This window comes from Shewanella nanhaiensis (genome assembly GCF_019457885.1).
Classification (GTDB): domain Bacteria; phylum Pseudomonadota; class Gammaproteobacteria; order Enterobacterales; family Shewanellaceae; genus Shewanella; species Shewanella nanhaiensis.
On sequence record NZ_JAHZST010000007.1, the window covers coordinates 115,343 to 230,685 of the forward strand.

Consider the following 115,343-nt stretch of genomic DNA (forward strand, 5'->3'; position numbering starts at 1 on the left):
CTTGGTTATAACTCACTAGCTCTAATTGCATCCCCCAAGGAGATAGAAAATAGATCCACTGCAACCCTGAAGTAGGACCTTCTTCAACAATTTTTACTTCGCCTAAAACTTTGACTTGGTGAGACTTCAAATAATTAGTTGCGCTATCTATATCTGTCACATATAGAGCTAAGTGATGCCCTGAATAATCACTATTTTTTACTTGTGATTTATTCTGATCAGGAGATTCATATTAAAAAATCTCAAAGGATGGTCCATTTTGGCATTTCAGCATACGATATTTTCGAATTACGGATCTTGGGTGAACATTTAAATTTTTATTCATCCAATCATCATCAGAAATAAAAGGTCCTGCATCATAAAGAACACTACAACCGATCACATCGACAAAGAATGTAGTTGCCTCCTCTATATCTGGGACAGTAAAACCAATATGATCACCACCTTTTAATCCTGGGATACCTTTACTCATACTCTCTCCAATAAAGTGAATGTCACATTGTAAAAAAATAAATAATGACATCACTATAACAAACTCTAAATGTAGAAAAACCACCGCTCAAGACAAGATATACACCTGCAAAACTATTGATTGACAAAGCATTACACCAGAGACAATACACTCTAGCAAAACAAAATAAAACAATGTAATGTGAATAGATAATATTCAATTTTGGAATGATATGGATAAACTAAGCGCAATGCGCTCATTTGAAGCAGTTGCACGAACTAGCAGTTTCACAGAAGCGGCAAATCAACTAAATACAAGCCAAGCAACTGTAAGTAAAAAGGTTTTACTATTAGAAAAAGAACTAGACTGTCAGTTAATAAACAGAAGTAGCCGTAAGTTATCTCTAACTGATGATGGAAAAACGTACTACGAACAATGCAAAAAATCTCTTTCAGATATAGATAACATTGAAAACCAATTGAGAAACAGTAAAAACTCAGAAAAAGGAACAGTGAAGATAACAGCACCAATTCCTTTTGCATCTAGAGTTCTCGTCCCTTTATTTCCAGATTTTTATAAAAAACACCCAGATATAAAAATTGAAATGATCTTAAGTGATACCCAAGAAGATATTATTTCAAAATCATTTGATATTGCTATAAGGGCAAATCGTCACTTTGATGATTCATCTCTGATAGCACTAAGTCTTTGCAAAAACCCTCTATGGCTTATAGCTTCACCTGAGTATATAAAGCACCATGGAAAACCAATAAAGCCTAAAGATTTAAAACAACACAATTTCATAAATTACACACTTTTTAAATCATATAGAAACTTAACGCTGACAAAAGATAATAAAAGCGAAAATGTTAACGTCAATGGTAACCTAGCAAGTAATAATGGTGATGCAATACTAGCTAGTGTTATAAATGGTATTGGAATTGGAGAGTTACCAATCTGGATGATTGAAGAACATATAAAAAATGGCTCCTTAATTAGAGTTCTTCCTGAGTATATAGCTTCTGAAGTTCCATTTAAAATTCTTTACCCAGTTAGAGATAGAATTCCTCTGAGAGTTAAGCTTCTAATTGACTATTTAAGGGTTAATCTGAAAAACAGATAACAGAGCCAAATATAATAGAGCAGAGTAAAAATCACCTAACAAAATCATCAAGGATCTTCTGTAGCTCGCCACTTCGTCTCATGGCGTAGATAACGGTATCAAACTGTAAGATAAAATCGTCCATATGAGGAAACTTATCGGCGCCAGTAGCTGTAAAGGCGAGAAAACCTTGCTCGATACTGATGGTTGCACCTTCCATTAATCTGGCATGCTTTCCGCCTTCATCATACATCCCATTGGCTTTAAGTTGTTTCAGCTCCCACAGAATTGAGATCCTATCATTCATATAGCAATCGGTTCTGCCTAAGCCCAACATCATGATATTTTTCTCATTGCCATTGGCTTCATTGACTGTGATCTTGCCATCTTTCACCGCTTCCCAGAATCTATCCCCCCCAGATGAGAAGCCGGCATTATTACCAATCACTAAACCAAAGTAATCATCGGGCCAGATAGGCCTGATAGAGCGGGTTAATACTTCAGCACGGCAAACAACAATCACCCTCTCGTCCAAAATGGGAATTGAGTAGGGCCACATATAGGGCCTCTCTTTGGTTCTATGGTAGGGAGGGTAGATAGCGAACCCTTTACCATTCTCGATATATGATAAGCCCCGCTTCCAAGGTACAGGCTTAATCTTAACCTTATACCCCTCCATCCTTGAGAATGCCTTTTGAAGGATCTCGGTATAGATCCCCTTAAGCTCACCATTTTCAACATATGAATAGGGAGGATAGGAGTCATCAGCATAGACCTCCACTTGCGTATCCGCAGCGAGGGCCAGATATGACACGAAAGAACACATTAAAGTAGCAAGAAACAGCGATACAGTTTTCATATCATCCCCTGAACTAAACACCGTCATCGGTAACAATTAGTTTAGTTCAGGATTTAAATTATGAGTGTTAAGCAAACCGATTTTAGGTGTTTGGGATAATGAAATAAAAGGCTTATGGAATAAAGAGCACTTCCTCATCAAGCAGATCGAAAATCACCTCGATGGCAATCTCTCTATCTACACTACTTTGAGCCAGCACATTCACCAAATCTGCACCACTAAAACAGGTCGTCTGCTCCGCAAGTAACAAGACTAACTGAGCAAGGATAGGGTCGGTCACATTTTGGCTCTCTCGATGCCTTACCTTGTAGCTGACACTTTCAATCCTTTGAGACTGATTTTGATTGCGCTTTTCGATAGAAAAAGAGGTTTCTGGATTCACCGCAAAGATACTGGAATCTACCTCGGCTTCTGTTAGCTTAGGCTTGGCAAAATTATCAGCACCGCAGATAACAAAATCCAGTTTAGGCACCTCAAACAGACGCTCAATTATCTGATACTGCTCAACATCACTCAAGCCTTGTAGTCTTTCCAGTAGCTCTGGATCATCAAAGCGCTTCTCTACCGACCAGACATCAGGCTCGACCCAACGCACAAACTTCATATTAGCTTGTTCAATGAGTTGCCATAATGAGGTGATGTCATAACTGACTTCATTAACATTCAAGCAGGTATCGACAAATTCAACATCGGGGTTTCGATAGGTATTTTTCCAATAGTTATCTTTAAAAACCGTCTCTTCTGCCGCCTTAGCAAGCAACCTTCCCATGGGGATTCGACTCTCAATCGGATCATCTTTAGGGCTGAGAATATCTATCCCTTCGATTAGTCGATACAGGGCTTGTCGCCCAAAGCTGCCATAAAGCATCAATGATATAACACCATGGGGAGCAAGAATTTTCGTGAGATTATTTAAACCTACCTGTGGATCTGCCAAGTGATGCAACACCCCTGAGGAGTAGATCACATCAAATCCCCCCTCTGGCACCTCCAGCCCCTCTAATGTCATCAAATCTGCTTGCACGAAGTTGATGTTAGTCAGCCCCCGCGCTTTTGCATTAGCACTGGCCTCTGCAAGGCCAACCGAGTTGATATCAATAGCGGTAAACATCACATCTGGTTGAAGTGAAGCAGCGCCTAAAACGCCTGGGCCACGACCGCAACCTGCATCCAATACCTGTAGAGGCTTATCAGAGGTTCGCTGGTTTGCAACATAACTAAGTAGCAGTCTGATATCAAACCCAGGTCTAATTGTCGGGTCCCCTGACGGATAAGGGTACTGCTCATACATGCTCTTCACTTTGCTGGTCGTCTGATCCACTGTCCATCTCCAGTTATAATCAATTAAAATTGAATGTTACTCGCTATTTTTACCATAACATTATGAACTAGAAAATAGATATTAGCCCCATAACTTACTGTCAAAACTAATATTTTAGACTGAAATAGGGATAGCTTAAATGAACAAAATAAAAAACCACTGAGATTACTCAGTGGTTTTATTTCTTTAACTTAGCTAGGTATTGAGAAGTTTGCTCTAGAAAGTAAAGTTAACCTTGGCCGTGTAAGTGATCCCGTCGAAGCCATATGGCAGCGCCCTTACAGGGTATTGAAATGCCTGATTAGTAATAAAATCGAGTGGCTCATCGGCGCCAAGCTCATCGGGGGTCACATCGAAGATATTATTCACCCCCGCGGAGACACTTAAAGAATCTGTAAAGTGATACTCTAAGTTAATATCTACTAATACTGCGGCTTCTACAGTACTCGTCGGTTTAAATGAACCTGTGGGAGAAAGAAAACCAGGTAAGCCAATATGCTCATTACCAAAGTAGGTCACGTCGGTTTCGCCAAAGTAATTAGCCCTAACCATGGCTTGCCAGTCATTTTTACTGTAATCAAACGTTAAAGTCACACGCTCTTTCGGCTGACCATCGGTTAAGAAGCTACGCTGAAGCTTATCCAGTGCAACGTCCTCAGGGATCCCCTCAGGTGCATTCACACTGTCTATTTTGGTCTCATTAAGGTTCCCCGCAAAGGTAGTATTTAAATCGCCGCCAAATAGCTCAGCCTGATGGGTCACAATCAGATCTACCCCTTGAGTAGTTGAGTTAACCGAATTAGAGAAGTAGTTAGCTTGTTGAGCCCCTGTCGCAGCCAAGGCTGCAACCGCTTCAGAACTGAAAGCCACATCTTCAGCTTTCAAAAGGCTACCTAAGGTAATTCTATCTTCAATCTCAATTCGATAAGCATCTAAGGTGACAGAAAGATCATCGGTAGGGTTAAGCACAAAACCTAAACTTAGGTTTTTTGAGGTTTCAAGTTTTAGACTATCCACTCCGAGAGCCGAGGGGAAGTCTGTTCCCACTGTAGCAGTAAATGAGTTAATTAGTTCGCCGTTATCACCAAGATTGGTAGTATAAGCGGTATAAGCACTTTGCTGCAGTGATGGCGCCCTAAAGCCTGTAGAGACTGCGCCGCGTATGGCAAATGCATCACTAACATCAAAACGTGATGACAGCTTACCCACGAGATCACTGCCTGAATCTGAGAAGTCTTCGAAACGAAGCGCAGCGCCTAGCATCCAGTCATCAAAAAAATTAGTTTCAAGGTCTAGGTAGAAGGCATAACTGCTTCTGTCAGCTTCACCCGCCGCATTAGGCCTTAAACCAGGGTAAGCCTGAAAACCACAACCAGCAGAGACTGCTGAATCCATCACTGAAGGGAAGGGGTCACTTGCATTTGAGCTACCGCAGGAGTAGGAGGCCAGTTCACCGGCCACAATCTCATAGTTTTCACTGCGGTATTCACTACCAAACGCCACATATATCGGCGAGTCCCAACCTGTATCCACAACACCACTAATATCAGCATTTAAGGTGGTTTGGTCGAAGCGGAAACCACCCGAATAGCCAGAAGTTGGTCCTGAGTTAGCGGCTATCTCTGCATCGGTTGCACCTGGATTGTTATAAAGATACTCGGCAGCATAGGAAGCATTAATGGTGTTTCTCGAATCAAAGTCATAACGGTTTTGTCCATAAACAGCTGAGAGGTCAAACTGCCAATCATCATTAATATCCCCTCTTAAACCAGCGGCAATTGAGGTATCCTGCGCCTCGTTAAAAATACGCGGCAGAAAACCATCGGGATAGACTTGAGGAACAACTTTTTCGGCCTCATCAAAATTACGCCAAAAACCATTGCCTAACGCGGTACGATTTGAATAGCCACCGAAAGAGTAAAGCTCAAACTCCCCCACCGGCATCATGGCATTGTAAAACATCGATTTAAATTCTGAATCAGCATTACCTTGACTCCAACGTACCTCATCGGAGAGTGCACTCCCGTTGGGCACAGTTGAAGAACCTCCCATGTCCCTTTGAGCGCGGTTAGTGCCATCGGCATCGCGGTACTCAAAGGAGAGATTAATAAAGCCGCCATCATCACCAAGATCAAAGCCTGTGTTTAAGCCAAGGGAGTAGTTATCGCCATCTCCCTCACCCGTACTCCCGCCCTGTATATAACCAGAGGTAACGTCTGTGCTGTCTCTAAGAGATAAATTAATCACACCAGCGATGGCATCCGATCCATATTGCGCCGCAGCACCATCACGCAACACCTGTACATCTTTAAGTGCAATCAACGGAATGGCATTCATGTCCGTTCCCGCCGCGCCAGCACCAACAGTGCCATTAAGGCCAAATATCGCTTGATTATGGCGACGCTTGCCATTTATTAATACCAAGGTCTGATCCGGTTGTAGCCCACGCAGTGTAGCGGGACGAAATAGATCTGATCCATCAGAGACTTGAGTTCGACTGAAATTAAACGAAGGAACACTGGCCTGTAGACTCTGTCCTAGCTCAGTAAAACCGCCACGGGTTAAGCTCTCTGCACTGATAATATCAACGGGAACCGCAGACTCTGTTGCAGTTCGATTCGAAACCCTAGTACCCAAAATCGAAATGGTCTCCACCTCTTGCTCGGCTGATGCCTCATCGGCGGCCTGAACAGCCACACTGGTGCTCCCAAGAGCGATACCTATCGCAAGCGTTAATGAATTAGCGCGGAATATTCTCATTATAATAACTCCCTATCACTTTACCTGAGCAATAACTTGCCAAAGCCTATTCTTTTAGGTTTAAGGCTTAATACTGACAAGTCTGAGGTAAAACAGTTATGATTTTAAATTCCATTCTCAGTATTAAATAGCGCTAGAGTTTAATAGCGCAGCTATTTAATGCTGATACAACAATGAGCCCATTTAAACAATATAAAAACATACAGATTAAAAAGATAAAACTAATTAAACACTGAGTGGTAAAACATCACCAAAATAATCACAGGACAAACAAAGCGAACATAACTTGGCCATATTTTCCAAAACAGTGAATGCTCAATATCAGGACAACCCAACTTCAACTCATTTAATATCGAGTCTCGTCGCCACACCCACCCAGCAAATAGAGATAAAACTAACCCAAGTAGAGGTTGGCTATATTGAGTGGTAAATGAAATCACCGCCCCAAATAGCAATTCAAAATTAAATACAATACTGGTACTTATCAGCATGATGATGCCACCAATTAACCAAGTGGCACGACTTCTGGGTTGTGAGCTGTTCTCAACCGTATAAGCAACTGGCACTTCAAGCATAGAGATAGATGAGGTGACGGCTGCAATCGCCATCAGGGAGAAAAAGACAAAAGAGATAACATTGCCAAGATCCCCCATCGCTGTAAATAACTCAGGGATCACTGTAAATATCAATCTATCACCATTAATTAATTCTCCAGCCTCGGTGAAAATAGTCACGCCATTATGTTGTGCCACATACATGGCAGGAATAATTAACATGCCCGCTAATATTGCAATACCAATATCCACTAAGGTGACTTGAGCTCCTAAGGTCACGATATTCTCTTTTTTACTGATGTATGATCCGTAAATAAGCATGGTTCCAACACCCAAAGAGAGTGAGAAGAAGGCCTGACCTAAAGCACTAATTAAGAGATCTGAATGTAATATTTTAGCAAAGTCAGGGATCACATAAACTTCCCAACCTAAAGCAGCACCATCGAGGGTCGCCACGAAAATAATCAATGAGATAAGTAAAATTAATAGCAGAGGCATCAATCTGGCCGACCACTTCTCTATTCCATTACTCACCCCCTTATGAACAATCCCTATGGTTAATAAAGAGAAGATAAAACAAAATATTAAGTTTCGTGGTGTTGAAAACGCCGTTAACCAAAGCGATATTTGTTCTAAGCCTAATAGGTCAGTGATAGACGCTAGTGCATAAGCCAACATCCAACCCGCAACGATGGAGTAAAAACTTAAAATTAAACAAACAACCGTAAGTGCCCAGTAACCAGATAGCTTTCCACTTAATTTACTAACAGGCCCTTGGGATATTCCCTGAAGCGCATTAACCATATTCGACTGTGAATAACGTCCTATCACTAACTCAGCCATTAAAATGGGATAGGCTAATAAAAACGTTAATATCAAATAGACTAAAACAAAAGCGGCACCACCATTACTAGCAACCTGAGTAGGGAAACCCCAAATGTTCCCCAGTCCCACAGCAGACCCTGCCGCCGCGAGTACAAAACCAAGCTTAGATGAAAACTGTCCACGTACACTCATACTTAACAACCTTATTCTAAAGCCATGTAAAATAAAGGCTTATTATTGTTTTGTTATTATTTGTATATCTCCATCATACGGACAAAAATCACACTGCCCAGCTTTTTATCTTCAGCAAAACAACAAATGCGTAACAAAGGTAGTAATCATTATCACACTCAAAAACACTCAAACACTGCCCCCATCAAGCCTGTAAACCTATGGCCTAATAACAAAGCATTCATTTTTTGTATCTAAATAGAAGATTTATAAAATTATGGTTATTTTTTAAAAGCAGATAACCTTAAAAATATATTCAAATCCATATCGACTGCGAATTAAGGGCGAGACAGATGTCTGAGTTACCTATATTAACCAGCTACATTGATGGTCATTTCATTAATAGCGACACTCATTTCGACAATATTAACCCTGTAAATGGTCAAACAGTTGCCCGTATCAGTGAAGCAACACCAAAGATGATTGAAGATGCGGTAATAAGCGCACGAGCCGCTCAAGACTCAACTTGGGGCAAGATGACAGTCAATGAGCGCTGCGCTCTGCTACACAAGGTGGCCGATAGAATGGCTGAACGTGAAGAAGAGTTTATTACAGCTGAAATTACCGACACAGGCAAATCCCTTTTCCAAGTCAAAACCATAGATATTCCCCGTGGCACAGCTAACTTCCGGTTTTTTGCCGATCTGGCGAAGTTTAATTCGGGAGAAACCTTTATCACTGACACCCCAACGGGTGATAAAGCACTCAACTACAGTGTCAATAAACCTCTAGGCGTGGTTGGGGTTATCTCCCCTTGGAACCTACCTCTACTATTGGCTACCTGGAAAATTGCCCCTGCCATGGCGTGCGGTAATAGCGTGATATTAAAGCCCTCAGAGGAGACCTCATCCACCGCTTTTCTTCTTGCAAAGGTGATGGATGAAGTGGGTATCCCCAAAGGCGCATTTAACCTGATTTTAGGGCGAGGTAGTGCCGTTGGCGATGCACTGACCAGCCACCACGGAATCGATGCCATCACTTTCACAGGCGCATCCTCCACAGGAAAACAGATAATGCGATCGGTTGCTGAGCGAGTAAAACCTATCTCATTTGAACTTGGCGGTAAAAACTCAGCCATCGTTTTTGCCGATGCAGATCTTAATAAAGCGATAAAGGGCGTAACTCGCTCTAGCTTTACCAACTGCGGACAGGTTTGCCTCTGCACTGAGAAAGTCTATGTTCACCGCTCTCTTTTCGACGCTTTTATCCAAGGTCTTAAGCGTGAAGCGGAGCAGATAAAGATAGGCTACCCAAAAGATAAAGATGTATTTATCGGCCCACTGGTCTCTAAAGTCCACCAGCAAAAGGTCCTCTCCTACTATCAACTCGCCAAAAATGAAGGTGCGACCTTTGTCACTGGTGGCGGTGTCCCTAAGTTTAATGACGAGCGTGATATGGGCTGCTTTATCGAGCCAACTATCATCACCGGACTCAGTGATGATGCGCGAGTGAATCAGGAGGAGATCTTCGGTCCCATCTGCCATGTATCCCCCTTTGATGATGAAGATGAGGTGATAGAGAGAGTCAATAACACTGACTATGGCCTCGCCGCTTCGGTATGGACAGAGAACATCTCCCGCGCCCATCGTGTCTCCCCCCAGTTAGATGTCGGACTTGTGTGGGTGAATACTTGGTTCCTGCGGGATCTTCGTGCTCCTTTCGGCGGCGTAAAACTATCCGGAATTGGTCGTGAAGGAGGAAAACACTCCCTCGCCTTCTATAGCGAGCCAGTCAATATCTGCGTCCATATCGATAGTTGACTAACGTTTAAGTAACACAAGCGCGGCAGCAGCAAGTAGATGGTTAAAACCAGATGACTAAGACATGACGAAAGCTAAGTAAATAGTACCAGCAAGCAGCGAATATGAGAGCAGAGCAATGAAAGATAACAAAACAGAAGCAACACTCGTCGCGGGAAAAGCTAAACCAAGAGGTAGCTTCCCCCACCTTAAACGTGCTGGCGATTTTATCTATGTTTCTGGCACAAGCTCAAGATTGCCAGATAACAGCTTTGCTGGTGTTGAGGTCGATGAGATGGGTGCAACCAATCTAGATATTGAAGTTCAAACTCGTGCAGTGATTGACAATATTCGAGACCTATTGCGATCCGTCGATGCCGATTTAACTGATCTAGTCGAGATCAGCACCTTCCTCGTCAACATGAATGACTTTGCCGGCTACAACCGTGTCTATTCAGAATACTTTGACTACGACGGTCCTACTCGCACCACAGTTGCGGTACATCAACTGCCGCACCCACACCTCTTGATTGAGTGTAAAGCCGTGGCCTACAAGCCGCTTTAGGTTTTAGGTTTTAGGTCCTAATATCGAGTTGCGAGTTGCGAGTTGCGAGTTGCGAGTTGCGAGTTGCGAGTTGCGACAAGAATAATAAATTTTAATAGAAGGTAAACAGATGAGTAAATTAGCCGCGTTTAACTTTCAGCAGTGGATAGATGAGCATCAGCACCTACTCAAGCCACCAGTGGGTAACGTACAGATCTGGGAAAATACCGACATGATGGTCACTGTGGTCGGTGGTCCAAATCAGCGTACCGATTTTCATGACGATCCTGTCGAGGAATTCTTCTATCAGCTCAAAGGCGACATGGTGCTTAAGATCATCGAAGAGGGCAAGTGCCGCGATCTGTTTATCCGTGAAGGTGATATCTTTTTCCTCCCTCCCCATGTTCGCCACTCCCCCCAGCGCCCTATGCCAGGCAGCATAGGTTTAGTGATAGAGCCTAAACGCCCAGAGGGCGCCAAAGATGCTTTCGAGTGGTACTGCTTTAAATGTGATGGCTTAGTTCACAGAGTTGAGGTGTTACTTAAATCGATTGTTCGAGATCTCCCCCCCATCTATCAAGCTTTCTACCAAGATGAGCTAGCCCGAACCTGCCCCCATTGCGGCGAACTGCACCCAGGAAAAGAGCCCCCACAAGGCTGGGTGACCCTACTAGAAAATAAAGAGCAGGATAAGTCATGAAGGTTACCGATATTCACTCACACTTTATTCCACGTGAGTGGGAAAACTTGCAGAAAAAGTTTGGCGGCAATAACTGGCCCTGGATGGCCCATAAAACCGCTGCCAACGATAACCTTAATCGTCAGACAAGCAGCGCCATGTTAATGCGAGGCAGCCAAGAGTTCAGGCCTGTTTACTCCGCCTGTTGGGATCCACAAATTCGTCTAGATGAGATGGACCGTGACGGGGTCGATAAACAGATCATCTCTGCCACCCCAATTCTCTTTGCCTATGATCGCCCTGTAGCCCAGGCCAGTTATTGTGCCCAGCTCTTTAACGATGCCGCCCTTGATATCTGCGCTAAGAACAACAAACGTCTGTTCGCCCTCGCTCAAGTTCCCCTACAAGATATCGACGCCTCCTGTATTGAGGTAAGCCGCGCTAAAGCCTGCGGCCATGTAGGCGTGCAGATAGGTAACCATGTTGGCGAGAAAAACATGGACGATAAAGGGATACTCACCTTCCTGCAACACTGCGCAGATGAAGATATTCCAGTATTTGTCCACCCCTGGGACATGATGGCTGCTGATCGCACCAAAGATTACATGATGGGTTGGACCGTAGGCATGCCGGCAGAAACCCAGCTCTCTATCGTGTCGATGATATTAGGTGGCGGCTTCGATCATATCAGTGAAAAACTCAAAATCTGTTTCGCCCATGGTGGCGGCTCTTTTGCCTTTCTGCTTGGCCGACTCGAGAACGCTTGGCTGCATAAGGATATTGCACGGGGCCACTCCCAGCATCCGCCCAGCCACTATCTCAATCGCTTCTACCTCGACACTGCCGTGTTTGATCACGATGCCTTGGCACTGCTGGTGAAGAAGATGGGCCCAGATAGGCTGATGTTTGGCACCGATTATCCTTTTCCCCTAGGAGAGCAGCAGATGGGGCAATTAATCAAAAGTGCTAACGAACTAGATCAACAAACCAAGCAGAAGCTGTTATCTGATAACGCCGAACAGTTTTTTACCCTTTAGCCGCCGAAAACTAGCGGTTAAAAATCAGCAAAATAACAAGAGATAAACCCTATGCTTATAGATTTAGCCAAAAAACTTGACCAGGCAGCGGCAGATGCGACTAGCATAGCCCAGCTCTCTTCAACCACTCAGTTATCCCTTGATGATGCCTATAAAGTACAGAAGATCAGTATCGAACAAAGGCTAAATCGAGGCGAGAAGTTGGTCGGTTACAAGATGGGATTTACCAGCAAAGCCAAGATGATTCAGATGGGCGTCGACGATCTAATTTGGGGACGACTCACCGACGCCATGATGATCCAAGATGGCGGCAGCATAGACTTAAGCAAATATGTTCACCCCAGAGCCGAGCCTGAGATCGCGTTTCGCCTAAAAAAACCACTTTCAGGCATAGTGACCAAAGAGGAGGCATATGACGCTATCGACGCGGTTGCAGGGGCAATTGAGGTTATCGATTCCCGCTATCAAAACTTTAAATTCTCCTTAAGTGATGTCATAGCCGATAACTGCTCGAGCACAGGCTTTGTCGTCGGACCTTGGCACAGCCCTGACACCAATATTGACGGTCTGTCTATGATACTCAAAGTCAATGATGCTGAGGTCGAGCGCGGCAGTAGCAAAGATATTTTAGACCATCCGCTTAACTCGCTTATCGAAGCCGCTCGCTGTGTCGCCCAATATGGCGAATCGCTACAAGCGGGGCAGATAATCTTAGCTGGGGCGGCAACCGCTGCCGTTGCCTTAAAGCCAGGACAAACCATCTCCACTGAGATAGAGGGCCTATCGCCCTGTCAGTTCAGTACTTGTAACAACACAAGCAACAACAGCAGCAGCCAAGCTAGCAAATAAGGGATCACCATGACATTTGAAAACACACTCGCATTTGCTCAGCAGCAAGACAGGAATGATCCACTAGCGCACTATAGCGATCAATTTCATCATCCTGTTATTGATGGCAAAGAGGTGCTTTATTTCACAGGTAACTCATTAGGATTACAGCCTAAAACAGCCAAAGAGCATATCAATCAAGAGTTAGAAGATTGGGCTAAGTGGGGCGTTGAGGGACACTTTCACGCTGTCAATCCTTGGGTCAGTTACCATGAAATCTTAACCCCAGCCTCGGCAGAGCTAGTCGGTGCCAACGAGTCGGAAGTGGTTTGCATGAACTCACTGACAACTAACCTGCATCTACTGTTTGTCTCTTTTTATAAGCCAACAGCCAAACGCTTTAAGATAATCAGTGAAGCCAAGATGTTCCCATCAGACCGCTACCTGCTGGAAACTCAAGTGCGTCACCATGGACTCGACCCTGATGATGCCATTGTTGAGATCTCCCCACGAGAGGGTGAATACCTGATCCGTGAAGAGGACATCATCACCGCAGTCAATGACAATGCCGATGAGTTGGCACTGCTGTTTTTCGGTGGCGTTAACTACTTCACCGGTCAACTTTTTGATATGCAACGACTCACTAAAGCTGCCCATGATGTCGGCGCATTAGCGGGCTTCGATCTGGCCCACGCAGTGGGTAACGTCCCGATGCATCTTCACGACTGGGATGTGGATTTTGCCGCTTGGTGTACCTATAAATACCTCAACTCAAGTGCAGGTAACGTGGGCGGCATATTTGTCAACGACCGCCACGGCAACAACACTGAAATCAACCGTTTCGGTGGCTGGTGGGGACACAATAAAGAGCGACGTTTCTTGATGGAAAATAGCTTTGAGCCAATGACAGGCGCAGAGGGCTGGCAGATAAGTAACGCTCCGGTGATGGGCATGGCGATACTGAAATCCTCACTGGATATCTTCCACGAGGCGGGGATTGAAAACCTCAGAGCCAAAAGCCTTAAGCTGACCGCTTACCTTGAGTTTGTCTTCAACGATATCGTTAATCAGTTTACCGATATTAAGCTTGAAATCATCACTCCAACCGACCCTGCTCAACGTGGCTGTCAGCTCTCAATCAAGCTAGTGGGCACCAATAAAGAGTTCTTTGAGGCACTTACCAAAGCTGGAGTCATTGCCGACTTTCGTGAGCCAGATGTGATCAGACTGGCACCAACGCCACTTTATAACAGCTTCGAAGATGTCTATCTGTTAGGGCAAACCTTAAAAGTCTTAGCGCAAAACTGGAGGCAACATGGATAAGCAGGTAAAAAATATCACAGTTGCCGGGGCGGGGCCTGTAGGCGCTCTACTCTCGGTCATGTTAGCCAAACAGGGGTACAAGGTCGATCTATTTGAGTCCAGAGTCGATTCACGTAAAGCCAGTATCTATCAAGGTAAGTCGATTAACTTAGCCCTTTCCGATCGCGGCTGGCTAGCACTGCAAGCGGTGGGACTCGACGATAAGATTCGCGAGCACGCCATCCCCATGTATTGCCGTGTGATGCACGACCTAGCCGGTAACCTGACCAAGCAGCCCTACGGCAAGGAGGGTCAAGCTATTTGGTCAGTCTCTCGCGCAGGGATCAATGAACAGCTTATCTCTCTGGCCGAAGAGGAGCCATTAATTGATGTCCACTTTGAGCATCATCTGACTCAGCTCGATTTCGATACCCTAAACAGTGAGTTCTCCACCAAAGAGGGAGAGAGTAAGCAACATCAAAGCGATCTACTTTTTGGCGCCGACGGAGCTTTCTCTAAGGTCAGGCGCTTAGCCCAAGAGCTACCGAGACAGAGGATAAGTTACAGCCTTGAATATATGCCACAGAGCTATATTGAGCTGACCATAGCCCCTAACCAAGATGGCAGCCATAAACTGGAAAAGAACGCCCTTCATATCTGGCCAAGAAAAGCCTTTATGCTTATTGCACTGCCTAACGCTGATGGCTCTTTCACCTGCACCCTATTTTTAAATCATGAGGGGGAGCTCTCTTTTCAATCTCTAGATAGCAAGGAGAAAGTCACTCAATTTTTTGAAGATAACTTTGCCGATGCCCTGCCCCTTCTAGACAATCCAGTCGATGAGTTTATGCAGAAATCAGCCTCTCCTCTATGCCTAGTTCATATCTACCCTTGGGTGGTCAATAACAAGGTGGGGCTTATCGGTGATGCAGCCCATGCCATGGTGCCATTTTATGGACAGGGGATGAACTGCGGCTTTGAGGATTGCCGTATTCTTAATGAATTGATTCAAAGCCACGATCACAATTGGGAACAGATCTTAGCCGCCTATCAGGCGGAGAGAAAACCCAATGGCGATGCCATTATCGAGCTGGCAAAACGAAACTTTGTTGAAATGAGTGATTTATCAGGCGATAGTAACTTCCTGTTGCGCAAGAAGATTGAAAGTGAATTCAATAGAATGTACCCACAGCTTTGGGTTCCTCTCTATTCGATGGTCACCTTCTCTCCGCATCAATCTTACTCATCTGCGCTGACCACAGGTGACATACAAAACGAGATCATGGACGAAATCATGCAACTGGATAATATTCATCAAGAGTGGCAATCCCCCCATGTTTACCAACTGCTGCATAAACTTGTATTAGAGAAACTGGAGAGATAATCATGGTATGCCCACATAATAATCCTAAACAAGGCAATACCCGAGAGATGGAAGACTCCATCCATACCGACTTTAACAACGATATGTCCTACGGTGATTATCTCTGTCTTGAGCAGATTTTATCTGCCCAGCATCCACAATCAGAGGTTCACGATGAGATGCTGTTTATCATCATTCATCAAACCAGTGAGTTGTGGTTAAAACTGGCAGGCAACGAGCTAGACACCATGATCCACAATGTTCAACAGGGTGATTTTAGTCACGCCTTTAAGGTGATCTCACGAGTCAAACAGATCTTAAACCAGCTGACTCAATCCTGGAACATACTGTCGACCTTAACCCCTGTTGACTACCTAAAATTTAGGGACGCACTGGGCCGCTCCTCCGGCTTTCAATCCTACGGTTATCGTAAGATTGAGTTCCTACTTGGCAATAAAAATGCCGATCTTATCCAAGTTCATGAGAGTAATGCGCAGGTACACAGCGAACTGCAGGGGATCCTCGAACGTCCTAGCCTCTATGATGAGGTCATTCGCGTGTTACATAAACAGGGGCTAGCTATCGATGACAGCGCACTCAATCGTGATTTTACTCAGCCTTATCAAGCCAATGAATCGGTACTTAATGCTTGGCTCAGCGTCTATCGTAATGCCGATGAACATTTTGAGCTTTATGAGCTAGCAGAGAAGTTAATTGATATCGAGGACGCCTTTCAACAGTGGCGCTTTAAACATATGTATGCCGTACAACGCATCATAGGTAATAAAATGGGAACTGGTGGTTCATCGGGTGTGAGCTTCCTTAAAAAGGCCTTGGATATCAGCTTTTTCCCTGAACTGTTCGAGCTAAGGACACACCTGTAAATGTCAGCTTCAGATAAGGATAGGCTTGAGAAAGCCCATCTCGAAAAAGAGGTTCTTGAAAAAGCTTCTTTTGATAAAGGCTCTCTTGAAATAGAGTACTCGCCCAGCAGCTGTGTCGATGACATCATGATCTATATTCAGCAGTATATAGATCAAAGCCAAACTGTTATCGAGCAAGCAGTTAGCGAAAACTCTGTCTTAAGAGATCTTAAATACGCTGACAGCGGTAACACAGGTAAGGATGAAGTACTCGATCTGTTTCTTCCGACTCATCAAAGTGCAAAAGGCAAAAAACTGCATGTCTACATTCATGGCGGCTACTGGCAGGAGCTCACCAAGGAGGAGTCTGCATTCGCCGCTCGCACCTTTCAGCAAGTGGGCCACTACTTCGCCGTTATCAACTACAGCTTGGCACCTAAGGCGAGTTTAACCGAAATCGTAGAGCAGAACCGCCGCGCCCTTGCGTGGCTCGTATCTCATGCCGATGAACTCGGTTTCGATGCCGATGAGGTATACCTATCAGGCAGCTCAGCTGGCGCTCATCTGTGTTTGATGATGCTACAAACCGATTGGCAAGGCTATTTGGCAAATAACTATCTAAGTAATAATGGCTTAGCTAATAGCCCTGTTACATTTGCTCCTAAAAAGCCCTTTATCAAGGGTGTATGCGCCGTCAGCGGGATCTATGATATTGCCCCTCTGCTGCACACAACTATTAATAATCCACTGCAGCTAACTGAGCAGGAGGTCGAAGCCAACAGTCCTTTTCGCCATGCCACTCAGCATCACTGCCCAGTGATTATCGCCTTTGGTGATAATGAAACCAGTGAGTTTAAGCGCCAAAGTTTGGCCATGAAAGCTCAACTGGAGGAGCAAGGGTTTGATATTACCTTTAGCGAAATTGCAGGTCGAAACCATTTTGACGTAATTTTGGATTTGGGTGTAGAAGGAACTTGGTTATTTGAGGAAGTGCTAAAACAGATGTGTTAGAGATCTTCTCACCATGGCGCTCATGGAAAAGAGCGGGCTCTGCCCTGCTAGGGCGGCACTGCGTGCCTACGAGTACGCTCGCAAGCTCACTGCTAGAACGCTTCGCTGCGATAAATGTTTAGCCCATGACTATTATCCTCTCCGTGGCCCTCTGTTTTCTATGCTGTAGATAGCCTTGGTTTATCGTTAAGGAGAGACACTCTCACCACAGAGCGCTTCGCTTCCACGGAGTACACAGAGAAGAGCTGGAGGCTTTCAAAACCTTTCAAGCAGTTGCTTCTCTCTGTGTCCTCTGTGGTGGATAGCTTTAATCTTGTATTAAAGTAAAAAGCCATCAATAGATATTGATGGCTTTTCTATCTCTAACTCTATCTCTAACATCGGCTAAGTTAACGCTTTTCTATGCGCTGTTCAGGCTCTTTCAGGTCATCGAGAATATCGCTGTATAACTCTGGATACTTGTCTTGCATATAGGCATCGAGTGTTAACCTTTGCTCAACTAAGCTTTGCTCTTGTTGCCAACGCTCCCACACTTGAGAGTCACTGCTAACCAGATATTCTATCAGGGCTTTAGGTTGCACAATATCGACTCTCTGCTCTTCCATCATCAATTTTTGTGCAGTAAAAAGTTCCTGATCATATTGCATCGCTAAGTGCTGAAATAGATGTTCCTCATAATAGTGAGACACCATCTGTGCGTACTCATGAAGTATGGTTTCGCTATAGTCGTCGACGATCACCACGGCCATCTTATTGGCTTTACAATCACCTGGTGTGTGGACATTGGTTTCACCTAATTTCAGACCGGTATCGACACCGTCATAAAAAGCGTATGACACCACCTTATATTGACGGCATTGCCTTAAACTACCGAAAGAAAATATTGTTCCCGAAGGGGCTGGAGCAACATCGAGCCATCCGCGGCCATGATCAGAGCTAGTCCATGAGATTGGTGGCTGATCTCTTTTCGAGCAGATAGAGTTCATCGAACTCAAATTACCTAACTTCTTATAGCAGACTCGAACAAACTCAAATGCCGCTGGGTTTGTGTAAGTCACCTCAACATCAATAGATGCCTCAAATTTAGATGCCCCCGGTGCAACATCTACCACAGAGATACTGCTTACCAACACATCTGTCTCAGGCTCTGAGGAGGTCGATTGCTTATAGGTACCTATCTTGCGCCATTTGGCATCTTTCCATTTTCCCCGCCAGTTTCTCTTCTTACAGTAGCACCACACCTTAAACTTATATTCAGTGCCAGAGCTCAATCCCGTCGCGTGATAGCTGTTGGAAGCCTCATAATATGGACCTACACCACAAACATTAACCGTCGGCGTCTTTCGATAACACACTTTATAGTTACTGCCTACGTGATCATAATCACCACTGGGTACGGTCCAAGTTATCGATATTGAGCTATCGTCACTGGCCGTTGCCCATACAGAGCCAATACCGCCCGCTGCATTGGCTCCGCCACAAAAAAATAACAGTAATATCGACGAGACGATTGCAGCCCCCCTTAATTCAACCCATCTTCCTATAAAAATACTGAGTCTTGATACCACAGCCCCTTGCCAACTGTTACGAGTGAACATATCCCTCATGCTATTACTCCTTGCTTATTTAAGTGAAGCTTCAAGGTATATCCATAATGGATAAAGCATGAAGCACTTCTAAGGGAGAAACTGGGGGAGCTGGGTAAAAACAGGGAGAAATTGTCAAATAGGCCAAGTTACCTTTGTTAACAATAGGTAAGTTTAATCTTGTTTTCACCTTCCTCCTAGGTAGAATGAATCCATCGTGGTGATGACTTTTAAAAAAAACAATCCCACTTATATTTCAACCGATTTTCAAATCGGTATATTAATAATAAACACACAAGTATATTGCTAATAGCACTTGTTATTAGGGCTATTTATGAGCCCTAGAAATGTAAAAAGGATATTACATGAACAAGCTTTGGAAACACTCTTTAATCTGCGCATCTCTGGCTTTCGCGCTCACAGCCTGTGGCGGAGGAGGCGGTTCAAGCACTCCTGAAGATAAAGTAGAAACACCACCACCACCACCACCACCACCACCTGAAACAGTGGGAATGTCGGGCAAGGTGATAGATGGCTATGTCTCTGGCGCGACGGTCTGGTTGGATATTAATGGTAATGGCACTTTTGATGTCGATAGTGAGCCTTCTACCCTATCGGGTGCTACAGGCAACTATGCATTTGAGTTCACTCAAGAGCAAGCCGACTGCGTACCTTATGCCACCTTGTATGTCGATGTGCCTGTTGGGGCTATTGATGAAGACTTAGGTGAGGTAACCGAAGCCTATCAGATGTCAATACCGCCCTCTATCACGCCATTGACCGATGATGATATTAAAAATATCTCCCCTTTGACCACTGTGCTCTGGGAGCAGTTAGCTGAAAAGTTAAAAGGAACTGACACCCCCAATTTAAGCTGTGATAACTTAAAGCAAGATACTCAACTGCGAGCAGAGCTTGTGCAGGAACTCAGTGAGGTGATGAACAATCTTGTTTATCACTACAACCTCTCTGAAGCGCAAATTTATGCTGACTTTATCGCAGATGCGGACAGTGAAGCCTATGATATTGCTCAGGCCATTGTCACAGGGCTTAAAGCCTCCTACGCCCATAAAGTCAACTTAGAGGCTGAGTTTCCTGGTACTCATGAGATCCGCGTGGTTATCTATCAAGATAGCGATAAAGATAACGATTTTGGCTTCGACCAAGCTTGGTACCGTTCAACATATATCTCTACTGCAACAGGTTACGATTTGGAAGAGGTGAAGCTCACAGCAGATCTCTCGGATGTTGATATTGTACTTACCGACTTAGCCCGTATTAATGCCCCTTGGGGTGACCAAACATTAGCAGGCCAGTTCAGCACGCGTGAAGATGCCTACTATAATACCGATGGAACCTACCGCTGCTCTTCATTTGAAAAGGTTAGCTTTAAACAAGAGGGTATCACCTTTGAACTTAGCAACACATCATCAAGTGAAGACAACTCTGATACCATCGATGGCTGTGTACATAGTGCTAGTACGCCATATTCACGTAATCACTTTATCTCTTTTGTAGAAGAGGGGAAACACTATTTTGCCAGTTTTTTCTTCAGAGAAGCACAGGCTGAATTTAACTCCCTCCCAGACTGGGTGGACTTCAAAGATAAGGCTGAACAGTTAAACGCTGCCGAGCTTATCGGTCATCTTTCCCTATTGCCAAGAGGTTGGAATGATGAGGTATTAGTCGATACCGAGCTATGGCGTAAACGCATGTGGTTCGACAATATTCAGGTCGACAAAGACAGTCATGACAACTGGACAAGAGCAACCCTGCAAGAGGATAACACTAGAGTTTATGAATGCAGTACAGATGGTATTAACTGGAAGGCTTGCCCTTCTTAGGCGCTACTCTAACTAAGTTTAGCCCTATTTAGTTTAGTGCTTTCTAACTTAACTTTGTCTAGCTAGGCTTTCTAGCTAAAAAGGGGCGATTCATATCGCTCCTTTTTTATAATTATTTCAAGGCGGTACTGTGCAAGTTTATCTATTTGATTGGGGTGATACGATTAGTAAGGATGTAATTCCAGCACAAAAAGCGGGATTAAATGCGATCTGGTTTAACCCAAATAGATTAAAAAATGAGAAAAGGTTAAAACAGATCCACGCTCTCAAAGAGCTAACGAAATATGAGATGGTTTAACCATTCAATGTCTGGATTACTGGTTTTGTCTGTGGTACCGGTTATCAACGATAATAATCAATCAACTCACTCAACTCTCAAAATTAGCCAAATAATAAAGATAGGGATATAGATGGATACTTATATTGTCTTACTTAGGGGAGTGAATGTTGGTGGAAAAAACTTGCTCCCAATGAAGGAGCTTAAGGCTCTTTTGGAGAATAATAGCTTTAGCCTCTCAAACTGAACGCTTTGAACTGCTCGGTAAAACCTTCTATTTACATGCCCCTGATGGTATTGGCCGCTCTAAACTGGTTGCCAATATTGAGTCTTGCTTAGGCGTTGCTGCAACAGGGCGAAACCTAAATACGATTAACAAACTGAACGAAATGATGGACAAATAGTAAGCCTGATTGAAAATATGATGGCGTTAATATTAGCGCCATTAATGTTCATATGGTCGCTCTTCCATTATCGTAAAACCTTCTCAGCAAAGACTGAAGAGATATAAAAAAGGGCTCTAAGAGCCCTTTTATCAAATAGTAACTGGTTTATCCCATCGAGTTACTAGTTACACCTGGTCACTGCAATCGCTTTTTCATGAGCGTTATCGTCGGCATAAACATCAGCCTGATTGACAATCCCTTCACCAGCACTACAGCCAGTCACTTCTGCTTGGAAGGTAAAGTGAGCAGAACCGCCCTGTACAGAGCTCACTGCCAGATCGGCTCCTGGCGCTATACCTGAACCATCACCTGAGAAGTAATAAGATGAACCTGTACTGCCATCTTCATTCTCTGCTCCCACAGAAGCATAAGAAAGATCTCCTAACCCACCATAGGTAAACCAGATCCCTCCTGCACTGCCATTTAACACCCATACCTGGAATGTGTACTGCTCAGCGTTACTGCTTCCATAGAGAGGAAGACTGTTCCACTCATAGACAGTGAACTGGTTTGGACCTGCATTGAGGACACCAACATACATGTTACCGCCATCATTCATATTCAAGTCAGACCAGAAAGGGGCCAACAAGTTATTAGGCGGTGTAGCATTAGGTAGCTTATTAATTGATGCAGAGACAGCATTACCGCTCGCCGATCCCACCTCTAATGTTCCGTTCACCGACATGGTCATCTGGGTGTACATCTGGCCATTATATTGGAACGCTGGCACATTAAAGCTAAAGGCACCATCATCACAATCTGATGGACAGCCTAATGGAGAAATACCTAGATTGGCCAAAGGAAACAATCCAAAAGGTGATGCCGAAGGCGTCACAGCTATAGAGCCAATATCAAGAGTACCCGTCCAACTGGCACTGTTACCGTTTAAGCTAAAGGGCGAGATACTGGTACCGTCAACAATTGTCGCAGTTTCAGAACCCGCTATTGCAGTGACTCCAGCTGGTAGCGAATCGCTTAAGTCAATATTACCACCTAATTGACCATTGGTGATGTTAATACCATAGGTCAAAGTGTCACCGTTACTGGCATCAGCTTTATCCACGGTTTTAGTAAAGACTGCTGCATCTGTACTCGTAACTGCATTGATAGCAATCGGCATATGCATATCTGGACCATCGCCTCGACGAGCAATATCTACCTGACCAAAATCCCAGCCACTGGCCAAACTACTATCGACACTGACGGTAAAGCTACCCGTTTTTCCACCCTTAATCTTCAATCTAGAGGGTGACACTGAGTAACTCGCGTCTCCTCCACTGGTACTCAAATCAACATGGACCGTATGTTTCGCTGTATTTGTGAAGGTACGAGTCCACTCACAGCTACCCACACATTTACCATCTTGCATACTTGCAATGTTTAATGTCTTAGGATCTCCGCCGGTTTCAGGGTTCGCATTCCAGAAATTAAGCGGCGTTTCATCTAATACCAGATCAACTTCTATTGCGCGAGCAAGGTCAATACGACCCGCTCCCATATCAAAAGGATCTGCAGGTGTTACACCATCCTCTTTCAGAACACTGCTATTAACACTTGTCATCATCATGGCAGATCTAACTGCATAGGGTGACCATGCAGGCTGCGCTGCAGAGACAATGGCACCGGCGCCTGCGTTATGCGGGCTAGACATAGAGGTTCCACTTAAGAATCCATACACATCTGGTTGCGATAGATCTGAGGTACTTAATGCCGCCAGAATATCCACTCCAGGGGCTGTAAGATCAGGCTTGATAATATCCAGCGCGGTATTAGGTCCACGTGAACTAAAGCCTGCCATGACATCACCTAAACTGTCATCTAGTACCACCTCATAACCAGAGATGGAGGCAACGGTATTGGTGTTTGATGCTAACCAAGCTTTAAGCGTGTCAGCAGCGGTTACACCTAGATGCAGTGCTGGTAAATAGTGTGCATCACCTGAAACACTCTCTCCATTCGATGCTAGATTTGCTAACACAAATCCACCTGCGCCACCTGCTAACACATTTTGACCTTTAGCCGTACGAGCAATAGCGCCTCGATCACACACCACTATCTCGCCATTGAAGTGCCCTGCAGGGAAAGGATCAAGACATTGAGCTGGATTACTATCATTTTGACTGCCATTGGCTGTCGGATGATCGCCGGCATAGACAATCGATGCAGGTCCATAGCCCGATGTAAAACCAACGCTAGAGATATCAGCGAGTGGCCCCTGATCACTGTCCATATCGAGCAGTGTATTCACTAAGCTTCGATTATGAGTACTCGCACCTGTGGTTGATACCCAAGGTGATTGATGACCTAAAGTCGATGCTCCTGGACCACTGTTACCCGCAGAAGCTGCTACATAGATACCCGCAGCTGTAGCATTCAAAAAGCCTATCTCAACCGCATCGGTATAGGGGCTGCTTCCACCAGAAATAGAGTAGTTCAATGCATGTATACCATCGGGAAGATTAGCCGCATCAACCACAACTTGGTTAATTGCTGCCAAGAGTGCAGAGCCGGGGCAGCCTGCAGTACATACATCATAAGCGATGATATTGGCATGGGGAGCGACACCAGATACATTACGTGTTAACGATGTTGTGGGCGCCTCAACAGAAGCAATGGGGTTAACATTACCCGCAACTGTACTGGCAGTGTGAGAGCCATGTCCGTCGCTATCTTCAGGCACTGGGTAATGACTATCTAAGGGGACAAATGACCAAGCACCAATCAGTTTATCATTACAAAAACTAGCATCTTGGGTATCACAATAACTTCCAGGCAGGTAGTTACCAGAGCCCAGTGGGTTAGTATGGTTGTAACCATCACCGCCAACATCCGCAAATGAAGCGTTACCATGGTTGATCCCGGTATCTAACACTGCCACGACTATCCCTTCACCTTGAGAGTGAGGAACATTATTAGGCGTGCCGCCCCAGATAGAGTCAGCGTTAATCCATTTAGGCCCTGAATCTGTATCTGGGGTTTCGATATGCTCTAGATAAACGCGTTTAACCTCAGGGTTAGACTCCAGCGCTTTAGCTTCTGCTGCAGACATCTCAAGAGCAACACCGTTGAACACATACTGATAGTCAAACTTAACCTTACTTTGCGCACCTAAATCAGCGACAAATTTCTGCTGATTCTTTTTAAGGTATTTATGGTAAGCCTTACTCTCTTTGCTCTTAGTATTAAGCTTATTTGCACCGGTCATTTTATTACTGGTTGCTTTATAGCCTTTAATACCACCGTTATAGGTCGCTAAAGGGGGAGCGGTAAATTCGACAATATAAACACTATTGCCTGCAGTACTTGTTTTATTTAACTTTCCCTTACTCGCTAAACTGCTTTTGAGTACAGGTTGATGTTGCGCGTCCACGCTAAGTTCTGCAGCATGCACAGAGCCCATCGCCATTGTCACTGATATACAGAGTAATTTCATACGTAGGTGGGACATAGTAAGATTTCCTTTCCTGTATTTAATGCCTTCTCACAGAGGAGAAGAGCTGTATTTATTGTTATAAATATTTTTATTAGCTTTAACTACTCTCCGACCCTGGAGATAAAGTGAACAACCTGTATAAACTATGAGTAACAATTATGCAACAGCGACTAAAATCTAAACAAAGTAGCTTTGTAAACCAGCTAATCCAACTTTTCTCAAAATTAAGAATCTATTAACAAAGAAAAAGCTTAACCAGCTGTAAAATAAGTTTTTATTTTAATCGGTATAAGGGGTGACATAAGAAGAAATGAATAACTACTTACCTTTTAAGGTTAATTAACTTTCATTAGCATACTGCTTTAAAATAGTGGTTAGCACCTTAGCAGGTTTAGCTATTTTCCCCTGTTTGAGGTACACAAGGTGCCAGTATATTTTTAATCCCAGCTCCCCTAACGGCACCGTTCTAATCATGCCATTTTCTAAATAGGGGCTGACCAGATGTTTCGACATAATAGTCACACCAAGATTAACCTTGGTAAGCTCTAGAATGGCTTCATTAAACCCTACTTGCAGCACCTTTCTTGGCAGAACATTTTCCGGCTGGAAGAAGAGTTCATACTCCCTATCTTTCTCTGGAATCGTCGAGTTAGTGATATAGGTTTCATCAATGAAGTCCTCTGCAACTAGATGATTTCGTTCAGCCTTCTTATGATCTTTAGAGAGACAAGCCATCAGCTCATCTTGCAGCAGAAAACTGGACTCGTAGAGGTTCTCATCCAGTGAGAGTTTCTGCTGAGAGCTTGAGATCATAGCGATATCCACATCCCCATTAAACAGCGCATTCAATGGACGTTTCGCAGAAGCAGCGGTGATCTCCAACTCAATATTAGGCAGCTCCTTAGCGAAGTAACTGGTGACAGCAGGTAACCACTTAAATGAAGCATAATGGGGCAAGCCTATCCTCAAAACTTGCTCGACACCATCAGATAATCGCGCGATGTCATATTCTGCTCGTCCCAGCTCCTCCAAGATTTTCTTAGCCGAATGCAGCAGACGCTTTCCTGCATTGGAGATAATAAGCTTACGCCCTCTGCGAACAAACAAGCTGGTATTAAGGCGACGTTCGGCTTCACGAATCCGGTTAGTGAGTGCCGGCTGGGTGATAAACAGAGACTCAGCGGCCTCCTTAACCGTCTCAGACTTAGCGATAGTGCATATCATCTTCAGGTGATTGATATTAAGTTGGGTTTTAGTGATATCCATTATGTTCTCGCCGTCTACCTATCAAAACTAAATCAGTAAAACTTAAGCAAACTCATTCAAAAAATGAATTATTTTAAGAATATTATTCAATTATTGTTATAGAACATAATCAAGTAGAGTGGCTTTATCAAGGTTAACTTTATTAGCTTAACCTGTAGGCAATCATCTCTCCTTTTCTCACAAAGAGCTAAGATGATACTAATACTGAGTGGATAAAAAATGCCTCCATTGAAGGAAAATAGGATGAAGCCAGCAGAAAGAGAACAGCTAGGATTGGAGTTATACCGGGCATTACGTGATCAAAAAATGTTACCACCACTGACCGAACGTGAGCCACAACTGACCTTAGATGATGCTTATCAGATCTCACAATGTTTTTTACAGCATAGGCTCAATGATGGCGAACGCGTTATCGGCAAAAAAATAGGACTCACCAGTAAAGTGGTTCAAGAGATGCTAGGGGTACATCAACCCGATTTTGGCTTTCTCACCGATGCCATGATGTTTGAGTCAGGCTGTGAGCTCCCTTTTAGTTCACCACTCATTCAAGCGAAATCAGAAGGTGAGATCGCCTTTATCTTAAAAGCCGATCTTAAGGGGCCAAATGTGACGCCACAGGATGTCATCGATGCCACCGAAAGTGTCGCAGCCTGTTTTGAGATTGTCGATTCTCGAGTCAAAGATTGGAAAATTAAGATAGAAGACACAGTTGCTGATAACGCCTCTTGCGGCATCTTTGTCATGGGGGCAGAGCGTGTATCACCTCAGGATGTGGATTTTGAAAACTGCCAAATGGTGATAAAAAACCGAGGAGAGGTGGTCGCCACAGGACAAGGCTCTGCAGCACTAGGCTCGCCATTAAATTGTGTTGCCTGGCTCGCCAACACATTGGGCGATTATGACATAAGCCTCAATGCTGGCGACATTATCTTATCAGGCTCACTTGCAGCCATGATCCCCTGCCAAGAAGATGATGATATGAGCGTTGAAATTGAGGGCATAGGCACCGCCAGTTATCGCTTTATATCAGCCTAAACAAGACAAACCACTTTGTACCCACAAGATGAGAAACCATAAAATGGTGAATAAAAAAATCAATATCGCCCTGATTGGCTCAGGTAATATCGGCACAGATCTGATGATAAAAGCCCTTAGAAGCGGTACGCTAAATCCGGTCTGGATGGTGGGAATAGATGAAAACTCTGACGGTCTAAAACGCGCAAAGGCGCTCGGGTTAAAAACCACCCACTTAGGCATAGATGAGCTACTAGAGCATATTGAAACCGATAATATCCAGATAGCCTTTGATGCCACCTCAGCTTATGTCCATCAAGAGAATAACCGCAAACTGCAAAGCAAAGGCGTGAAGGTTATCGATCTGACCCCTGCCGCTATTGGTCCCTACTGTATTCCGCCAGTTAACCTTGAGAGTTTACTTTCACAAACCGAGAGCCAAGCTCAAATAAATGATGGCTCAACAACGAGTAACTTAAATATGGTGACCTGTGGTGGTCAGGCGACCATCCCAATTATTGCTGCCATCAGTCGTGTTCAGAGCGTGGACTACGGTGAAATCGTCGCCACTATCGCCTCAAAATCAGCAGGCCCTGGCACACGTAAAAATATTGATGAGTTTACCCGAACGACTGCAGATGCCATCGAGCAGATAGGCGGTGCTCGCCAAGGTAAGGCCATTATCGTCATGAACCCCGCTGAGCCACCACTAATGATGCGCGACACAGTTCACTGCTTGACTCTAGATGAACCAGATATTGAGGCGATCACAGCATCAGTACTCTCTATGATTGAACAGGTTCAAGAATATGTTCCAGGTTATCGACTAAAAAATGGTCCTGTATTTGATGGTAAACGAGTATCGGTATTTCTTGAGGTCGCAGGCCTCGGTGACTACTTGCCAGAATACGCAGGGAATCTGGATATTATGACCTCAGCAGCGCTCTGCACAGGTGAGATGTTAGCCCGTAATCTAAGCTCAAACATGAGCGTCAAAGATAGTCATCACTAAACAGATATCGAAAAGGATCAAACATGAATATCAGTAATAAAAAAATCATCCTTCACGATATGTGTTTACGGGACGGTATGCATGCAAAGCGTCATCAGATAAGTTTGACTGAGATGACTCAACTGGCCACCGCCCTTGACGATGCAGGAGTGCCGCTCATCGAGGTCACCCACGGTGATGGTCTCGGCGGTAACTCAGTGAATTATGGGTTTGCCGCCCACAGCGATGAAGAGTATCTCTCCACCGTTATTCCTTTAATGAAGCAGGCTAAGGTATCAGCCCTGCTGCTACCAGGTATTGGCACAGTCGATCACCTTCGAATGGCTCACGAATTAGGCGTCAGCACGATTCGGGTCGCCGCCCAATGCACAGAAGCGGATGTGACAGAGCAGCATATCTCACTGTCACGTGAACTGGGTTTAGACACGGTCGGATTTTTGATGATGGCCCATATGCTTGAGCCAAAAGCCCTGTTAGAGCAAGCCAAACTGATGGAGAGTTACGGTGCAAACTGTATCTACTGCACAGATTCCGCTGGCTATATGCTGCAAGATGATGTGTTTGAGCGTATCAGTGTCTTGCGTGATGGCCTAAAGCCTGACACTCAAATTGGCTTTCACGGTCACCATAACTTAGCACTGGGCGTAGCTAACTCACTCACTGCTGTCGAAGCAGGTGCTGAGCGTATCGATGGTTCCGCCGCAGGACTCGGTGCAGGCGCAGGCAACACGCCTCTTGAGGTATTTAACGCTGTCGCGACTCGTATGGGCGCTAGCACCAATGTCGATCTGTTTAAGTTAATGGCGGCTGCAGAGGAGATAGTGGTCCCCATGATGGATCAAGCGATTCGGGTCGACCGTGATTCCCTAGTACTCGGTTATGCGGGAGTTTACTCCTCCTTTTTGCTGCACGCTAAAAGAGCTGCAAAAAAATATGGTGTTCCCAGTGAAGCTATTTTACTAAAACTGGGCCAGATGAAGACCGTTGGTGGTCAGGAAGATATGATTGAAGATGTGGCCATTAACCTAGCAAAGAGTCGTTAACCACTCATAGAGTGTAAAAGAGCCAAGGGGGTTGACCACTTGGCTCCTTTTTAACTCACAATTGATATTAAATATCTTCAGGCGTCTCAAACAGCTGAGGCTGTTTTTTCTGCTTTTCATCCATCTCAACCGCAAAGCGTCTGAGATAGAAACTTGCCAGTGCTAACATCACACCAGTTACAGCAGCAATTAAGGCTAATGAGCCAAACCAGAACAGAGCCACCACGCCTACCATATGACGGTCAACCTCACTGGCATCTTTCTTACCATAGGCATACATGGCTAAACGGTAGACTTGGTTTTGATTAATCAGGTGACTTATCTGCGTATTTAGCAAACGTTGCTCGTTACGTAGCTCGAAGATCTGTTCATCGTATTTAAATACACGTTGAGAGATATCCTCAAGCTCAATACGCTTACCCTCTTCATAAAGCGCAACTTCACCTTTCGCAGCCTCAGTCATGCTAAAGAAGTTATCTTTTTCATTTTTAGCACGGTTAATGATGGCATTTCTAACCCGAGAGTTTTTAGCGTAACGATCGCCTATCTCTTTCTTTTTCGCATCAATACGTTCATTAACATCATTGACTCTGCGCTGATATTTACTGTTCACGAACTCTATCTGTTGCCTAAGTTGGTTCTCCATCAGAGACTGCTTCTCAAGTGCGTTGCCACCTAAATAACCGGTTGTGATCGTGCCGAGTTGACGCTCCTTCTCACTGATAAGGGCGCGATACTTCTTCTCAACAGCCGCTTCGGTAAAGAAGTTAGAATCGTCCATTTCAGACTTCATCTCAGCCTTCAATGCATTTAACTCTGCTAATAAACGACTGCGCTCATCCTTACTGCCAGTCACATTACCGACAATCGTTGCGGTAAACCTATCTTCTATGACACCTTTCTCTTTAGTCCAGTCTCGATAGTAACCATCACGTATCGCCATCAAGCGATCTATCTCTTGTCTAAGCCCAGCTTCAAAGCCGTGATCGATTGAAGCTAACTGCTTATTTTTAGCCAACTCAACTTGTGAAAGATTTTCTGAAAGCTGTGTATCGAGAAGTTCTGTTTGCGCAGCTAACTCAGCATTCAACTCCTCCTCAGTAAACTTCTGCACATGATCTCTGCGCTTTTCAATCAGTTCAATTTGCGTATCGACATTCACTATCTCATTCTTTCTATTGTCGATGGCTCGACTGAGATTTGAGAAGTTGCGCTCAAAACCATTCAACATGGTTTCAAAAGTGATTAAACTCAGGAAAAACACAAAGAAGAGAAAAATAGAGCGCCAAAGCACACTTTTCACATTCATAAAGGTAAAAACAAGGGGGATTTTACATAGCTCAACCACAGCAACCAGCAGGAAAGGTAACCCTGCAACTACGATGGATGAGGTACTATCAATCAGATCTGTATTTTCAAAGTTAGAGATAGATTTAAAAGCTGAGACAGCCATTAAAATTGAGATAGTAAAGCCTATTAATACTGCGATAACTTCCACAGTCCAAGCTAAACGAATTAAAAAGCGGGAGTAAAAATGCACATTTTCTCTGTCGTAATACATTATATAACCATTTTAATTTATTGTTATTTTCACATTCTGCCGTTCACAGATGCGGACTGCTTGCATGATAAATAGTTTGGCCATTGATACCTTATGGTAAAAACCTGCCCACTATCACTTCGGAAAAATAGCGACTAACTCATCTCACTTTGCGAGCCTCGCAGCCGAACAAACACACAAGATAATTTATTAATACGAGCCAAAATCAACATAACAGCTAAAAAGTACCACCTCCGACACCCATAAAGTTAGAATATAAAACCACAAAAACAGTAAAAACCAGTCAAATCAACCAGACGAAAAATATTTTAACATAATTGCAAAAAAAATGAACAGGTGAAGTGGAAGCAGAAAAAGCACTAAAGAGGAGGAGGGGAAGAGAGAAAACGAGTAGTACTAAATACCAATCAGTATGAATAGAGATAAAATAAAGGGCCCACTATGGACCCTAAAAGTGTTGCGCTTTTAGCGCATTAAGCAAAGAAATAAGCTAATCCCTGCAAACAAGCTAAGGAGAAGATACCGGCAAGCACATCATCTATCATGATCCCAACCCCGCCTTTCACCTTAGCGTCTAACCAACGGATCGGCCATGGCTTAATAATGTCAAAAAAGCGAAACAGGGCAAAGCCGATAGCCAACCAAAGCCAACCAGCAGGAGCTGCGATCATAGTGATCAACAAACCAGCCACCTCATCCCATACGATGGCGCCGTGATCGTGCACCCCCATATCTTTAGCGGCTTTATCACAGATATAAAAACCTGCAATCACACTTAGCAGAGTTAAGCCTAAGTACCACTGAATACTTAATGGAGCCATTAATAGATACAGAGGAATAGCCGCCAAGGTACCAAAAGTGCCAGGAGCTTTTGCCATCATGCCAGAGCCAAAGCCTAAGGCTAAAAAATGGATAGGATTAGTCAGGGATAAGCGACTAAGGGCTTCATCTTTAGAAAGAAAGTTCATCAGGAAAAATGTTCAAATCCAATATTAATAGGAGTGTAAGCCTGACCATCACGAAGTAGTTTCAACTTATCACCTGTGCTTATCTGGCCTATTTGAGCAAATGAAACGCCGGTATTTGCTAGGGCAATTTCAAGTGCCCCTTTTTGTGCTTCCGGGACACTAAAGAGCAGCTCATAATCTTCCCCGCCCGTTAATGCATAGCTCAATGCTTCCTCCTCTGTTACAGAGTTTTTAAGAGAAGCAGACAGTGGCAAGAGATCCACATCAATAGTGGCCCCGATACCAGACTGTTTTAACAGGTGCTGAATATCGCTCAGTAACCCGTCGGAAAGATCGATAGCGCTTGAAGCCAGCGTACGAAGGGCTTGGCCAGCAAGTACTCGTGGAGTTGGATAATAGTGACGATTAATTAAAAAATCTGCATCTTCAGGACTCGAGGTCCTGTTACCACGAATAAGATCTAGCCCTAAAGCCGAATCCCCTAACGTGCCAGTGACATAGATCCAATCACCAATTCTGGCGCCACTTCGTGTTAAACCTGTGCCCGCTTGTACCTGCCCGTTAACCGTAATAGTGATAGAGCGTGGCCCACGAGTCGTGTCACCACCAACAAGGGCAATATTGTAATACTCAGCAGCTTCAAATAGACCAGCACTGTAACTGGTTAACCACTGCTCATCCACTTCAGGCAATGTCAGCGCTAACGTCATCCAAGCAGGCTCCGCCCCCATAGAGGCAAGATCTGAGAGATTAACCGCCAGTGATTTATAACCTAAGGCTTTTGGAGGAATATCGGGATAGAAGTGAACATTCTCAACTAAAGTGTCACAGGATATTGCGATGGATTTATTGACTGCGGGTGTCACTAAAGCACAGTCGTCGCCAATACCTAGCTCAACATCACGACGTGACAGAGCTTGCTTGGCAAAAAAGTGTTCGATTAATTGAAATTCTTTCACAGGAATAAGCTCTCGTTAGCTGGATAATAAAGCTAAAATAAGACCAAGTATAGATGAAATTTGCTGCTACCTGAGTACTGAAATAGAGGAAGAAAGACAAAAAAAACGGCATCCAAAGATGCCGCCTGTTGTATTACTTACGACCTACAATCTTGTCGAGAATACCATTTACGAACTTATGGCCATCTTCGGCACCGAACGCTTTCGCTAGTTCGATAGCCTCATTAATTGCCACCTTATAAGGTACATCCTTACGGAATGTAAGCTCATAAGTTGCCAGTCTTAACACAGCTTTCTCTATAGGAGAGACCTCATCATAAGGACGCTCGATATGAGGTGTGATCAACTCGTCTATTTGAGCCTGTTTTGTCGCTGTTCCCGATAATAGCTCACGGAAGTAAGTTACATCGATACCATCAATCTTCTGCTCAGTCAGAAACTCATGCTCAACATCAGCAATGTTATTTCCACTTAACTGCCAAGAGTAAATGGCTTGAACGGCTAAACGGCGGGCCTTGCGGCGCTCAGAAGGCTTCATCTCTATTCCTAATCTTGCAACTGCTGTTCTAGTTCTTGCAGCACGTTGACCATTTCAAGCAGACCAAGTGCAGCTTCACCGCCCTTGTTACCCGCTTTAGTACCTGAGCGTTCAATCGCTTGCTCTATGGTATCGGTGGTCAAAACGCCAAATGAAACAGGAAGATCAAACTCAAGAGCAACCTGAGCTAGACCTTTGTTACATTCACCTGCAACAAAATCAAAGTGTGGCGTACCGCCACGGATAACTGCACCTAGTGCAATTATGCCATCAAATTTACCGCTAGCAGCAACACGACGTGCAGCCAAGGGTAACTCTACCGCTCCAGGAACACGTATTACTGTGATGTTCTCATCAGCAACCTGACCAAAGCGTTTCAGTGTATCGACCGCACCTTCAAGTAAACTTTCAACAACAAAGCTGTTAAAACGTGATACTACGATAGCAACCTTTGCATTTTTCGACTCGATATTACCTTGAACTACGTTCATTTATCTTACCTAAATTAGCTAATTTTACCGGCACGGGCACGGAAGAGGCAGTATGATAGCACAGCCTGCCGCTGGTTCCCCATGCAATTATTTATAAATTTATATAATTCTATTCAGAAATGTACTCTGTCACTTCTAAACCGAAACCTGAAAGTGAGTGGTAGCGCTTCGGTGAGCTCAACAGACGCATCTTAGTCACGCCCACACTCGCTAGAATTTGAGAACCCACGCCCACTTGGCTAGAGGTTCCTTTCCACTTAGCCGCTGCAACCGCTTGACCTTTATCTTCAAGTTCAAAGGCTTTCACTTTGGCTAGAATATCACTGCTATGCTCTTGGTGACCAAGAAGTACTAGCACACCACCTTCATCAGCAATACGTTTCATCGCCTTCTCAAGTGGCCAGCTGCGCTCTTGATCACGCTCAGAGTGAAGTAGATCATTAAAGGTGTTTTGCAGATGTACTCGAACTAAGCCATCCTCTTTCACTGCGCCTTTAATCAATACATAGTGAAGTTGGTTATCGATTGTGTCTCTGAAAGTCAACATATCGAACTCACCAAAACGGGTTGGCAACTTACATTGAGCTTCACGAACCACATTGGTCTCTTTGGTATTACGATACTCAATAAGGTCTGCAATCGTGCCCATCTTAAGACCATGCTCTTTAGCGAAGATCTCCAGATCTGGACGACGAGCCATAGTGCCATCATCATTTAGGATCTCAACGATAACCGACGAGGCTTCAAAACCAGCAAGACGGGCTAAATCACAACCCGCTTCAGTGTGACCTGCGCGGATAAGTACCCCGCCCTCTTTCGCCATTAACGGAAAGATGTGACCTGGCTGGACGATATCACTTGGCTTGGCATCTTTACCTACTGCAGCAAGTACTGTCACAGCGCGATCTTGCGCCGAAATACCAGTGGTTACCCCCTCTGCGGCTTCAATAGAAACCGTGAAATTGGTAGAGAACTGCGCATTATTGTCACTCACCATCAAGGGCAGGTTTAACTGCTGACAGCGCGCCTGAGTTAAGGTCTGACAGATTAAACCACGACCAAACTTGGCCATAAAGTTAATCGCTTCAGCGGTAACCATATCTGCCGCCATGATCAGATCGCCTTCATTCTCTCTATCTTCATCGTCCATCAAGATAACCATTTTACCGAGGCGAATATCTTCGATGATCTCTTCTATACTGTGTAACGACATTGTAAGGCCTTAATGTTTAATTCTAATGTAATTTTACTAAAGTAAATCGGTATTTTGCTAAGCTAAACTTACCGCCATCTTCTAGCGTAAAAAACCTGAACGAGCGAGCAGATCCATGGTCACATTCGACTCAGGTGTTTGCGCTTTATCGCCGGCATAACTCATTAAACGCTCCAGATGACGGGCAATAAGATCAACCTCAAGGTTCACCGTATCACCGGCCTTCATATCCACTAAGGTAGTTTCACCAGCAGTATGAGGCACTATGGTCAATCTAAAGCGATTATCTTGTACTTCATTGACGGTCAAACTGACCCCATCGATAGTAATAGAGCCTTTATGGGCGATATACCTAGCTAACTCGACTGGCGCGGTTAACCAGAACTCAATCGCTTTACCGCGAAGCTGTCTGTCATCCACCGATGCGATACCATCGACATGACCGCTGACCATATGCCCACCAAGACGAGTCGTTGGCGTTACCGCTTTCTCAAGGTTAACCTTTCGTCCAACTTGATAGTGAGCAAAACCAGTTAAACTTACCGTTTCAGCTGAGATGTCGGCCACATAGCCATCACTCATGCACTCAACAACGGTCAGACATACGCCATTAGTGGCAATACTGTCACCAAGACGAACATCGCCTAAGTCTAACTTTCCACTGGCTACGGTAAGGCGAATATCATCACCACGACGTTCAATTTTGCGCAGCGTACCTACTGATTCAATGATCCCGGTAAACATGAATTATGACCTTATATCTAATGTTAAGCGGGTATCAGCCCCGACTTTACGTTCATCGACAAGCTTGATAGCTGGTATCTGTGACATAGCAGTATACTCAGGAAGTGTGATTAAGTTACGTCCACTTGAGCCTAATATTTTCAGCGCCTGATAAAGTACTAACTCATCACCATGGCCTTGAGCGATAACACTCCCAGCCAAGGTTGCCCCCGCTTCAATAAGCACAGAGTTACACTGCTTTCCTAAATATTTAAACAGCTCATTGAGATCCACACGCCCAGACTCATCGCAGTTCAGCTTTAACTGCTTAACATGTGACGGCCAGCTTTGCTGCTCTATAGCTGGGTAATCATCACAAGAGACCAGAAGAATTGGCGACTCAATCGCAAATAGGGCTAAATCTGATGTTACCCGAGCACGGCTATCCAATACGACTCGAAGCGGTTGATGTAGATCGCTTTCGCTGTGTTTATCGGCTAATGAGCCCAACTCGCTATGGCGAACATTGAGTGATGGATTATCGGCCAAGATGGTCTCAACACCTGTCACCAAGGCGCAGTGACGGGCACGAAGTCTTTGTACATCACGGCGAGCCTCTGGACCTGTGATCCATTTTGAAGCGCCATTGGCTAATGCCGTTTTGCCATCTAAGCTCGAAGCCAGTTTAACCGTTACCCAAGGTAGACCTGCCTCCATACGCTTCATAAAGCCGGGATTGATCTTATAGGCTTCATCTTGAAGTAAACCAACATCAACTTGAATACCTGCGTCCCTGAGCATGGCAATGCCACGTCCACAAACCTGAGGATTTGGATCTTCAACCGCAACAACAACGCGAGCAAGCTGATTTTTAATAAGAGCTTCAGCGCAGGGGGGGGTACGACCATAATGGCTGCATGGCTCAAGGGTAACATAGGCTGTTCCGCCTTTAGCCCCGAGATTGAGATCACTATTTGCCATTGCCAGAGCATGCACTTCAGCATGGGGGCCACCCGCTTTGATATGGAAACCTTCGCCGAGGATCTGTCCATCTTTGGTGACGACACAACCCACACACGGATTTGGCCGAGTGGTATACAAACCTTGGCGCGCCAGTTTGATGGCGTGGCCCATCATCTCAATATCTTCTACAGACCAGTTCATGGAGTACCCTTCAATTTAGCCTGCTATTTCTGTAGTTTAGCGATCGCATCGCCAAACTCTGAAACATCTTCAAAAGCACGGTAGACTGAGGCAAAACGGATATAGGCAACCTTATCGAGATTCACCAACTGATCCATCATCAAGTTACCTATCATCTCAGACTTGATCTCTCGCTCTCCGGTTCCACGCAGCGTTGACTTAATTTTTGTCAAAGCTTGTTCGATTTGATCCATAGAAACCGGACGCTTCTCGACAGCCCTAAGCATGCCGCCACGTAACTTCTCTTCATCGAAAGGCTGACGACTACCATCTTGTTTTACCACCCGAGGCATTACGAGTTCAGCGCCTTCAAAGGTAGTAAATCTTTCATGACACTCAGCACACTCACGACGACGTCTGACTTGATGGCCATCGGCCACCAAACGGGAATCGATCACCTTAGTATCAGTTGCGCTGCAAAATGGACAATGCATTGAGCCTCCAGCGGAAAAATAGAATAAAAAAGGATGATTTAGAGTTACAACTCTAAATCAGAGTTTGCATTTACTCAATCACAATCCTCAGATACAAAAATGGCCGCTATAAAGCGGCCACCGAAGTTTACCTGATTTAACCCTTAAGGTTAACCGTAAACAGGGAACTTAGCGCACAATTCAAGAACCTGGTTCTTAACACGCTCAATTGTTCCTTCGTTAGTAATGTCATCTAGCACATCACACATCCAGTTGGTCAGTTCAACCGCTTGCGCTTCTTTAAAGCCACGGCGAGTGATTGCTGGAGAACCGATACGTAGACCTGAGGTCACAAATGGAGAGCGTGGATCATTTGGTACTGAGTTTTTGTTAACAGTAATGTTAGCAAGACCTAGCGCTGCATCGGCATCTTTACCTGTGATATCTTTACTGATTAAATCAAGCAGGAACAGATGGTTATCTGTACCGCCGGACACAACATCATAGCCACGTTCGATAAAGGTTTTAGCCATCGCCTGTGCATTAACAACAACCTGCTCTTGGTAAGCGGTGAACTCAGGCTCTAATGCCTCTTTAAATGCAACCGCTTTAGCAGCGATAACATGCATTAAAGGACCACCTTGACCACCTGGGAAAACAGCAGAGTTCAGCTTCTTGTAGATAGCTTCATCATCAATCGCAGAAAGAATTAGACCACCACGAGGGCCCGCAAGCGTCTTATGCGTTGTGGTTGTCACAACATGAGCATGTGGAAGCGGATTTGGATAGATACCCGCAGCAATAAGACCCGCTACGTGAGCCATATCAACAAACAGGTAAGCACCTACTTTGTCTGCGATCTCACGGAACTTGCCCCAATCAATGATACCTGAGTAAGCACTGAAACCTGCGATAATCATCTTTGGCTTATGCTCAACAGCAAGACGCTCAACTTCAGCGTAATCGATCTTACCTGTTGTTTCGTCAATACCATATTGAACAGAGTTATAAAGCTTACCAGAGAAGCTAACGTGTGAGCCGTGAGTCAAGTGACCACCATGAGCTAGGCTCATGCCTAGTACTGTGTCACCGCCTTCAAGCAGCGCCATAAATACAGCTGCGTTTGCTTGTGAACCAGAGTGTGGTTGAACGTTAGCATAGGTCGCACCAAACAGCTCTTTAGCACGAGAAATTGCTAACTCTTCAGCAATATCAACATGCTCACAACCGCCGTAGTAACGCTTACCAGGGTAACCTTCAGCGTACTTGTTAGTCAGCTGAGAACCTTGAGCTTCCAGAACACGTGGACTGGTGTAATTTTCTGAAGCGATAAGTTCGATGTGCTCTTCTTGACGACGAGTCTCATCTTGAATCGCTTGAAACAGTTGTGGATCAAAGTCCGCGATATTCATATCTTTTTTCAGCATTGCTTACTCCAGCTGTAAATACTTATAGTAGGGTTGCGCGGTATTCTACAGCGCATTTGATCACAATCACAGTATTTGAAAGATGAAATTAGCTACAGTTAATGATGAACATGACTCACATGGTCATCAAATCCAGACTGTCGCTGATATTTAAAGCTGTTTTATCTAGAAAAATCCCTTAAGCCGTTAGTTTGATAGCGATTATAGAAAACACTTTTCTCAGTAACATCACTCCCCCTCTCATGGTAAATAGCGAGACCTCTCACTTCCTATCAAATATCTAAAAGAACTCTGTTTAGCTTCCCCATTTAATCAAGTAGAATCATGCCATTGTTTTGTCATAGAAGATGAAAATCATGGCTCAGTTTGTATACAGCATGCTTAGAGTGGGTAAGATAGTCCCGCCTAAAAAGCAGATCCTTAAAGATATCTCATTAAGCTTTTTCCCAGGCGCAAAAATTGGTGTTTTGGGTCTGAACGGCTCAGGTAAGTCCACCCTACTTCGCATCATGGCCGGTATCGATACCGAAATTGAGGGTGAAGCGCGTCCAATGCAGGATCTTAAGATAGGTTACCTGCCTCAAGAGCCTAAGCTTGATGAGAACCAAACCGTTCGTGAAGCGATTGAAGAAGCGGTATCGGTAGCTAAAAATGCCCTAACTCGTCTCGATGAAGTTTATGCACTTTACGCAGAACCTGACGCTGACTTCGATGCCCTTGCCAAGGAGCAGGGACAACTTGAAGCGATCATTCAGTCACAAGATGCCCATAACCTAGACAACATATTAGAGCGCGCCGCTAACGCCCTGCGACTACCTGATTGGGATGAGAAAATAGCCGTATTATCTGGTGGTGAACGCCGCCGTGTGGCTATCTGCCGTCTGCTACTCGAAAAGCCTGACATGCTGCTTCTCGATGAGCCAACCAACCACTTGGACGCAGAGTCTGTTGCTTGGCTTGAACGCTTTTTACAAGATTACACAGGCACCGTTGTGGCAATTACCCACGATAGATACTTCCTCGACAACGCCGCGGGTTGGATCTTAGAACTTGACCGTGGTGAAGGTATTCCATGGGAGGGTAACTACTCCTCTTGGCTTGAGCAGAAAGATGCTCGCCTGCAACAGGAATCAGCCACTGAAAGCGCTCGTCAAAAGACCATTGCCAAGGAGCTTGAGTGGGTACGTCAAGGCTCAAAAGGACGTCAGTCTAAAGGTAAAGCGCGTATGGCTCGCTTTGAAGAGCTCAATACTAACGATTACCAAAAGCGTAACGAAACCAATGAGCTGTTCATTCCACCTGGACCACGTTTAGGTGACAAGGTTATCGAGATTAATAACCTGACTAAATCCTATGGCGATCGCGTACTTATCGATGACTTAAGCTTTACTGTCCCTAAAGGGGCTATCGTCGGTATTATCGGTGCCAACGGTGCAGGTAAATCGACCCTGTTTAAGATGATCTCAGGTGCAGAGCAGCCAGATAGCGGCACAGTGGAACTCGGTGAGTCTGTACAGATTGCCTCGGTTGAGCAGTTCCGTGATTCGATGAACGATAAGAACACGGTATGGCAGGAGATCTCTGGTGGGCAGGATATTATGCGCATCAACAACACTGAGATCCCATCTCGTGCCTACGTGGGACGCTTTAACTTCCGCGGCGGCGATCAGCAGAAGATCATCGGCACCCTATCGGGTGGTGAGCGTAACCGAGTTCATTTAGCAAAACTGCTGCAAGCTGGCGGTAACGTGTTACTACTCGATGAGCCAACCAACGACTTGGACGTTGAAACTCTACGTGCACTGGAAGAGGCTCTACTTGAGTTCCCAGGTTGTGCCATGGTTATCTCCCACGACCGTTGGTTCCTCGATAGAATCGCCACCCACATTCTTGACTACCGCGATGAGGGTAAAGTGAACTTCTACGAAGGCAACTACACCGAATACTCAACTTGGTTAAAAGAGACCTATGGTACTGATGTGGTTGAGCCACATCGTCTTAAGTACAAGCGTATGAGCTAGCGAGTAACGAGTAGCTCAGAATAATGACTAGCCACTCTTTATAGGGTGGCTTTTTGTTTTTACCCAAAGGGGTAATTTACTTGTCGGATAACAAGTTTCAAATATCATCTTTGATTGGGTTCATTGGGCTTTGTTGGTGTTGGGTTGTGTTTTTTAAGGTCGTACCTTCATGGCTATCTATCGCTTGCTCAGCGGGATATGTGCAGCTACTTCTGTGACACGGCGTGAATATATCCTATAGCCTCGGCCGTGACATCCTTGTCACGGACGGTCACAGCCGCATCTACACCTGAACGTTTACCTCTTCGATTGAGGTTTTGGGTTATAACTAATTTTTGGAAAAAAGTTTCTTAGTGACTTTACTAAATTATTATTTCACGGATTACCTGGTGTATAGCAAAATCTCAAGCTTAGTGCCCATATTTATTCATCCACTACAAATATCTGAGGGAATGCATTACACATTCCGCTTCCAGTCAATGGTTAGCTTGCAGAAAATCCATACTTTCAAAATCCTTGTATTCAAAATCCCCATGATACCCAACTTTAGACTCTCTCCTCTCCCCCTTTATCTGGGTTATTATTTCTAAACCACTGGATTTTAATAAAGGAGCTAAAAATTCTCTTTTTAAATAGAATCTTTTCCTAGAGTTAGAGTATCCATCTAGATCTTCAACTATATACTTTGAGATTTGTTGACCATCTTTGAAGTAACAAAGCTGCTCACAATCAAACTTAAGTCCGTGCTCTTTGACAAAACTAGGCGCAAGCATTGGCATAGAAAAACTCCCATTTGAGTGTTCCCAACTATATTCGATGATAAAATCTTTAAGTGAATGCTCTTTATATTTAGGTACAGTCAGTGTATGTGTTCCAGATGTTCTTACAAAAGCACTTCCATCAAAGAACACATTTGATTCAACTTCTATTTCTTCTTCACCATCTTCTTCCTTGATAACTTGAGGTTCAGGGGTTTTACTCCATGTACTATAAAGCTCTCCCAAATAAACGTCAGATAACTTGGTGATTTCAGGGAACTCCAATTTGCTAGATTCCTCGTTATCAAAATCAAAGTCTTTCAGTGACTCTCCGAAAATAAAAAAGGAGTTTACAGAAGCATAGAAATGACGATTTGATTCCTTAGATTCCTCAACTATGAAGGCATCAACCAAAATCCAGTTTTCACTTTCAAAACTTGCGCAATCGCTGAGGTGAACCAGAGTAGGGGCTTCCGAATAATTAATCCATTCTTCTGTAGTTAACCCTTCATCATCCAAGTACATTTTCTCACCAAAAGGATAGGTTATTAAGCTTTTACCAGGAAAAAATGGGTCTATACCTTCTATAAACCTTCCTCCCCAAAACTCCAACTGATCCGAATCGAGTAGTTTACCTGTCATTTGGTAGTACGCTATCCAAGAGTACTTTTTCCCATAACGCTCTACTTTTGCAGTTTCGTGTCTGCTGTGATAACCGCTCGAAGAAATTTGATTGTCTAAGTTACCAAATTTGTCCTCGCTCCATCCCAAATCATATACCTTCCACAATATCTGATTACGAATTTTCGCGTAAGCCTCATGTTCATAGTCATAATTACTACGATCTTTAACTAGGCGACCAATAGTATAGTTCTCGAAATCCATTTTAAGAGGTGATAAATGTCCGCTCATGCCATCAGTGCTTTCTTCATTCCATTGACTTCTGGGCATTTGATCAAAAGGTTCAGTAGCTGCTTTAATTTCTGATTCACCAATATTAATTTGAGATTCTAAATTCGCACGCATTACCAAACATGATGCATATTCTCTGACTAATATGTTTGTTGTAGCGTACTTCGAATCATGACTGAAGAAATTAGCTACTATGTGTTTACTAAACGCTTCTATCTCACTTAAGTTTTCAGATTTGTCCAAAGATATACAGATTACTGAATAACATGCGGCAATTATCCGCTCTAAGATATATTCATCATCTACCGCTAAAATAGGTTGGACTATTTCTAGAAAACTCTTAGTGTTGTGCACTCCATAGTAGACTAAAGCCTCAGTTGAAACATCTCTTAGCTCAGTTACGACTGAGTTAAGGAACCAAATCGTTGTAATTAGCCTTAGTTTTTCTATTTCTGGATCTGAAAACTCTCTATTTTTCCAACACTCAGCCCTAAATCGAATGCCTTTTATCAATTCATCATGGTTTCTTCGAAAGTACTCTCCCCATGAAAGATCTCTGTCCACCATCGACATGTCTAACAATACATCACTAAGGAACTTTGCGTTTAGAGGATGGGATATTGCGAATCGTACGTCTCCCAAAGATTCAATATATTTTCGTTTCAAACCTTCATTAAGTATTAAGCTTTTCAATTCGCATACTGTTTCACCGCAAATGCAATTAGGTTCAATCAAATGCGACAAACTTAAAACTTCATTTTTGTAAGTTGAAGGAACTATTTGCCAAACATGTGGCAGATTATACTGCGGTGCAATAGCGACAAGTGCGTGCAGGATGTCCTCTGACAGCTCATGCTGGAGAGTCACATCTTCGAAGATTTTTTCAAAGAAATCTTGTGAACTGAATAGCGATACGTCTCGATTTAGACAATAGTGATCCATTAAATAGAAAGCTATAATGTACCCACCTAGGCGGTCATATGCTGGGCTTAAGCGATATTCTCCACGACGAACCAGATCTCTGAATATCAAACCTTCTTGAGATAGCAAGTTGACAATATTACTGTCCCAATCTGTCGACTGTGGATTATACTTCTGCAAAAAGTCTCTTTCTAAAACACCTCTACCGTTTGCCTCCCAGAGAGCTTCGCCTAAGTAGTAGACTGCGTTTTCTACGTCAGCAATTGTATACCTGATAGACAGGTTAGTCATTTCAGAGATAGTCTTTCCAATATGTGTGACTTGCTCTTTAAACAATGAGTATATGGATGACGGAAAACTTTGAACCACAACACTAGTCTTCCTTGAGCGATTCGTAACTTCACAAAAGATTTTCAAGTTTAAAGGGTGGCTGAAGAAACTTTGCGGAGCCGCTATTGGATTAGCACTAATCTTATAATATCTAAAGTATGTACCTATAGCTTGGACAGTTACTTCGTCACTAAACCCTTTTAATAGTAACTCAAAGCAATCATTGGGGAGCGCTTGCTGCGCAAACCCTTCTCTTGATGAGCTATTAGCTCTGACAGCGCCTACATGTTTCCGAGACTGATATCCATCTCGCAATGTACAGACGAGAACTACATTTGGATATCGAGGTAATACAGTCTCTATGCTTGCCAATAAGTTCTTCCATTCTCTTGGGTCTTCGGCCTCGTTTAATCCATCAACAACGATTGGAACTCGGCAACGATTTCTTTCTCCCGCCGAATCTATAGCCGAAAGCAACAGTTCAAACGATCTAACTTCGTTAGAAGCAAAGGACATATTTTGAACCAGAGAATCAAGCGTTCCTCCCTTACGGAGTTTTTTTCCGTGAAGAAGAATTCCAGCTAGCCTGTCATCATTTTGGCTTGTAACTTCAGCAGCTAATTGTGTTTTGCCTCTGCCAGCTTTACCAATAACAGCTATTAGTTGATGAGCGAACAGTTCTACAGCTTCTGACAACAGCTTCTTGATGTCTTTGATAACTGCATTAGCATTGGTCAAATGAAGAGAAAGTGGTAGATTCTGCCTTCTGGTTAACCTTAGTAACTGACTTATGTTTTTTGTCTGCTCTGAAGATTGAGCAAAATTCGCAATTCTACCTATTTCTCTACCTGACACTGTAGACTCAAAAATCTTACAGCTAGATATAACCTGTTTACAAAAGGCTATGAACTCCTCTAGAACAGACGAAAGGTCTACATAATCCTTATGCCTAGCTAACTCAGAAATAGTTGACAAGTAAGCGTCTAGTTTAACTTTCGCAGCATATATATCAGACCATGCACTAGGTTCACCGAGCACTCTTCTTATATCTCGCTCTACGTCTGTAGATTGGTGAACTTCATGAATCCAACGACTTCTAATCGGAGCCACTGAATTCGTATGCTGTTCATTTAACATATCTGGTGTTAGAGCCAGCTCTCCAAAATAATTAGCCCTTAACTCTGTTGCTGGGCCTGAGAGATAAGACTCTAAATCGTTTTCATTCCAAAGATGTAATGTAAAGCCATATTTTGTTTGTAAATCATAGAACCAAGTTTGGTCAGCCTTCGCTAAGGTTTTATGTGTCCAAAGAATCCATACATTTAAATCTGGTAAGTGTTTTTTCGTTGTCTTCAGCGAGTGTTCAATCTGGCTCTTTGCCACAGTAGTTAAGCCACCGTCACTTTTATATTGGAACCATTTACATTGCCATCCAACCTTTAACCCTTTTGTTCCCAATCTTAGGTCATCACAATCGAGCTCAAGATGGAACTCCACACCTGGTTGATTTTTTAACTCTTTTATTGGCCCATGATTTCGAAATTGTCGAATGACAATTCCTCTACATAAGCTTTCAAAACTAAATGCATGTGCGTTAGGATGCTGTCCAGCTACATGTTCAAACTTAGCCCAATCAAGCACTATTTAATCCTCTTGTTTAACTAAATCAGGATAATCGTGTGCTGAAAAGCATTCGACCTTCGCTCCTTCATGAATCAGTAAAGATATGAATGCATTCAGATCGTCATCTGAAGATATGGTTATCTTTGAACCTTTTCTTTCGAGGCGCTGGTCATACATAAATTGCGCTAGTTGTTGGGGAGAAAGACAAAACAGATTTTGCTTGCTAAGGAACTCAAGCACTTCATCACCATATCTATCTGCATCCACGTCAAAATTCGATTCATCACTACATAGAAAAGAACTAATCGTTGATACTAATTGCTCAAAATTTTCAGCCTTTTCTGCATCCTTGAACTCACCAACGATTACTAGATTTAAAGAATGCTCCGCGCCGTAGCCCTGCCAAATTTTCATTCTAATTCAACCCTTATAGTATTTGTTAACTGACGATAAGCCGTAGTGAGGGAGCCACCACCTATAGGAACTCCATTCTTGTCAAACGAACTCAGCTTAAAAACACCTGACGCATCTATATGCGCAAAGCCTTGCAGGTCGCTCTCTTTCTGAAGACCGATAGCAGTGACAAATTGATTTTTGTAATCAGAGCTTATAGATAACCTCATACTTTTTATCGTTGAGCTTCTACTGTCGACGATTTCTTTTAATTTACTTAGTGTTACATCATCGATTTTTTTACCAAACCCCACTGGTACCTCTGGTAAAATCAGAAACTCGTCAGCACCTAGCTCCTTGGACAGTTCCAAAGCATTTGGTAAGTCGTCAATGGTTTTACTGTTAACTACGTAATTTATCCCAAATGGGATATGCCTTTTCAATAATTCTAAATTGCTTAACAGCCGCTTAAATGGTCTTTTCCTTATAGACTCGTAATTACTATAAGTTCCATCCATACTTACTCTAATAAAATTCACATGACTTTTTAGCTGAGATATTAGTTCAGGAGTTAAACTGTGACCATGCGTCGTAAAGCTAATTGCTAGCTTAGTTTCTTCTTGTCCAAACTGGCAAAGTTCAACCAAGTCTTCATGCAATGTTGGTTCTCCTCCACCAAAGCCGATACCAAACACGCCCATACTATCCATTTCAAGTAACCAATCTTTTACTCTACTTTTATCCAGAGTTGAACGGTGCTTTGGCGCATAACAATGCGCACACCTCAAGTCACAGTCATTAGTAAGTGCTATAGAGACTTGTCTAGGGCTAATAGTCCAATCGGATTCAGGCGTGACTGTATCATCTAAAAGTATGTTAAGCCCGCTTCGACGGTAAAATAAGTGGATACCATCAGACCCTTTTCTAATTTTGAACTCGTGTTGTTGGTTTATGCCATTTTCATTCTTTATATACAAAGTTTACCCGATACCTTAAATGGTTAGATTGCATTGCAATATCAACACAATATGAAACTAATAACTATAGGGTTACTTTAGCATTCCAACCCTATCCAAAAATACACTCCTATAAAAAGACGAGTACATTTTATTTCAAATGCCACTAAATACACGTGAGACATGTCAATTTTGCTGTAACAATATGAGTTAGTTGAATATAGGCGTGTAACTAACTAGTAAGACAGTGAAAAAACTTCCCGAACAATTGAATTGATACCAATCTTTGTCTAGTACGAGGCTTTATTAAGTTTCGTAATGAATTCTAACAATGGTCGAAACTCATTTTGGGGCATTTCCGTGTTAGCGGTTTACTCAGATAAGTCAAAATCGAAGAGATACTCTTGCTTAAAATCAGCAGGTGTAGATGCGGCTGCGAGCTTCGACTTCAGGGATGAAGTCGTAGAGCGTATAGGGATATATTCACAGCGTCTCGCAGAAGTATCTGCACACACGTCGTTCTTTCACATCCATGTGATCACGACATTGGTGCATCCATGCACGGCACCTGCGGCGGGCAATAGATACCAGTTAAGGTATGACCTTCAATAAGCTATCAAATACCAAACCAACCAAATGAAACAAGTAAGAGAATGTGCTCAGTCTTCATTCGGAGGCCAGCTAACTTTGGGGCAAAAACCATTTACAAAACCTTCCCAAGTAAGGCCAAATCGAAGAAACCCATGAACAAGTGTAGATACGGCTGCGAGCTTCGACTTCAGGGATGAAATCGTAGAGCGTATAGGGATATATTCACAGCGCCTCGCAGAAGTAACTACACATTCCCCCGCTGGAGGCGATAGATAACAATGAAGGTAGACTTTCAAACAGAACACCAAATATCAAACCAGCCAGAATCTAAATAAAAATGTAATCAGCCTTCATTCGAAGGCTAGCTAACTTTGGGGCATTTCCGTGTTAGCGATTTACTCAGATAGATCAAATCGAAGAGATACTCTTGCTTAAAATCAGCAGGTGTAGATGCGGCTGCGAGCTTCGACTTCAGGGATGAAGTCGTAGAGCGTATAGGGATATATTCACAGCGCCTCGCAGAAGTAACTGCACATTCCCCCGCTGGAGGCGATAGATAACAATGAAGGTACGACTTTCAAACACAACACCAAATATCAAACCAGCCAGAATCTAAATAAAAATGTATTCAGCCTTCATTCGAAGGCAAGAAAACTTGACCTTTAAACACTCAACTAATGTGCAATAAAGCCTGCTTTTATGCCTGTTTTTAAAGTGAACTGATCGCCAATAGAGCCGACAACCATGTGCTTTCTGTCTGAGGCCAAATGGCCGCGCAATGTATAGAGGGCATCGATGCCGGTGCAGTGTGCGCCAATCATCTGATCGACGCCAAACCCTTGTAGTTTCTTGGCCGTCCACGCTAAGTGTTCATCTGTTGCGGACACTAAATGAAATCCACCTATGGCTGCTGAGATTTTACCTGGGTGAATGTTAGCGGTAATGTGCTCCATGGTATTAATAATCCCCGCATGGCCGCAGCCAGAGATCAGTACAAAACCTTGATTGGTATCGATAACCAAGGAGAGATCTTCTGGGATATCGTCCTCGACTAAACCTGCTTGTGTGACGATCTGTCCCTTTCCACTCCAGTTTTTCTCAGGATGAACCCGCGGTACTTGGCCTGTAAGCCAAACTCCGGGGAATATCTCAGTGGGCTTCTCATAAACAATAAACTCGCTTCCCAGCGCGATCAGCTCATCTCGCGTCGTTAATATTGAATTTCGGCTATTGGCTCGCTCTGCAAATATCCCCTTGCCCACATGGATTCGAGTTAGCGCCTTGGGGTTTTGTAAACGAAGTGTTTTTCTGAGGGTGAGCAAGCCACCTGTGTGATCGCCATGATTATGACTTAATATCACATCTTCAACGTCAGACAGATCGATACCTAAAGTTTGAGCATTTTGCAGTACGGTTTCAGGACGATTGCCGGTATCAAACAAAATCTTCCTACCATCAACCTCTATCAGGGCGGAATACCCCCACTCCCCAATTCCGCGACTGGCAAGCATGGTCGAAAGCGTAGTGATTTTTAACGTATTAGCCTGTGTAAACTCCTTGGCATTGACTCCATTTACCGAGCTAAAAACACTGACGAACATCAGCAGTAAATATAAAAATTTAGTCATCTATCATCCTTAATCATTTAATATTCTCTAGCCACTTTACGTTTATCATCAAAAATCAGTCAACCTCGTTTTTACATCGTTTCTATATCTATCCAGCTCTTTGCTCTGGCAGCCCTCTTGCCTGAAGTGCTAGTATTTCGCCGAGCATCAAGGATCACAATAAATAAGAGCCAACGCATTGAAAACGATATTAACATTAAGCGTATTGAGCTTACTTTTCGTAACTCAGTCAGCATTAGCTTCCGAGCCAAACTCAGTCACGACTGCCAGTGGAACTGAGCAATTCGATGAACACTATTTCGATGGACCCTATCTGTTCTATAAAAAGGGGGACGAGCAAGAGGCCAGCGATAAACAGCACGCATCTTGGATCTGCGATAGCACCTTGCTGACCACAGAGATTACCGAACTGCAACTTCAGCGCCCCTTAAACTGTGGCCAGTTACCTGAGCCATTGCTGAATCAAGACGCTAAGGTCGTTCACCCAGATACTTATACCGGCGTGAAAAAAATCGTCGCGTTAAGTGATGTCCATGGCCAGTATGATGTGCTTATTCATCTATTAAAAAAGCAGAAGATCATCGACCAAAACGGTGATTGGGCGTTTGGTGATGGCCATATGGTGATGACGGGAGATATGTTCGACCGAGGTCATCAGATTAATGAAGTGCTTTGGTTCATGTATAAGCTAGACAGGCAAGCATCAAAAGCTGGCGGTAAACTTCACCTGTTAATGGGCAATCATGAACAGATGGTGATGCGTGGTGACCTGCGTTATGTCAATGAGCGCTATCAAACCACTGAGAAACTGTTAAACCGTACCTATGATGAGCTGTATGACAACAGTAGTGAGATAGGCCAGTGGCTGCGCAGCAAAAACACCCTAGTGAAAATTAATGACTCGCTGTTTCTCCATGGCGGAGTTAGCAGCGAATGGCTCGAACGTGGACTCAATCTAGAAAGGGCCAACCGTTTATATCGTGCTAATGTCGACAAATCTAAGGAGGAGATACGCCAAGACCCACTATTAAACTTCCTCTTCTTTGGCAATGGACCAACTTGGTTCAGAGGTTATTTCAAACCAGACTTTGATGAAAACGAACTCGATAAGATATTAGCCTACTTTCAGGTCAAGCGAGTAGTTGTCGGGCACACCTCTCAAGAGCAGGTATTAGGGCTGTTTGATAACAGGGTTTTAGCCATCGACTCCAGTATTAAAAATGGCAATTCAGGGGAGATCCTTCTGATGAAAGAGGGGCATTTAATACGCGGTTTATACAATGGTAACCGACAAGCCCTGTAAGTAGACAAACCTCAACAGTTAATCACGCCGCTATAGATGCAACAATATCGAACTCTGATCTTTCTTCGGCATCTTAGCCACAACCAACATAAACGAGTTATCTATCATGCGCTCTATCTCACCATTAGGGATAGAGCCATTAAGAATAATGGTATTCCACAGCGCCTTATTCATATGATAACCGGGGATCACAGCAGGAAATATATCCCTCAATATCGCAGCTTCATCGGGATCGCACTTAAGGTTCATCCACCAATCTTGATAACCCTCTTCATCACCTTTCCCCATCTTACCAATGGCTAAAGTGGCGAACATTTTTCCCTTCACCTTAAACACAGAAACCTCCTTACCGAAGGGAAAATCAAGTATGGTTTCAGGTTTAGATAACAAGTACTTTTTTACCGTTTCAACATCCATTGTTTTTAACTAAAGCTCCGCAATATGATTTAACTTAAAGTTCTCTCTTCAACTGCCTGCGCCTGTGGCTTTGTAAAAGAGCGGCTAACGTTAACGCACTCAAGCATACTCTTTATATAGAGAGGGAGCGAGCCATTGTCACTTGGAACCCGCTTGCCGACAAACTTTGCCATATAGAGCTTTGTTTTACTCGGGTACCAAGAAAATAGCACCACCTTGTGCCCCTGATTGGTTTCCACATAACATTTATAGTCAGCCCTCTCCTCTGCTGCAATGCTAAATGAGAGCCAGAGACAGCATAAACTGATAGCGCAAAGTAACTTTTTCATCTTATTTTCCTAAAGCTCATCAATCCATAAACTTAATCAGACGTGTAGTAATAAATTTTATTAGTACTGAGTCCGCCGCCCACACACTTTAGATCATTGGGGTCACACCCTTCAGGTGGGTTGCCCGGTGAAGCCGCACCTATACCGATAAGGTACATATTCGAAGGCTTAGCCTCCTCACCTTCATTAACCACACGAGGAGGAACAATCAGCTGGGGCGTATCAGGCACAAATTCACCGGTTCTTATATAGTTATAGGTTCGCGTTCCTCTATGAAGATCGAAGTTATAGAGGAATCCCGCTCCAGCGCTAATACATTGGTCACTGCTGGAGTTATCACCGGGTGGCACAAATGAGGTGAAGAAAACCCGCCCATTAACTATGGTGGCAGGTGATAGATTTTTCTCGCCAGCACGGGAGAAACTGTAATACCAACCTCTTTTCTTACCAAAATCGATCTGCTCCTGCTCATCAGAATCTGAAGGGGGAGTTGAGGTAACATCATAGAGGTTGGATAGGGTCAACGTTGTGGGAATAACCACTCCACTGCCCCCACCTTTAAAGGAGCGACTCACCACATTTCTATCCTGCAGGGTAAAGAACATATCCGAGCGGCTTAAATCTGATGGCATCGCCCTGTGTCCGCTACCTACCACCACAGCATCATAGGGGATATTAAGCTTAGTTTTGGTTTTGGTTGTCGTCCCGCCATTGTCGACAGTCACCTCAGCAATATTGGTGATGACGGTTTGTGCCACGGCTGGAGCTGAGTAGAAACGTCTATCAGAAGATTGGACGCCACCACCTAAGCTGGCAAACTTAAACCCAGACCACTTATTTGTATCGGCAGATGGCATATCCATACGCCATACGTTACCGCCTGTATCTGTCGCGTAAATACGATCGCTTGCGCCATCAGCATTAGAATCTAATACGGCGACAGAGCTTGGAATACTGTCAGAGATCCCTGGAAGTTGTGTGCCTCCAGTACTGGCAGAGCCAAACTGATGCACCAATGCACCTGTTTCGGCATCAAGAATAAAGACTCCGCGTCCTTTTACATCATCGGCTCCAATACCGGCCCCATCTTTACCCGATGGTGAATAACCAGCACCAAAAATAAGCACCGGATTCTCGCTACTTCGACCTGGAATATTGGTCACCACAGGAGTTGACCAAGACTGACCTAGCTCAGACATGCCGGGCGAGCTGGCATCCACTTTCCACATAAAGCTTGGGTTATCGGGATCACTGATATCAATAGCATAGTAACTACTGCCCCCACGGCGCATGCCAAAGAAGAGCCACGCCTTCTCGATACCTGAATCATTGGTTTTGGTATAGGCCACAGGAGAGCCGTCAACGCCATACACAGAGTGAACACCAGTTGGCACATTCGCCCTAAGAGTTTTTAGATTTGGCAGAAGTTCATAGGGGATAAAAGCCCAAGTTTCAGTCACACTGTTACTGCTACTATCATCTTTGAACATATGCAGAAAACCATGGTTAGTCCCCATGACAATGCGAACATCTGGTGCCGATTTTGTACCAAAATTGAGTGCTAACGGCTTTGAGTGAAGTGCATCCCCCATAATGTCATCGCGCCAATTCGTCGCAGGATTTGGAATAGTTTCCAGCCCTTTATTGTTATCGACATCTAGGCCCTTCGCCCAACCAAAAAGAGAGGGGAACTCCTCTTCAGCAACGCCTAAATAGCTGACTAAGTTTTCGGTCCCCCCTGCAGTACCAGCAACTTTGTCAACGGTCAGCTCAGTTAATCCAGTGTTTAAATTGCTATAGATGGTTCTAGAATCAGCCGCCTGCATCGCAGACAAGGCACCACCTTTTTCAACCTCATTGCCATCACCACCTGCACTACATACAGCAGAAGGAGTCCAGAAAGAGCAGGCTGTAGACTTAATATTACCATCGAGACCTATGGCAGGGTTTCCCGCCTTATCAACCACAACCCCCTTCCCTGTCACCCTGTATTTCTTAAGATTCCCGAGCCAGGTCGGCCCTTTGTTAGGCAAGAAAATAGAGTAGTAAGCGTACTCAAACGATTGAGTTCGATTGAAGTTATTACTCGCGACAGCTGGCGAAGTAAAGCTAGAGTTAGTATCTAACGCTTCACTCACCACCTGCTGGAGTGAGCCCTGTAACAGGTTGGCATTAGTAGCATCAAAATAGCGTCCTCCACCTACTTCAGCAGTTTTCTTCAAAAGTGCCGCTGCAGTAGCAGCTCCTTTACTAAAACCTATGGTGTGAGTACTAACGGTTTGATCGCCCGGTTCACTGCTATTAAGATCATACTTATTCATCCAACTTGACAGCGCACTTAAGTAATTAAGATCTCCTCCCTCTTCTGTGCCATATTTATCCGTTCCTCCAGTTAGTGTGTCAATAAAATCATCTGCAGCCGCATCCTTTGTCGGTACACCATCAGTAATAATCACCACACTGGCGTTATTCTGACACTTTTTAAATGGCGATTCATAAATGCCACTTTTAGCCACAGAAGGGTCCATTTTAGGCTGCTCACTAACGAAGTAACCAGCATTAGGCAGGTCAGTATTTTTATAGGCGAAATCGACACTTAATCCAGAAAAATAGCGATAGGCTTCATACAGTGTTTCACAAAGAGGGGTATTCGTCTTACCTTTAATATCGTCAATAATTTCAATCAAATCAGATTTAACCCCAGAGGTATTCTCCTTTAAACCAGAGATAATCCTCCCGCCATCACGCTCAAACTCATTCCACGCGTTAACATTAAACACCGCTAAGCCAAAATCGACACTTGGCGTGGTTAAAATGATACTTTTAACCGCATTCTTTGCAATATCTAAACGGCTGATATTCGCCTTCTCTTTAGTACCATGTTGCCAAGTCAAATAGTCTTGAGTGTAGATAGTCAGCGGACGGCCTATACCAAACCCTGTCAGTTCAGCGCGCTCACGCGCTCTTTGCTTAATCGTTTCTGTAGAACCTGCATTCGCATAAGTATAATACTTTGGGTTACTGACCGAACCTCGTCCATCGACGGGCAAACCACTTGTCACTCCCCCAGCATTGGCCCATTTTTCATCCTGTATATCTTCAAAACAATCGACCGCAATGACACCGTCAGAGCCAGTATCATCGAGCTCCTTCCAGGTTCCTTCAGAGCCAGTAAATGAATAACCTCTGAAGTAGCCAGTATAAAAACCATATTTATGTAGTGATTCCCAAGAGCTCTCACAACTATTGATCACTCCAGAAAAGTGACGTGTTTCTGATGTGTTGGAGGGGTTAGGTTGATCTTCTGCTGCCGTGGCACCTCTGGTGAAGTAGAGCTTGTTTTGCTTGCCTAAGTTATCGCCGCTAATGCCACCAGCATTGGATGAGTAAGGTTTTTCAGCTCCAACAACGGTTGTCTTCATACTGCCGGAGTTATCAAAAATGATCAGCATCTGCGGCCGAGCACCGCTACGTGCTGATGCTTCATAAACATAAAGTTCAGTGTCATCGGCTAAGCTAGAAAGTGGCAACAGGGTATAAATAGCAGAAGAGCCGATCAAAAAAGATGAAAGTCTAAATCGACGAGAGGAAAAAGTTGACCGACCAATAGCAGTTAAACGGCTACAAACCTGACCACACATTGCAGTCAATTCAGGGGTAAAAATGCTCATAGGGATATTTTCTATTCTTATATGCGCACGGTAATGATTCCCTTCAGATACAGATGCTTACAACTCCCCTGTCACATCTCTTATTTTTAAATGACATCTAATACAGTAAACACTGCACTCAAGATTAAACACTAAACAAACCAAGAGAACAACAAGATTAAACCAACTTGACACACAATTACAACACTTTGCACTATTTTGAAATGTAAAGAGATAACCGCATTAAAACTCTGACAAGGTAAAAATTTCAGAGCATAAATTCAAATTACAAATATAAACTTAATCATTACTCTTTTTTTAAGTGAGCAAAAAGTAGAGAGCAGATGATAGAAATAAGAAACAAAAAAACAGACAAGCTAGTTTAAGAAGTAAATAAGGTGGAATATGCTAAACAAGAAAATGTGGAGACTTAGCGATATTTCAGATTTGTGGCCGTAATAAAAAAAGGGTAAACAGTTCTGTTTACCCTTTATCAATAACTCTTATCGATTAGAGCTTAAGCAAAATCACTTTTGTCCAGCAAGCTGTTGAGCTGATATCGCCCGATTAAGCTTAGCTTCCACAAAACCCGGTGAATGGGTTGCTCCAGAGATGAGTCGATACATGGCGGGGATAACAAGTAGAGTCACAAAGGTCGCAAATGCCATGCCGAAAAAGACCACAGTTCCCACTGCAATACGACTCTCAGAGCCTGCTCCCGTCGACAAAATAAGTGGGATAGCCCCCACTAAGGTGGTAAATGCCGTCATCAGAATAGGACGCAGACGACGAGCCGATGCATCGATAATCGCCTGCTCTAACTCAAAGCCTCTGTCTCTTAACTGATTAGCAAATTCGACAATTAAGATACCGTTCTTGGTCACCATACCGATCAGCATTATCATGCCTATCTGACTATAAATATTCAGCCCTTGTCCCGTGAGATAAAGGCCTAAAAATCCGCCAAATACCCCCATAGGTACAGTAAACATCACCACCATAGGATTAATAAAACTTTCAAACTGAGCAGCCAGCACCAGATAAGCCACCAAAAGTGCTAAACCAAATACGACCAAGACACTGCTTTGATTCTCTTTAAAATCTTTGGACTCGCCCGTATAACTCACCGAAATATCGCTGGGTAAGATCTCTATCGCCTTTGCATCTAAGAAGTTAAGCGCTTCGCCTAAGGTATAACCTCCACCTAAATTCGCTTTTAAGGTGATCGATTTTTGCTTATTGGTATGGCTGAGCTTATTTGCCGACGCTACCTCCTCAATATGGGTGATGGAGTCCAACGTAACCAACTCACCTCTAGCTGAGCGCATATAGATCTGGCTTAAGTCTGCCATACTGTTAAAACTATCTTCATCACCTCTTAAATAAACATCATACTCCTCACCGCGATCGATAAAGGTGGTTTCACTGCGCCCACCAAGCATCACCTCTAAAGTCTCCGATACCTCGGCAACACTGATCCCAAGCTCAGCAGCTCGCTCTCTGTCGACGCTCACCACCAGTTCAGGGGTCGTTTCGGCGTAATCAAGATCGGCGCCCTCGAGCATAGGGCTATGAATCGCCTCCTCTTGCAGCACCTGAGCCCACTTAAACAGCTCATCATAATCTGAGCCACCAATCACAAACTGCACAGGCTCGCTCGACTGCCCTCTAAATCCAGGCAGCATAGGGCGTACCATCACATCCGGAATACCTTTCAAGGCTTTAGCCACTATCCCCAGCGCTTGTTGAGCATTGATGCTTCTATCTTCCCAATTTTCCAGCTGCATAATCACAAAACCTGTCTGATCGCCTGCTCGGCCACCAAAAGCGGGAGCTTGCACGCTAAAAGATTTGATCACCCCCTGCCCAAGCAAGGGCATCAATCTCTGCTCGACAATATCCATATTGGTGGTCATCCGGTTATAACTTGTTCCCTCCGCCCCTTTAACAAAAGCAAATATGACGCCGCGATCTTCCTGAGGCGCCAACTGTGAGGGCACACTTTGCATCAAAAGAGCGCTACCAAGGATACATAAGATGATCACAAATGGAGCTGCAAAGCGAAAACGAACAGCTTGAGCTACCGTTTTGCGATAACCAAACTCTAATTTATTGAATAACTTGTCTATCCATAGGTTAAATCGATTCGGCTTCACATTCGCTTTTAGCATCTTACTGCCAAGCACAGGCGTTAAAGTCAGCGCCACAATCGAGGAGAAGATAACTGACATGGCAAGCATCACTGAAAACTCGGTAAATAAACGGCCAACCATCCCCTCCATAAAGGATATTGGCAGAAACACCATGACTAAAACGGCCGTAGTCGCCACCACGGCAAAGCCAACTTCACGTGTGCCTTTATAAGCGGCAAGTAGCGGCTCCTCACCCTTTTCAAGGTGATGAAATATATTCTCCACCACCACAATGGCATCATCCACGACTAAACCAATTGAGAGAATAAGCGCCATTAACGTCAATAGATTAATCGAAAAACCAAAGAAGTTTGCCGCGATAAATGCTGAGATCAACGAGACGGGTACTGTCACCGCGGGGATAAGTGTTGCACGCGCCTGACCAATAAAGATATAGAGCACCAATACCACGAGTCCACCAGTAATAAATAGGGTGTTGTATACCTCTGTAATAGAGCGGTCGATAAATACGGTCGAGTCATAATCGACCACAAGCTCTGTACCCGCAGGCAGAAACTGCTGGATACGCTCCACCTCTTTGTGAGCCGCCTTGGCAACCAAAAGCGGGTTCGCATCTGACTGAGCGATTATCCCTAAACTTAAATTCGGTACACCATCACTTTTAAAGGTGGAGTTTTCATTCTCAGCCCCGATAAACACCGAAGCCACATCTTTCAAATAGACAGGGCTGCCATCGCTAGCCGTACGCACCACAAGATAGTCAAAATCCTCAGCATTATGATAAAGACGTGCGGTGCGAACAGTCATCACTGTCGTGTCGTTACGTACCTCACCACCTGGAGTTTCCACATTCTCCCTTTTCAGACTCGCAATAATATCAGCGGTAGTGACGTTACGTCCCGCCATCAGCTCGGGCTTTAACTGCACATACATCACCTTGTACAAGCCACCGGAAATACTCACCGAACTCACACCAGTGATCAGACTAAACCTATCTTCAAGCACACGCTGGGCGTAATCGGTAAGCTGAGTCCTGTCCATCACAGAGGAGCTTAGATTGATGTAGATAGAGGGCTGACCAGAGCCATTGTCTTTAGATACAATCGGATCATTGGCTTCATCGGGCAGACGACGCTGGGCACGGGCTACTGCATCACGAACATCACTCACCCCTTCGGTCAGATCCCAGTCGAGATCGAAAGTGATGGTGATACGGGACATCCCATTTCGAGTCACAGAGGTTATCTCATCGATACCACTGATCCCCGTGAGTTCATCTTCCAGTGCCGTGGTGATCTGGCTCTCCATGATGGTTGCCGAAGCGCCTTCGTAGGTGGTCATCACAGTGACGACTGGGCTTTCAACATCGGGCATTTCACGGATAGCCAGCTTTGAGAAGGAAACCGCCCCAAAAACACACAGTAGCAAGCTTAAAACGATAGCAACAACTGGACGTTTTACTGAGATATCAGAAATTAACATTAACTTCTGTCTCCGCTGTTATTCCCACCTTGATCTGCATCGGCTGTCATATGATTTTTCGGCGCTAACAGCTCATCGACTCTGAGACCATCACGCATATTCACTAAGCCCTGAACAACTATTTTCTCGCCAACATCGACGCCTTGGGTGATCACCACCTCATCTTTAATTCGTGCGCCTAATGTCACTTGAGTGCGCTTGGCTAACTTATCTTCACCTACCACATACACAAAACGTTTCGTACCTGAATACTCGATAGCTTGAACTGGAATGACAGGTTCAGATACCGCGGGAAGGCCAAGATTGGCAGACATTAACATGCCTGGTTTAAGCTTGTGATTGGCATTATCGAAGCTCACCCTGACCTTTAAACTCAATGTTTCGTAATTAATTCTAGGATCGATAGCCACAACCTGACCGCTAAACATCTCTGCAGGCCATGCACGATTTGTGGCACTGACCTTCATGCCAACGCTGAGTAAAGAGAGATAATTTTCCGGTACCTGCAGATCTAACCTCATTGAGGAGAGGTCATCGAGAGAGAGCAGCTCTGTACCCGCTGTCACCATCTTGCCTAGGCTGAAATCGAGCAAACCAGCCGTGCCTGAAAACGGCGCTTTTATGTAGTGAAAATCAAGCTCTGCAAGTACCGCAGCCAATCGCGCAGCCGCGATATCAACACTGGCTTTTTGAGCATCTATCTCTGTTTGTGTGATAGCGCTTTTCGCGATCAACTTTTGAAACTCTTTAAGCTTACGTTTCTCATCATTAAGGTAAGCATTCGCTTCGGCAACACTCGCCTGAACCCGAGCATCCTCCAGCTGAATTAACACTTGGCCCGCTTGGATATCTTGATTAGCAGCGACGTTAATCTGCTTAATTTTCCCCGCCACCTCAGGGGCGATAAATACAGATCTATCCGCCTCTAGCTTACCAATTAAAGAGAGTGATTGAGAGAGCATGTGCTGCTCCACACTTCCTGTCACCACAGGAACAACCCTAGGTGCGCGAGCAGTTTTATCTGCTGGTTTTTTGGCTTCAGAAAAACCACTAAATGAGGCTATCGCAGCAATCAATAAAACGATGGGAATAAAAATCAGGCTTTTTTTCATTTATGAATTTCTTTATCAATTCAAGGCTTCAGGGGGTGAAGCTATTTTAAATAAAATTCAGCCTTTGTAGGGTAAAGCAGTGTAAAGCTAAGCAATTAAGCTGCTCTTTTTAATCCAAAACTTGTAACAAACCATGACCCGAAACCTAAGGGTAACTTTAAAGTAACAAGGATTAAACTAGGCTGTTTTTTTGGCAACAATAGATACTAGAGAGAGTACAAATAATGCACATGCTAGCGGGGTGTAACTCTGCTAAAATCCCTCCATCAACAGATTAACGAGAAACACTTTGCACCTTAACTGGCTTTCCCTTGATAACCGTTCCCAAGTTTATCCTTTTTATAAGCAGTTTATGCCCTATGCGCGACTCACTAAAAAAGAGCGAATAGCTGTTTTCATCGCCGAGCAAAATACCGCTGAAGTTACAGTAAAAAGTGAGGTTATTGCCGCAGTCAGACTAAGACCCACAGGTCTCTATACCTTAGTAACAGGTATGCTTATCCATCCAGCTCATCGTGGCAAAGGTTTAGGTCATGCTTTGATGCGCGAAATAAGCCATGAGATGATAGATAAACGTACATTTATCTTCTCACTCCCCCACCTAGTCAATTTCTATCGACAGCATGGGTTCGAAAGGTGTCAAACGCCACCTAATGATATTGGCCAGCTATTTAACAGATACCACAGTGAAGAGAAGCCATTATCTTTATTGATTTTCAAGCGTAACATGGCGGAGTAGAGGTAAGGATAAGAGATCAATGGCTCAAAAAAAGATAGATTAAAGTCAGACTACGCACAAAGAACTCCTCTATGGGCTCAAATGCCACAACTAATAGAGCAGATACACTGACCATAGCAGTATGCACAGTCGTTGATGCGCCTGCCACAGACCGCTTTACTGCAGTTATCAGTGATGATATCGAAGACATTCTACTTACCTTTTAGTGTGTTACTTTTCATTATTCTCAGAATATATCTAGATAATGGGGTAATAAACTAACTAGATACCAGACAGCATACCGAATTGGCAAAGCATGAACAATGCACAAGGCTTAATTTACTAACAGGTTTGTATGCTTCACTACTGTCACTTGCTGCTGTATGGTTTGGTGATGCAAATCATCTAGGATTGTAACTTGAAAAAAATTGCCCTTTTTGTCGACGTTCAAAACATCTACTACACCTGCCGTCAAGCCTATGGACGTCAGTTTAACTACCGGAAACTTTGGCAACATATCAGCTATGAAGGTGAGATCGTCTCTGCAACCGCTTATGCCATCCATAAGGGCGATGATGGCCAACTCAAATTTCAAGATGCACTCAAACATATAGGATTTGATGTCAAACTTAAGCCCTTTATTCAGCGAGCCGATGGCAGTGCTAAAGGGGATTGGGACGTGGGGATAACTATCGATATCATGGAAGCGGCCAGCGAGGTCGATAGCATTATCTTACTTTCTGGTGATGGCGACTTTGATCTATTAATGCTCAAAATTTACCAAAAATATGGAATTGAAACTCAGGTTTATGGTGTACCAAGCCTTACAGCAAAGTCTCTTATAGATTCAGCAGCTCATTACCATGAAATCGATGATGCACTACTGCTTTGATTTTTAAACTCAAGCAGTCATTTAATCCAGTTTCAAGGAGGAATTAAGACAAAACGACTATAATTGGTAGGTCATACTGTCTTTATGAGGTTAAATCATGACTATCTCTGTACGTTTAAATGAGTACTTAAATCAAAATGAGGTGAGCTACGATCTCATCTCCCACCCCCACAGCTTTAGCTCTATGAGCTCAGCAGTTGCCGCCAATATCCCGCCAGCACAAATAGCCAAAGCGGTGATCTTAGAAGATCACGAAGGCCGAAAGATGATGGCAGTGTTATTAGCTGATCATAAGATAAGCTTAGGTTCACTAGGAGAGAAGCTAAATCGAGACCTACACCTTATCGATGAGAGATCTGTCTATAAGATGTTTGAAGATTGCGAGAAAGGCGCTATTCCCCCCTTCGGAAATGCCTATAATATGGAAGCGGTTTATGATGACCTCTTGGTCCAATCTAAAGAGCTCTATCTTGAAGCGGGCGATCATAATAGTTTACTTCGTGTCAGCAGAGAGGACTTTGTCCGCCTGATTAAAGACTCTAAACATATGAGATTCAGCCATCAAACTGTCCACTAAATCTGATTTATATACGTCTAGTCAAACATGGAGTTTGACTAGACACTCCAGCATTAAATTGCAATTTTTCACAAAAATAGTTTAAGTTAAAAACGCCACTCTTTAGAAAAATCATACCTAAATCCTACAGTCCAAGAGTCAAAGTCATTTAAGTAGTCATAATCTTTAGTTAGGTACTCTAGATGAAACCTTAAGTTGTCATCGGGAAGCCACTCTAAAGTCGTGTTAAAACCATGATATTTTTGGCTCAAAAACGCCTCCCTACCATCATCAAAATCAAAATAGCCTAACTTTACTCTAAACTGCTGGCTCAGCCGATAAGCGGAAGAGATATCTAAGGTGTGACCCTCTCTATCCTGAGACATCACATCTCGTTGGTAGTTTCTATCTTGATAAGCTCCCGCTAAATAGAAGCCATTACTGAACTCCTTAGCTAAAGATACAGCCCAAACTTCATCTTCACCTGTTGTTAAGTTTCCATCAATACTACTCTGCTCTAAGTAAGCCACCGCGCCATGAAAACCATCATTATCGTAACTCAAGCCTAGGTTAATCAGATCGGCACTGTTACTGCCACTATCACCATCAAATTGCGCGGCGGCTAACCAGCTAAAATTCTCAACATTCAATCGATAAGTCAGCATATTATTAACGAAAAAAACACTCTCAGGATCATAGGCAAAGGGGCTGTTTGCATGATTAAAGATATCAACATATTCAGCTATCAATAGATATTGTGGTGGCCTTTGCTTACCGATACCGATACGGCCATAGGGACCACCTAAGGCGACATAGGCACGCCTAGCTTTACCAAAATCACCATTATTGGAGAGATCAACGCCCCACTCACCATGAAGTTCAGCTCTCCAACCCGGCATAAATTCATTAGTCGCCTTAAGGCCGATATGAGATAACGCATCTCTCACATCGTAGAAAGTTTCCCCCCCCTCATCGAAGTAGCCGTATGTCGGCCTCATCGTGGCATAGACCTTAAGCGCATTATTGCCGCTTTCAGACTTAGGCTGGACTTGTTCTGGGCTCTTGTTAGCTTGAGAGATCGTTTTCTCTCGTTTTTGTGCCTCTTGCTTTTGAGCCTGCTCCAGCAGCATAACCTGCTTTTGTAGCGCCTCGATTTGTAACTTTAATGACGCCAATGTCACTTCTTGCTCTGCAGCAAGATCGAAACTGGCAGCCAATAATGTGAAGGTAACAAACTGAGCTATGGGAGAGATTTGCATTCTATCTTATCCAGAAGGCTGGTAAGAAAAAGTATAGACCAAAGTTTCTATCGCAAAAGGAAACTATTGGATGCTAAACACCTGCTCAAGCCCTCCTATTCAAGTTAGTTCAGTTGATTAAACTTTAAAAGCAAGTGTTTGCAAGAGGAATGCCCAACTTAGAAACACAGAAGTAAGGTTAGAATAAAAAGGGGTTAAATTTCATTACCTCTGTCATATTTATACCAATTTAGTAGTACGCGTCTGATTTTGTGATAATCACTGAACTATTCCCATGACTTTTTAGATACCGATCACACCTTTGCCGAATCAAGATTGGTACTTTAGTTACCAGAAATGATAATAACTTTAAATATTTAAGCATAAAGGTGAATTTATGGCTGCTAAATTTTTTATCCCATCTGTTAATGTTTTAGGACAAAATGCCGTCGATGAAGCTATCGGTGATATTAAAACTCTGGGCTTTAAACATGCATTAATCGTAACCGATAAGCCTTTAGTTGAGATAGGACTAGTTGGCCAAGTTGCAGAGAAATTAGGAGTAGCAGGGATACTCTCCACAGTCTTTGACGGCGTTCAACCTAACCCTACTGTAGGCAACGTTGAAGCTGGATTGGCTCTGCTCAATGCCAACGAATGTGACTTTGTGGTATCACTGGGAGGCGGCTCTCCCCATGACTGTGCTAAAGGTATCGCACTAGTGGCAACCAATGGTGGCAGCATCAAAGACTATGAGGGCTTAGATGTCTCTGCCAAGCCTCAGCTTCCCCTTGTTGCAATCAACACCACAGCTGGAACGGCAAGTGAAATGACACGTTTCTGCATCATCACAGATGAAGCTAGGCATATTAAAATGGCCATCGTCGATAAACACACCACTCCTATTCTATCCGTTAATGACCCAGAGCTAATGCTAGCCAAGCCAGCAGGCCTCACCGCAGCAACGGGAATGGATGCTTTGACTCACGCAGTCGAAGCCTATGTCTCTATCGCTGCAAACCCAATCACAGATGCCTGTGCAATTAAAGCCATTGAGCTTATTAAAGGTAATTTGGTCGATGCGGTCGATAACGGACAAAATATCGATGCCCGCGATCAGATGGCTTACGCTCAGTTCCTCGCTGGAATGGCATTTAATAATGCAAGCCTAGGGTATGTGCACGCAATGGCCCATCAGCTTGGTGGCTTCTATGATCTACCACATGGGGTATGTAACGCCCTGTTACTGCCACATGTTCAAGAGTATAACGCTCAAGTCAGCTCGGCTCGTTTAAAAGATGTGGCTAAAGCGATGGGCGTTGATGTCGCAAGCATGAGTGATGAGCAGGGTGCAGCCGCTGCCATAGAAGCAATAAAATCACTCTCAGCTGCAGTTAAGATCCCAGAAAATCTCACTAAGTTAGGGGTTAAGGCGGAAGATATCCCAACCCTTGCAGAAAATGCCCTTAAGGATGCTTGTGGCTTAACCAACCCTAAACAGGCAAGCCATGAGGAGATCTGTCAGATCTTCACTAACGCACTCTAGTTGAGTAAAGCTAAATCTGTCTTACTTATTGGCAGGAGCTAATTTAGCAGTGACTTATACCTGTTTTTACAACAATTGTAAAAATAGGTACTAAAAAATAGGTAAAGAACAGATAAATCACTAGCACAAAATGATACATCTGTTGTAAGCTGGTTTAGTTCGCTTTTTCCCTGCAAAGAATTAGCACACTAAAAAGCCCAAGATTATTTGATAATCTTGGGCTTTTTTTTATGCTCAAAAACTCCAGACACAAAAAAGGCCGCCCGTGGGCAGCCTTAATTTTATATTCTAGAAAAATCTAGATTAAGCAGGAACTACGTTAGCTGCTTGTAGGCCTTTTTGACCTTGTTCAACTTCAAAAGTTACCTTCTGACCTTCTGCAAGAGTCTTGAAACCATCAGAAGCGATAGCACGGAAGTGAACGAATACGTCAGCGCCGCCATTCTCTTGAGAGATAAAGCCGAAACCTTTCTCTTCGTTAAACCATTTTACAGTACCAGTAGTTGAATTAGACATTTTGTGTCCCTTATATAAATTCATTAAAAAGTATCGCGAAAGTGCGATGTGCTAAGAAGCTGAATTATTAAGTATTACGATGAAGCTAAGGGAAACACACTACCGAGACAAACTTGCGAAGATCTAACTGAGGGTTCTACTTTTACTTAATTCTTATCTTTAATAACTCTTCCAACAGAGCGGTGGTGATAATATCATGAATTTAGAATTTGTAAACACTAATACCAATCAGTATAAGAAGTTGATCTACTCAGAGTGTCTTTTAGCAAACTAATTCAAGAGAATGGATGACTAAACGGTTATTCCCTTATGAGTGCAAAAAGAAAGGCTCATCATCTGATGAGCCTTTAGGTTTAAGTAGAACAGCTGCTAAAGCTAATTACTCAACTTTGGCTTTACCTTTAAACTTCTCTCTCATTGTCTGCATCATCACGTAGAATACAGGCACTAGAAGCGTACCGACTATGGTTGCAGCCAACATACCGCCAAACACGGAATAACCCAGTGCACGACGGCTTCCTGCGCCAGCACCTGTGGCGATAACCAAAGGCAACACACCAAGCAGGAAGGAGAATGCTGTCATCAATACTGCACGAAAACGTAGTCTTGCCGCAGTTTCCCCCGCATCGAGAATACTCTTACCCTCCTCTCTTAATTGCTTAGCAAACTCCACAATCAAGATAGCGTTCTTACAGGCAAGTCCTATCAGCAACACTAAACCAATCTGAGCATAAAGGTTCAGATCTGAGCCCACCAACAAGATATTCAAGAAAGCGCCGAGCACCGCAATGGGCACGGCCAGAATTACCGCGAACGGAATTGTCCAACTCTCATATTGCGCCACCAAAAATAGGTAGGTGAATAGGAGTGCTAAACCGAAGATTAACGGAGCTAAGTTACCCGCCTTGATCTCCTGATAGGTTTGTCCCGTCCACTCAAATGTATACCCTGTAGGCAGGGTCTCATTCGCTGCCCGCTCCATCGCAGTGATGGCATCACCTGAACTGAATCCAGGAGCAGGGAAACCATTAATCGTCGTGGAGTTGAACATATTGTAGGAGTTCATCACATCCGGTCCTAGGATAGGCGTGACTTTAACTAAGGTGCTCAGGGGTACCATCTCACCCGTATTGGAGCGAACATAAAAGCGAGAGATATCCTGATCTGAATTACGAAACTCCCCTTCCGCCTGCAAAATCACCCTAAACACTTTACCGAAACGGTTGAAGTCATTCACATACATAGAGCCCAACATGGTCTGCATGGTTGTGAAGATCTCATTAAGCGATATGCCAAGCGCCTTAGCCTTATCCCTGTCGACATCCACATACATCTGTGGGACATCGGCGCGGAAATTACTGAACGCCATGGCGATTTCAGGTTGACTATTAGCCTTCATTATCAAGGCGCGCATCACAGATGCCAGCTCTTGTGGTGTCCGCCCTTGAGTGTCTTGCAGTACAAACTCAAAACCACCAACGCTTCCCACTCCAGGAATGGGTGGTAGCGAGAATGCCATAGCCTTCACAGATGGGTTAGCTGCGTATTTAGCCTGCAACTTAGCCACAATGGCTGACTCCACCATATCTGGGGTATCGCGCTCATCCCAAGTGGAAAGGGAAACGATCATCAAGCCGCCATTTGAAGCAACTGAGCCAGTCAAAATACTAAAGCCACTTGCATGGATCACATTCTCAACACCAGGCTCTGCTAACGTCAGCTCCACCAGTTCCTTCATCACCTCTTCGGTTCGGTTCAATGAAGCGCCGTCAGGTAGTTGGATATCCACCATAAAGGCTTTCTTATCCTCCATTGGCACAAAGCCAGATGGTAATATCTTCGCCACGCCTCCTGTCACCGCAATCAAACAGACATACACGACTAAAACCAAAGAGAGCTTACGGGTGAGTGATGAAACCAGTCCCATATACTTACCGGTCACACGTTCAAAGTACTTATTAAATGTGGCGTGGAAGCCTTTAGTATGTTGCTTAGGTGGTCGTAGTAGCGATGCACAAAGCGCTGGGCTCAATGTCAATGCGTTGATAGACGAGATCAGTACAGAGATACAGATAGTCACAGAGAACTGTGCATACATCTGACCTGTGATCCCAGGCATAACCGCTGTAGGAGCAAACACCGCCAGTAGCACTAAGGTGGTCGCAATAACGGGACCTGTCACCTCCTTCATCGCTTTAGAGGTCGCTTCTTTTGGTGACAAGCCCTCATCTTGCATTAGGCGTGTTACGTTCTCCACCACCACAATCGCATCATCGACCACAATACCGATAGCTAAGATCAGTGCGAACAGTGAAACCGTATTGATACTCATCCCAAAGGCCAACAAGAAGGCAAACGTACCAATCAGAGAGACAGGAATTGCAATTGCAGGAATCAAGGTAGAGCGGACATCCTGCAGGAAGATAAACACCACAAAAACCACGAGTGCTATCGAGATAAATAGAGTTTGCACCACCTCATTAATCGAAGTTTCAACAAACTCTGTGGTGTCATATAGCACCTCATAGTCGAGATCATTCGGAAAACGCTCAGACAGTTTCGCCATCTCAGCTTTAACCGCTTTACCCACATCCAATGCATTGGCATCTGGAGATTGATAAATAGCGATAATCGCCGACGGTTTATTATTTAGCTTACCCTGAGCATCATAAGTTTGTGAGCCCAGCTCTACGCGCGCAACATCTCCAACGATCACCTTAGAGCCATCATTATTAGCGCGGATCATCACATTTCTGAACTCTTTAGGGTCTTTCAAGCGCCCTTTCGTCTGCAACGTGTATTGAAACTGCTGATCAGGATCCACAGGTGCCGCGCCAATACGTCCAGCAGCAACCTGAATGTTCTGCTCTTGCAGAGCGCCAATCACATCTTTCGCCGTCACCCCAAGACTTGCCATCTTATTCGGGTCTAGCCAGATCCGAATCGCATAGTCGAGGGCACCAATCACCTGCACCTTCGACACACCATTTTGACGCGCTAAGGCATCGGTGACATTCAAACCCGCATAGTTGGTAATAAACAGAGAATCGAAGGTCTCCTTTGGTGAAACCAAGTTCACCACCATCAAGATATTCGCGCTCTGTTTCTCTACGTTAACCCCTTGACGTTTGACCTCTTCAGGCAGCCTTGGCATCGCCTGCTGAACTCGGTTTTGTACTTTTACCTGAGCCATATCAGGATCAGTGCCCACCTCAAAGGTGACACTCAAAGAGTAGCTGCCATCATTGGCACTCTTTGACTGCATGTAGAGCATGCCTTCAACACCATTCACCTCAGCTTCAATAGGCTGAGCTATGGTGTCTTTCACTATGTTAGCACTGGCGCCAGAATAGCTAGTAGAGACATTAATCTGCGGCGGTGCGATCTCTGGAAACTCCGCTACCGACAAAATAGGGATAGAGATTAAGCCGACAATGGTCAGCACCGTTGAGATCACAAAGGCAAATTTAGGCCTATTAATAAAAAAATCACTAATCATGATTTAACCCTTTCCTTGAGATATAACTACTTAGGTGCCGTTTGAGACTCTTTAAACGGAATCACTTCCTGCTCAACTGCTTTTACCTGAATACCAGGGCGGATCTTCTGGAGTCCATCAACCACAATACGTTCACCATCTTTAAGGCCGCTCAACACGCGCCAATCGATGCCGAAACGCTCACCTAACTCAACAATACGTTTCTCAACTTCATCTTTATCATTAAGCACCATCACGAAGCGACCTTGTTGATCTTCCTGCACCGATGCTTGAGGAATAAGCAGTGCATTCTCTTTCACTGGCGACTCTATGATTAAGGTGACAAACATGCCTGGTAGCATCAGCTTGTCTTCATTTTTGAAGGTCGCACGAATAGGTAAGGTGCCCGTCGCAGCATCGACACGGTTACTCACAAAATCCACATAGCCTGTTTCTGAGAACATGCTACCATTTGGCAGGCGTAAGCCTATGATGATGTCAGAGATCTCAATCTCTTTCTGCGCCGCTTTGGCAAAGTTCTCACGGGCATTGATCAATGCTCTTTCAGCCACCTGAAAATTAACCCACATAGGCTGTAATTGCACTAAGTTAGCCATCTCAGAGTTAGAGCTGATAATGTCACCAGTACTGACCTTTGAGTTACTGATACGACCTGAGATAGGAGCATAAATTTTGGTATAACTTAATTGAAGCTCAGAGCCCTTAACCGCTGCTTCGGCTTGAACAACACCAGCTGCTGTTGTCAGCTTGCGAGTTGTCAACTCATCCATATCTTGAGCACTTATCATGCCGTCAGGTAGCAAGCGGCGACCACGCTCCCAGTTCATTACCGCCACATCACGAGAAGCTAATGCTTGCTTTAACACAGCTTTGTGTTGCGCAAGTTCAGCTTCAAAGGTAGAGGGGTCAATCTCAAACAAGAGATCCCCTTTATCGATATCATCACCCTCAACAAAAGTACGCTTTAGCAGCTGACCCTGTATTTGAGATTTAATGATCACATCTTCAGAAGCATGGGTACGGCCGACAATTTCAGTCTTAGATTGAATCTCTTCGGTTTTGGCCGTGTTAACGATAACACTCGGCAACATAGCTTGCTTAGGTGCAGGAGCGTCACCACAGGCTGCTAATTGCAATCCTATAATTAACAGAGTGCACCATTTTAATTTTGAAACGGTTTGAGCAGGCATTTAGGCCTCCGATAGATATTGGTAGCATTTGATGATGTCACAAATTATAAGCAGATAAATAAGTTATTAATACCTATTTACATCTTTACCTCATAAAAACAACAGACAGGTATCACCTTTATTAAATGCTTTATTATTTACCAAATAAAACACATAAATAAAAAGCATTGATAACTGACAGAACAATCACTTAGATATACGAAATACTTAAGTGACTTCTAAAGAAATGAATTATCATCAATAATACTAAACAAATAAAATCAGTAAGTATCTGCTTTACTGATAGGTAACAAAGCTCAATAAAATCAGTTTTCATACATGGTCTATTAGTTGTTGCTTTATTAAGCAATAGAAAAGCAATTGGACGGAATTGAGATCTAGAACAAGGTTATCCTTATTTAACTCATGTTAAAAAAGAGTCAGACCAACTCCAAAGAGTCATGACTTAACTGAGTCATTTCCAAAAGATAAGTAAAGGCTAATTAAGAGTTGACCGAACACAAAAGCAGTGCCTATGATGGCATTAGTATCCGCATATAAAGGTAGGTAGCATATGACAGCAATTTCTCATGTTTACAACTATACAGTTCGATGCCCGCACATTAAGGATCCCGCTCACCCAACTACTTGGCAAAATCATGTCGAGTTTAATCAATCATGCGAAATCGGTTTAAACAGATTGACTAAATGGCATGGTCGTTCAGGTCACCGCGTATTTGAAATTGATGGATTTGTTGTTCGTGAAGCCGATACCGAAAGCGCCTACTTCGCCATGCAAACGAACCGCCTCAAGGGTGACGGACACGCCATTGTGACCTTTAAAATCTTTATGGATGACGACACAAAAGACACCTCGGTAGAGGAGATCATGCAATACCTAATCGAAGACTACGGTAAAAAGATTGCTGACGTTTAATCATGAAAAAACTATTAAATCTAACGATTGCATCCGCTTTAATCATGAACCTTTCAGCCTGCGCTGAATTAAAGGAGACAGGCAGAGCAATTGGTCAAGGTACCAAAGAGGTGACAACTGATATAGGCCACGCAACCCGAGATGCGACTAAGGCGATAGGCCATGCTTCCCGAGATGCTGTTAAGTCAGTTAATGACGATCTTAGCAAGAAAGATTGATGCTATTAGGTGATACCGCTCTCTTACTGCGATATCACCTTTAGTACAAGCTAAGCGGCATTTGCCCTTATACCGTGGGGCTTACCCCACAAAGTCCCAAGCCAAGCTCAAACTAGGGTTTGAAACTAAGTTCGAAACAGAAGAGATATAGGGTGAAAATTAACATCAGTCGGCTTTAAGTGAGTTAGACTGCAACTCAAATAGAAAACTTTGATGGGTGACACCTAGAAGTGATAAAATGACCCCGTTAAATTTACCGCACCTCTACGTAAACTAACCGATAAATTTATGGCACTTTCCGTGTCATAAGCTCTTTTCTGTCAACAGATATGAAATAACCATGAATAAGCTAACATTGACCTCTTGCATGGCGGGCAACGCCGATCCTTTTGTTAAAAAGCTAACAGAGTACCTCGCAACTAAGCTGCAACTCCCTATATCATCGGCTCTTGATATCAGTTGGCAAGAGAGAGAACAGAAGTTTGATAATGGCGAGATACAGATCTGTTGGATCTGCGGTTTACCTTACGCTTGGAAAGTCGACAGTGTGGGCAGCGAGATAGAGCTACTGGCCACGCCAGTATTAAAAGCCAGCCGTTACCAAAATAAAGCCGTTTACTACTCAGATATTATGGTCCCTACCCAGAGCCATATTCAAACATTTGACGATCTACAGGGGGCTAGTTGGGCCTATAATGAACCCAACTCACACTCAGGTAGCTACCTGATGCGAAGCCATCTGGCGGCACAGGGGCTAGACAGCCGCTATCTGGGCAGAGTAATTGAATCAGGCGCCCATCAAGAATCGATAAAGATGCTTTTAAATGGCGATGTAGATGCCTCGGCTATCGACAGCTGGGTGTTTGAACTTGAGCTAGCTAACAATCCTTCACTCGCGACAAAACTGCGTGTTATCGAAACGCTCGGTCCAAGCGGCTTCCCACCATTTATCATCTCCAAACGGGTTCCTGAGTATTTACGTCAAGCATTAAGATCGACCATGCTAGCCATGAATAAAGATCCGTTAGGCCGCGAGATCTTGGACTCTGTAAAGATATCCCACTTCACTCAAAATGGGGATAAAGATTACGACTCCATACGTGAGATGGCGAAGTTAGCTCAGCAAGTTGAGTGGAGCCAATAAGCGATAGTGCCAAGGTCAAGTAACCTACTCATCACTGTCCATTACTCTCTGATGATTGAACATCTCTTTGAGCAAAATACAGGTCTGTGCCATTAAAATTAAGGTAAATGGCACAGCCCCTAAAATAGCGATCTGCTTATTCAACTCAATATCGTTTTTTAATAATAGCGCGATTGTGATCGCCACTAAGGTTAAACTCCACATCAATTTAGACCCTAACTGACTGCTGCCAGTCAACATACCACTGACATAGATAGCAGAATCGGCACTGGTGATAACAAAGGTCACCAGCAATAAAATTGCGCTGAAGGTGAGTATTTTTCCGTAGGGGATAGCATCGAAAAAGGTAAACAGGCCATGAGTTACATCATTATTGGTCGCCGTAATTACATCGTCCAAAATGCTCATCTCAAATACACTTCCACCGAAAGCACTGAACCAGACTATAGTGGTCAACGTTGGGACAAATATCGTACACAGCAAGTATTGGCGAACCGTACGGCCTTTGCTGATCCTCGCAATAAATGGACCAACAAAGGGTGCCCAAGCAATCCACCAGACAAAGTAGATGATGCTCCACCCTTCACTCCAGGCCCGAGAATCTGGATCGATAGAAAATGAGAGCGAGGGAAGCAAACTGATATAGCTCACCGTCGAAGTAACCAAGGTTTCAGCAACCGCAAAGGGATCCACAATGCTGACAACGACCAGTAGCATGGCGATAACAAACAGCAAATTAAACAGACTCATCTGCTTAATCCCTCTATCAAGTCCAAGAGTTGATGAGAGCGTGAAGGCTAACGCGATAGCCATAAGCAGGGTTAAGCGAAATATCAAACCAGCAATATCCCAAGGCACAACCTGCTGTAGACCACTTTGCACCAACGCAATGGTGTTAGCTAAAGTCCCCGCGACACCGAAGATAACCGCGATTACGGCTAGAAAATCAAAAAATTGAAACCTTCCTCCCTTGGCTTTCTCGGTAAAACTCGCCGAAATGGTCATAGCTCGTCCGCGATTAAAGGCAAACCAAGCCATCACTAAGCCACTGATGGCATAAACAGCCCAAGCATGCACGCCCCAATGGAAGTAGGTCAGTGCCAGAGCAGTATCTTTGGCATCTTCAACATTTGATGTCAGCGGTGTATCCATCACAAAACTCGGCGGGTGCGCAAAATGCACAATAGGCTCAGCCACCCCCCAAAAGATCAAACCTGAGCCCATACCCGCAGCAAATAGCATGGCGGTCCAGCTGATAAAGCCAAACTCAGGCTTCTCATCCCTCCCCCCTAATCTCACCTTACCAAATGGAGTAAAAGCGATAAGCAGTGACAAAATAACCAAGAGCGAAGGAAACACAATAAAACCCAGTCCATACTCCTTGATTGCATAATCGGAGATACGGGCAGCAAAAGTCACCGCAGTGCTGGGGAACAGTAGAAAAGCGGCGGCCAAAAGCAGACAGGAGATAAAGCCTATCTTCTCTTTATTCATGCGATGTTTTATAGAAGCTGGTGAGGTGTTCAGCTGCTCAGTTTTTCTATTCATAGGATAATCGAATTCATCTACAAAGAGGTCAAAAAGTAAAAATGACAGGGCTTGCTCAAGGTTAATTTCGCTTAGTCATGGCTGCGGAGCAAAAATCACAGCGACTCTACCACACTAAGGCCTACTCCTCTTCGTTTTTTGCTCCAAACCACAAGACTCACTGAATCAGGCAAAACTGTTTCAGTCACAAAAACTCAATCTTACTGACCTCTCTTTGTCATATAAATATCCGACTATCATCGCGTTAAATCCAAGCTCAAAAATAGAACTCAATAATATAAGGGTGATGATAGTGATTAATATGAAAATTGTAGCTGCGCTCGTTTCATGCAGTTTAGTAACTATTACGGCCAATTCAGCCGTACTACCTAGCAATCAAACTGACAGTGAGTGGTTTAAATCCAGTGCACTTAAGGTCACAGAGAAAACTCAACAGGTGAATAAAGAGAAGGCTAAAAATGTCATTCTTTTTGTGGGTGACGGTATGGGGATCTCAACCTTAACCGCTGCTCGCATTTTTCAAGGACAACAGATAGAGGGCAATATGGGTGGCGAGGAAAATTTCCTCAGCTTTGAGCAGTTCCCTCACACTGCGTTAGTGAAGACTTACAACACTAATCAGCAAACACCTGATTCAGCTGGCACCATGACGGCCATGGTTACAGGGGTGAAATCTAAAGCGGGCGTCTTATCTGTCTCTGACACCAGCCTGCGTGCAAACTGCTTGTCATCAAAGGGAAATGAGCTCACGACCTTGGTCGATTTAGCGAATGCCAAAGGCCTCTCCACTGGTGTTGTCAGCACTGCTCGTATCACCCATGCAACCCCGGCAGCCGCTTATTCAAATACACCTGAGCGTGGTTGGGAAGCGGACAGCAACCTACCAGCAGAAGCGATCACCAATGAATGCAAAGATATCGCCTATCAACTGGTAATGCGCGATGAAGACAATGCACTCAATGTTGCGCTTGGTGGTGGACGCCGTAACTTTATTCCTGACACCATCACCGATGGCGAAGATAAAAAAGGTCGACGCAGCGATGGAGTTGACCTAACCAAAAGCTGGACTGATAACTTAAGCAATGCAGCTTATGTATGGGATAAAACGGGTTTTGATGCGATAGATACAGCCTCAACAGATCACCTACTTGGCTTGTTTAACTCCTCTCATATGGAGTATGAAGCTGACAGAATGGATGACACAGCAGGTGAGCCCTCACTCACCGAGATGACCACTAAATCTATCGACATACTGAAAAAGAACGACCAAGGTTACCTATTGATCGTTGAATCTGGACGGATAGATCATGGCCACCACGCAGGTAATGCACACCGCGCCTTGATGGATGCAGTAGAGCTATCAAATGCCGTTCAGGCAGCAATTGACAGTACCGACCCTGAAGAAACTCTCATTATGGTGACCGCAGATCACAGCCATGTGTTTACTATCGCTGGATACCCTAAGCGCGGTAATCCTATCTTAGGCTTAGTGCACAATGTCGATGGCAATCTAGCCACAGCCAAAGATGGTAAACCTTACACCACACTTGGCTATACCAACGGCCCAGGCGCGGTAGTAGGCCTGCGAGATGATCTCTCATCTGTGGATACTCAAGAGAAAAGCTTTAAACAACAAGCGCTAATTCCAATGGGAAGCGAGACCCATGCAGGCGAAGATATTAGCCTGCACGCCACAGGCCCAGGGTCGCACTTAGTTCAAGGTGTCATAGAGCAAAATGTCATCTTTCATATCATCAACCAAGCCCAATCTCTTGGCGGCACTAAATACTAGTCAAACAGTACTCAATTTTGGAGCAAAACAATGAATAAGAAACTACTGGTACTGTCTTTGGCAGCAATCTTAGGCCTGGCAGCATGTGGCAGCGACGGTGATAACGGTGCTAATGGTAACAATGGCACCGACGGAAACGATGGCAGCAATGGAACTGATGGTAAGGACTGGAGCTCAGTTAATGAGTGGTACATCGATGGCCAACGTCGAGTGACTAAAGCGGCTGGATTATCAGTCAACAACGAAGCAGGAGCTGCCAAAAATATCATACTGTTTGTGGGTGACGGAATGGGCGTATCAACGGTAACAGCCGCGCGCATTCTCGAAGGGCAGCTCAAAGGGGAAACCGGCGAGGAGAACTCACTCTCATTTGAAACTCTGCCTCATCTTGGTTTAGCCAAAACCTATAACGTAGATGGACAAACTCCAGACTCAGCTGGCACCATGACGGCCATGGTCACAGGGGTTAAAACCGATGTTGGCGTACTGTCCCAAGCAGAAGGGGTTACCCGAGGCAACTGCGCGTCAACCACAAATCAAAACCTAGTGACCTCCCTTGAATTAGCCGCAATGGCAGGTTTATCTACCGGTGTAGTGTCTACTGCACGTATTACCCATGCAACACCAGCAGCCACTTACGCCCACTCACCTGAACGTAACTGGGAGAGTGATGCAGACTTGCCCGCTGAGGCGGTAACCAATGGCTGTAAAGATATCGCAAGCCAATTACTCGATTTCGACTTTGGTAGCGGCATCAATGTGGTAATGGGTGGCGGACGCCGCGCCTTTATCCCAAACACCTTAACCGATGCAGAGGGGAAAAATGGTAAGCGTTTGGATGGACGAAACCTGACCGATGAGTGGACAGCAAAATACACCAACTCAGCGTATGTCGAAGACAGAGATAGCTTTTTAGCCATCAATCCTGCAACCACAGATCATGCCCTTGGTTTATTCAACTCATCCCATATGGAGTATGACTACGATCGCACAACTCAAGGTGTGACCGGTGAGCCTTCGCTGGCAGAGATGACAGCTAAGAGCATCGATATTTTGAAGAAAAACGATAAGGGCTTTGTGCTGATTATCGAAGCGGGTCGTATCGACCATGCTCACCATGCAGGGAACGCAGCAAGAGCCCTCTATGACACCATAGCCCTCTCTGAAGCCGTACGTGTCGCCATGGAGAAGACCTCAACCAAAGACACGCTACTTATGGTCACAGCCGATCACAGCCATGTGTTTACCATTGCTGGCTACCCAACCAGAGGTAACCCAATACTTGGCCTAGTAAAGGGCAATGACTCTTCAGGCCTGCCAGGTCCAACTAACGCAACCGACAACAATGGCCTGCCATACACCACTGTGGGTTACACCAACGGGCGTGGCTATGCCAACCTAAGCACAGGCGGTGATGAGCGTTATGGCTACCCGGTAGAAGCTGGACGTGTTGACCTGAACTATGTCGATACGCAAAGCGCAGGCTTTCACCAAGAAGCACTTGTTCCGCTATCGAGTGAAACCCATGCAGGTGAAGATGTTGGAATATTTGCAAGTGGTCCAGGCTCTCACCTCATTGAAGGCACGGTTGAGCAGAACCATATCTTCCATGTCATTAATCATGCTGCCAACTTAGTTGTCAAAGCTGAAGCAGCTCAGTAAAGGTCCTGAGGGTCACTCAAAAAATTGAGTGACCTTTATCCAATTAAAGTGGAGTTTTTATGAAGTACTCTTTACTTAGCACAGCTATACTACTTACCGTAAGCCAGAACTGTTTTGCCCATTCAGAGGGTATTGAAGAGGCTGTAAGTAAAAAAGAAGTAAGCAGATTTCAGTGTGCTCAATTAGCGCCAACTAACATCAAGCTCGAGTATGATGTTATCCAATCAGACCGTTTTGGTACGCCAAAGGCTAGCTACTCCATGCGTTTGATTAAAAACCAGCATCAAGTTATCTACCAAACGTCACCACAAACATTCGAAGCTTGGGATAAAAATGGTGAATATATCCGTTATTTTCCCGAGGAGCGCCGCTCTATCACCTACCGTCCAAGTGATCTGCGTTCGCTAAATATCAGTTATGATCTGTTACAACAGTTTCACTTGGTCTCACCTAAATTAAAATCACAGCTAGAGAGGGGGGAAAACACACAAGCCTCCTGCTTCCAGCTTGAGCAATATTCAGGTCAGCAAGGCGGACAAAACCTTAAGCTCAAGTGGATTGCGTCTCTTGCTCTACCCTATCAATTCTCCATCACCCATGACCATGGAAGCGTGCATTACCAACTGCGTGATGCCAGCCCAATGACAAGCGATAAGGCCAACACCATCACACAAGGTTATCATGATCTCGACTTTGCCGATGTGGGCGACAGTGAGTCAGATCCCTTTATCGCTAAGATGATCACCCAAGGTTTTATTCAACACGGCAGTTCAGGGTTTTATGACACTGATGGCAACTCTCTGTCAGATGAAGCTCATCACGGCCACGGGCATTAAAAGTAAAAAGTCTGCAGATGCAGACTTTTCTCTATTAAAACCTAAGGTTAGCGACTATTTAAGATGACGTTTAAGCTCAGTAATGAAGGTGTCAATATCCTCACGACTTACATCAGCATGAGTAACCAAACGAACAGTTGGACTCGGGCTAATGAGTATACCGTTAGCCTTCAACTTAGCTGCAATAGTCTGAACATTGAGCTGAGGCGAAAACTGAACATAGACCATGTTCGTTTGCACTAAGCTAAGATCAACACTCACTTCATCCAGAGCCGCTAACTGCTCTGCAAGATAGGCAGCATTATCGTGATCAATCGCTAAACGCTCAACTTGATCAGTAATCGCTAAACTCGCAGCAGCGGCCAAAACCCCAGCTTGACGCATTCCACCGCCAAGCATTTTACGCCAACGTCTGGCTTTAGCGATAAGTCGCTCATCACCCAATAACAGTGAACCAACTGGCGCACAAAGTCCTTTAGACAAACAGATAGAAACAGAGTCAAAAAATTGAGTCACTTCACTAATCGCAATACTTTGTGCCACGGCAGCATTAGCAACACGGGCTCCGTCTAAGTGAATCTTCAGCTTATTATCAAATGCTAAGGTTTGCGCTTGCGCTAAATACTCTTGAGGAAGCACTTTTCCGCCGATGGTATTTTCTAAGCTCAGCAAACGTGTCTTAGCAAAATGAATATCGTCCGGCTTTATTGCAGCTTTAACCTCTGAAAGCAAAATAGTGCCGTCAGCTTGGTTAGTCAAAGGTTGTGGTTGAATACTGCCAAGTACTGCCGCGCCGCCTCCCTCAAACTTATAGTTATGAGCCTGTTGGCCACACAGATACTCATCACCTCGTTCACAATGGGACATCAGGGCCAATAAATTTGCCTGAGTGCCAGAGGAGGTAAAGAGGGCAGCATCGAAACCATACATTTCGGCAGACATCGCCTCTAGACGATTTACCGACGGATCATCACCATATACATCATCACCGACTTCGGCATTGGCCATCGCCTTACGCATAGCTGGCGTAGGCATAGTCACGGTATCGCTACGAAAATCTATCATAAGCTCACTTCACAAGAGTTAACATCTACGCATACTAACCTTAGATTCGTCACTGTGCCAGTGTTAAAAGCATCTATTGTCACGCTCTTTAAAACCGATTTAAATAAGAGTTAAACTCAAAAAACAGACCAAGCAAACACTTCCAAAAGAAATAAAACTAAAAGATTAGCTAAACTAAAACGGAAAACATAGTTAACCCAGAAAAACAGAGGGATTAAATAAAAACACAATATTAACAAATTATAAAAACTAATGGCAAAATACAAAAAATGTTTGTTTTACTTTTTGCTATTTTAGTGCAAAATCGCCTCTCTTTTTTCGCTATGGCCTCTCTTGATGTTAGAAGTTAAATTTATCAGTCTACTATGGCTTATCGGTATCATTGCCGAAGCCATGACTGGCGCCCTTGCTGCCGGAAAAAAACAGATGGATCTATTTGGTGTGGTCATTATTGGCTGCGCCACAGCAATTGGTGGTGGTACGCTACGCGATATGCTATTAGGAAACTACCCACTCATTTGGGTTGAAAATGTGCACTACTTAATTGCTATCGCCTTTGCATCTCTGCTTACAGTTTTGATAGCACCTGTTATGCGCTATCTCTCTAAAGTGTTTCTAGCCATCGATGCACTTGGGCTAGCCGTGTTCTCCATCATAGGAGCCCAAAAAACACTAATGCTAGGCTTCAGTCCAATTGTTGCGGTGGTCATGGGTGTGGTGACGGGTGTATTCGGTGGTGTGATCCGCGATATTTTGTGCAATCAAGTACCGCTCATCTTTAAAAAAGAGCTCTACGCCTTAGTCGCTCTGTTAACCGCTGCTCTCTATGTCAGCCTTAAGTCTTTTGCTGTAACTGAGTGGATAAACCTTGCTATCTGTCTCTCCTTTGGTTTCAGTTTCAGAATGTTGGCAATTAAGTTTCATTGGGGAATGCCGAAATTTGATTATCAATATGAACATGGCCACGATGGAGCATCACATTAATCTCCACCCATTGTATGTGCTATAAACAAAAAAGGTCGGCAATAGCCGACCTTTTTTGTGTCTGAAAGTGAATCACCTAAGCAAATTATGCAGCTGGTGTTTCCTTCAGGTACAGATCCATTTGTGGATATGGAATACCGATATTTGCTTCATCCAGTGCGATCTTAATCTGCTCTAGCAGTTCAAAGTGCGCAGGCCAGTAATCACTGCCTTTAACCCAAGGACGAACAACAAAGTTAACTGAAGAATCAGCTAATTCAGCGACAGCAATAGTGTAAGCAGGATCTTTTAGAACATACTGATTATTTTCAACTATTTGAGTCAAGATCTTTCTAACATCGGCTAAGTTAGCATCATAAGAGACACCAATGACTAGATCAACACGACGTGTATCCATCGCAGAATAGTTAATTATCGTTCCATCCATCATGGCTGAGTTAGGCGCAATAATAAGCTTGTTATCAGGTGTTAGTAACTTAGTTGAGAAGATAGTGATCTCATTAACGGTTCCGGCAATGCCGGCAGCCTCAACATAATCACCAACGCGGCAAGGACGGAACAGTACCATTAACACGCCAGAAGCAAAGTTAGAGAGTGAACCTTGAAGTGCAAGACCAACGGCTAAACCCGCGGCACCTATTACTGCAACCAAAGAGGCTGTTTGTACACCGATCTGTCCAAGTGTTGCCACAATTGTGAACACGAAGACTAGTGCCCATGCCATGTTCCCCACGAAAGAGACTACAGTTTCATCTATCTTTCTCTTAAGTAGCAACTTACAGGTTATCTTTTTCGCCAGTCCCGATAGATATTTACCGACAATGAAAATAACAATTGCTAAGAGAATTTTCATTCCATATGTCACGACAAGCTCAGGCACTTGCTCGAACAAACCTTCCAAGTTTTCCATTTATTTACTCCCTAAAATGAGCCAAACCAAGTTTGGCTTTATTATTACTAACCCAACAATATTGAAAATTACTGGGTTAATTCAAAACCTATATTATGTAAAAATCGCAACTAAGGCTCAACGAACAGCTCAACTCGTCGATTCATCGCCCTACCCTCTGGAAAGTCATTGCTTGCCACTGGGTGAGTGTCGGCCATGCCCATAACTTGGAAGCGATCAGGATTAAATCCTAAATCATCAACCAAAATCCGTTTTACATTGAGAGCCCGAAGATGAGATAGCGCCACATTACCAGCTTCAGCCCCAACCGAGTCTGTATGCCCAAGCAAACACAAATTAACGTCATGCTCCTGGAGAAAACGCTTTATACGAGTAAACACCTGCCACTGGATAAACATCACCTCAGCCTGAGCAAACTCAAAATTCAGCACTAAAGGCGTAGCTTGCGTACACGTCCGTGGATAAAGCTGCTCATCCAAGGTCGGCAAACAGAGCCTATCAGTATCGACTTGTGCTCCACATCCGTTAGAGCGGACAGTGACTCCGACTTTGGTTTCTGGGCAGGCATCCTTAGCATCTGGAACCCCATCTCCATCACTATCCGTCCAAGTCCATGCCGAAGCAGACAAGCAAAACAGCAACCCAATAGAGAGAATAAAACAGACAACCGCTCGCTTTATCATATTTATCCACCAGCCTAAGCTTTCACTTAACCCTTTAATTCTATATAAGCCCTATATAGCCCATGGAGGTAAATTAGACAATCCGAAGTACAACTTTTACAAACTCCCACTATTTTATAACCTTCTGGCAATTCAGTAAATAGCCAGAACAAAACACTAAAATATAGTTTTAGATTAATAGTTATAAAGTGAGTAGAGCCGCTTGTTAACTTATGCTGCCATCAGCCTGCTACGAACATTGTCATAGCACCAGTTAAATCCGATTGCATAGAAAAAGAAAAATATCAGAAAGCCCGCTTCCATCAACAGCGCTGCACCTAAACTGATATTTAAAAACCAGGCAACCAGTGGCACTGTAATAAAGATAATCCCCCCCTCAAAGCCCAATGTGTGAGCTATTCGCAGCGCCATACCTCTTGAAGCGCGATCACAACCAAACTGCCTATCGAACCAGATATTGTAAAAATAGTTCCAGATAACAGCATATAAGCTGAGACCGATACCAACTATCATCAATGATGACGCATCCTTGCTACTAAACATGGCTGCCAGAGGAACAACAATAGTTAATGCCAAAAGTTCAAACATGATTGCGTGAAATACTCTCTCTTTAGTTTGCATATCTTTAAAGTCCAATAGATAACTTGCAGCCATTATCATCTGAATATATGATGATAAAAAGTTACTTACCATCACCTTTTCTGATATGTCTACTATCGAACAATTAACCTCTTTCATTACCACTGTTGAGTCAGGATCTTTTTCAGCAGCAGCACGTAAGCTGGGTAAGGTGCAATCAGCGGTAAGTCAAAACATAATGAACATGGAGATAGATACGGGTCTTGTGCTTTTTGACAGAAGTGGTCGCTATCCAGTGCTAACAGCTAAAGGCGAGAAACTACTGCCACAGGCTAAAGCCGTTATCGCTCAGCATCGCCGTCTTACTCAGCAAGTCTGCGCATTAGAATCGGAAGAGTCGAAAAAACTCACCTTAGCTATCGATGAAGGGATCCCCTATGCCCACCTTATCGAACTGCTCCCGCAACTTGAGCAAAACCATCCAGAGTTGGAGTTGGAGTTTCTCTGCGCTTCAAGTCAGGATGTGATCCAACTCGTCTTAGATAAAAGAGCCACCACAGGCCTGGTATTTAGCGACAACCTATACCCGGAGTCGATTGACTTCGAAACCTTGGGCACTGTAGAGTTCGAGCTTCTGGTCAGCCCCAAACACGCTTTAGCTCAAACGGATTCCCCCCATACGGATATGTTGAAGCTTCATCGACAACTTGTCATAAGCTCTAAAGGCTCGAAAACCACCTGGTTCAATCAGGCTCATTCACCGGATGTATGGCACGCTGATAACTACTATGTACTGTTGGAGCTAGCTAAATCGGGATTTGGCTGGACTTTACTTCCGCTTCACCTAGCAAAAGAGGCATTGGAGGCAAATACCCTTTGCCGAGTACCAGTTCAATTTGAGCAGCTGGGATGGCAAGCAAATGTGGATGTGATACAAGAAAACTCAATGACTTCCGAAGCCAACCACACCCTACGAGCTCTTCTACGTAGACTACTTAAGCAGTAAATAACTAAGTATCAATCGCAGCTTTAATGTAAAGCTGCGACTTTCATATGTGCTAAGCAGTATGATTGATTAAGAGTTAAGAGATGAGGCTTGTGCATACCAGTTTGACCACACAGTCTTTTCTGGCAGCTCAGCCTGTGATTGCATCCCTTCAAGAAGTCGAAGCAGTAATTCCCTGTCTTTGGCAACCGAAGAGTAGAAAAGAGGATCGTAAAAACAGCGTCGCTGCACAAGATCCAGCTGAGTATCAAACCCCAAATCAACGCCCTGTATGCACAGATCTCTTGCGCGCCGATTAAGCTCAGTCACATCGCTGTCGGCCAGCAGGTGAGCTACCGGACCCAAGAGTAAAATAAGCGACATCCGACCCGGTGGTGTTTTCTGCCAATCATTAAGCTTCCCCTGTTTCGCGTCAGTTAATAACGCCTCCCAATGGGACTGAGTTTGGTTCGAAAGGGAACTCCTAACGACCCCCTCACCCTTGTTATATTCACTAAACCACTGAGTTATAAATTGCTCCACAAGGCCACCATCTACTTTATTTTTATGTAAATAATTGACCGTGAGAATATCACCCAATGCAAGACACTAGATGCTCGACTTTAGTCTATATACCCAAACAACTTCAAGATACAGGATTCAGCATGTCGAGAAGTGACAGAGTTCAAGGCATGAAATAGTAGGACTAGTTATTCTAATTCAATATTTCATAACACAGAAAAATGTTGCTTCTCGCCATGCCCTTCGGGAGTTCCCGTAGAATCGCTGCACTGCGTTAGTGATATCAACAAGGGAATAACCATTATCCTCAATCACTGCCTTGTTCAGCTATCCTACGGGAGCTCTGAAACGAGCATCTTGAGGTAGCTTGGGTATATACAGCCCAGCTCACACGACTAAGATCAAAATATGAGATCAAAAAAGCGACCATAATGCTCGCCTTTTTAAAAACTTTAATTTAGCTAGTCGCTATTTAGCCTCTGGCTTTGGAGGGTAATTCATTAACATGGCAGCGATTGCCTGATTAACCACCTCAATGCGCTCCTCTGGAGTATTTTTATCGCGGATAGTATCGGCAACAGAACCTCTCCAGATAAGTTTTCCAGACTCCCTATCAACCATATCTAAGATCAATGTACCCACTTCATATTCACGAACTGTAGTTTGGGTATGCATAGAGCCACTCATGCCCCAGCGAGGACCGTAATATGGGTTATAACCATAGTTGGTATTGAAAGTATCAACATTGATCTTCTTATCGACTTTAGTCAGGTAGTTAACCAACACATCAGCTGTAGTAGGATCGGTCAACTTAACACCTTTAAGCGACAACTGACTGTCAACAGCACTACGAACACGCTGATCCATTAACCCATCTAAGTGATAACTGCCATCTTGCGTCTTCTTCTCTACCCAAGCGTAGGTTTTGACATCACTGAAATTAGCCGCAGGATCATAATCTGAACTTGTTTTCATTGAGCTACACGCGCTAAGCGCACAGAGTGATAGTGCAGCCAAAACTACTTTAACTTGTTTCACATTAACCCCGTCGAATCCTAAAACTTACCGTGTATTATTCCTATCAGCTTACATAGCAATTTTATGTTCTACAACCAAATTTTCTGCTTCTAACAGCTTCCATACAGCTTGACTTACCCACCAATACAAATGATAATGATTATCAGTTGGGACTTGAGAGGATCTATTATGTTATGGTTTGTAGCAGCATTTATTATTGCTAGCGGAATTTTCAAGTTTGCTCCGGCAAACGTCACTAGTCAAACCATTGCAAAATCAAGTAAAGATGGCTTAGGCCACATCAGTTTATCTGTACTGCCCATAGTGATCCTGACCTGGCTACTCATTACTATTTTTCAGGGAGAGGGTAATAGTTTTGGAGCAGCCTCCTTTGGGTTTATTGTCACAGCTTGCTCTATTGCACTTCCTAGAATGCACAAGTTCATCATTCCCTGTGCACTACTGACAAGTATCTCACTGATAATAGGTGTTCTACATTCCTAAAAGTTTACTTCAGGATAATAGAGCACTCTAAAAATAACAGCGCTACTTAGCCCTATGTAATCTCCCATTTTAACACTGGCATACTGCCGCTCAGCCGCTTTTTATCTCTAAACTTAACGATTAGCTCCCACAATTTTCATCATTTTGTTAAACTCCCTCTATTATCGATAATTGATGACTCTCTCATGAAAAAAGATTCAAACGTAACACTTGTCTATAGTACCGATGTGGGTCGTATCGCACCTGAAAAAGAGGTTCAGGAAGCCCCACAAGGTGATGGTATTGTCAGGATCCATAAAGACAGCAAAGGTCGCAAAGGCAAAGGTGTTTCGGTTATTAAAGGTTTAGCGTTAAGCGAAAAAGAGCTTAAAGCACTAGCGCAAAAATTAAAAAAACAGTGTGGCTGTGGTGGTACGGTTAAAGAGTTTACTATCGAAGTTCAAACCGATAATAGAGAGCAACTTAAAACCTTACTTGAAAAACTTAATTACCAGGTAAAACTTGCCGGTGGTTAAGTTAGTCCTCTGCTAACTTTATCCCCTATGTGGAGCTAAAGATGAACAGTTTACAGAACCATTTGTTAATCGCCATGCCCTCTTTGCAGGATACTTTTTTCGAACGTTCGGTGATCTATCTCTGCGAACATGATGAAAAAGGCGCAATGGGGCTTATGATTAACCGGCCTATCGGCATAGATGTCAACGAGCTTCTAAAACAGATGGAGCTCGATGAAGAGCCTGATCCCATCACCTCTCTTGGCTCTGCGGTGCTTATCGGTGGACCCGTTAACCAAGAGCGGGGCTTTGTACTACATACTCCACAAACAAACTGGAATAATAGCCAAAGTCTTACCGATGAGATTATGCTGACCACCTCCCGAGATGTATTGACCTCTCTAGGAACAGATGCGGCGCCAGAAAACTTTATTGTCACTCTCGGTTACGCAGGTTGGAGTAAAGATCAACTTGAACAGGAGCTCGCTGAAAATACTTGGCTCTCTATTCCTGCGACTAAGGAACTACTGTTCGACATAGGTTTTAACGATAGATGGCAGCAAGCGACCGAATCGCTCGGTTTTGATATCTGGCAGCTCTCTAATCAGAGTGGGCATGCCTAGCTCCTTATTCAGCACAAAAATATTAATCAAACAGGATATGCATAATCTATGAGTTCACAAACTGTCTTAGGCTTCGACTACGGCACTAAGAGTATAGGTATCGCAATAGGACAATCTCTGACAGGAAGTGCCAACCCACTACTTTCAATAAAGGCTGTGGATGGGATACCTAAGTGGGAAGAGATAGGTATGTTGATCGAAGAGTGGAGGCCGGATCTCGTCGTTGTGGGCCTGCCGCTTAATATGGATGGCTCTGAGCAAGAGATGACGCAAAGAGCAAAAAAGTTTGCCAACAGGATAAATGGGCGGTTCGGTGTTAAAGTAGAGACACAAGATGAGCGCTTGACCACTGCTGATGCCAAGACCAGACTCTTTGAGATGGGTGGTTATAAAGCCCTAACCAAAGGCCAAGTTGATGCCATGTCTGCGGTATTGATTGTCGAAAGTTACTTCGAGAGTTTGTACTAAAAGCCATAGCGTGAAGCAGGCCTTAAAAAGGGAGCTAGGCTCCCTTTTTAGTTATATATCTTAAAGGTAAGGCTTAACTAAATTCGCCATCATCTTGATATGTAACTCGTCATCATTCAATGCAGGAATATAGCGGTACTGTTGCCCCCCCGCCTCTTCAAATATAAGCCTGTTCTCTTCGGCGATCTCTTCCAATGTTTCTAAACAATCAGCACTAAATGCCGGGCATACAACTGCGATATCTTTGATATCTTGCCCAGGAAGAGACTCCATAGTTGCATCTGTATAGGGGGTTAGCCATTTTGCTTTACCAAATCTAGACTGGAACGTCGCAATATACTGCTCCTCACTTAAGCCTAACTGCTCGACTACAAGTTTTGTGGTCTGCATGCAGAAACAGTAGTAAGGATCACCAAGGTGCAAGTTTCGTTCAGGCATACCATGGTAGGACAACACGAGTTTTTGAGGTTGACCATTCTTAGCAAAATCACGTTTTATCGATTCAACCAAGGCATGAATAAAATCAGGATGTTGATGATAAGTATTGATAAAGTGCAGTGAAGGAAGGTAGCGCCAGCTAGTTAACTCCTTGGCTATCGCATCAAATACCGAGCCTGTTGTTGGCGCTGCATATTGAGGATAAAGAGGCAGAACCACCATCTTATCCACTCCCTCATTGTGCATACGCTTTAAGGTTTCTGATACCGAAGGGTTACCGTAACGCATACAAAACTCAACACTGATATCTTGCTCACTTTCCAGCTCGCCAGCATTGTCTTTTAAGTAACTCGCGAGTTTTTCAGTCTGCTGGCGAGTTATCTCCATCAGTGGAGAACCCTTATCAGTCCATACCTGCTTGTAAAGTTCAGCAGATTTCGCAGGTCTAATACGCAAGATAATGCCATGTAGAATCAACATCCACACTAACTTTGGGATCTCAACAACCCTTGGGTCTGATAAAAATTCAGCCAAATAGCGCCTAACAGCGGAAGGTGTCGGCTCATCGGGTGTGCCAAGGTTGACCAGCACAACCCCAGTCTTTCCCCGCTTAGTGTGTGCCACGTCTTTCGATAAACCTGAATATTTAGCCAAGTTAGCCTCTTTAAATTTGGTGCAATTACCGAGTATTAAACCATAGTTTGAATCAATATCTTAAGCCATTTGTCGTCAAAAGGTAGACCTAGGACAAACTTCAAAAGATTCCTGTGATTAAGCGCATAAAAAAGGCTCTTGTTTATCACAAGAGCCCTATTGAGCGAGCATAAGAAGATACGTTGTAGCTAAGCTTTGGCTCACTCTACTTAATGGGTTGATGGTTATTTATTTAATCCAGATCTAGCGTTACCCCCTCCATAAACCCTGAGCCACCGGTTTCTGAACTGCGCAGCTTTATCATCAAACGAAGATCGTTTGGTGAATCGGCATGATGCAGAGCATCGGCGTAGCTGATCTCGCCTTCTACATAGAGATTTAACAGCGCCTGATCGAAAGTTTGCATCCCCTGCTCGTTAGACTTCGCCATGGTCTCTTTAAGGGAGTGAAGTTCATTTTTAGCGATAAGGCTGCTCACCCTTGGCGTATTGATCAGGATCTCAATCGCTGCACGTCGCCCTAATCCATCCGCTTTAGGCACAAGTTGCTGCGCCACAATGCCACGCAAGTTCAAAGAGAGATCGAACAAAAGCTGCTGATGCTTACTCTCTGGCACTAAGTTCATAATACGATCCAGTGCTTGGTTAGCATTATTGGCGTGAAGCGTTGCCATACACAAATGACCCGTTTCGGCAAAGGCCAGCGCAAACTCCATCGTCTCTTGGGTTCTAATCTCACCAATTAAGATGACATCGGGCGCTTGTCGCAATGAGCTTTTTAGGGCGGCATCGAACGACTCAGTATCTATGCCCACCTCACGTTGAGTAATAATGCTCTTACGGTGGTCATGAACAAACTCGACAGGATCCTCAATGGTCAAAATATGCCCACGCGCATTGGCGTTACGGTAACCGACCAATGAAGCCAATGAGGTAGACTTACCAGTACCTGTACCACCTACCATAATGATAAGCCCGCGCTTACTCATCACCAGATCTTTTAAGATGGGAGGAAGCTTAAGGTCGTCAGCATCGGGAATATCAGTTTCGATACGACGCATCACGCAACCTGGAGACTCCCTTTGCCAAAATGCACTAACACGAAATCTTCCTAACTCTTTTGCCGCAAAGGCGAAATTACATTCACGTGTGTTATGAAACTCCTCCTTCTGCACATCGGTCATTAGCGATTCAACAAACTCCAATGACTGGGCCGCAGAGAAAGAGTTCTCACCTAGGGGCCTTAACTCGCCATCTATCTTCGCACTGGGTGGAAAGCCTGCCGTAATAAACAGATCCGACGCTTTGCGTTCCACCATAATTTTTAAAAAAGGACGAACGTCCATAGTAAAGCCTTATAATACTGATGTGTATTAGAACGTAGTTTGCTTATTAGCACTCTTATGCTGTGCATCTTCACGGGAGATCTGGCCACGATTGACCAGATTCTGCAGACACTGATCTAACGTCTGCATACCATGAGCCATACCGGTTTGAATTGCTGAATACATCTGCGCTACTTTATCCTCTCGGATAAGGTTTCGAATCGCCGGAGTTCCCATCATAATCTCGTGAGCCGCCACTCGACCACCACCGACCTTCTTAATCAAGGTTTGTGAAATAACCGCCTGAAGAGACTCAGATAACATGGTTCGAACCATCCCCTTCTCCCCTTCAGGGAATACATCAACCACACGGTCAATGGTTTTAGCCGCTGAGGTGGTGTGCAAGGTACCAAAGACTAAGTGACCGGTTTCTGCCGCTGTCATCGCTAAACGTATGGTTTCTAAATCACGCATCTCACCCACAAGAATGACATCTGGATCTTCACGCAGTGCACTTCTCAGTGCGGCGTTAAAGCTGTGAGTGTGGCGATGCACCTCACGCTGGTTAATCAAACATTGCTTATTTTGATGCACGAATTCTATTGGGTCTTCAATAGTAAGAATGTGCTCATGACGATTGTCATTAATATAATCAATCATGGCGGCAAGGGTGGTACTTTTACCAGAACCTGTCGGCCCGGTAACGAGCACTAAACCGCGAGGGAAATCAGATATCTTCTTGAAAATTTCCGGAGCCCCTAATTGCTCAAGACTTAAGATATCACTGGGAATGGTACGAAATACCGCTGCTGCGCCTCTGGACTGGTTATAGGCGTTAACACGAAAACGAGCAAGGTTCGGCACTTCAAAGGAGAAATCTATCTCTAAATGCTCCTCATAATCTTTACGCTGCTTATCATTCATGATGTCATAAACGAGTCCATGCACCCCTTGATGATCTAACGCAGGTAAATTGATCTTTCTGACTTCACCATCAACACGTATCATAGGAGAAACACCTGCAGAGAGGTGTAGATCTGACGCCTTGTGCTTTACACTAAAGGCAAGTAACTCTGTGATTTCCATAATATGGTATATCCATTCAAGCAAAATAATTACATGATGACAACAATAGCAGACAGACTAGCTGACGCCCAGCATCGAATCGTGCAAGCGGCACAATTTTCATCAAGAAATTCCGATGAAATTCAACTACTCGCAGTGAGTAAAACCAAACCTAATACTGATATTATAGCCGCCTATGCAGCTGGACAGAGGCATTTCGGCGAAAACTATGTTCAGGAGGGGGAATCGAAAGTCATTGCATTAAAATCCTCCTGCCCTGAGATCCATTGGCACTTTATCGGCCCGCTACAGTCCAATAAATCTAAGGTAGTCGCCAACCTGTTCGACTGGATGCATACCCTCAGCCGAGAAAAGATTGCTCAACGTTTAAATGAGCAAAGACCTGACTCTCTGCAGCCTCTTAATGTTTGCATTCAGGTAAACATCAGCCAAGAGCAGAGTAAATCTGGCGCGACTGTCGATGAGGTTCACTCTCTGGCTACGAGCATCAGTAAGTTACCTAAACTTAAACTGCGTGGACTGATGGCGATTCCAACAGCAACTCAAGATGTTTTGCTGCAAAAAGCTGAGTTTAAAAAGTTACAGGAGCTCTATTTGAATCTACAAGCAACTTACCCAGATATTGATACCCTCTCGATGGGAATGAGTAACGACCTTGAACAAGCCATTGAACACGGTTCAACTATGGTGCGTATTGGAAGTGCCATTTTTGGTGAGCGTGATACATCCGGTAACTAATATTCACAGCAAGGATATCAGCCACTTTATAAACTTAGCCAAAGTAGTTGTTTTATCCGTAATCGCCCAGATATATGTAATATAAATTTGACCTTATACTAGTCAGCCTTAGCTGAAAAAGAGAAGAGATATGCTTGAGAAAAAGTTGTGCTTTATCGGTGCAGGCAATATGACACGCAGCATTGCAAGTGGTTTAGTTAAAAGTGGCTACACACCATCATTGATCCATGCAACCAATCCCAGCATTGAGAAACTCGATGCGTTACAACGCGATCTTAATATTAAGGTATCCCACGATAATCTCGCTGCAGCCGAAGATGCCGATGTAATTATTTTAAGTGTTAAACCTCACTTTATGCAGGCTGTATGTGAACAGCTTAGTGTTCTCGATTTAAGTCAAAAGCTTATCATCACGATTGCAGCAGGGATCACGGCTAACAGGTATAAAGATTACTTTGCTCAAGAGATAACACTTATCCGCACTATGCCTAACACACCGACTCAGATAGGTGTTGGGATGACAGGCCTATTTGCAGATGGGGATATCTCCCAAGAGCAGAAACGTATCTGTGAACAGCTAATGAAGAGCGGCGGCGAAGTACTTTGGGTAGAAACGGAGGAGGAGCTCAACCAGGTTATCGCTCTGGCTGGCAGCTCTCCTGCCTATTTTTTCCTCTTTATGGAGTCGATGTTAGCAGCAGCTAAAGATTCAGGCTTAGACGAAACGAAAGCACGCTTACTGGTTCAACAAGCCGCTTTAGGCGCAGCGCAGATGGTGATCCAAAACCCTGAGCTGACTACCGCGCAATTAAGAGAAAATGTCACCTCTAAAGGAGGCACAACAGCTCAAGCCATAAATGCCTTTGAATCTGGTAATATTAGAGGACTCGTTAAGCAAGCCATGGATGACTGTGTCGCTCGCGCCCAAGAGATGGCCAAACAGTATTAAGCTTTCACCATCAAATACCGAACAATACAGATTGAAATTACAACATAGAGAATTCAGATGAATGCATTAAGTTTTTTAGTCAGTACCATTTTCGACCTCTACCTGATGGTTGTTATCTTACGCATATGGCTTCAATTAGCCAAAGCCGACTTCTACAACCCATTTAGCCAGTTTATAGTAAAGGCAACTCACCCAATAGTTGCCCCTATGCGCAGAGTACTTCCCTCAATTGGTGCCTTCGATACCGCATCAGTTGTCTTAGCCCTGCTGGTTGTAACGGCAAAATTTGTCGTCTTGAGCCTAATTGCTGGAGCGGCAATCAATATCCCAACCATTTTGCTAATAGCAGTGGTTTCAGTATTTAAGCAAGCGGGTGTACTACTTTTCTGGATGCTTATCATCAGAGCGATTCTAAGCTGGGTAAGCCAAGGCCACAATCCAATAGAGATGGTGATGGGTCAGCTCACTGAGCCACTACTTTCACCTATTCGCCGCATTCTTCCTCCCATGGGTGGATTAGATCTCTCACTACTAATCATGATGATTTTACTAAACTTCATCAACATCTTACTGGCACAATATGTTCCCTTCTGGGCCAATGTTTAATGGCACCAGTTATCAAGCAGCAGGATGACCTGCTGCTTAACCTATATATCCAGCCTAAAGCCAGCCGAGATCAGATAGTCGGCGTTCACGGTGAAGAGCTAAAGATAGCCATAACTGCACCGCCAGTTGATGGCAAAGCGAATGCCCACTTGATCAAATACCTCTCAAAGGCATTTAAAGCTCCCAAAGGAGATATCATCATCCTTAAAGGTGAACAGGGAAGGCATAAACAGGTTAAGGTTATCTCGCCCAAAATCATTCCTGAAAGTGTAGAGTCATTACTTTAGGTAACAGTTATACAATAAGGTGAGTTTCGTACTTTAGAGTCGTTTAGGTATATACTGATAACATGATCAAAGGAGTCCAGCCATGTTAAAAGCCATATTATCCGCACTAATCCTGAGCCTTGCTTTTGTCGGCAATGTTTCAGCAGAACAAAAACAGAAAGTTGGCAATTTTGATATCCACTATGTCGCGTTAAGCAGCACTTTTCTAACGCCTAGCATAGCTAAATCCTATGGAATTAAGCGCAGTAGTTACACCGGCATCATCAATGTCTCAGTTCTAGACACTAGCCAGGAGGGTAACCCTGCTGTCCCTGTCGAGATTTCAGGGGTGGCTAACAACCTATTAGATGCACGCATCGACCTAAAGTTCAGAGAGATCCGTGAAGGTGAGGCTATCTATTATATTGCTGAAGTTCCCTATCGTGATGATCAGGAGATCAACTTCAACATTGCCGTACAATACGCTAAGAAGCTTAATACTCAGCTGAAATTTAAACAAAAGTTCTATGTAGAGTAATATCGATATTAGGCGCTGGGCCCTCTTTAGTCCCAGCGCCCTTAATTCCCCCCTAATCTCTACTATCGTTTCATCTCCTCCTTAGTTATCATTGCGCCCAATAACTCCCTTTCAGTTCAAGGTTACCCATGGATAAGTTCGTACTCGCCAGTGGCAATAAAGGCAAATTAAAAGAGTTTTCAGAGATCTTCTCTGAGTATGGAGTGGAAGTATTTCCCCAGAGCCAGTTTAACGTTGTCGAAGTTCCTGAAACTGGCACGACCTTCGTAGAGAACGCCATCATTAAAGCCCGTCACGCAGCTCAAGTGACAGGCATGGCAGCAATTGCAGATGACTCAGGACTAGAAGTCGACCTGTTAGAGGGAGCACCGGGTATCTACTCAGCTCGCTATGCTGGCGAAGGTGCCGGTGAAAATGACAACTACATCAAATTACTCGATGCTCTTAAAGATAAGCCCCAAGGGCGTACAGCTCGATTTCAGTGCATTTTGGTCTACATGCGCCACGCTAAAGATCCAACTCCAATTATCTGCCAGGCAGCTTGGGAGGGAAAAATTGGTTTCGAAGCTAAAGGGAGTAACGGCCATGGGTATGATCCCATCTTTATTCCAAATGAGCATAGCTGCAGTGCAGCCGAGCTTAGCAGTGAAGAGAAGAACCGTTTAAGCCATAGAGGCAAAGCGATGACACTTTTAATCGACGCGATGCAGAGACAAGGGCTACTCGCTTAATGCTTACCCTTCCTCCATTAAGCTTGTACATCCATATACCTCGGCTTTGTATAGTCAAAAGTACCCTATGTGTTGGAGGTGTTCGCTAATGCTTACCCTCCCTCCATTAAGCTTGTACATTCATATACCTTGGTGTGTGCAGAAATGTCCCTACTGTGACTTTAACTCCCATGGTCAAAATGGTGAGCTCCCTCAGCAGGAGTATGTTGACGCGCTCATCAGTGATCTAGCCCATGATTTACAATATGTTCAGGGCCGAAAGCTACACTCGATCTTTATCGGAGGCGGTACGCCCTCGCTGTTTCATGCTTCCCAAATAGAGAGGTTGCTAACCCATGTATCTCAAGTTATCCCATTTAAAGATGATATTGAGATCACTATGGAGGCCAATCCTGGTACTTTAGAGCATGATGACTTTGAAGCTTACTACCGAGCAGGTGTTACACGTCTCTCTATCGGTGTTCAAAGCTTCTCCAGTGACAAGCTTAATCTACTAGGTAGGATCCATGATGAAGATGAAGCGAAAGTCGCAGCTCAAAAAGCCCTAAGCGTTGGTTACAAAAGTTTTAATCTGGATCTGATGCATGGGTTACCCAATCAAAGCTTTGCTGAAGCGATGGCGGATATAGATACTGCAGCAGCACTCTCCCCCCCACATCTCTCTTGGTATCAGTTAACCATAGAGCAGAGCACCCTATTCCATTCAAGGCCTCCTCAACTACCCGATGATGAGGCGTTATGGGAGATATATGAACAGGGGCAAAAAAAGCTTGCAGCGCTTGGCTATGAACAATATGAGATATCCGCCTATGCAAAACCTGGTTTTCAATGCCGTCATAATATTAACTACTGGCAGTTCGGTGATTACTTAGGCATAGGTTGTGGAGCCCACGGAAAAATAACCATACTCAATGAAGACAAGATAGTCCGAACTGTGAAGATTAAACATCCCAAAGGTTATCTTGCTACCAAGAGTTATAATTTCGAGACCACTGAGGTCGCGAAGGAAGATCGCGCTCTTGAGTATTTAATGAATCGTTTCAGACTTATGTCCCCCATCCCTAAGACTGAATTTGAACAGAGAACAGGCTTATCAAGAGAGGTATTAACCTCTGGTATTCAAAGCGCAAAAGAGAAGCAACTTCTTACTGAAAGTGATGAATATTGGGAACTGACCAGCAGAGGAAAGCTATTTGTAAACGAGCTACTTTCTCAGTTCTGTTAATTCACAAGCTTTCGCTTACTCACCTCCTATTCAAGGGGCTAAAACCACTAAAATTAGCCCCTTGAAACATTTTCTAACACTAAGATCAAAACATTAACGATTAGCTTCTTTAGGATTAGCAGTTGATTTTCATTAATTCTAATAAATAAGACTCAATCATTATGCCAATAAAAACAAAAATAAGCTTAGTAGCCTTAGCATTAACAACATTTATCGGAGGCTGCACCACCTCTTCGACTCCCTCATCTGAGCCTCAACTAGCTGAAAGTGTACAAGTAGTAAGCAGTGAGTCAGAAAAAGCCAACGCGCTATTTGAAACCATATTTATGGACAATGTGATGGCAAGCCCTATCTCTCAAACTCAGCTGGGTATAAAGAAAGACTATGGAAAATGGGATGAGAGAGGGGAAGTCGCGGATGCTAAAGAGCTAGCCCGCACTCAGGCACATCTCAAACAACTTAAGCTGATAGATGTAAGTAAGCTCGATGACCAAACCAGTCTAAGCTATGATCTGCTAAAGCAGAGACTGGAAAACGAGATAGCTAATAATAAATGGCGCTATTACAGCTACCCAGTCAATCAGATGTATGGTGGCCACTCAATGCTGCCCTCATTTTTAATTAACCAACATCAAGTAGGCAGTGTAGAAGACGCTAACGCCTATATCAGCCGTCTAAACGGCATTCCTAAATACTTGCAGCAACTTGAAGACTCCTTAGAGATTCGTGCGCAGCACGGAATTATTGCACCTAAGTTTGTGTTTCCACATGTACTCTCAGACAGCAAAAATATCATCACAGGTGCACCTTTCGATTCAGGTAAAGACAGCGCTCTCTGGGCAGATATAAAACGTAAAGTCGATGGATTAGAGATTGAGAGCAGCAAAAAAAATGCGCTACTAAGAGAAGCTAAGAAAGCTTTAGTCACCCAAGTACAACCTGCATATAAGAAACTTGTCACTTATCTTACTCAACTTGAGACACAGGCAGATACCCGTGATGGAGTCTGGAAGTTCCCTCAAGGTGAAGAGTTCTACAACAATGCACTTGCTCGAACGACTACCACTGATTTAACCGCAGACCAGATCCATCAGCTGGGTCTTGATGAAGTCGCTCGTATCCATAATGAGATGCGTGGGATCATGAAAAAAGTTGGCTTTAAAGGCGATCTACAAGCTTTCTTTAAGTTTATGCGTGAAGATAAGCAGTTTTACTACCCCGCAACCGATGAGGGGCGTGATGCTTACCTGAAAGATGCCACGGCACTTATCGACAACATATCATCGAGACTTGATGAAGTATTTAATGTTAAACCTAAAGCTCCCATGATTGTTAAGCGAGTTGAAGCCTTTAGAGAGAAGTCAGCAGGAAAAGCCTTCTATAACCAACCATCGCCCGATGGCAGCCGTCCTGGTACATACTACGCTAACCTATATGATATGGATGCTATGCCAAAATACCAGATGGAAGCACTAGCCTACCATGAAGGAACCCCAGGGCATCATATGCAGATAGCCATAGCACAAGAGCTTGAAGGGATACCTAAGTTCCGTAAATTTGGTGGTTATACAGCCTATATTGAGGGCTGGGGACTCTACAGTGAATTCTTCCCTAAAGAGATGGGACTTTACTCAGATCCCTACTCAGATTTTGGTCGTCTTGCGATGGAGCTTTGGCGCTCATGTCGTTTAGTGGTAGATACCGGCATACATGCTAAAAAGTGGACCCGTGAGGAGTCCATTAACTACTACGTCAATAATACCCCTAATGCGAAATCAGATGCGGTGAAGATGGTAGAGCGTCATGTTGTCATGCCTTCACAAGCCACAGCCTATAAAGTGGGAATGTTGAAAATACTCGACCTAAGAGCAAAAGCTAAACAATCACTGGGGAAGAAGTTCGATATCCGCGAGTTTCATACCTTAGTCTTGAAAAACGGCCCACTTCCTTTAGATGTTCTCGAAGATCAAGTTAATCTCTGGGTTAGTGAGAAAAAGAAGGTTTAGACAATACAATCCTCTAAATAAAAAAAGCCACAATTAATGTGGCTTTTTTGTCTCTACTGTTAGGGTCAAACTTTCACTTATGCTAGTGAATAGTGAGATTGCAGGGCACAGAGAAACAGGATCCTTGAAGAAAAATACCCCAGTATAAACTGGGGTAAACCAAAACTAGGATGATGGTTTTAAGGCTGACAATTGTTTTAGTTCTACAAACTCAGTCAGCATCAATTCAGGACTGCTATTAAGCGGATCTGTATATATTAAATAAGAGGGGTCATTCTTAGTTAATATATAGGGGTCAAATCATCCTGAACCGATAAAGCCAATTGTATTGAATTAAGAACAAAGTACAAGATAAAAAAATCATCACATTAGTAACCCCTTAATAAGTGGCAGTTCATCAAGTAGAAAAGATAAACTCAACACTCTGTATTAAAACAAATTAATAACATTTAGAGCCTAGACTACTTTAACTGTTCACCATCTAGAACAATGTTTCCATTTTAACCACTAAGCATATCTATTTTCAGAATAACTTATATCCGTATTCTGTAAGTTTAAGCCACAGAAAGCTAAAACTTATCACTAGGCTCTTTGGACAATAAAAAACGCCTTCAGGAGCTATCCTAAAGGCGTTACTTTTGAAGTTTTACAGTGCTAGTTTACTTTCGCTTAGCGTAAAGCTCTGCACATGGCGCATCCCAGTATGGAGGCGAACCTATGTGACCTTTAATAAAGTCGATAAATGCACTCACTTTAGGTGCTAAGTGCTTTCTTCTAGGGTAGACAGCCTGCAGAGGAAGATGATGTGTTAATTGCCAATCTTCAAGAAGAGGAACTAAGGTCCCTTTAGCAATCTCATCCTCAAGCAGATAACTTGCCAGATAAACAACTCCCAAGCCACTCACAGCCGCTGACTTTAACGCAGGAGCATTATCGACTCTAAAGTTACCTGAGACACCTATCTCACAGTAATCATCACCTTGCTTAAATTGCCATACACTATGTTCATGCCACTCGCCTTGATATACCAAACAGTTATGATCCACTAACTGTTCTGGGCGATCCGGTTGACCATGTTTCTCTATATAATCAGGAGAGGCAACTAACAGGAACTGACATTTCATCAAAGGACGGGCAACCATACCTAAAGGTAGCTGCTCAGACATAGTCAGTAGTAGATCTAAACCTTCACTGACAACATCAACTTTATGATCTAATAAGCTAACTTGTAGTTCAAGCTCTGGGTGAGTTGTCATAAACTCTGGTAAAGCGGGGATAATATGCATAGTGCCAAATGACTGGGAGATCCCAACTTTCAACACTCCACGAGTCGCGTCGTTTAGATTATGAACGCTGGCAACAGCTTGATCGGCATCCCTAAGTAACTCTTCACCTTGGGTATAGAGTAACTGACCAGCTTCGGTCAAACTTAAACTGCGAGTTGTTCGTTGAATAAGCTGAACACCCAACTTATGTTCCAGATCTGCAACTTGAGTACTCACTTTAGATTTAGAGATCCCCAATTTTCTTGCTGCGGCACTAAAACTGCCAGCACGAGCAACATGAGTGAAAATTGCGATTGGTTCCAATAGTTCTAACATGTAAATCGCCTTAAGGTGTTTACGACACTATTTAATGCTTTCAACAAGGTTTAAAAATAGAAAAAGGTTAATTAAATCAATTAACTTAAAACTAAATTTCAAATTACTGAAGCACACTGAAGTAGAGTCAGACACATGACATAGTCCTGTTGACCTAGTCAGTCTTCTTATTATTTTCATCAGTATACCAAAGATTTGCGCTTTCTAATCGCTATTTTATTCAGCCCGTTTAATCTGACATATACCCAAACGAAAAAACCCCGTATTCATATAAATACGGGGTGGTTGCAAATTGGGGGCAACAGGGAGTCCAAGTAGTAAAGTTGTGCCTTTATGAGTTACTCAAGTAGCTCTTTTTGTGGCGCGTCAATTAAAGGATAGTTAGCAAGTTCTGGAACTTCGGCTCTTAACTTCTGCTCCAACTCAACTAAGTATTGAAAACGTTCACACATTTTATCTGCTCTATCCTCTAAGCTTTGAGCTTGAGATTCCATTTGCAGCTCGATATCTTGACCAACATTTTCCATTTTTGCTGCGAACGCTTCCATACTCTGTTCAAATGATTCACCATCACCAGCAAGCATCTGACTGCCTAAGTTTACCATCATAGAGCCGATAGAATTTTTAACCAGCTGCTCTAGCTCTTGTTCAAACTCTTCACCAAAGGTATCTTCCAATGATGAATGAGTCGCACCAAGATAGAACTTATCTCCATTTTGATAAGCCACTTTCTCAATCCTCTCCTCGAGTCCATCCATCATCTCATCAAGCTTAGCGCCAGCAGCATCGCCCAGTAACGGCGTTAATGCCATACTCGCAGCTGAAGAGGCAATACCCACAGCATCATGAACTAAAGTAATCACCTCAGGCACTTGAGTGGAGACTTCATCAGAGTATTGAGTCAGCAGTTTTTTCTGCGAGCGATTAAGTGATACAGGCTTACCTTCAACAAACAGTTGATCCATCTCTATTCGATAGACTTCAGCCGATCCCTCTGTCACAGTCAGCTTTTTAGGTTCAACGGCAACATCATAGTTAAGTGTCACTTCACACTCACTGTTATGATCTGAATAGGAGTTAGACTTATGATCTTCGTGGGCCTGAACTGAGGTCATGGTAGTCGCAAATATAGCTGCGGTGATCCCTAGTGAAGTTGCAAGTTTTCTCATTGAATTTATCCTTAAATTATCTGTTATTTATTCTCTTGATACGCTTTTTGTTTAAAAGCAGATCTCATAAAATCTTGTATAAGAGATATAAAGCACAAGCCGTGCCAATAATAAAAACGATATATAAACAACGACTTATTATATTTCTGGAGTAATTTAAGAGAACAAATTAGTGAATAAGACCAGTAGTTGGCAAATTCACTAACTTCTTATGCAAGTAGGTAAACGTTAGAAAATTGAACGTCCTAATCGTTGACAAAACTCTTCCAATGCAGCGGTTCCCGCCAATGAGTTACCATTAAGATCAAGCTCAGGTGACCAAACACACACAGACATATCACCGGGGATCACAGCAATAATGCCACCGCCAACACCACTCTTGCCTGGCATACCTACACGGTAAGCAAACTCACCAGCCCCATCATAAAGACCGGAGGTTGCCAATAGCGCATTCATCTGCCGAGTCTGCACAGGTGAGATCAGTTGCCGACCACTCAAACTCTTACCTCTATTAGCGAGGTACAGCATGGCTTTTGAAAGATCCGCACAGTTCATTCGCATTGCGCAATAGTGAAAGTAACTATGAAGAACGGTATCCACATCGTTGTTGAAGTTACCAAATGATTTCATCAGATAAGCGATGGCTGCATTTCGAGCACTGTGCTCATACTCAGAAGCCGCAACAACTTTGTCATAGAGAATGCTGGGGTTACCACTTAACTCCCGCACAATTTCAAGCATTCTATGCTTAGGAGCACCTAGCCTTGACTGAATAAGATCCGCGATGATTAATGCACCGGCATTGATAAAGGGATTTCTTGGAACTCCCCTCTCTAACTCTACCTGGACTAACGAGTTAAATGACTGACCAGAGGGTTCTTTCCCAACCCTTGACCAGATCTCATGCTCCTCATAAAGAGTGAGAGCTAAGGTAAGGCTAAATACTTTTGAGATACTCTGAATCGAGAAAGGTTCAAGGTAATCCCCCGCCCCTATAGTTGTGCCATCTATTGTAGTGACAGCGATCCCGAGCTTTTTAGGATTAACATTTGCCAGTGCTGGGATGTAATCTGCAACCTTCCCCTGACCTAAAAGTGGCCGAACTTTATCGACCACCTGTTCCAGTAATGCCTGCTCAGGCATTAACCCCACCAGATATCGTATAGCTCACTGACAACAAGATCAGACACCTCTTTGCCTTTCCAGAAGTCGCTAACCGCTGCGCGATCTTCCTCTGTGCACTTACCGAGCTCTTGAGTCGCAATAATACCTTCCCACTCTTTATGGCCACCGCCATGGAAACCTAATTTGCGTGGTTCGATAACCTCATCAATAAATTGATCAACTAAATTATCAATCTGCTCTTCAGAGACTGAATCATTAAAGGTCCAGTTGATATCGAAACCAAACTCTTGAAATTCATCAACGCGTAATTTCTTACGTAAACGACGGCTACGTGTTGCCATGGTCATTCCCACCTTAAATTAAAATACTTTTTACTAAGAAAAATCAGAGTGATTTAATCTATACGCTCAAACATAATATCCCACACACCATGACCTAATCTGTGACCGCGGGCCTCAAATTTAGTTAGTGGACGGTGATCGGGTCTCTCAACAACATCACCGGTTGTCGATTGATTTTTATAACCGGGAGCTGCATTCATCACTTCCAACATATGCTCGCTATAATTTTCCCAATCGGTTGCCAGATGGAACACACCACCAAGCTTTAAAGAGTTACGTATAGTCTGGGCAAACTCAGGCTGAACAATACGGCGCTTATGATGACGCTTCTTGTGCCAAGGGTCAGGGAAGAACAGCTGTACGCGAGCAAGTGAACTAGGAACAATACTGTTCTCTAACACTTCGATGGCATCGTGGTGAAATACACGCAAATTAGTCACACCAGCTTCAGCTGCGACGCTTAAACAAGCTCCAACACCTGGTTTATGCACTTCTATGCCGATAAAGTTAAGCTCTGGTGATGCTTTAGCCATCTCAACAAGCGATGCGCCCATGCCAAAACCTATCTCTAATACAGTGTCGGCTTCGCGACCAAAAATTTCTGCCAGATCCAGTGGCTCAGGGGAGTAATCAAGACCCATTAACGGCCATTGCTCCTCCATCGCTGTAGCTTGGCCTTTAGTTAAGCGACCCTCTCTTAATACAAAGCTTCTCACTTTGCGAAGATACTTACCTTCTTCATTAAACTCGGCCGTTGTTACATCGCTCATTGTTGCCCTCGATCTTGGCATGATAAAATAGAAAAGTAGGGCATTATCCAAAGTTCAACAAACAGTGCAAGCCCTATCCCCCAAATACCTTGGGAATTAGTCGATGAAGTATACCAATTTTCTCCAGCAGTGCGAATCTCCTGCTTTTGAAGAGCAAACATCACTTGTCTCTAGAGACTAGGATAGATAGACTGCGCTTACAAAAAACTCCTCTAATATATATGCCCCTTAATATGCCAGTGACTGAACCGCTCAAAGCAAGCCCTGACACTTTCTCATCACGGATCATCGCTTGGTATGACAAATTCGGTAGAAAGCACCTTCCTTGGCAATTAGAGAAGACACCTTATAAAGTCTGGGTTTCCGAGATCATGCTGCAGCAGACTCAGGTAAGTACTGTTATCCCCTACTACCTAAAGTTTATGGAGAGGTTTCCAAGTATTGCCGAACTTGCAGATGCGCCTCAAGATGAGGTCTTACACTACTGGACTGGTCTAGGTTATTACGCTCGCGCCAGAAACCTACATAAGTCGGCTCAGCTTATAAGAGATGAGTTCCAAGGGGAGTTTCCAGCCAATTTTGATAATGTACTCGCCCTTCCTGGTATAGGCCGCTCAACTGCCGGAGCAGTACTGTCACTCTCTTTAGGTCAACATCATGCAATACTCGACGGTAATGTAAAGCGCGTACTCGCCCGTCATGATGCCATTCAAGGTTGGCCAGGGCAAAAAGCCGTTGAAAATCAGCTATGGGCGTTAACAGACAGTTTAACTCCCAAACAAGATGTACAGAAATACAATCAAGCCATGATGGATATGGGAGCAACTATCTGTACTCGCTCAAGACCTAGCTGCGATAAGTGTCCTGTAGCCATCGACTGTGAAGCTCAACTGATAGGTCGCCAAACCGAGTTTCCTGGCAAGAAACCTAAAAAAGTCACCCCAGAAAAAAGTGCATGGATGCTAGTCATAGCTAAAGGAGAAGAGGTAATACTCGAAAAACGCCCACCTGCGGGTATTTGGGGAGGCTTATGGTGCTTCCCTCAATTCTCAAGCCGTGAAGAGCTTGATGAATACATACAGATAAAAGGTATTAAAGTTTCACAAGAGGAGTTATTACCAGGATTTAGGCATACATTCAGCCATTTTCATTTGGATATTACGCCTGTAGTTGTCAATCTTGATAGCCAGATCGATAACCAGATCATGGAAGATAAGCCATCAGTCTGGTATAACTTACTCAATCCACCTAAAGTTGGTCTGGCTGCCGCAACAGAGCGCATCTTGGCAGGTTTAGGTTCAGTATTAAATAAGGAGTAATCATGGCTCGCACTGTAAATTGCGTCTATCTGAAAAAAGAGGCTGAAGGTTTAGGTTTCCAGCTCTATCCTGGCCCACTTGGTAAGCGTATATTTGATAACGTCAGCAAAGAGGCTTGGGGCCTATGGCAAGCTAAGCAAACCATGCTTATTAATGAAAAAAAACTCAACATGATGAATGTTGAAGATAGAAGCTTTTTAGAGACTCAAATGGTGAACTTTCTATTTGAAGGTAAAGACGTTGAAATTGAGGGTTACGTACCTCAAAAGGATGATGATTAATCTACACCTTCTCAGTCAAAAAGCGCCTTAATAGGCGCTTTTTGACTTTATAGAGGTTCATATATGTTGCTACTGCTTAATCCCTTCAACAACAAGATCTAGCTTTACATGGGACGATGCAGGACCAAGGTCCATCTTTATATCGTAATCTTTGAGGGCAAACTCAGTAGTCCCAGTAAAACCAACACGATAACCGCCCCATGGATCTTGCCCCTCTCCAACCGTAGTGGCTGAAATAGCAAGCGGTTTAGTGACCCCATTTAACGTAAAATTACCGTTTAGAATAAAATCTCCATTACCTTTATCTTCAACTGAAGTAGAGATGAATGTCGCTTGTGGAAATTTTGCCGTATTTAAAAAGTCAGGGCTGCGAAGATGCTTATCACGCTCTGCATGGTTAGAGTCGATACTCGTAGTATTAATCACCATATTAACTTTAGCATCGGCCACTTTATTAGCATCAAAACTAAAATCCCCTTTAAAGTCATTAAATCGACCTGCAACATAGCTATACCCTAGGTGGCTAACTCTAAATTGTATCGATGCATGGGCGCCATCTGTATCAACAATATAATCTGCAGCTTGAGCAGCATTACCAAGAAACAGGGAAGCCGTTAATGCCGTCACCAGTAAACTTTTTTTCATTGTATCTATCCTTCAAGTAAGTAAAATTTCAAATTATTAATAAAAATGCAGACATTAATCTTGCTCTTGTTAACTCTTTATCACCTTAATCATTCGCAGTAAGGTTGAATCTTTATCTATCACATGGTGCTTTATAGCTCCCAAAGCGTGTATTAATGTTAACCCCATCAAACTATAAGCCGCATACTGATGAATTAGACCTGCAACATCTGCTTGCTCATCAATAAATGAGCCAAAGCCAGGAACCTCAAACCAATCAAACACCCAGATCCCACGTGCATCCGCTGTCGATATTAAATAACCACTAAGCATAATAACCATAAGCAAAAGATAGATTGCTAGATGGGCTATATGACCAGCTTTTTGCTCCCACTTTTTATGATTAGGATCGGCTTTAGGTTTGGGGTTAACTACTTTCCAAGCCAGCCTCACTAAGGTTAAAAGCAGCAACAGGAGTCCAAAACTCTTATGTAAATGGGGAGCTGTTTTATACCAGGTGCTGTAATAGGTCAGATCGACCATCCAATAACCTAAAACAAATAGTGAGATAACAGCGAGGGCTGAAACCCAATGAAATAGAATAGAAGCTAGCCCGTAGGAGGCTTCAGTATTACGAAACATAACGAATATCCTGACACAGAGAGCATGATGCTAAGAGTGAATTTACTTTATGCCTATAATACGTTCTATTTTTAAAACTAAAACCTCGAAAAATTGACCTTTAATACCTATTTTTTAGAAAGGTAATGCAAAATAACGAAAAAAGAGCAGTAAAAACGCCAAAAGAAGCAGAAGTTTTAAGCAGAAGTATGACTTTTCAACCAGCTTGAACACTAACTAACCGAACAGTAGTTGAATTACAAAAAAGCAGTTGCAGGAGAAATAACATCGCTATATTATACGCGCACTCCAAACGGCACAGGCCATTAACGGCTAGGTTAATACCTGGTTTAGAGTAGATGACTAATACTTAGTTTAGTTGCCCGAATAGCTCAGTCGGTAGAGCAGAGGATTGAAAATCCTCGTGTCCCTGGTTCGATTCCGGGTTCGGGCACCAATATTTAGCTGGCATAGCTCACTTGTTTGAGTTGTGACTGGCAATCAAATAGATTGCTACCGAGTTCTCCATTTGAAAAAATAAGCCGGCATAGCTCAGTTGGTAGAGCAACTGACTTGTAATCAGTAGGTCCCGAGTTCGACTCTTGGTGCCGGCACCATATACGATTAGGCCACTCTTTGAGTGGCTTTTTTGCATCTAGAATTTACATGTAGTTAAGACAATCAGTAGGTCACTATATCAAGAACTTCAACTCTTGGTGCCGGCACCATCTTCTTCTTTGTGGAAAGTAATAGCCCTGACAATATCAGGGCTTTTTTATGTCTAAAATTTGTATAAAACTAAGGCAATCAGTAGGTCGCTATAACAGGAGCTTCGACTTTTGATATCGGCACCACCTTCTTCTTAATGAAGATCATCAAGCCACTTTAATTAGTGGCTTTTTTTATCTGAGATTTATATGTAACTAAGACAATCAGTAGGTCACTATATCAAGAACTTCGACTCTTAGTGCTAAATAAAATGGTTAGTATATTAAAGCTCCCTCCCCACTCTATTATTTCGGCTGTTAAAGCATCATAAAATGTTCACGTTTAATACAAAATAGGACTTTTAGTACAGTTTTTGACAAGTTGAACATCTTTGTTTAAAAACTACTTGCACGCCTTAGGGCATCGCTATATTATACGCGCACTCCAAACGGCACAGGTCATTAACTGTAAGGTTAGAATCTGGTTTAGAGTAGATGACTAACACTTAGTTTAGTTGCCCGAATAGCTCAGTCGGTAGAGCAGAGGATTGAAAATCCTCGTGTCCCTGGTTCGATTCCGGGTTCGGGCACCAATATTCATTTAATTGATTAGAAAGCTAATCGGTTAAAAAGATAAGCAGGCATAACTCAATTGTTTGAGTTGTGACTGGTAATCAAATAGATTGCTCCCGAGTTCTCCATTTGAAAAGATAAGCCGGCATAGCTCAGTTGGTAGAGCAACTGACTTGTAATCAGTAGGTCCCGAGTTCGACTCTTGGTGCCGGCACCATATAAGATAGCCCTGACAATGTCGGGGCTTTTTTATTTCTGTTCTAAGCTGGCATAGCACAATTGGTAGAGCAACTGACTTAATTTTTCTAAGAGAAGCAGTAGATCTCCCCCATACGAGCTTCGACTCTTGGTGCCGGCACGAGTTTCTCACCTCTTAATAAAGAGTTCTAGAGTGATTTAGCCACTCTTAAAGCAACCCAAAATAGTTCAGTTCACAAAGCAACTAACTGACTCTATTCTAAACTCTGTCTACGCTAAACTACCCAGTTTAAAAACGTAATTTCCAAGATGGGCTACAAATCCTTACTAAGAGCTGTGCATCTCTTAGTAATACATGAGACATAAAAAAAGGAGCCTTAAGGCTCCTTCTTACTTTAGCGCAATAAAATTACTTCCAGCTTTTCATCTTATAGCCTTTAACGGCATAGAACAGGATAAATAGGTAACAAGGCAGCATCACCATATACCCGCCCTGCTGGCCAAGAGATGAGACTGAGCTGGTTAATCCCCAAAATAGCGGACCAAACGCACCACCAGCAATCCCCATAACCAAAAGTGCTGAACCAGTGCTGGTTAATTTACCCATACCTGACAATGCAAGCGGCCACACTGCAGGCCACACGATTGCGTTAGCTAAACCTAAGAAAGCAATCATTAGCAAGGTATCAGGCAGCTGAGCACCACCAAAGGGAACTAATAAGGTATTAGCGATTGCGTAGGACTCATTGTCACCAAAGACAATGCCTATAGTGAGGATGACACCTAAAATAGCTGAGATCATTAGCGCTTTCGGTTGAGAGATAAAACGCGGAATAGTCAAAATACCTAAGGTGTAGCCCAGTACCATACAGATCATGGTATATGAGGTCATCACACCATAACTTTCGATGCCTAATGAAAGCGCAAATGTACCTATGGTATCACCTGCGATCACCTCTACAGCTACATAGAAGAATAACGCTACAACACCAAAAGCAAGGTTCGGGTGAGAGAGTGCCTCTTTAATCTGTCCCTTGTTATTTGTTTGCTCGCCTTCATCTTCATCAGTTAGCTCAGGCAGAGGTGACTTCTTAACCACCAATGCCAATAAACCGATAAATAACGCCATGCCTAAATAGGGAAGTACCAGCCCATTAGCCATCTCATCTATCTGAGCAGATGTTAACTCAGTGCCAACCCTATCTTTAAAACTATTGAGAATAAGCGCACTGAATACTAAAGGAGCAATAACGCCAGCTCCTTTATTCAGAATCCCCATGACACTAACACGTGCAGCGGCAGACTCCTCAGGACCAATTCGAACAACATAAGGATTAACCGCAGTTTGCAGTAATGTCTGCCCCGCCCCCATCACAAGCTGAGCAAAAAGAAACAGAGCGAATATCTGTGTCTTAGCCGCTGGAATAAATAACAAGCCAGCAAGCATCATGACCCCCATGCCTAGCGCCATGCCGTTCTTATAACCTACTTTTCTAATCAACCATGCAGATGGAAGTGCAGTAAACGTCACTGCTATGTAGAAGGAGAAGAGGATAAGAGAGGCTTGAAGTGGGGTGAGCTGGAGGATCTGTTTCAGGTATGGCATCAACGAGCCATTGAGCCAGGTCGCGAATCCCAATACGAAAAATAGCACAGCCACTATTGTCATAGGGATAATACTGCTGCGCTTATTGTCACTATTTAATGTCATTTCCATAAGCCTACTTCTTATAATATTTTTAAGTTCTGATACCTAATCTAAGGAGATATCACTTTTATAGGTTCTGTAGTCAAAAAGGCCTTCAAAATACACTATTTTGTGCAAAGCAAACAGACCTTGTTTCATTGATGTTAAAACAATAAAGCAAAAAAGACAACGCTGTCATTTTGTATTTGAAACTAATTTAAGCTAAATGACCGTTATCAATAACGAAAGCTGCCATCTCATTTAATTTAAACTTTTACGAACACTCCCCGCTTATACATCCAAAAAAGAAGAAGCCACTGTACAAGTAGCAAGCAGATCGCAGCCATCAAAGCTTGTGCTGAAGATGGGAAAGCATTCACCACACCTCCAAAGAGGCTTTGGGCTGTGTACTTCCAATCGATCAAACTGGATGCGAGATAGATGATAATAGCATTGCAGCCAATCACCACAAATGGGAATGCAGCTTTCTGCCACTTTAAAACATCTACAACAGCATAAAACACTGCAAGTAAAATCATGCTCCAACCTGTTGTCACTAAAACAAAAGAGCTGGTCCATAGATCTTTATTAACAGGAATAACAAGGTTTAACAGCCAACCACAACCAAGCACTAACGCTCCTGTGATCAACATAATCAAAACCTTATACCACTCCCCTTTTGCATGTTCTTTGACAATAAAGTGGCCAACAAATACGCCAGCCATTGCATTAGCTATCGCAGGAAATGTAGATAGTATCCCTTCAGGGTCTAGAGCTCGATTCTGATAAGTGATGCCAGGGAGAAGATGAGTATCAACATAAGCATTAATTGACCCTTCAGGGCTAAAAACACCCGCCCCATATCCGGGGACAGGGATAAGCAGTTGCGCCAAACCGTAAAACACTAAAATTCCAAGCGTCACTAAAACCTGAGTTCGGAAGCTAGTATGCCAAACCAACATGGCAGCAAAGAACCAGGCAAATGCAATTCTTCCTAAAACACTGGCATAACGTACCTCATCGATTGCAACGGGTGCACCAGTTCCCCAGCCATGATTATAAAGAACACCAAAGAACAGCAGTAGTAATAGACGTTTCACAGAGTGCTTATACAAAGGCATTCTTTGTGCCATTGGCAACTTATCTAATCGTTTAGGGGATAGGCCCAGAGCAACGCCGGAAAGAAAGATAAAAAGCGGGAAGATAAGATCGTAGAAGGTAAAGCCATGCCATTGACAGTGGTGCATCTGTGCGTCTGCCCATTGCCATCCATGCCACCCAGTCCAGAGAAGTAAGCCAGCAAAAAGTGCCTCACCACCCAATATCCAAAACATATCGAAGCCTCTAAGAGCGTCGAGTGACATCAATCTTCTTTTTGGGGTCTTAGCTTCAGTCGCTTCCATAACCTCTTACCTATTTTATTATTATTTTAGTTTTGTATTTTCTATAGCATAAAGCCCCAACAGCAAGACCATTGAGGCTTAAGTATCTATATTATATATTATTAGTACTAAAAAACACGCGAGCCTGCTATATAGGTTTGCTCTGCAAAAATATCATTATTAAGCAAAACAAAATCGGCTCTACTACCAAGAGTTAAGGCTCCTTGTTGCTTCTCAAGCCCCAAGAACTCAGCAGGATAGAGAGAGGCCATTCTCACCGCTTCATCTAAGCTCAAACCTAGCATATTCACAGTATTTCTAACTGCACCAGCCATATCTAAGACGCAACCTGCGAGCTCACCAGTTACCGCATTTAACCTGTCACCTTGGCGGATAACTTGTGTACCAAAAAGCTCAAAACTGGCCTCATCATCAAGACCAACTGGTGGCATAGCATCTGTCACCAGCATCACCTTACCTTTAGGTTTTGCATAGATAGCCACCCGAGCAGCAGCGCTATGAACATGATGACCGTCGACAATCAAACCACACCAGGCATCGCGGCTCTCAATTGCGGCGCCAACCACTCCAGGCTCACGAGAACCAAAAGGGGACATGGCATTAAATAGATGAGTAAAACCTGTAGCCCCAGCTTCCAGTGCTGCAACAACGGTTTCATAATCGGCGTTTGAGTGACCCAAACACACTTTTACATCAGCAGCCACTAACGCTTTTATCACCTCTACAGAAACATTTTCTGGTGCCAACGTCACTAGCTTAGTACCTAAGTCGTTTCGGCAAAAAACCTCCAACTCGGCATCAGAGATACGACGAATATGGGATTGAGGATGTACCCCTTTTTTTGGAACAGATAGGTGCGGTCCCTCAAAGTGTACCCCTAAAACCCCTGCACTCCCTTTATCTATAGACGCAGCAACGGAATCGGCCGCGCGACGCATGACATCAATATCATCGGTTATCAAGGTAGGTAAGAAGCCCGTAGTACCAAACTTTGCGTGCGCAGCGCCAATTGTTTCAATACACTCAACTGAGGTATCTGAGTTTAACAAGGCCCCACCACCGCCATTGACCTGCACATCAATAAAGCCAGGAGCAAGAGTACCGTCGAGCTTAACTTCATTGGCTCCTGCTACAGTATCAAAAGCGAGTATATGGCCATCTTCAACAGTGATTGGATGGTTGTGATGAAAATCTTTACCATCGAAAACTTGTTGTGTAATAAACGTTTGTTTCATCATTTAACTCTCAATTGACTCGATAACTGACATAAACTGTTCTTAGACCAATCGGTGTTACTAGCTAGCCTTACCACCAAACTGCTGGCGAGCAAAATAGGTAGCTCCCAACTCTGGTGGAGCTAAAGTCGGTGACAATTTAGTCACAACATCTTTATCTAGCCAAGGCGCCAATGGCTCAGCTAAACCACCTATCATAGAAAAACGCGGAGGGTTTATCTCAAAGAGTTTACGCGCAAGTTCACTGATATAAGCAGCTCCCTCTTTGACTATCGCCTGCGCCACTTCATCTTGTTGGTTAGCGCACTCAAGCACTATTCGGGCTAACTTAGCGTACACACTGGAACTTTTGCCCGCTAAATTCTCAACAATACCTAACGCATCATTGACTTTAAAATGGTTAAGTAATTTTTCAGTTAATATTGTTCTCTCTGCAAAGCCATCTAAGTGAAGTAAGGATTGCTCAGCAGCCTTTAAACCTAACCAAGCACCACTGCCTTTATCACCTAAAGCAAAACCATGGCCACCGAGACTGATAAATTTGCCATCAACATTAGCGTAACCACATGAGCCAGTACCAGTGATGATAACGGCCCCTTCACCACCTTTATGGGCACCAATGCAAGCAGTATGAAGATCGCTGGTGACATACATATCAGCAAATGGGTGTTCCCAATTGACGATATCTTGGTAGAGCCTAGGAACATTCACCCCAGCTAAACCAAGCCCGGCAACTAAATCCTTGCTATCACCTATAGCCATACCAGCATCTTTCAGTGCAAGTTCAGTAGACAATTGAATTGATTCAAATGTTTGAGATAGACCGTGAAGTGGATTTGCACGCCCAGCTACCCCAGTACCTATTACACCATCTTCCGCAGAGTAAATCGTTGCACGACACTTACTGCCGCCACCATCAATACCTATAAACAACGGATTCTCCTTCGTCTGGTTCACTATCATGACAGACCTCATTCACAGTTCTTTTTCAAAACGCACACTACCAGAATGCCGCTCTGCTCACTGACTAAGTTAATCTCATGTTACAATAAAAATGACAGCGTTGTCATTTACTTTTTATATCAAAAAATTTTAGCGCTAAATATTAGATAAACGAGTATTTAAGAGGCTTAACTGAGGTGTGACTTAATCGAGCGACAAAGTCACACCTGTTAGGCATATGTTACTTAACCTCTAAAGTTCGTCCCTTCCTCGTTCCATCAGCTGCGAGAGCCCTTACCTCAACCGCCCCTTTAACCGCAACAGGTGACTTGAACACCTTCCACTTGCCACCGTCTATTCGATACTCAATCTTAAGTCCAGGATAGATGATGTTAGTATGAAGCTCACCTTCATGAATATGAGCCCCAACAGTTGGCACTCGATAATCGATACCAGCCATATCCAGCTTAATGAGCTCTTTTTGCCCTAAAGTGTTAGCAATAACAGCCCACTGTTTAGCCTGACTAGCCCGCATCTCTTGGGTAAAGAACTCAGTAGTTTGGTTATAGACAGCGCCAGTGTATTGATAAGGCACCTCCCAGCTCGCTTTGTGCCAGGCTTTCTCGGCTAAAATCAGCAATCTTGGAAAGGTCATATACTCAACCAGTTCATCGCTTCTTAAGGTTTCACTCCAGATCTGCCCCTGTAGCCCGGCAAAGCCTTTACCTTGGTTAATTGGACCACTGACACGCTTTCCATTGTCATCAAGCTTCTCGGTATCATCAACTTCAAACGCCTGCCCTTGAATATCGGTCCACTGCTCAGCATTTGCTGGCAAATTATCTGGCATAAAGCCATATAATTTACGCTCATTGGTATTACGGCTAGCCCAGTAGTAGCCATGCTCCTTAGGGTCTGCCTCATAGGGGAAGTCGAAGTAGAGCATCTCAGGTGTACCTAACACGGCATCCCAGCCAAGGTTCACCTGCTCATGAGCTCGATTATGTCCACCGTGGGATATAACGTCCCAAAGGTTAGATTGAGACTTTTTCGGCATCATAGAAGGACGTGTATGGCTCATACCATCACTCCAACCGGCAGGCTCAATTCCCTTGTCATTAAGCGTGTTAGAAACACGCTCAACAAAGTAAGCACCAAGTTCATCAAATGAGGTGACACCTTGTACATTATTCGCTACAAACGCCTTACACTGTGGCGACTCAAGCCAAGCACCCGCAGTTTCGTCGGCGCCAATATGATAGAGAGTGAGGGGTTGACCTGCATCCTTATGAAGCTTGGCAATCTCATCAATCACTTTATCAACAAAGTGGAAAGTCGATTCTAAACAAACATTAAGCGTATTATCGTCATAATACTGAATCGATGAGTAGACAGTTTTATCGTCGGGATCAGTTAACAGGTACTCTTTTGCGGCCGTTTCATTACCCTCTGCCATAAATTTTTTATAGCGAGCATCCATGGATTTAATTGCAGCTCTAGAGTGGCCCGGCATATCCATCGAGGGGATAACTTGGATCTGTCTTGCCGATGCATATTTCAAAATCTCAATATAATCGGCTTTAGTGTAGTAACCACTCACTTCGGTATCTGCTGAAGGTCCACTACCAAGCTGAGGCAGTAAACAGGTGATTTCACTTATATCATGACAGCGCTTACTGCCAATATCGGTCAACTCAGGTAGACCATCAATCTCCAGACGCCAGCCCTCATCATCCGCCATATGCAGATGCAGCTTATTCAGCTTATAAGCCGCCATTTGATCTAACATATCCAGTATCAGCTGCTTAGAGTGAAAATTACGGGAAACATCGATATGCATACCACGAAAGTCATACCTTGGTGCATCTTCAATCAACATGGTATTAATCGACAGCTCTTGGCTATCAATCAAGCTTGTCAGAGAGGACAGACCGTAGGAGAAACCAGCATCATCAGCAGCTGCAAGCTCAATACCTTGCTCTGTGATAGCTAACTGATACGCCCCAGTTTGAGTCGAGTCTTTAAGCGTATTAAGCACAACAGGCAAACCTTTATCAGACTCAGTCACGCCAAGTCTAGCGAGTCGCTTTAGTGCAGCATCTATAGGAGGCTTAGCTTGAGCGTTAAGGATAAGCTTTATGCCAGCTGCCAATGAAACAGGCCTATTCTCTGATGTGACCTCAACCTTTAGCGGTGTCGGTATGATGGTATTTGTTGCAGCGCCAGCTTGTAGCTCAACTCCCTGATTCGCTTGAAACAGAACCTCTGGTGTTGCCCACTTTATTAAATCTGTATCACTGCGCTTATATTGAGTTTCAGCATCAGTAAAGTCTGCAACGTAGGGCCTTAACTCCATGCCTGTCTCGGGATCATGGGTAACGGTCGTACTTTTAATCAATGCGGGAGTTAACTCGCCAGAGACTAAATAATAGTTTGGCATCGCATCAATTTCAGATAGTTGCCACAGCTCTCCCCTAAAATCGATAGTCTTAGTCTGACCAGCTTTTAAACCAGTAAATGCGGCTGTTGGCGTGATCTTATGAAGATCCCCCTTTACCCGTGTTATCTCAAACTCTTCGGATAACACCTCTTGCACAGGCCTCATCTGGCTATAGTAGATAGTCCAATCTGCGCTGGTGAGATCCACTTTAGAGGTTAAATCTATTTGAGCACTAAAGCATCGCCCGTCTACTCCCTCTGTTGGGCAACCTTCGGGAAAATTAGTCAGCAGTCGATACTTAACATCAAGGGTCTCACCCAGTTGATTTAGTACCGCTTGGGTCATCACCTCAGCGCTTTCAGCTTTGGTTTGCGTGACTGAGCTATTATCATTTACCTTACTATTATCGGAGCAGCCACTTGTCGCCAATACCAGAGTAATGGCGGCTGTCAGTAATTTAAGCTTCATTGTATTCCTCTATTATTATTTTTATCATCCCTGCAAACGGAATGAACCAACCAAAGCCCGCAATCTTTCCCCTTGGTGGAACAAACGCTCGCTCGACTCTGCGAGTTGCTCGCTGTCGAGTGAAGCCGAACCTGAGACTGTGGCCAAATCATTTAAATTTTTCGAAATATCATCTGTGACATAAGTTTGCTCACCAGCGGCCTCGGCAACTTCAAGATTCATATTACTGATATTAGAGACTAAATTAGTCACATTACTCAATATTAATTTGATCTCTTCTGAATGACTAACCGCTTCAGCAGATAGAGTTTGACTCGCTTGCATCACTGACACAGTCTCATCAACTCCCGTTTGTACCTGCTGGATCATCTTCTGTATCTCACCCGTAGCTTGCTGCGTTCTGCTTGCAAGTGTCCTCACCTCATCAGCAACAACAGCAAAACCACGTCCCTGCTCACCGGCTCTTGCTGCTTCAATAGCTGCATTTAGCGCAAGCAGGTTTGTCTGCTCAGCGATGGCATTAATCACCACCACAACTTCATCGATTCTTTGGGTCTCCTGCTGCAACTCCTGTACAGCGACGACAGAGCGGGAAAGTTCATCCGCGAGTCGATTACTCACCTCTAAACCTAAATCAAACTGCTGTTGGCTATTATCCACCTCTTTATCAGCCAAACCGGTAGCTTCTGCCGTTGAGCTGGCATTTTT

100 protein-coding genes and 4 tRNA genes (2 of these 104 running past the window's edge) are annotated in these 115,343 nt (G+C 43.8%); 49 read left to right on the forward strand and 55 right to left on the reverse strand.

What is annotated here, in order from left to right; translation table 11 throughout:
- Both K0625_RS24595 and K0625_RS24600 read right to left on the reverse strand, forming a co-directional pair.
- Nucleotides 1–160 carry the 5' portion of a VOC family protein gene (locus tag K0625_RS24595; RefSeq protein ID WP_232847057.1) on the reverse strand. It extends 56 nt beyond the left edge of the window, so 160 of the gene's 216 nt are visible here — the first part of the coding sequence; it begins with the start codon at nucleotides 158–160; the stop codon falls past the left edge of the window.
- A 72-nt stretch (nucleotides 161–232) separates the two neighbouring features.
- Nucleotides 233–472 (reverse strand): VOC family protein, encoded by a 240-nt coding sequence (locus K0625_RS24600; RefSeq protein WP_232847058.1) that lies wholly within the window; start codon nucleotides 470–472, stop codon nucleotides 233–235.
- A gap of 211 nt (nucleotides 473–683) precedes the next feature.
- Here K0625_RS24600 and K0625_RS11670 point away from each other — a divergent pair, with 211 nt between their 5' ends.
- Nucleotides 684–1,574, forward strand: a complete 891-nt coding sequence (locus K0625_RS11670) for a LysR family transcriptional regulator (protein ID WP_220109859.1) — start codon at nucleotides 684–686, stop codon at nucleotides 1,572–1,574.
- A gap of 31 nt (nucleotides 1,575–1,605) precedes the next feature.
- On the opposite strand, the gene K0625_RS11675 is transcribed toward K0625_RS11670, so the two are convergent.
- From K0625_RS11675 to K0625_RS11690, 4 genes are all read right to left on the reverse strand, one after another.
- Nucleotides 1,606–2,412 carry a substrate-binding periplasmic protein gene (locus K0625_RS11675; protein WP_232847059.1) on the reverse strand — a complete coding sequence of 269 codons (807 nt, stop codon included), beginning with the start codon at nucleotides 2,410–2,412 and terminating at the stop codon, nucleotides 1,606–1,608.
- Between the two features lie 112 nt (nucleotides 2,413–2,524).
- Nucleotides 2,525–3,733: a class I SAM-dependent methyltransferase gene (locus K0625_RS11680; RefSeq protein WP_220109860.1), complete on the reverse strand. Its 1,209-nt coding sequence runs from the start codon at nucleotides 3,731–3,733 to the stop codon at nucleotides 2,525–2,527.
- 216 nt (nucleotides 3,734–3,949) lie between these two features.
- Nucleotides 3,950–6,493: a TonB-dependent receptor plug domain-containing protein gene (locus K0625_RS11685; protein ID WP_220109861.1), complete on the reverse strand. Its 2,544-nt coding sequence runs from the start codon at nucleotides 6,491–6,493 to the stop codon at nucleotides 3,950–3,952.
- A gap of 221 nt (nucleotides 6,494–6,714) precedes the next feature.
- Nucleotides 6,715–8,064 carry a sodium-dependent transporter gene (locus tag K0625_RS11690; RefSeq protein ID WP_220109862.1) on the reverse strand — a complete coding sequence of 450 codons (1,350 nt, stop codon included), beginning with the start codon at nucleotides 8,062–8,064 and terminating at the stop codon, nucleotides 6,715–6,717.
- 332 nt (nucleotides 8,065–8,396) lie between these two features.
- On the opposite strand from K0625_RS11690, the gene K0625_RS11695 reads away from it, so the two are divergent.
- The 9 genes from K0625_RS11695 to K0625_RS11735 all read left to right on the forward strand — a co-directional run bounded on the left by K0625_RS11695 (nucleotide 8,397) and on the right by K0625_RS11735 (nucleotide 17,469).
- Nucleotides 8,397–9,863, forward strand: coding sequence for a 2-hydroxymuconic semialdehyde dehydrogenase (locus K0625_RS11695; RefSeq protein ID WP_220109863.1), 1,467 nt, complete (start codon nucleotides 8,397–8,399; stop codon nucleotides 9,861–9,863).
- A 118-nt stretch (nucleotides 9,864–9,981) separates the two neighbouring features.
- Nucleotides 9,982–10,407: a RidA family protein gene (locus K0625_RS11700; RefSeq protein ID WP_220109864.1), complete on the forward strand. Its 426-nt coding sequence runs from the start codon at nucleotides 9,982–9,984 to the stop codon at nucleotides 10,405–10,407.
- Between the two features lie 109 nt (nucleotides 10,408–10,516).
- Nucleotides 10,517–11,086 (forward strand): 3-hydroxyanthranilate 3,4-dioxygenase, encoded by a 570-nt coding sequence (locus K0625_RS11705; RefSeq protein WP_220109865.1) that lies wholly within the window; start codon nucleotides 10,517–10,519, stop codon nucleotides 11,084–11,086.
- Nucleotides 11,083–12,102: an amidohydrolase family protein gene (locus K0625_RS11710; RefSeq protein WP_220109866.1), complete on the forward strand. Its 1,020-nt coding sequence runs from the start codon at nucleotides 11,083–11,085 to the stop codon at nucleotides 12,100–12,102. Before K0625_RS11705 ends, K0625_RS11710 begins: the two co-directional genes overlap by 4 nt.
- A gap of 51 nt (nucleotides 12,103–12,153) precedes the next feature.
- Nucleotides 12,154–12,951, forward strand: coding sequence for a 2-keto-4-pentenoate hydratase (locus K0625_RS11715; protein WP_220109867.1), 798 nt, complete (start codon nucleotides 12,154–12,156; stop codon nucleotides 12,949–12,951).
- 9 nt (nucleotides 12,952–12,960) lie between these two features.
- Nucleotides 12,961–14,253, forward strand: a complete 1,293-nt coding sequence (kynU, locus tag K0625_RS11720) for a kynureninase (protein ID WP_220109868.1) — start codon at nucleotides 12,961–12,963, stop codon at nucleotides 14,251–14,253.
- Nucleotides 14,246–15,616, forward strand: coding sequence for an FAD-dependent oxidoreductase (locus K0625_RS11725; RefSeq protein WP_220109869.1), 1,371 nt, complete (start codon nucleotides 14,246–14,248; stop codon nucleotides 15,614–15,616). The genes kynU and K0625_RS11725 overlap by 8 nt, the downstream gene beginning before the upstream one ends.
- Before the next feature lie 2 nt (nucleotides 15,617–15,618).
- Nucleotides 15,619–16,479, forward strand: coding sequence for a tryptophan 2,3-dioxygenase (kynA, locus tag K0625_RS11730; RefSeq protein ID WP_220109870.1), 861 nt, complete (start codon nucleotides 15,619–15,621; stop codon nucleotides 16,477–16,479).
- Complete coding sequence (locus tag K0625_RS11735; protein ID WP_220109871.1) at nucleotides 16,480–17,469, forward strand: alpha/beta hydrolase; 990 nt, start codon at nucleotides 16,480–16,482, stop codon at nucleotides 17,467–17,469. It begins immediately after the preceding gene.
- A gap of 389 nt (nucleotides 17,470–17,858) precedes the next feature.
- Here K0625_RS11735 and K0625_RS11740 read toward each other — a convergent pair whose 3' ends face one another.
- Nucleotides 17,859–19,076 (reverse strand): fibronectin type III domain-containing protein, encoded by a 1,218-nt coding sequence (locus tag K0625_RS11740; RefSeq protein WP_220109872.1) that lies wholly within the window; start codon nucleotides 19,074–19,076, stop codon nucleotides 17,859–17,861.
- Between the two features lie 344 nt (nucleotides 19,077–19,420).
- On the opposite strand from K0625_RS11740, the gene K0625_RS11745 reads away from it, so the two are divergent.
- From K0625_RS11745 to K0625_RS24605, 3 genes are all read left to right on the forward strand, one after another.
- Nucleotides 19,421–20,899 (forward strand): hypothetical protein, encoded by a 1,479-nt coding sequence (locus tag K0625_RS11745; RefSeq protein WP_220109873.1) that lies wholly within the window; start codon nucleotides 19,421–19,423, stop codon nucleotides 20,897–20,899.
- 130 nt (nucleotides 20,900–21,029) lie between these two features.
- Nucleotides 21,030–21,197 (forward strand): hypothetical protein, encoded by a 168-nt coding sequence (locus K0625_RS11750; protein ID WP_220109874.1) that lies wholly within the window; start codon nucleotides 21,030–21,032, stop codon nucleotides 21,195–21,197.
- A 112-nt stretch (nucleotides 21,198–21,309) separates the two neighbouring features.
- Nucleotides 21,310–21,423, forward strand: a complete 114-nt coding sequence (locus K0625_RS24605; RefSeq protein WP_232847060.1) for a DUF1697 domain-containing protein — start codon at nucleotides 21,310–21,312, stop codon at nucleotides 21,421–21,423.
- Between the two features lie 320 nt (nucleotides 21,424–21,743).
- Here the strand turns inward: K0625_RS24605 and K0625_RS11760 are convergent, their stop codons facing one another.
- Together K0625_RS11760 and K0625_RS11765 are read right to left on the reverse strand one after the other, a co-directional pair.
- Complete coding sequence (locus K0625_RS11760; protein ID WP_220109875.1) at nucleotides 21,744–25,070, reverse strand: S8 family serine peptidase; 3,327 nt, start codon at nucleotides 25,068–25,070, stop codon at nucleotides 21,744–21,746.
- A 324-nt stretch (nucleotides 25,071–25,394) separates the two neighbouring features.
- Nucleotides 25,395–26,321: a LysR family transcriptional regulator gene (locus K0625_RS11765; RefSeq protein ID WP_220109876.1), complete on the reverse strand. Its 927-nt coding sequence runs from the start codon at nucleotides 26,319–26,321 to the stop codon at nucleotides 25,395–25,397.
- Nucleotides 26,322–26,564: 243 nt separating this feature from the next.
- On the opposite strand from K0625_RS11765, the gene K0625_RS11770 reads away from it, so the two are divergent.
- The 3 genes from K0625_RS11770 to dmpG are packed head-to-tail and all read left to right on the forward strand — an operon-like array spanning nucleotide 26,565 to nucleotide 29,390.
- Nucleotides 26,565–27,356 (forward strand): fumarylacetoacetate hydrolase family protein, encoded by a 792-nt coding sequence (locus K0625_RS11770; RefSeq protein ID WP_220109877.1) that lies wholly within the window; start codon nucleotides 26,565–26,567, stop codon nucleotides 27,354–27,356.
- 43 nt (nucleotides 27,357–27,399) lie between these two features.
- Nucleotides 27,400–28,347 carry an acetaldehyde dehydrogenase (acetylating) gene (locus tag K0625_RS11775; protein ID WP_232847061.1) on the forward strand — a complete coding sequence of 316 codons (948 nt, stop codon included), beginning with the start codon at nucleotides 27,400–27,402 and terminating at the stop codon, nucleotides 28,345–28,347.
- Between the two features lie 23 nt (nucleotides 28,348–28,370).
- On the forward strand, nucleotides 28,371–29,390 hold the full coding sequence (dmpG, locus tag K0625_RS11780) for a 4-hydroxy-2-oxovalerate aldolase (RefSeq protein ID WP_220109878.1): 1,020 nt from the start codon (nucleotides 28,371–28,373) through the stop codon (nucleotides 29,388–29,390).
- 67 nt (nucleotides 29,391–29,457) lie between these two features.
- Here the strand turns inward: dmpG and K0625_RS11785 are convergent, their stop codons facing one another.
- From K0625_RS11785 to glyA, 10 genes are all read right to left on the reverse strand, one after another.
- Nucleotides 29,458–30,951: a hypothetical protein gene (locus K0625_RS11785; RefSeq protein ID WP_220109879.1), complete on the reverse strand. Its 1,494-nt coding sequence runs from the start codon at nucleotides 30,949–30,951 to the stop codon at nucleotides 29,458–29,460.
- Nucleotides 30,952–31,424: 473 nt separating this feature from the next.
- Nucleotides 31,425–31,919, reverse strand: coding sequence for a phosphatidylglycerophosphatase A family protein (locus K0625_RS11790; protein WP_220109880.1), 495 nt, complete (start codon nucleotides 31,917–31,919; stop codon nucleotides 31,425–31,427).
- Nucleotides 31,919–32,878 carry a thiamine-phosphate kinase gene (thiL, locus tag K0625_RS11795; protein WP_220109881.1) on the reverse strand — a complete coding sequence of 320 codons (960 nt, stop codon included), beginning with the start codon at nucleotides 32,876–32,878 and terminating at the stop codon, nucleotides 31,919–31,921. The genes K0625_RS11790 and thiL overlap by 1 nt, the downstream gene beginning before the upstream one ends.
- 133 nt (nucleotides 32,879–33,011) lie before the next feature.
- Nucleotides 33,012–33,416, reverse strand: a complete 405-nt coding sequence (gene nusB, locus K0625_RS11800) for a transcription antitermination factor NusB (RefSeq protein WP_012324024.1) — start codon at nucleotides 33,414–33,416, stop codon at nucleotides 33,012–33,014.
- Nucleotides 33,417–33,424: 8 nt separating this feature from the next.
- Nucleotides 33,425–33,907, reverse strand: a complete 483-nt coding sequence (gene ribH / locus K0625_RS11805) for a 6,7-dimethyl-8-ribityllumazine synthase (protein WP_012324023.1) — start codon at nucleotides 33,905–33,907, stop codon at nucleotides 33,425–33,427.
- A gap of 109 nt (nucleotides 33,908–34,016) precedes the next feature.
- Nucleotides 34,017–35,120, reverse strand: coding sequence for a bifunctional 3,4-dihydroxy-2-butanone-4-phosphate synthase/GTP cyclohydrolase II (ribBA, locus tag K0625_RS11810; RefSeq protein WP_220109882.1), 1,104 nt, complete (start codon nucleotides 35,118–35,120; stop codon nucleotides 34,017–34,019).
- An 81-nt stretch (nucleotides 35,121–35,201) separates the two neighbouring features.
- A complete protein-coding gene (locus tag K0625_RS11815) occupies nucleotides 35,202–35,864 on the reverse strand; it encodes a riboflavin synthase (RefSeq protein WP_220109883.1) in 663 nt (220 codons plus the stop codon).
- 3 nt (nucleotides 35,865–35,867) lie between these two features.
- Nucleotides 35,868–37,007 carry a bifunctional diaminohydroxyphosphoribosylaminopyrimidine deaminase/5-amino-6-(5-phosphoribosylamino)uracil reductase RibD gene (gene ribD, locus K0625_RS11820; protein ID WP_220109884.1) on the reverse strand — a complete coding sequence of 380 codons (1,140 nt, stop codon included), beginning with the start codon at nucleotides 37,005–37,007 and terminating at the stop codon, nucleotides 35,868–35,870.
- Between the two features lie 23 nt (nucleotides 37,008–37,030).
- Nucleotides 37,031–37,480 (reverse strand): transcriptional regulator NrdR, encoded by a 450-nt coding sequence (nrdR, locus tag K0625_RS11825; protein WP_220109885.1) that lies wholly within the window; start codon nucleotides 37,478–37,480, stop codon nucleotides 37,031–37,033.
- Between the two features lie 149 nt (nucleotides 37,481–37,629).
- Entirely contained in the window at nucleotides 37,630–38,886 is a 1,257-nt protein-coding gene (glyA, locus tag K0625_RS11830; RefSeq protein WP_012324018.1) for a serine hydroxymethyltransferase, read from the reverse strand.
- Nucleotides 38,887–39,242: 356 nt separating this feature from the next.
- On the opposite strand from glyA, the gene ettA reads away from it, so the two are divergent.
- Nucleotides 39,243–40,907 (forward strand): energy-dependent translational throttle protein EttA, encoded by a 1,665-nt coding sequence (gene ettA / locus K0625_RS11835; protein ID WP_012324017.1) that lies wholly within the window; start codon nucleotides 39,243–39,245, stop codon nucleotides 40,905–40,907.
- 476 nt (nucleotides 40,908–41,383) lie between these two features.
- Here ettA and K0625_RS11840 read toward each other — a convergent pair whose 3' ends face one another.
- The 4 genes from K0625_RS11840 to K0625_RS11855 form a co-directional block, all read right to left on the reverse strand.
- Nucleotides 41,384–45,469: an NACHT domain-containing protein gene (locus tag K0625_RS11840; RefSeq protein WP_220109886.1), complete on the reverse strand. Its 4,086-nt coding sequence runs from the start codon at nucleotides 45,467–45,469 to the stop codon at nucleotides 41,384–41,386.
- A 3-nt stretch (nucleotides 45,470–45,472) separates the two neighbouring features.
- Nucleotides 45,473–45,865 (reverse strand): DUF6375 family protein, encoded by a 393-nt coding sequence (locus K0625_RS11845; RefSeq protein WP_220109887.1) that lies wholly within the window; start codon nucleotides 45,863–45,865, stop codon nucleotides 45,473–45,475.
- Nucleotides 45,862–46,821, reverse strand: coding sequence for a radical SAM protein (locus tag K0625_RS11850; RefSeq protein WP_220109888.1), 960 nt, complete (start codon nucleotides 46,819–46,821; stop codon nucleotides 45,862–45,864). Before K0625_RS11850 ends, K0625_RS11845 begins: the two co-directional genes overlap by 4 nt.
- A gap of 1,244 nt (nucleotides 46,822–48,065) precedes the next feature.
- Complete coding sequence (locus K0625_RS11855) at nucleotides 48,066–49,019, reverse strand: MBL fold metallo-hydrolase (protein ID WP_220109889.1); 954 nt, start codon at nucleotides 49,017–49,019, stop codon at nucleotides 48,066–48,068.
- Between the two features lie 178 nt (nucleotides 49,020–49,197).
- Between K0625_RS11855 and K0625_RS11860 the strand changes: the two genes are divergently transcribed.
- Nucleotides 49,198–50,322: a metallophosphoesterase gene (locus K0625_RS11860; protein ID WP_220109890.1), complete on the forward strand. Its 1,125-nt coding sequence runs from the start codon at nucleotides 49,198–49,200 to the stop codon at nucleotides 50,320–50,322.
- 30 nt (nucleotides 50,323–50,352) lie between these two features.
- Here the strand turns inward: K0625_RS11860 and K0625_RS11865 are convergent, their stop codons facing one another.
- From K0625_RS11865 to K0625_RS11885, 5 genes are all read right to left on the reverse strand, one after another.
- The gene (locus tag K0625_RS11865; protein ID WP_220109891.1) at nucleotides 50,353–50,739 is read right to left on the reverse strand and encodes an MmcQ/YjbR family DNA-binding protein; all 387 of its coding nucleotides are present in this window, start codon (nucleotides 50,737–50,739) and stop codon (nucleotides 50,353–50,355) included.
- A 29-nt stretch (nucleotides 50,740–50,768) separates the two neighbouring features.
- Nucleotides 50,769–51,068, reverse strand: coding sequence for a TapY2 family type IVa secretion system protein (locus K0625_RS11870; protein WP_220109892.1), 300 nt, complete (start codon nucleotides 51,066–51,068; stop codon nucleotides 50,769–50,771).
- Nucleotides 51,069–51,100: 32 nt separating this feature from the next.
- Nucleotides 51,101–54,739: a pilus assembly protein gene (locus K0625_RS11875; protein WP_220109893.1), complete on the reverse strand. Its 3,639-nt coding sequence runs from the start codon at nucleotides 54,737–54,739 to the stop codon at nucleotides 51,101–51,103.
- 506 nt (nucleotides 54,740–55,245) lie between these two features.
- Nucleotides 55,246–58,353 carry a multidrug efflux RND transporter permease subunit gene (locus tag K0625_RS11880; protein WP_220109894.1) on the reverse strand — a complete coding sequence of 1,036 codons (3,108 nt, stop codon included), beginning with the start codon at nucleotides 58,351–58,353 and terminating at the stop codon, nucleotides 55,246–55,248.
- Nucleotides 58,353–59,465 carry an efflux RND transporter periplasmic adaptor subunit gene (locus K0625_RS11885; protein WP_220109895.1) on the reverse strand — a complete coding sequence of 371 codons (1,113 nt, stop codon included), beginning with the start codon at nucleotides 59,463–59,465 and terminating at the stop codon, nucleotides 58,353–58,355. The genes K0625_RS11880 and K0625_RS11885 overlap by 1 nt, the downstream gene beginning before the upstream one ends.
- 289 nt (nucleotides 59,466–59,754) lie before the next feature.
- On the opposite strand from K0625_RS11885, the gene K0625_RS11890 reads away from it, so the two are divergent.
- From K0625_RS11890 to K0625_RS11900, 4 genes are all read left to right on the forward strand, one after another.
- On the forward strand, nucleotides 59,755–60,204 hold the full coding sequence (locus K0625_RS11890) for a GNAT family N-acetyltransferase (RefSeq protein WP_220109896.1): 450 nt from the start codon (nucleotides 59,755–59,757) through the stop codon (nucleotides 60,202–60,204).
- A gap of 71 nt (nucleotides 60,205–60,275) precedes the next feature.
- Entirely contained in the window at nucleotides 60,276–60,410 is a 135-nt protein-coding gene (locus tag K0625_RS24705) for a hypothetical protein (RefSeq protein ID WP_269902801.1), read from the forward strand.
- A 191-nt stretch (nucleotides 60,411–60,601) separates the two neighbouring features.
- Nucleotides 60,602–61,075, forward strand: a complete 474-nt coding sequence (locus tag K0625_RS11895) for a LabA-like NYN domain-containing protein (RefSeq protein WP_220109897.1) — start codon at nucleotides 60,602–60,604, stop codon at nucleotides 61,073–61,075.
- 97 nt (nucleotides 61,076–61,172) lie between these two features.
- On the forward strand, nucleotides 61,173–61,652 hold the full coding sequence (locus K0625_RS11900; RefSeq protein ID WP_220109898.1) for an aminoacyl-tRNA deacylase: 480 nt from the start codon (nucleotides 61,173–61,175) through the stop codon (nucleotides 61,650–61,652).
- 86 nt (nucleotides 61,653–61,738) lie between these two features.
- On the opposite strand, the gene K0625_RS11905 is transcribed toward K0625_RS11900, so the two are convergent.
- Nucleotides 61,739–62,890, reverse strand: coding sequence for a porin (locus K0625_RS11905; RefSeq protein ID WP_220109899.1), 1,152 nt, complete (start codon nucleotides 62,888–62,890; stop codon nucleotides 61,739–61,741).
- A gap of 376 nt (nucleotides 62,891–63,266) precedes the next feature.
- Between K0625_RS11905 and yiaY the strand changes: the two genes are divergently transcribed.
- Nucleotides 63,267–64,415, forward strand: a complete 1,149-nt coding sequence (yiaY, locus tag K0625_RS11910; RefSeq protein WP_220109900.1) for an L-threonine dehydrogenase — start codon at nucleotides 63,267–63,269, stop codon at nucleotides 64,413–64,415.
- A gap of 303 nt (nucleotides 64,416–64,718) precedes the next feature.
- On the opposite strand, the gene cspE is transcribed toward yiaY, so the two are convergent.
- From cspE to K0625_RS11925, 3 genes are all read right to left on the reverse strand, one after another.
- The gene (gene cspE / locus K0625_RS11915; RefSeq protein ID WP_220109901.1) at nucleotides 64,719–64,931 is read right to left on the reverse strand and encodes a transcription antiterminator/RNA stability regulator CspE; all 213 of its coding nucleotides are present in this window, start codon (nucleotides 64,929–64,931) and stop codon (nucleotides 64,719–64,721) included.
- Between the two features lie 379 nt (nucleotides 64,932–65,310).
- Nucleotides 65,311–68,430 (reverse strand): efflux RND transporter permease subunit, encoded by a 3,120-nt coding sequence (locus K0625_RS11920; RefSeq protein ID WP_220109902.1) that lies wholly within the window; start codon nucleotides 68,428–68,430, stop codon nucleotides 65,311–65,313.
- A gap of 26 nt (nucleotides 68,431–68,456) precedes the next feature.
- Entirely contained in the window at nucleotides 68,457–69,620 is a 1,164-nt protein-coding gene (locus tag K0625_RS11925; RefSeq protein WP_220109903.1) for an efflux RND transporter periplasmic adaptor subunit, read from the reverse strand.
- Nucleotides 69,621–70,173: 553 nt separating this feature from the next.
- Between K0625_RS11925 and K0625_RS11930 the strand changes: the two genes are divergently transcribed.
- From K0625_RS11930 to K0625_RS11940, 3 genes are all read left to right on the forward strand, one after another.
- Entirely contained in the window at nucleotides 70,174–70,536 is a 363-nt protein-coding gene (locus K0625_RS11930; protein WP_220109904.1) for a cytoplasmic protein, read from the forward strand.
- A gap of 2 nt (nucleotides 70,537–70,538) precedes the next feature.
- On the forward strand, nucleotides 70,539–70,754 hold the full coding sequence (locus K0625_RS11935; protein WP_220109905.1) for a hypothetical protein: 216 nt from the start codon (nucleotides 70,539–70,541) through the stop codon (nucleotides 70,752–70,754).
- 340 nt (nucleotides 70,755–71,094) lie between these two features.
- Complete coding sequence (locus tag K0625_RS11940; RefSeq protein WP_220109906.1) at nucleotides 71,095–71,898, forward strand: phosphate/phosphite/phosphonate ABC transporter substrate-binding protein; 804 nt, start codon at nucleotides 71,095–71,097, stop codon at nucleotides 71,896–71,898.
- Between the two features lie 24 nt (nucleotides 71,899–71,922).
- Here K0625_RS11940 and K0625_RS11945 read toward each other — a convergent pair whose 3' ends face one another.
- Complete coding sequence (locus tag K0625_RS11945) at nucleotides 71,923–73,446, reverse strand: BCCT family transporter (protein WP_220109907.1); 1,524 nt, start codon at nucleotides 73,444–73,446, stop codon at nucleotides 71,923–71,925.
- Nucleotides 73,447–73,732: 286 nt separating this feature from the next.
- Here K0625_RS11945 and K0625_RS11950 point away from each other — a divergent pair, with 286 nt between their 5' ends.
- The 3 genes from K0625_RS11950 to K0625_RS11960 are packed head-to-tail and all read left to right on the forward strand — an operon-like array spanning nucleotide 73,733 to nucleotide 77,736.
- Entirely contained in the window at nucleotides 73,733–75,238 is a 1,506-nt protein-coding gene (locus K0625_RS11950; protein ID WP_220109908.1) for an alkaline phosphatase, read from the forward strand.
- A gap of 30 nt (nucleotides 75,239–75,268) precedes the next feature.
- Nucleotides 75,269–76,900 carry an alkaline phosphatase family protein gene (locus K0625_RS11955; RefSeq protein ID WP_220109909.1) on the forward strand — a complete coding sequence of 544 codons (1,632 nt, stop codon included), beginning with the start codon at nucleotides 75,269–75,271 and terminating at the stop codon, nucleotides 76,898–76,900.
- A 59-nt stretch (nucleotides 76,901–76,959) separates the two neighbouring features.
- Nucleotides 76,960–77,736 carry a hypothetical protein gene (locus tag K0625_RS11960; RefSeq protein WP_220109910.1) on the forward strand — a complete coding sequence of 259 codons (777 nt, stop codon included), beginning with the start codon at nucleotides 76,960–76,962 and terminating at the stop codon, nucleotides 77,734–77,736.
- Nucleotides 77,737–77,790: 54 nt separating this feature from the next.
- Here K0625_RS11960 and ltaE read toward each other — a convergent pair whose 3' ends face one another.
- Entirely contained in the window at nucleotides 77,791–78,801 is a 1,011-nt protein-coding gene (gene ltaE / locus K0625_RS11965) for a low-specificity L-threonine aldolase (protein WP_220109911.1), read from the reverse strand.
- A 336-nt stretch (nucleotides 78,802–79,137) separates the two neighbouring features.
- On the opposite strand from ltaE, the gene K0625_RS11970 reads away from it, so the two are divergent.
- Nucleotides 79,138–79,785, forward strand: a complete 648-nt coding sequence (locus tag K0625_RS11970; RefSeq protein ID WP_220109912.1) for a trimeric intracellular cation channel family protein — start codon at nucleotides 79,138–79,140, stop codon at nucleotides 79,783–79,785.
- Between the two features lie 85 nt (nucleotides 79,786–79,870).
- On the opposite strand, the gene K0625_RS11975 is transcribed toward K0625_RS11970, so the two are convergent.
- The 3 genes from K0625_RS11975 to K0625_RS11985 form a co-directional block, all read right to left on the reverse strand.
- Nucleotides 79,871–80,695, reverse strand: a complete 825-nt coding sequence (locus tag K0625_RS11975) for a mechanosensitive ion channel family protein (RefSeq protein WP_220109913.1) — start codon at nucleotides 80,693–80,695, stop codon at nucleotides 79,871–79,873.
- A 110-nt stretch (nucleotides 80,696–80,805) separates the two neighbouring features.
- Nucleotides 80,806–81,378, reverse strand: coding sequence for an OmpA family protein (locus K0625_RS11980; RefSeq protein WP_220109914.1), 573 nt, complete (start codon nucleotides 81,376–81,378; stop codon nucleotides 80,806–80,808).
- Nucleotides 81,379–81,588: 210 nt separating this feature from the next.
- The gene (locus K0625_RS11985; RefSeq protein ID WP_220109985.1) at nucleotides 81,589–81,999 is read right to left on the reverse strand and encodes a PACE efflux transporter; all 411 of its coding nucleotides are present in this window, start codon (nucleotides 81,997–81,999) and stop codon (nucleotides 81,589–81,591) included.
- An 85-nt stretch (nucleotides 82,000–82,084) separates the two neighbouring features.
- On the opposite strand from K0625_RS11985, the gene K0625_RS11990 reads away from it, so the two are divergent.
- On the forward strand, nucleotides 82,085–82,963 hold the full coding sequence (locus K0625_RS11990) for a LysR family transcriptional regulator (RefSeq protein WP_220109915.1): 879 nt from the start codon (nucleotides 82,085–82,087) through the stop codon (nucleotides 82,961–82,963).
- A gap of 69 nt (nucleotides 82,964–83,032) precedes the next feature.
- Here K0625_RS11990 and K0625_RS11995 read toward each other — a convergent pair whose 3' ends face one another.
- Entirely contained in the window at nucleotides 83,033–83,485 is a 453-nt protein-coding gene (locus K0625_RS11995) for a DUF924 family protein (protein WP_220109916.1), read from the reverse strand.
- A gap of 447 nt (nucleotides 83,486–83,932) precedes the next feature.
- Complete coding sequence (locus tag K0625_RS12000) at nucleotides 83,933–84,502, reverse strand: DUF4136 domain-containing protein (protein ID WP_220109917.1); 570 nt, start codon at nucleotides 84,500–84,502, stop codon at nucleotides 83,933–83,935.
- Nucleotides 84,503–84,670: 168 nt separating this feature from the next.
- On the opposite strand from K0625_RS12000, the gene K0625_RS12005 reads away from it, so the two are divergent.
- The 4 genes from K0625_RS12005 to ruvX all read left to right on the forward strand — a co-directional run bounded on the left by K0625_RS12005 (nucleotide 84,671) and on the right by ruvX (nucleotide 86,570).
- Nucleotides 84,671–84,985, forward strand: a complete 315-nt coding sequence (locus tag K0625_RS12005; RefSeq protein ID WP_220109918.1) for a hypothetical protein — start codon at nucleotides 84,671–84,673, stop codon at nucleotides 84,983–84,985.
- Between the two features lie 185 nt (nucleotides 84,986–85,170).
- Nucleotides 85,171–85,500 carry a stress response translation initiation inhibitor YciH gene (gene yciH, locus K0625_RS12010; protein ID WP_064792008.1) on the forward strand — a complete coding sequence of 110 codons (330 nt, stop codon included), beginning with the start codon at nucleotides 85,171–85,173 and terminating at the stop codon, nucleotides 85,498–85,500.
- 41 nt (nucleotides 85,501–85,541) lie between these two features.
- Complete coding sequence (locus K0625_RS12015) at nucleotides 85,542–86,102, forward strand: YqgE/AlgH family protein (RefSeq protein ID WP_012323975.1); 561 nt, start codon at nucleotides 85,542–85,544, stop codon at nucleotides 86,100–86,102.
- Nucleotides 86,103–86,150: 48 nt separating this feature from the next.
- Nucleotides 86,151–86,570 carry a Holliday junction resolvase RuvX gene (ruvX, locus tag K0625_RS12020; protein WP_220109919.1) on the forward strand — a complete coding sequence of 140 codons (420 nt, stop codon included), beginning with the start codon at nucleotides 86,151–86,153 and terminating at the stop codon, nucleotides 86,568–86,570.
- A gap of 60 nt (nucleotides 86,571–86,630) precedes the next feature.
- Here the strand turns inward: ruvX and hemH are convergent, their stop codons facing one another.
- The 3 genes from hemH to K0625_RS12035 all read right to left on the reverse strand — a co-directional run bounded on the left by hemH (nucleotide 86,631) and on the right by K0625_RS12035 (nucleotide 90,072).
- Nucleotides 86,631–87,662: a ferrochelatase gene (hemH, locus tag K0625_RS12025; protein WP_220109920.1), complete on the reverse strand. Its 1,032-nt coding sequence runs from the start codon at nucleotides 87,660–87,662 to the stop codon at nucleotides 86,631–86,633.
- 232 nt (nucleotides 87,663–87,894) lie between these two features.
- A complete protein-coding gene (locus K0625_RS12030) occupies nucleotides 87,895–89,007 on the reverse strand; it encodes a PilT/PilU family type 4a pilus ATPase (protein ID WP_220109921.1) in 1,113 nt (370 codons plus the stop codon).
- A gap of 27 nt (nucleotides 89,008–89,034) precedes the next feature.
- The gene (locus tag K0625_RS12035) at nucleotides 89,035–90,072 is read right to left on the reverse strand and encodes a type IV pilus twitching motility protein PilT (RefSeq protein WP_012323971.1); all 1,038 of its coding nucleotides are present in this window, start codon (nucleotides 90,070–90,072) and stop codon (nucleotides 89,035–89,037) included.
- 36 nt (nucleotides 90,073–90,108) lie between these two features.
- Between K0625_RS12035 and K0625_RS12040 the strand changes: the two genes are divergently transcribed.
- The 8 genes from K0625_RS12040 to K0625_RS12075 all read left to right on the forward strand — a co-directional run bounded on the left by K0625_RS12040 (nucleotide 90,109) and on the right by K0625_RS12075 (nucleotide 97,131).
- Nucleotides 90,109–90,810: a YggS family pyridoxal phosphate-dependent enzyme gene (locus tag K0625_RS12040; RefSeq protein ID WP_220109986.1), complete on the forward strand. Its 702-nt coding sequence runs from the start codon at nucleotides 90,109–90,111 to the stop codon at nucleotides 90,808–90,810.
- Between the two features lie 130 nt (nucleotides 90,811–90,940).
- Entirely contained in the window at nucleotides 90,941–91,759 is an 819-nt protein-coding gene (gene proC, locus K0625_RS12045) for a pyrroline-5-carboxylate reductase (RefSeq protein WP_220109922.1), read from the forward strand.
- Between the two features lie 57 nt (nucleotides 91,760–91,816).
- The gene (locus K0625_RS12050; protein WP_012323968.1) at nucleotides 91,817–92,365 is read left to right on the forward strand and encodes a YggT family protein; all 549 of its coding nucleotides are present in this window, start codon (nucleotides 91,817–91,819) and stop codon (nucleotides 92,363–92,365) included.
- Nucleotides 92,365–92,652 (forward strand): DUF167 family protein YggU, encoded by a 288-nt coding sequence (gene yggU, locus K0625_RS12055; protein WP_220109923.1) that lies wholly within the window; start codon nucleotides 92,365–92,367, stop codon nucleotides 92,650–92,652. The genes K0625_RS12050 and yggU overlap by 1 nt, the downstream gene beginning before the upstream one ends.
- An 82-nt stretch (nucleotides 92,653–92,734) precedes the next feature.
- A complete protein-coding gene (locus K0625_RS12060) occupies nucleotides 92,735–93,169 on the forward strand; it encodes a DUF4426 domain-containing protein (protein ID WP_220109924.1) in 435 nt (144 codons plus the stop codon).
- 128 nt (nucleotides 93,170–93,297) lie between these two features.
- Nucleotides 93,298–93,900, forward strand: coding sequence for an RdgB/HAM1 family non-canonical purine NTP pyrophosphatase (rdgB, locus tag K0625_RS12065; RefSeq protein WP_220109925.1), 603 nt, complete (start codon nucleotides 93,298–93,300; stop codon nucleotides 93,898–93,900).
- An 88-nt stretch (nucleotides 93,901–93,988) separates the two neighbouring features.
- The gene (hemW, locus tag K0625_RS12070; protein ID WP_220109926.1) at nucleotides 93,989–95,125 is read left to right on the forward strand and encodes a radical SAM family heme chaperone HemW; all 1,137 of its coding nucleotides are present in this window, start codon (nucleotides 93,989–93,991) and stop codon (nucleotides 95,123–95,125) included.
- Nucleotides 95,126–95,286: 161 nt separating this feature from the next.
- The gene (locus tag K0625_RS12075) at nucleotides 95,287–97,131 is read left to right on the forward strand and encodes a DUF885 domain-containing protein (protein ID WP_220109927.1); all 1,845 of its coding nucleotides are present in this window, start codon (nucleotides 95,287–95,289) and stop codon (nucleotides 97,129–97,131) included.
- Between the two features lie 659 nt (nucleotides 97,132–97,790).
- On the opposite strand, the gene K0625_RS12080 is transcribed toward K0625_RS12075, so the two are convergent.
- The 5 genes from K0625_RS12080 to trmB form a co-directional block, all read right to left on the reverse strand.
- The gene (locus K0625_RS12080) at nucleotides 97,791–98,732 is read right to left on the reverse strand and encodes a LysR family transcriptional regulator (protein WP_012323962.1); all 942 of its coding nucleotides are present in this window, start codon (nucleotides 98,730–98,732) and stop codon (nucleotides 97,791–97,793) included.
- A 338-nt stretch (nucleotides 98,733–99,070) separates the two neighbouring features.
- Nucleotides 99,071–99,901, reverse strand: coding sequence for a YggN family protein (locus K0625_RS12085; RefSeq protein WP_220109928.1), 831 nt, complete (start codon nucleotides 99,899–99,901; stop codon nucleotides 99,071–99,073).
- 228 nt (nucleotides 99,902–100,129) lie between these two features.
- Nucleotides 100,130–101,044 carry a glutaminase B gene (glsB, locus tag K0625_RS12090; RefSeq protein WP_220109929.1) on the reverse strand — a complete coding sequence of 305 codons (915 nt, stop codon included), beginning with the start codon at nucleotides 101,042–101,044 and terminating at the stop codon, nucleotides 100,130–100,132.
- Entirely contained in the window at nucleotides 101,044–101,367 is a 324-nt protein-coding gene (locus tag K0625_RS12095; RefSeq protein ID WP_220109930.1) for a YggL family protein, read from the reverse strand. The genes glsB and K0625_RS12095 overlap by 1 nt, the downstream gene beginning before the upstream one ends.
- A gap of 53 nt (nucleotides 101,368–101,420) precedes the next feature.
- The gene (trmB, locus tag K0625_RS12100) at nucleotides 101,421–102,137 is read right to left on the reverse strand and encodes a tRNA (guanosine(46)-N7)-methyltransferase TrmB (RefSeq protein WP_012323958.1); all 717 of its coding nucleotides are present in this window, start codon (nucleotides 102,135–102,137) and stop codon (nucleotides 101,421–101,423) included.
- 233 nt (nucleotides 102,138–102,370) lie between these two features.
- On the opposite strand from trmB, the gene mutY reads away from it, so the two are divergent.
- Together mutY and K0625_RS12110 are read left to right on the forward strand one after the other, a co-directional pair.
- Nucleotides 102,371–103,456, forward strand: coding sequence for an A/G-specific adenine glycosylase (gene mutY / locus K0625_RS12105; RefSeq protein WP_232847063.1), 1,086 nt, complete (start codon nucleotides 102,371–102,373; stop codon nucleotides 103,454–103,456).
- A gap of 2 nt (nucleotides 103,457–103,458) precedes the next feature.
- Nucleotides 103,459–103,737 carry an oxidative damage protection protein gene (locus tag K0625_RS12110; RefSeq protein ID WP_220109931.1) on the forward strand — a complete coding sequence of 93 codons (279 nt, stop codon included), beginning with the start codon at nucleotides 103,459–103,461 and terminating at the stop codon, nucleotides 103,735–103,737.
- Between the two features lie 69 nt (nucleotides 103,738–103,806).
- Here the strand turns inward: K0625_RS12110 and K0625_RS12115 are convergent, their stop codons facing one another.
- Both K0625_RS12115 and K0625_RS12120 read right to left on the reverse strand, forming a co-directional pair.
- On the reverse strand, nucleotides 103,807–104,382 hold the full coding sequence (locus K0625_RS12115; RefSeq protein WP_220109932.1) for a YceI family protein: 576 nt from the start codon (nucleotides 104,380–104,382) through the stop codon (nucleotides 103,807–103,809).
- A 69-nt stretch (nucleotides 104,383–104,451) separates the two neighbouring features.
- On the reverse strand, nucleotides 104,452–105,003 hold the full coding sequence (locus tag K0625_RS12120) for a cytochrome b (RefSeq protein ID WP_220109933.1): 552 nt from the start codon (nucleotides 105,001–105,003) through the stop codon (nucleotides 104,452–104,454).
- A 360-nt stretch (nucleotides 105,004–105,363) separates the two neighbouring features.
- Between K0625_RS12120 and K0625_RS12125 the strand changes: the two genes are divergently transcribed.
- From K0625_RS12125 to K0625_RS12140, 4 genes are all read left to right on the forward strand, one after another.
- A tRNA-Phe gene (locus tag K0625_RS12125) sits at nucleotides 105,364–105,439 on the forward strand.
- 84 nt (nucleotides 105,440–105,523) lie between these two features.
- Nucleotides 105,524–105,599, forward strand: a tRNA-Thr gene (locus tag K0625_RS12130).
- 607 nt (nucleotides 105,600–106,206) lie between these two features.
- Nucleotides 106,207–106,282: transfer RNA gene (locus K0625_RS12135), tRNA-Phe, on the forward strand.
- A 121-nt stretch (nucleotides 106,283–106,403) separates the two neighbouring features.
- Nucleotides 106,404–106,479 (forward strand) — tRNA-Thr (locus K0625_RS12140).
- 390 nt (nucleotides 106,480–106,869) lie between these two features.
- Here K0625_RS12140 and nagP read toward each other — a convergent pair.
- The 6 genes from nagP to K0625_RS12170 form a co-directional block, all read right to left on the reverse strand.
- Nucleotides 106,870–108,177, reverse strand: coding sequence for an N-acetylglucosamine MFS transporter NagP (gene nagP / locus K0625_RS12145; RefSeq protein WP_438944500.1), 1,308 nt, complete (start codon nucleotides 108,175–108,177; stop codon nucleotides 106,870–106,872).
- A 236-nt stretch (nucleotides 108,178–108,413) separates the two neighbouring features.
- Nucleotides 108,414–109,550 (reverse strand): transmembrane glucosamine N-acetyltransferase NagX, encoded by a 1,137-nt coding sequence (gene nagX / locus K0625_RS12150; RefSeq protein ID WP_220109934.1) that lies wholly within the window; start codon nucleotides 109,548–109,550, stop codon nucleotides 108,414–108,416.
- A 107-nt stretch (nucleotides 109,551–109,657) separates the two neighbouring features.
- Nucleotides 109,658–110,785, reverse strand: a complete 1,128-nt coding sequence (gene nagA / locus K0625_RS12155) for an N-acetylglucosamine-6-phosphate deacetylase (protein ID WP_220109989.1) — start codon at nucleotides 110,783–110,785, stop codon at nucleotides 109,658–109,660.
- Between the two features lie 60 nt (nucleotides 110,786–110,845).
- Complete coding sequence (nagK, locus tag K0625_RS12160) at nucleotides 110,846–111,748, reverse strand: N-acetylglucosamine kinase (protein ID WP_220109990.1); 903 nt, start codon at nucleotides 111,746–111,748, stop codon at nucleotides 110,846–110,848.
- 220 nt (nucleotides 111,749–111,968) lie between these two features.
- The gene (locus K0625_RS12165) at nucleotides 111,969–114,635 is read right to left on the reverse strand and encodes a beta-N-acetylhexosaminidase (RefSeq protein ID WP_220109935.1); all 2,667 of its coding nucleotides are present in this window, start codon (nucleotides 114,633–114,635) and stop codon (nucleotides 111,969–111,971) included.
- Between the two features lie 24 nt (nucleotides 114,636–114,659).
- Nucleotides 114,660–115,343, reverse strand: the 3' end of a protein-coding gene (locus K0625_RS12170; protein WP_220109936.1) for a methyl-accepting chemotaxis protein. It continues 810 nt past the right edge of the window; 684 of the gene's 1,494 nt are visible here — the last part of the coding sequence; its start codon lies off the right edge, out of view; the stop codon is at nucleotides 114,660–114,662.

Excerpts from the sequence above, each read along its gene's own strand:
- K0625_RS24600 (WP_232847058.1), bottom strand. The coding sequence starts at position 472 with ATGAGTAAAGGTATCCCAGGATTAAAAGGTGGTGATCATATTGGTTTT.
- K0625_RS11670 (WP_220109859.1), top strand. The coding sequence starts at position 684 with ATGGATAAACTAAGCGCAATGCGCTCATTTGAAGCAGTTGCACGAACT.
- K0625_RS11675 (WP_232847059.1), bottom strand. The coding sequence starts at position 2,412 with ATGAAAACTGTATCGCTGTTTCTTGCTACTTTAATGTGTTCTTTCGTG.
- K0625_RS11685 (WP_220109861.1), bottom strand. The coding sequence starts at position 6,493 with ATGAGAATATTCCGCGCTAATTCATTAACGCTTGCGATAGGTATCGCT.
- K0625_RS11690 (WP_220109862.1), bottom strand. The coding sequence starts at position 8,064 with ATGAGTGTACGTGGACAGTTTTCATCTAAGCTTGGTTTTGTACTCGCG.
- K0625_RS11695 (WP_220109863.1), top strand. The coding sequence starts at position 8,397 with ATGTCTGAGTTACCTATATTAACCAGCTACATTGATGGTCATTTCATT.
- K0625_RS11700 (WP_220109864.1), top strand. The coding sequence starts at position 9,982 with ATGAAAGATAACAAAACAGAAGCAACACTCGTCGCGGGAAAAGCTAAA.
- K0625_RS11705 (WP_220109865.1), top strand. The coding sequence starts at position 10,517 with ATGAGTAAATTAGCCGCGTTTAACTTTCAGCAGTGGATAGATGAGCAT.
- K0625_RS11710 (WP_220109866.1), top strand. The coding sequence starts at position 11,083 with ATGAAGGTTACCGATATTCACTCACACTTTATTCCACGTGAGTGGGAA.
- K0625_RS11715 (WP_220109867.1), top strand. The coding sequence starts at position 12,154 with ATGCTTATAGATTTAGCCAAAAAACTTGACCAGGCAGCGGCAGATGCG.
- kynU (WP_220109868.1), top strand. The coding sequence starts at position 12,961 with ATGACATTTGAAAACACACTCGCATTTGCTCAGCAGCAAGACAGGAAT.
- K0625_RS11725 (WP_220109869.1), top strand. The coding sequence starts at position 14,246 with ATGGATAAGCAGGTAAAAAATATCACAGTTGCCGGGGCGGGGCCTGTA.
- kynA (WP_220109870.1), top strand. The coding sequence starts at position 15,619 with ATGGTATGCCCACATAATAATCCTAAACAAGGCAATACCCGAGAGATG.
- K0625_RS11735 (WP_220109871.1), top strand. The coding sequence starts at position 16,480 with ATGTCAGCTTCAGATAAGGATAGGCTTGAGAAAGCCCATCTCGAAAAA.
- K0625_RS11740 (WP_220109872.1), bottom strand. The coding sequence starts at position 19,076 with ATGAGGGATATGTTCACTCGTAACAGTTGGCAAGGGGCTGTGGTATCA.
- K0625_RS11745 (WP_220109873.1), top strand. The coding sequence starts at position 19,421 with ATGAACAAGCTTTGGAAACACTCTTTAATCTGCGCATCTCTGGCTTTC.
- K0625_RS24605 (WP_232847060.1), top strand. The coding sequence starts at position 21,310 with ATGGATACTTATATTGTCTTACTTAGGGGAGTGAATGTTGGTGGAAAA.
- K0625_RS11760 (WP_220109875.1), bottom strand. The coding sequence starts at position 25,070 with ATGTCCCACCTACGTATGAAATTACTCTGTATATCAGTGACAATGGCG.
- K0625_RS11765 (WP_220109876.1), bottom strand. The coding sequence starts at position 26,321 with ATGGATATCACTAAAACCCAACTTAATATCAATCACCTGAAGATGATA.
- K0625_RS11770 (WP_220109877.1), top strand. The coding sequence starts at position 26,565 with ATGAAGCCAGCAGAAAGAGAACAGCTAGGATTGGAGTTATACCGGGCA.
- K0625_RS11775 (WP_232847061.1), top strand. The coding sequence starts at position 27,400 with ATGGTGAATAAAAAAATCAATATCGCCCTGATTGGCTCAGGTAATATC.
- dmpG (WP_220109878.1), top strand. The coding sequence starts at position 28,371 with ATGAATATCAGTAATAAAAAAATCATCCTTCACGATATGTGTTTACGG.
- K0625_RS11785 (WP_220109879.1), bottom strand. The coding sequence starts at position 30,951 with ATGTATTACGACAGAGAAAATGTGCATTTTTACTCCCGCTTTTTAATT.
- K0625_RS11790 (WP_220109880.1), bottom strand. The coding sequence starts at position 31,919 with ATGAACTTTCTTTCTAAAGATGAAGCCCTTAGTCGCTTATCCCTGACT.
- nusB (WP_012324024.1), bottom strand. The coding sequence starts at position 33,416 with ATGAAGCCTTCTGAGCGCCGCAAGGCCCGCCGTTTAGCCGTTCAAGCC.
- ribH (WP_012324023.1), bottom strand. The coding sequence starts at position 33,907 with ATGAACGTAGTTCAAGGTAATATCGAGTCGAAAAATGCAAAGGTTGCT.
- ribBA (WP_220109882.1), bottom strand. The coding sequence starts at position 35,120 with ATGTCGTTACACAGTATAGAAGAGATCATCGAAGATATTCGCCTCGGT.
- K0625_RS11815 (WP_220109883.1), bottom strand. The coding sequence starts at position 35,864 with ATGTTTACCGGGATCATTGAATCAGTAGGTACGCTGCGCAAAATTGAA.
- ribD (WP_220109884.1), bottom strand. The coding sequence starts at position 37,007 with ATGAACTGGTCTGTAGAAGATATTGAGATGATGGGCCACGCCATCAAA.
- nrdR (WP_220109885.1), bottom strand. The coding sequence starts at position 37,480 with ATGCATTGTCCATTTTGCAGCGCAACTGATACTAAGGTGATCGATTCC.
- glyA (WP_012324018.1), bottom strand. The coding sequence starts at position 38,886 with ATGCTGAAAAAAGATATGAATATCGCGGACTTTGATCCACAACTGTTT.
- ettA (WP_012324017.1), top strand. The coding sequence starts at position 39,243 with ATGGCTCAGTTTGTATACAGCATGCTTAGAGTGGGTAAGATAGTCCCG.
- K0625_RS11845 (WP_220109887.1), bottom strand. The coding sequence starts at position 45,865 with ATGAAAATTTGGCAGGGCTACGGCGCGGAGCATTCTTTAAATCTAGTA.
- K0625_RS11855 (WP_220109889.1), bottom strand. The coding sequence starts at position 49,019 with ATGACTAAATTTTTATATTTACTGCTGATGTTCGTCAGTGTTTTTAGC.
- K0625_RS11865 (WP_220109891.1), bottom strand. The coding sequence starts at position 50,739 with ATGGATGTTGAAACGGTAAAAAAGTACTTGTTATCTAAACCTGAAACC.
- K0625_RS11870 (WP_220109892.1), bottom strand. The coding sequence starts at position 51,068 with ATGAAAAAGTTACTTTGCGCTATCAGTTTATGCTGTCTCTGGCTCTCA.
- K0625_RS11875 (WP_220109893.1), bottom strand. The coding sequence starts at position 54,739 with ATGAGCATTTTTACCCCTGAATTGACTGCAATGTGTGGTCAGGTTTGT.
- K0625_RS11880 (WP_220109894.1), bottom strand. The coding sequence starts at position 58,353 with ATGTTAATTTCTGATATCTCAGTAAAACGTCCAGTTGTTGCTATCGTT.
- K0625_RS11885 (WP_220109895.1), bottom strand. The coding sequence starts at position 59,465 with ATGAAAAAAAGCCTGATTTTTATTCCCATCGTTTTATTGATTGCTGCG.
- K0625_RS24705 (WP_269902801.1), top strand. The coding sequence starts at position 60,276 with ATGGGCTCAAATGCCACAACTAATAGAGCAGATACACTGACCATAGCA.
- K0625_RS11900 (WP_220109898.1), top strand. The coding sequence starts at position 61,173 with ATGACTATCTCTGTACGTTTAAATGAGTACTTAAATCAAAATGAGGTG.
- K0625_RS11905 (WP_220109899.1), bottom strand. The coding sequence starts at position 62,890 with ATGCAAATCTCTCCCATAGCTCAGTTTGTTACCTTCACATTATTGGCT.
- yiaY (WP_220109900.1), top strand. The coding sequence starts at position 63,267 with ATGGCTGCTAAATTTTTTATCCCATCTGTTAATGTTTTAGGACAAAAT.
- cspE (WP_220109901.1), bottom strand. The coding sequence starts at position 64,931 with ATGTCTAATTCAACTACTGGTACTGTAAAATGGTTTAACGAAGAGAAA.
- K0625_RS11920 (WP_220109902.1), bottom strand. The coding sequence starts at position 68,430 with ATGATTAGTGATTTTTTTATTAATAGGCCTAAATTTGCCTTTGTGATC.
- K0625_RS11925 (WP_220109903.1), bottom strand. The coding sequence starts at position 69,620 with ATGCCTGCTCAAACCGTTTCAAAATTAAAATGGTGCACTCTGTTAATT.
- K0625_RS11930 (WP_220109904.1), top strand. The coding sequence starts at position 70,174 with ATGACAGCAATTTCTCATGTTTACAACTATACAGTTCGATGCCCGCAC.
- K0625_RS11935 (WP_220109905.1), top strand. The coding sequence starts at position 70,539 with ATGAAAAAACTATTAAATCTAACGATTGCATCCGCTTTAATCATGAAC.
- K0625_RS11940 (WP_220109906.1), top strand. The coding sequence starts at position 71,095 with ATGAATAAGCTAACATTGACCTCTTGCATGGCGGGCAACGCCGATCCT.
- K0625_RS11945 (WP_220109907.1), bottom strand. The coding sequence starts at position 73,446 with ATGAATAGAAAAACTGAGCAGCTGAACACCTCACCAGCTTCTATAAAA.
- K0625_RS11950 (WP_220109908.1), top strand. The coding sequence starts at position 73,733 with ATGATAGTGATTAATATGAAAATTGTAGCTGCGCTCGTTTCATGCAGT.
- K0625_RS11955 (WP_220109909.1), top strand. The coding sequence starts at position 75,269 with ATGAATAAGAAACTACTGGTACTGTCTTTGGCAGCAATCTTAGGCCTG.
- K0625_RS11960 (WP_220109910.1), top strand. The coding sequence starts at position 76,960 with ATGAAGTACTCTTTACTTAGCACAGCTATACTACTTACCGTAAGCCAG.
- ltaE (WP_220109911.1), bottom strand. The coding sequence starts at position 78,801 with ATGATAGATTTTCGTAGCGATACCGTGACTATGCCTACGCCAGCTATG.
- K0625_RS11970 (WP_220109912.1), top strand. The coding sequence starts at position 79,138 with ATGTTAGAAGTTAAATTTATCAGTCTACTATGGCTTATCGGTATCATT.
- K0625_RS11975 (WP_220109913.1), bottom strand. The coding sequence starts at position 80,695 with ATGGAAAACTTGGAAGGTTTGTTCGAGCAAGTGCCTGAGCTTGTCGTG.
- K0625_RS11980 (WP_220109914.1), bottom strand. The coding sequence starts at position 81,378 with ATGATAAAGCGAGCGGTTGTCTGTTTTATTCTCTCTATTGGGTTGCTG.
- K0625_RS11985 (WP_220109985.1), bottom strand. The coding sequence starts at position 81,999 with ATGCAAACTAAAGAGAGAGTATTTCACGCAATCATGTTTGAACTTTTG.
- K0625_RS11990 (WP_220109915.1), top strand. The coding sequence starts at position 82,085 with ATGTCTACTATCGAACAATTAACCTCTTTCATTACCACTGTTGAGTCA.
- K0625_RS12005 (WP_220109918.1), top strand. The coding sequence starts at position 84,671 with ATGTTATGGTTTGTAGCAGCATTTATTATTGCTAGCGGAATTTTCAAG.
- yciH (WP_064792008.1), top strand. The coding sequence starts at position 85,171 with ATGAAAAAAGATTCAAACGTAACACTTGTCTATAGTACCGATGTGGGT.
- K0625_RS12015 (WP_012323975.1), top strand. The coding sequence starts at position 85,542 with ATGAACAGTTTACAGAACCATTTGTTAATCGCCATGCCCTCTTTGCAG.
- ruvX (WP_220109919.1), top strand. The coding sequence starts at position 86,151 with ATGAGTTCACAAACTGTCTTAGGCTTCGACTACGGCACTAAGAGTATA.
- K0625_RS12030 (WP_220109921.1), bottom strand. The coding sequence starts at position 89,007 with ATGGACGTTCGTCCTTTTTTAAAAATTATGGTGGAACGCAAAGCGTCG.
- K0625_RS12035 (WP_012323971.1), bottom strand. The coding sequence starts at position 90,072 with ATGGAAATCACAGAGTTACTTGCCTTTAGTGTAAAGCACAAGGCGTCA.
- K0625_RS12040 (WP_220109986.1), top strand. The coding sequence starts at position 90,109 with ATGACAACAATAGCAGACAGACTAGCTGACGCCCAGCATCGAATCGTG.
- proC (WP_220109922.1), top strand. The coding sequence starts at position 90,941 with ATGCTTGAGAAAAAGTTGTGCTTTATCGGTGCAGGCAATATGACACGC.
- K0625_RS12050 (WP_012323968.1), top strand. The coding sequence starts at position 91,817 with ATGAATGCATTAAGTTTTTTAGTCAGTACCATTTTCGACCTCTACCTG.
- yggU (WP_220109923.1), top strand. The coding sequence starts at position 92,365 with ATGGCACCAGTTATCAAGCAGCAGGATGACCTGCTGCTTAACCTATAT.
- K0625_RS12060 (WP_220109924.1), top strand. The coding sequence starts at position 92,735 with ATGTTAAAAGCCATATTATCCGCACTAATCCTGAGCCTTGCTTTTGTC.
- rdgB (WP_220109925.1), top strand. The coding sequence starts at position 93,298 with ATGGATAAGTTCGTACTCGCCAGTGGCAATAAAGGCAAATTAAAAGAG.
- hemW (WP_220109926.1), top strand. The coding sequence starts at position 93,989 with ATGCTTACCCTCCCTCCATTAAGCTTGTACATTCATATACCTTGGTGT.
- K0625_RS12075 (WP_220109927.1), top strand. The coding sequence starts at position 95,287 with ATGCCAATAAAAACAAAAATAAGCTTAGTAGCCTTAGCATTAACAACA.
- K0625_RS12080 (WP_012323962.1), bottom strand. The coding sequence starts at position 98,732 with ATGTTAGAACTATTGGAACCAATCGCAATTTTCACTCATGTTGCTCGT.
- K0625_RS12085 (WP_220109928.1), bottom strand. The coding sequence starts at position 99,901 with ATGAGAAAACTTGCAACTTCACTAGGGATCACCGCAGCTATATTTGCG.
- glsB (WP_220109929.1), bottom strand. The coding sequence starts at position 101,044 with ATGCCTGAGCAGGCATTACTGGAACAGGTGGTCGATAAAGTTCGGCCA.
- K0625_RS12095 (WP_220109930.1), bottom strand. The coding sequence starts at position 101,367 with ATGGCAACACGTAGCCGTCGTTTACGTAAGAAATTACGCGTTGATGAA.
- trmB (WP_012323958.1), bottom strand. The coding sequence starts at position 102,137 with ATGAGCGATGTAACAACGGCCGAGTTTAATGAAGAAGGTAAGTATCTT.
- mutY (WP_232847063.1), top strand. The coding sequence starts at position 102,371 with ATGCCAGTGACTGAACCGCTCAAAGCAAGCCCTGACACTTTCTCATCA.
- K0625_RS12110 (WP_220109931.1), top strand. The coding sequence starts at position 103,459 with ATGGCTCGCACTGTAAATTGCGTCTATCTGAAAAAAGAGGCTGAAGGT.
- K0625_RS12115 (WP_220109932.1), bottom strand. The coding sequence starts at position 104,382 with ATGAAAAAAAGTTTACTGGTGACGGCATTAACGGCTTCCCTGTTTCTT.
- K0625_RS12120 (WP_220109933.1), bottom strand. The coding sequence starts at position 105,003 with ATGTTTCGTAATACTGAAGCCTCCTACGGGCTAGCTTCTATTCTATTT.
- nagP (WP_438944500.1), bottom strand. The coding sequence starts at position 108,177 with ATGGAAATGACATTAAATAGTGACAATAAGCGCAGCAGTATTATCCCT.
- nagX (WP_220109934.1), bottom strand. The coding sequence starts at position 109,550 with ATGGAAGCGACTGAAGCTAAGACCCCAAAAAGAAGATTGATGTCACTC.
- nagA (WP_220109989.1), bottom strand. The coding sequence starts at position 110,785 with ATGAAACAAACGTTTATTACACAACAAGTTTTCGATGGTAAAGATTTT.
- nagK (WP_220109990.1), bottom strand. The coding sequence starts at position 111,748 with ATGATAGTGAACCAGACGAAGGAGAATCCGTTGTTTATAGGTATTGAT.
- K0625_RS12165 (WP_220109935.1), bottom strand. The coding sequence starts at position 114,635 with ATGAAGCTTAAATTACTGACAGCCGCCATTACTCTGGTATTGGCGACA.